Genomic DNA, 110,750 nt, shown 5'->3' on the forward strand with positions numbered 1-110,750 from the left:
CGATGTCGATGAATTCATGCGCACCGACATCGCCTTTCACGAGACGATCATGGCAACCACCAATGTGTCGCGTTTGCCCGGCGTCGTGCGCACCGTGTCGCCCAGCGTGAACCGCGCCCGCAAGCTGCTGATGCCCGAACCCGGCCGTATGGCGGACACGGTCGAGGAACATGTTCAAGTCGCCAACGCCATCCGTCGCCAAGACGCGAAAGCGGCAGAAGACGCGATGCGCTATCACGTCCGCCAGCTTTTGCGCCGGCTCGAACCTCTCGAGGCCGCGCGCCCTGACCTGTTTTCAAAATGAGGCTGCCATGAAACCGACAACCCGAAACCTCTTGAACAACCGCACCGCCCGGCAAGTGCCGCTCACAGCCATGGGCTTTGGCGGCGCGCCCCTGGGCAATCTTTACCGCAAGATCTCCGAAGAGGACGCGCAGGCGACGTTGCAAGCGGCCTATGATGCGGGCATCCGGTTCTTTGACACCGCGCCCCAATACGGGCTTGGCCGGTCCGAGGGGCGCTTTGGCGAGGCGCTCAAACGCTTTGGCCGCGACACCGTGCAACTGTCGACAAAGATCGGGCGCCTGCTGGTCGACTGCACGCCCGAAGAGGTCACGCCCGAAGCCTTTGTCGACGTGCCCCAAAAGCGGATTGTGTTTGACTATACCTATGACGGCGTGATGCGGTCTTACGAGGCCAGCCGCGCCCGGCTCGACATCGCGAATGCCGATATCCTGCTGGTCCACGACGTCGATGTCTTCAGCCAGGGCAGCCAGGAGGCGAGCGACGCCAAGGTCCGCGAACTCTTTGACGGCGGCGGCTACCGCGCGCTCGAAGAACTCCGCACCGCTGGTGAGATCGCGGCCATCGGGGCGGGCGTGAACGAATGGCAGGTCTGCGAACGGCTGCTGGGCCTCGGCGACTTCGACGGGTTCCTGCTGGCGGGCCGCTACACCCTGCTCGAGCAGGAGGCGCTGGACAGCTTCCTGCCGCTCTGCATCGAACGCGATGTCGGCATCATTCTGGGCGGCCCCTACAACTCCGGCATCCTCGCCACCGGCCCCGTGCCGGGGGCCAAGTTCAACTATGCAGACGCCCCGCCCGACATCCTGGAGCGCGTCCGCAAGATCGAGGCGGTGTGCCGCGCGCATGACACTCCCCTGATCGCGGCCGCCCTGCAATTCGTTATGGGCCACCCGGCCGTCAAAACCGTCATTCCCGGCGCGATGAGCGCGGATGAAGTCCGCTCCAACGTCGAGGTGTTCACAACGCCGATCCCCGACAGCCTCTGGAGCGACCTGCGCACCGAGGGGCTGATCCGCCCCGACGCGCCCCTGCCATCGGAGCGAGAGAATGCTGCATAACATCGACCCTATCCTGTCGCCCGATCTGCTGCACGCGCTACGCGCCATGGGCCACGGCGATGAAATCTCTCTCGTCGACGCCAACTTCCCCGCCGAAAATCTCGGCCCCATCTGCATTCGCGCCGATGGCTCGGACAACACCACAATGCTGCGCGCCGTGCTGTCGCTGATGCCGCTCGACACCTTCGTCCCCGACCCGGCCTTGTGCATGCAGGTGGTCGATGATCCGCAGGCAACGCCGGACACGGTCACGGACTTCCAGTCGATCATCAACGAAACCGCCGACGCCCCGCGCGACATCCGATCCATCGAACGCTTCGCCTTTTACGAACGCGCCGCGCAGTCCTATGCCGTCGTGCAAACGGGCGAGCGGCGGCTTTACGGCAACATCATCCTCAAAAAGGGCGTCATCAAGTGAGGATCGACGCGCACCAGCACTTCTGGTCGCTGGAGCGGGGCGATTACGGATGGCTGACGCCCGCGCTTGGACCGATCTACCGCGACTTTGGCCCCCCCGACCTGCAACCGCTGCTACAGGGCCATGGGATTGACGGCACAGTGCTTGTCCAGGCTGCGCCAACGGATGCGGAAACGGCCTATATGCTGGGGCTCGCCACAACCCACGACTTTGTCAAAGGGGTCGTGGGCTGGGTGGATTTCGAACGCTCGGACGCCCCGGCAGCCATCGCAAAGCTGGCGCAGCACCCCAAGCTTGTGGGCCTGCGCCCGATGATCCAGGACATCGACGATACCGACTGGATGATGCAGCCCGCCCTGACGCCAGCGTTCGAGGCGCTGATCGCCCACGATCTGGTATTCGACGCGCTCACCCTCCCGCGCCACCTGCCAAACCTGCGCCGCCTCCTGGCGCGCCACCCGGACCTGAAGGTGGTGATTGATCACGGCTCCAAACCCGACATCGCGGGGGGCGGGATGTCGGACTGGGCCGACGACATAGCGGCAATTGCACGCGACACACAGGCCTTCGTGAAACTCTCGGGCCTCGTGACCGAAGCCGCACCAGACTGGACGGCCCAGGACCTCGCGCCCGTCACCGAACACCTGCTCACCCACTTTGGCCCCACCCGCATGATCTGGGGCAGCGATTGGCCGGTCTGCACGCTGGCCAGCACCTATGATGACTGGGTCAGCGCAACCGACACCCTTCTCGCAACGCTCTCCACGTCCGACAGAGCGGCCATTCTCGGCCTCAACGCCACCCGTTTCTACAACCTTTCCTAAGGCCCGACGCATTTCATGACCAAAATCACCGGCACCCGCACCTATGACCTGAGGTTCCCGACATCGGACCAGCTCGACGGGTCAGACGCGATGAACCCCGATCCGGACTACTCTGCCGCCTATGTCGTGCTGGAAACAGACAGCGATCTGGAAGGGCACGGGCTGACCTTTACCATCGGGCGCGGCAACGAAGTCTGCATTGCCGCGATCAACGCGCTGAGCGATCTGGTGGTGGGCCTCGATCTGGATTGGATCACCGCCGATATGGGACGCTTCTGGCGGCACGTGACAGGCGACAGCCAGCTGCGCTGGATCGGCCCGGACAAGGGGGCCATTCACATGGCCGCAGGGGCCGTCATCAATGCGGCCTGGGATCTGTGGGGCAAGGCGGCAGGCAAACCCGTCTGGCAACTGGTGGCGGATATGTCCCCGCAACAGATCGTGCGCCTGATCGACTTCCGCTACATCACCGACGCGCTGACACCGGACGAGGCGCTGACGCTGTTGCAGCGGGCCGAACACGGCAAGGCCGCGCGCGTGCAAACGCTGCTGGACGAGGGCTATCCGTGCTACACGACTTCGGCAGGCTGGCTGGGCTACCCGGATGACAAATTGCGCCGCCTGTGTCGGCAGGCGCGCGAGGCCGGGTTCACTCATACCAAGTTCAAGGTGGGCCGGGACCTGGCCGACGACATCCGGCGCCTCACAATCGCGCGGGAAGAATTGGGCGAGGGCATGACCATCATGATCGACGCCAACCAGGTGTGGGAGGTCAATCAAGCCATTGATTGGGTCAACGACCTCGCCTTCGCGCGGCCCTTCTTTATCGAGGAACCGACCAGCCCGGACGATGTGATCGGTCACAAGGCGATCCGCGATGGCATCGCCCCGATCAAGGTCGCCACGGGCGAAATGTGCCAGAACCGCATCCTTTTCAAACAGTTCATCACCAGCGGCGCCCTCGACATCGTGCAGATCGACAGTTGCCGCATGGGCGGTCTGAACGAGGTGCTGGCGGTCATGCTGATGGCCGCAAAATACGATGTGCCTGTCTGGCCGCATGCCGGGGGCGTGGGGCTGTGCGAATATGTGCAGCACATGTCGATGATCGACTATGTTGCGATCTGCGGGGAAAAGGACGACCGCAGGATCGAATACGTGGATCACCTGCACGAACATTTCGTCGATCCCTGCCGCGTCGAAAACGGCGCCTATCTCGCCCCGGATGCCGCAGGCTTTTCCATCCAGATGAAGGCGGACAGCCTCGCCGCACATCGGTTTCCCGCGCCATGACGACGGATATGTGGGACGGTACATGGCTCAATCCGCCAGCCGCATGGTCGGTGGACGCAGCGGGAAAGCTGCACGCAACATCCGGGGATCGCACCGATTTCTGGCAGGAAACGCACTACGGGTTTCAGCGCGACAATGGTCACGCGCTGTTGCGGGACATGGACGCTGCCTTCACGGCGATGCTCACCTTCGACGGTGATTATGACGTGCTCTATGATCAGGCGGGGCTGATGCTGCGCTCCGGCCCACGCGATTGGATCAAGTTCGGGATCGAACACACCGACGGCATTCCGCATCTGAGCGTAGTGGCGACATATGGCGGCCGCTCTGACTGGTCCGCGCAACCGGTCAGGATCAGCGGCCCGGTAACGCTGCGCGCGACACGGTTGGGGGATGCGATGCTGTTGCAGTGGTCTCCGGACGGCGGCGCGTCCTGGGACATGGTGCGCCTCGCCCCCGTGCCTTGCGACGCCGATGTGTCCGCGCTGCGCGCAGGGCCTTATTTCTGTGCGCCCGAAAGGTCCGGGTTTACGGCGCGGTTTCACAGCTTTGCCGTGACGGCCCCGGCGGTGGCTGGCCTGCACGAATAAAAGCCTGTGGCGCCTTCGGCCCCAAAGCGGCAAACCGCCCCCCTTCGAGGGTCAGTCTGTCATTACACCGGTTAAAATCCCCACAATCCACCGTCCGCATGGCCAACGCGCTGTCTCTGCACCACAATCGCAAACCTGTTGAGATTCCGTCACCAGGCCGAAGGGCTTGTCCCCGCGGGGACAAAACGCATTTTCCGGGTGGAGACTGCGGTTTCCCGCGTCTAATCTGACCTCCAACCCCGGAATTGGAGCCGCCCCATGCCCTTCACGCTTGCCACCTGGAACATCAACTCGGTCCGCCTGCGGGAGCCTATTGTTCTCAAGCTTTTGCAGGAACAGGCCCCCGATGTGCTCTGCCTGCAAGAGTGCAAAAGCCCCGTCGACAAGATCCCCCGCGAGGGGTTCAACGCGCTTGGCTACACCCACATGGTAGCGCGCGGTGACAAGGGCTACAACGGTGTCGCGATCCTGTCCAAGCTGCCGATGGAGGAAGCGGGGGCCGAAGATTTCGCATCCCTCGGCCATGCCCGCCACATCGTCGGGCGGCTCGAGAACGGGGTGACCATCCACAACTTCTACGTCCCCGCAGGGGGCGATGTGCCCGACCGCGACAAGAACGTGAAGTTCGGTCAGAAACTCGACTACCTCACCGAGATGCGCGACCATTTTCACGGCGCCAAACCACAAAAGTCCATCCTCGTCGGCGACCTCAACATCGCCCCGCGTGAGGACGATGTCTGGTCCCACAAGCAACTCCTCAAGATCGTCAGCCACACACCTGTCGAGGTCGAGCACCTGGCGCAGGTGCAGGACGCCGGCGACTGGGTGGACGTGACCCGCAAGGACATCCCCGAGGGGCTGCTCTATTCCTGGTGGTCCTACCGGGCCAAGGATTGGGACGCCGCCGACAAGGGCCGCCGTCTTGATCACGTCTGGGCCACGGGCGACATTGCGCAGGCCTCGCATTCGAGCCGCATCCTGCGCGACGTGCGCGGCTGGGAAAAGCCAAGCGACCACGCGCCGGTCTTTGCCACCTTTGACCTTTGAATCCTGCGCGGCGGCGTCCATATAGACGCCAACAGATACAAGGAACGAGACGATGATGGATTTGGGATTGTCCGCAGGCCCCGCAGATGCCGACCTGATCAAGGATGGCACAGAGGCGACGTTCATGGCCGACGTGGTCGAAGCCAGCCAGACCACCCCCGTGATCGTGGATTTCTGGGCGCCATGGTGCGGCCCGTGCAAGACGCTGGGCCCGATGCTCGAGGACGCGGTGCGCGCGGCCAAGGGCGCGGTCAAGATGGTCAAGGTCAACGTGGACGAGGCCCAGATGATCGCGGGCCAGTTGCAGATCCAGTCCATCCCGACCGTCTATGCCTTCTGGAAGGGCCAGCCGGTCGACGGGTTCCAGGGGGCCGTGCCTGCCTCGGAAATGACGGCGTTCATCGAGCGTGTGATCAAGGCCTCGGGCGGCGAGGCGCCGGGTGACAGCCTGAACGAAGCCGTTGAAGCGGCTGAGGAAATGCTGGGTGAAGGGGCGGCAGTGGATGCTGCGCAGACCTTTGCCGCGATCCTGGGAGAAGAGCCGAACCATGCAGGTGCGTATGGCGGCTTGGTACGCGCCCATATCGCCATGGACGACCTAGATCAGGCCGAGGCGATCCTGAACGGCGCGCCCGCAGAAATCTCGGAAACGCCCGAACTGGAAGCGGCCCATGCCCAATTGCAGCTGGCGCGGCAGGCGGCAGATGCGGGCCCCGTGGCCGAGTTGCGCGCGGCGGTCGAGGCGAACCCGGACGATCATCAGGCGCGGTTCGACCTGGCCCAGGCCCTGCACGCCAACGGCGACGCCGAAGCGGCGGTAGACGAATTGCTGACCCTGTTCGGCAAGGATCGCGAGTGGAATGACGGCGCGGCCAAGGCGCAGCTGTTCACGATTTTCGACGCGCTCAAGGCCAATGATCCAATTGTTTTGAACGGACGCCGCCGCCTGAGTTCGATGATATTTGCCTGAGCCGTTTGGCGGGCTAGCTGTCAGGTATGATAAAAGTGACTGACCTTCCGGGGACCATCCCAGTGTTCCCTTTGCCGGGGGCACTTTTGTTGCCACGCGCCCGCTTGCCGCTGCATCTGTTCGAGCCGCGCTATCTTCAGATGTTTGACGACGCGTTGAAAACGCCCGACCGCATGATCGGCATGGTGCAGCCCAACGAGGTGGCCGGGCGCAACGGGTCTGGCCTGCACACCATCGGCTGTGCGGGACGGATCACGCAGTTTTCCGAAACGGAAGACAACCGATACCTTATAACCCTGTCCGGCATCTCGCGGTTCCGCGTCGTGCAGGAGGTCGAAGGGTTCACCCCTATCGCCGCTGCGATGTGAACTGGGACGGGTTCGAGCGGGATCGGGGCAATACGGAAACCGATGACCGTTTTGATCGCCCCGCCTTTCTGGACGTGCTGGGGCGCTATTTCTCGGCCCGGTCCCTGTCGGCGGATTGGGAGACGTTGAAAGAGGCGGATGACGAATTGCTGATCAATTCGCTGTCGATGATGCTGGATTTCGACCCCGAGGACAAACAGGCCCTGTTGGAAGCGCCGTCGCTGAGCACGCGGCGCGAAACGCTGGTGACCCTGATCGAATTCGAGATGCGCAGCGGCGAAGGGGACGTGATGCAATGACCACGGATGTTGACCGCCGTATGCTCGAGGCGCTGATTTGCCCGCTGACCCATGTGACCCTGCGCTATGACGCAGAGGCGCGCGAACTGGTGTCGGAAAGTGCCGGACTGGCCTATCCGATCCGCAACGGCATCCCGGTGATGCTGGAGGATGAGGCGCGCAAGCTCGACTAGAGCGTCTGGCCGCGCATGAGGCGGGGCAGATCGCCCGTCAGCCCCGCGGCCTCGCGGATGAAGCTGCGGCGCAGGCCGGGCAGTGCGTTGACCACCCCCATGCCCAGATCACGAATACCGCGCACCAGCGTATTGTCGTTTGAGAACAGGCGGTTGAAGCTGTCGGTCGCGATGGCGAGTGCCGTGTTGTCAAAGCGCCGCCATTCTTCGTAGCGGGCCAGAACCGCCTGGCTGCCGGGGTCTTCACCCCGGCGCGTGGCATCGGTGATGATTTCGGCCAGGGCCGCGATATCGCGCATCCCGGCATTCAGCCCCTGACCCGCGATGGGATGCACGCCGTGGGCGGCGTCGCTCACCAGCGCAGTGCGGTCCGCCACCAGTTTTGTCGCCAGCGACAGGGACAGCGGGTATGTATAGCGTTGGCCGGCGAGGCTGATCTCTCCCAAGAAATCGCCAAAGCGGGGGCGCAGCATGGTGAGGTATTCGGCGTCTGGCAGGGCGTGGAAGGCCTTTGCCGTCTCTTCCGTCTCGCTCCAGACAATTGAACTGACATTGCCGGTCAGGGGCAGGATCGCCAGCGGGCCCGGCGGCATGAAGAACTGGTGGGCGATGCCGTGATGCGGTTTTTCATGGGCGATGGCGCAGACAAGGGCGGTTTGGCCGTAGCCCCAGCCGGTGCGCTTGATTCCGGCGCGCGTGGCGGTGCCACTGCCGCGCCCGTCCGCGCCCACGAGCATCTGGCCGGTGAGCGTCTTGCCCGAGGCAAGCGTGACGGTGATGCCGCCCGGTTCTGCCTGTTGCGATGTGACCGTTTCGCCCGCCAGATGAGTGATGCCCGGCGTTGCGTTCATCTGTGTCAGCAGCGCGTGGCGCAGGTGGCGGTCCTGCACCATGTGGCCCATTGGCCCTTCCTCGATCTCGGCATGGTCGAAATGCATGAAGAAGGGCGAAGGCCCTTCGCCCGCGCGCCCGTCCGTCACCTTGATTTCGAGGATCGGCTGGCTGTGATCTGCGACCGCGTCCCAGGCCCCGATCCCGTCGAGCAGCCGTTGCGAAGTGAGCGCGACCGCGTAGCTGCGCCCGTCAAAGGCGGCATTCTTGCGGACCTTTTCGCTGAGCGCGTCGATCACGGTCACGCGCTGGCCCGTCTGGGCGAGGGCAATGGCGAGGATCGGCCCGGACAGGCCGCCGCCGACGATCAGGATATCGCTGTCATGGCTCATGGGGCGCAATATGGCCGCGCGCTTGGGATTGTCCATGCGTTGCGACGTCGCTACCGTCGCGGCAATTGGCGGAGGGTGCGATGCAAGAGTGGTTGGACAAGAGCGCGGGCGATCTGGGCCGGGCAATTGGCGCAGGTGAGGTGGACCCGGTGGCGCTGGCCGAGGCCTATTTTGCGCGCATCCACGCGCATGAGCTAACGGATCGCATCTATGCCCGCCTGACCGAGGATCGCGCGATGGCCGAAGCCGAGGCGGCGGCCGCGCGGGCGCGCGCCGGGCAGCGTTTGTCGCTGCTGGACGGTGTGCCCGTCAGTTGGAAGGACCTGTTTGATACGGCGGGGGAGGGGACCGAGGCGGGGTCGGCCCTGTTGCGGGGCCGCGTGCCGGATGCGGATGCGGTGGTGTTGCAGAATGCGACCGCGATGGGGCTGGTGTGTCTTGGCAAGACGCATATGAGCGAGTTGGCGTTTTCCGGGCTGGGCTACAACCCGTCCACGGCGACACCGCCTTGCGTGAATGATGCGGAGGCTGTGCCGGGGGGATCATCCTCGGGCGCTGCGGCCTCGGTGGCGTTCGGGCTGGCCCCGGCGGCCATTGGGTCGGACACGGGCGGGTCGGTGCGCATCCCGTCGGCGTGGAACGATCTGGTGGGGCTGAAGACGACGGCGGGCCGTTTGTCGATCGAGGGCTGTGTGCCGCTGAGCCTGAAGTTCGACACGGTGGGGCCGTTGACCTGCACTGTGGAGGATGCGGCGTTGTTGATGGCGGTGATGGAGGGCGCGCGCCCGTGTGATCTGCGCGGTGTCGATCTGCGCGGCAAGCGGTTTGCACGGCTTGAGACGGTGGTGATGGAGGGCGTTCGGGAGGCGCCCCTGGCCGCCTATGAAAGCGCGATTGAGCGGTTATGTGCGGCTGGGGCTACTGTTGAGCCTTTGGAGGTGCCCGAGGTCGCTGGGGCGATGGCCAATGCCGGGCCGCTGTTGCCCGGTGAGGTTTATGGGCTGTGGCGCGATGTGATCGAGGCCAATCCGGGGGCGATGTACGGGGAAATCCTGGAGCGGTTCCGGTTGGGCAAGGAGTTCTCGGCCCCCGATTACAATGCGGCCTGGGCGCAGCTGGATGCGGCCCGTGCGGCGTGGGATGCAGCGGCGGCGGGCTTTGATGCGGTGCTGGCGCCGACGGCCCCGATTTTGCCGCCTGATCTGGCGCGGTTGAATGCGGACAGTGAATACTACAAGACGGAAAACCTGCTGGCCCTGCGCAACACTCGGGTGGGCAACCTGATGGGGCTGTGCGCGCTGACCCTGCCCACGGGTGTGCCCAGTTGCGGGATCATGCTGATGGGCAAGCCCAATTGCGAAGAGGCCCTGTTGCGGGTCGGGGCGGCGGCAGAGGCGGCGCTGGGCTGATCCAAAGGCCGCTTGCGCGACGCGATTATCAGGGGGGCTTTGCCCCTCGTCCTTCGGTCTCCCCCCAGGATTTTTTGGAACAGAGAAGGGGTGCGTTGGCGGATTTGCCACAAGGCGGGGTTTTGGCGTGGTTTTTCTGGACGCGGGAGTCGTGCTTGGGGTACATTCGGGCAAACGGGGCGAAAACGACCCCGAACCTGAGGCAGTTTTATGAAGTTTCCCGAGCGGTTTTCGAACCTTCCGGCTTATGCGTTCCCGCGTTTGCGCGCGCTTTTGGATCATCACGATCCCGGCGGCGACGTGGTGCATATGACCATTGGCGAGCCCAAGCACGCCTTTCCTGCCTGGGTGACGGATGTGATTGCCGAACATGCCGCCGGTTTCAACAACTATCCCCCGAACGAGGGTATTCCGGAACTGCGGCAGGCGTTTTGCGACTGGCTGGGCCGTCGCTATGGCGTTTCGATGGATGCGGATGCCAACGTGATGCCGCTGAACGGCACGCGCGAGGGGCTCTATAATGCGGGCATGGCGCTGTGCCCCGAAATCAAGAATGGCCAGCAGCCCGTGGTGCTGATGCCGAACCCGTTTTACCAGGTCTACATGCTGGCCGCGATTTCTGCGGGGGCCGAGCCTGTGCTGGTGCCCGCAACCGCGGAGACCGGGCATTTGCCGGACTACGCCGCCGTTGATCCCGACATCCTGAACCGCACCGTGGCCTGTTACATGTGTTCGCCCGCGAACCCGCAAGGGGCGGTGGCCGACAAGGGTTATTGGCGTGATCTGATCGCGCTGGCCGAGCGCTATGATTTCCAGGTCTTTGCGGACGAGTGTTACTCGGAAATCTACCGCGACGCGCCCCCTGTGGGCATCCTTGAATGCATGGACGGCGCCAATCCCGAGCGGGTGGTGGCCTTTCATTCGCTCTCCAAACGCTCAAACCTGCCGGGACTGCGCTCGGGCTTTATCGTGGGGGGGCCGGACACCATTCGCGAGGCCAAGCAGCTGCGCACCTATGCGGGCACGCCGCTGCCCACGCCGCTGCAGCATGCCGCTGCCGCCGTCTGGGCGGACGAGGCGCATGTGGTCGAGAACCGCGCGCAATACCACGAGAAATACGACATGGCAGATCGCATCCTGGGCAACGTGCCGGGGTATGCGGCACCAGAGGCCGGGTTTTTCCTGTGGCTGCCCGTCGAGGACGGCGAGGCGGCGGCATTGAAACTGTGGCAGGCGACAGGCGTGCGGGTGCTGCCCGGTGCGTATCTGGCGCGCGAGATCGACGGGCTGAACCCCGGTGATACATATATTCGGGTGGCCCTGGTCGCCCCGAAGGCAGAGACGGAGCGGGGGCTGATGGCCATTCGCGACACGCTCTACGCCGCATGAAGAACAAAGGACGAGGCATGGCATATCAGACACGGCGCGACCCACTTTTTGACCACGGGATGCAGGCAGCGATTGAAAAACGCAGCCGCGAGTTGATCGGCATTGGCCTGCTGGTGGTGGGTGTGATGGCGGCGATGATGATGCTGAGCTATACGCCGGATGACCCCAACTGGATGGCCTCAACCGACGCGCCTGTGCAGAACTGGATGGGCCGTACCGGTGCGTCGCTGGCCGCTCCCATGTTCATGATCGCGGGCTGGGGTGTGTTCGGCATTGCCATCGTGCTGCTGGTCTGGGGCGTACGCTTTGCCTTGCATTGGGGCACCGAGCGGGCGCTGGGCCGCCTGATCTTTGCCCCTATCGCCATCGCATTCGGGTCGATCTATGCCGCGACCCTGCAACCGGGACAGGACTGGCAGGTGACCCATGGCTTTGGTCTGGGCGGGTTGTTTGGCGACACTGTCATGGCCTTTATCCTGACGGCGTTGCCTATCGGATCGGCCTTTACCGTCAAGCTGATGTCGCTGGTCATGGCGGTTGGTATCGTGCTGTTCGGCGCCTTTGTCCTAGGCTTTACCCGTCCGGAACTGATGCGCATTGCGCGCTTCCTGCTGGTGGGTCTGGTGATGGCCTATGCCGGTCTGATGACCCTGCTGGGCCGGGGTGCCAGCGGTGCGGTGCAGGCCGCCCGCGTGATGCAGGAACGTCAGGCCGAGCGCCGTGCGCAACGCGAAGCCGAGGCGGCAGAGGCCGAAGCCTATGCGGCGACCGTGCCGGAGATCGGGGCGTATGATGAGGATGATTATGTCGAGGAACCGGCCAAGCCGAGCCTTCTGGCGCGCATGCCGGCCCTGATCAAGCGGGCCGAGCCGGTGCCGGATGAGATGCCCGACATGGAACTGGTCGAGACCTACAGCGACGTCGATGTGGGCAATGGCCCCGGCGAAGAGCGCATCAAGAACAAGATCACCGACGTCATCAAATCGCGCGTGCGGTCGAACCCTGCCGTGCAGGCCGAGAGCGTTGCCCCCCTGACCAAGGGCCGTGGGCGCGGGCCTGATCCGCTGGTTTTGAACACCATGCCGCAGGCGGATTTGCCGCCTGAACCGCCCTTGACCGCGGCAGCCTCGCTCGGCCGGGCCGAGCCGCCCCTGACTGCGCCTGCCGCGCCGCTGCCCGAGCCAATGCAGGCCTATACCCCCGAAGAACTGGATGTGCCGGAGCCTGTCGCTGCCGCGCCCAGCATCCCCGTGGTCGAGCCGCGCAAGGTGGTGCAACAGCCCACCCGCAAGCCCGTGCAGCCCAGTGCGCGCGCGCAGGCCGAGGCGCAGCCTGCGCTGAAATTCGAGGATACGCATCCCGGTTTCGAGCTGCCGCCCCTGAACCTGCTGGAAAACCCGGTGGAAATTCAGCGCCATCATCTGAGTGACGAGGCGTTGGAAGAGAACGCGCGCATGTTGGAAAACGTGCTGGATGATTACGGCGTGAAGGGCGAAATCGTATCGGTCCGCCCCGGCCCCGTCGTCACCATGTACGAGCTGGAGCCTGCGCCGGGTCTGAAGGCCAGCCGTGTCATTGGCCTGGCGGATGATATCGCGCGCTCCATGGCTGCCCTGTCGGCCCGTGTGTCGACTGTGCCGGGCCGGTCGGTCATCGGGATCGAACTGCCCAATGAAAACCGCGAAAAGGTGGTGTTGCGGGAGATCCTCGCCAGCCGTGACTTCGGCGACAGCAATCAGAAGCTGCCCCTTGCCCTGGGCAAGGATATCGGCGGCGACGCGGTTGTGGCCAACCTGGCCAAGATGCCCCACCTGCTGATCGCCGGGACCACCGGTTCGGGCAAGTCGGTGGCGATCAACACGATGATCCTGTCGCTGCTTTACAAGCTGACGCCCGAGGAATGCCGGTTGATCATGATCGACCCCAAGATGCTGGAACTGTCCGTCTATGACGGTATTCCGCATCTGCTCTCCCCCGTTGTGACTGACCCCAAGAAGGCGGTTGTCGCGCTAAAATGGGTCGTGGGCGAGATGGAGGAACGCTATCGCAAGATGTCCAAGATGGGCGTGCGCAACATCGACGGCTACAATGGCCGGGTGAAGGAAGCGCTGGCCAAGGACGAGATGTTCAGCCGCACGGTGCAGACCGGGTTTGACGACGAGACGGGCGAGCCGATTTTCGAGACCGAGGAATTCGCGCCCGAGGCGATGCCCTATATCGTTGTCATCGTGGACGAGATGGCCGACCTGATGATGGTTGCGGGCAAGGAGATCGAGGCCTGTATCCAGCGTCTGGCGCAGATGGCGCGGGCCTCTGGCATTCACTTGATCATGGCCACGCAGCGCCCGTCGGTGGACGTGATTACGGGTACGATCAAGGCGAACTTCCCCACGCGGATTTCCTTCCAGGTGACGTCGAAAATCGACTCGCGCACCATTCTGGGCGAGATGGGGGCCGAGCAGCTGCTGGGCATGGGCGACATGCTTTATATGGCCGGTGGTGCCAAGATCACGCGCTGTCATGGTCCGTTCGTGTCGGATGAGGAAGTCGAAGAGATCGTGAACCACCTCAAGGCCTTTGGCGCGCCGGACTATGTGTCGGGCGTGGTCGACGGCCCGGATGAGGAGAAGGAGAGCGGGATCGACGCGGTGCTGGGTCTGGGCGGCAACACGGATGGTGAGGACGCCCTCTATGACACTGCCGTGGCCATCGTGATCAAGGATCGCAAGTGTTCGACCTCCTACATCCAGCGCAAGCTGGCCATCGGCTACAACAAGGCCGCGCGTCTGGTGGAACAGATGGAGGACGAGGGTGTGGTCAGTGCGGCCAACCACGTGGGCAAGCGCGAGATCCTGGTGCCCGAGCAGGGCTGAGCGGGGTCCTGCGCAGCCTCACCTCTTGTTGATATCGCATAACGTCTGCCTTGGCCCTATATGTTTGGCCAAGGTAAAAAGACAAAGGACGATGAGCGGTATGACGATGGTAACACGGATCGCGGCAGTGGCTGTCGCGCTGGTGACAGCGCAGGCGGCCTGGGCCGACAAGCTGCCCCTGAACAGCATTTCGACCTATCTGAACGGGCTGAAAACGGCGCAGGGCACGTTTACCCAGATCAATGATGACGGAACGATCAGCACCGGCACGATCTATATCAAGCGGCCCGGCCGGATGCGGTTTGAATACAACGCGCCCGATACGGCGCTGGTCGTAGCCAGCGCAAACGCGGTCTACATCGCGGATTCCAAATCGAACCAGCCGCCCGAGACCTACCCGCTGAAACGTACGCCCCTGTCGCTGATCCTGGCGCGGAACGTGGACCTTGCGCGCGCCGGCATGGTGACCGGGCACGACTATGACGGCACTGCGACCGTGGTCACGGCCCAAGACCCTGAGAACCCGGAATACGGTAACATCCAGATGAAGTTCACCGGTGATCCGGTGCAATTGCGCCAATGGGTCATCAACGATGACGGTGGCGGTCAGACCACCGTCGTGCTGGGCGAGATGGTGACAGGCGGCAATATCTCGAACCGCCTGTTCAACGCGCCGCGGGGCAACGGGAACTAGGCCCCGCGCACCCGACACGAGCGAAGCTGGGCGGCGTACATGTTCGAACGCGCGTCCACTTCACCCGCCACACGGATCAGCCAGGGCTTGCCATTGTAGCTGCCGCGGGAATAGCCCGTGCGCCCCTCGTGATAGGCGAGGTACTGGTTGCGGGCATCCGACACCGGCACGCCAAGGCGCGACTGTGTTTCGACCATGTACCAGCCCATGAAATCGGTCGCATCGCGAATACGGTCCCGTCGTGCGGTGCGTTTGCCCGTGCTGCGCAGGTATTCATCCCAGGTGCCATCCAGCGCCTGACTGTAACCAAACGCGCTGGACTGGCGCCCAATTGGGATGACACCCGCCGCATAGCGATAGGGTGTGCGCGCATCGGATATGAATTTGCTTTCCTGATAGATGGTCGCCATCTGGACGTGCACGGGCACGCCGTATTTGCGCTCAGCGGCCTTGAAGGCCCTAAGGTATTCCGGGCGCTCGCTGACAATGGAACAGGCGTTGTCCAGTTGATTGGGGGCCGTCCCTGACCCGCCGCCACAACTGGCTGCCAACAATACCAATGCCAAAGCGCGAAAGAGTCTGCTCATCTGCCTCACTCGCTTTTTTATGTTTTTTTGCAGTTTAGCGAAAAAACGCAGCGATGTTAATCACGTTTGTTAGAGGACAGCCGCCAAAATCAGCGGCAGAGCGCCCACGGCCATCAAGGTCGAGGCCACAACAAGCCCCGCGACCGAGGCCGAGTCGGCCCCGTATTTTTCCGCCAGCAGGTAGGACGTGACAGCAACAGGGGTTGCGACCTGCAACACAAGTACGCCGAACGCGATCGGATCGAGGTCGAAATAGCGCCCGGTGACCCAGGCAATCCCGACACAAAGGGCCAGTTTGACGGCGGACAGGACCGAGGCGCGCAGCAGCCCGCGCCCTGACAACCGTGCCACGGCCACACCCAGGGTGATCAGCATCATCGGGATCGCCATTTGCCCGATGAGTTCGAGCGTGTTGGTCAGAAAGGTCGGTGTTTCCCAGCCCTGCCAGAGAAACAGCGCCCCCAGCACCGTGCCCCAGACCAGCGGTTCGCGCAGCACCTTGCCCAGTGACCCGGCGCCCGCCACCAGCCAGATGCCGAACGTGTAGGACCACAGCGCCATGATCGCGAACACGATGATCGCATAGCTGAGGCCTGTTTCCCCAAAGGCGAACAGCGCCAGCGGCAGACCCAGATTGCCCGTGTTTCCAAAGATCAGCGGCGCCGTATAGGTCCGTGTTTCGAGCTTGAGCACACGGACGAGGATCAGGAAGGCGACCGTCACCCCCGAATAGGCCGCGATGGCCGCATAGGACAGGGCCGCCAGCGCGGCGGGGTCGATTCGCGTCTGCATGAGCGAGACAAAGATCAGGCAGGGCAGTGACAGCGTCATCGCCAGTTGGGTCACGAACTGGATTCGATACTCCAACCCGACCTTGACCCAGGTGAACCCGATAGCGGCCAATAAAAACACCGGCGCAACGATTTGAAGGACTGTTACGGTAAGGTTCACAGACTGTTTCCAGCGAATTTGTGCTCAATTATTGGACAACTGTCCCTTGCAACGTGTAGTCACGGTCGGTAGGGGGCGCAACGCTATGCTGAGAACACGCGCAAAATATCATCTGGGCCAGGTTGTCCGCCACAAAAAGCACCCCTTTCGCGGGGTCGTTTTTGATGTGGACCCCGAGTTTTCCAATACAGACGAATGGTATGAGGCCATTCCCGAGGACAGCCGCCCCAAGAAGGCGCAGCCGTTCTATCACCTGCTCGCTGAAAACGACCAAAGCTACTATGTGGCCTATGTGTCCGAGCAGAACCTTGTCGCCGACTATTCGGGCGAGCCTGTGGATCACCCCGACATTCCCGACCTGTTTGGCCCGTTCGAGGACGGGACGTACCCCCTGCATTTCCAGTTGAACTGAGCCGCGCGGTGGGCGGATTGCCCGCCTTGCGTCAGTATCCCAGGGCGCAGCCATCCTTGCGTGGGTCACTGGCACCTTCCAGAACACCGTCATCCCTGATCTGGATCGCCTGCGCCCCGCCAATCGGCGTGTCGGGGATGGTGACCGCGTGGCCCATGTCGCTGAGTTCGGCGCGCACGCTGTCGGAATAGCCCCGCTCGACCTTCATGTTGCCCGCATCCGAGAAGGCGCGCGGCGCGTCGATGGCTGCCTGCGGGTCCATGCCGAAGTCGGCTAGGTTGGTCAGGAACCGCGCGTGCCCCTTGGGCTGGTAGGCCCCGCCCATGACGCCGAACGGCATGAACGGTTTGCCATCCCTGGCCAGCATGCCCGGAATGATCGTGTGCATGGGGCGCTTGCCGCCCTTGAGTTCGTTCGGGTGCCCGTCTTCGAGCGTGAAGCCTGCGCCCCGGTTCTGGAACAGGATGCCGTACTTTTCTGACGCGATGCCCGAGCCGAAGCCGTGGAAGATCGAATAGATCAGCGACACGGCCATGCCGTCGCGGTCCACGACCGTGATGTAGATCGTATCCTTGTGCACCTGTTCGCTGAGGGCGGTGGCGTTGGGCATGGCGCGTTTGGGATCAATCAGGGCCGCCAGTTGGCTGGCGGTTTCCGGTGCCAGCATGTGGTCGAGCCGGGTGGTATGGTCCGCATCGCCCAGAAAGCGGTTGCGCGCGTCATAGGCCAGTTTCGCGGCCTCGGCTTCGATATGCGCGCGCTGGCTGCCCCAGGGGTCCATGCCCGCGATGTCGAAATGTTTGAGGATGTTGAGCATCAGGTTCGCCGTGGCGCCGTGCCCGTTTGGCGGATGCTCGACCAGGTCGATGCCTTTGTATGTGCTCTGGATCGGGGTGGTGTCGGTGCAGGCGGTCTGGGCGAAATCGTCCAGCGTGTGCTTGCCGCCCATCGCGTTGAGGGTGTTCACCATATCCTCGGCCACGTCGCCGGTGTAAAACCCGTCACGCCCGTGTTGCGCGATTTGGCGCAGCACCTTGGCCTGTCCCGGCGCGGCAAAACGCTGTCCAACCTTGGGCACCTGTCCACCGACAAGGTAGGCATCGCGCGCCGCGCCTTGCAGCACGTGCGCGTCGTTCGCCCAGTCAAAGGCCACGCGCGGTGCAACGGGCACGCCGGTTTCGGCGTAGTGGATGGCGGGGGCCAGAACCGCGTCGAGGCCCAGTTTGCCGACAGTCTCCGACAGGGTGCAGAAGGCGTCAATCGCACCGGGCACGGTCACCGCATGGGCGCTGTAGGGCGGGACAACGGCGGCGCCCGTGTTGCGCAACGCGGCCGCGTCGAGCGCGGCGGGTGCGCGACCGGAGCCGTTGAGTGCCTTGATCTGACCGCTGGCATCCGACCACAGGACGAAACAGTCGCCACCGATGCCTGTCATCTGCGGCTCGCAAATGCCCAGCAGGACGGCGCCCGCGATGGCGGCGTCCATGGCGTTGCCACCTGCTTTCATGGTTTCGATGGCTGTTTGTGCGGCAAGGGGATGCGACGTGGCGCACATGCCGGATGTGGCCAGAACGGGCGATCGGCCCGGCAGGTGAAAATCGCGCATGTGTGACCCCTTTTCGTGCAGCAGTGCCGCGCAACGTAACCGAGCGCGGGGCTTTGTCCACTTCAATGTTGGGGGCGTTAAGTTCCTCGGTGCCGCGCACTGGGTGGGGGCAATTACACGCGACACCGAGGGAAGCTATATGCAGCTACAGGAACATGTATGCCGCGCGATCAAGGCAGGAATGTGGTTTGCCGGGGGCAGTTTTGCGAATTCTGCCTGTCGGATGCCAGATCATTGGCGCACCACCTGCGCAGGCTCTGCACCGCTGTCAGGTGGATGGGCTCATGGCGACAGCCAGACGCAGGCTCAGGCGGTTTTCCGGCTCGACACGGGCATAGGTCACGTCCTTGGCCAGATCCTTGATCAGGAACCAGCCAAACCCGCCTTCGGGCATGTCACACAGATCGACATCGACATTTGCGGCAGCGCCCAGCGGCGTCTGCCCGTCCGGCATGCCGCGCCCGCGATCAACCACGGTCAAGTGCAACCCATCGCGGGCATGGGTACAGGTAATACTGATCGGCCCCTTCGGGTCGCCCGCGGGATAGGCATGTTCGATGACGTTGTTCAGCGCCTCGGCCATCACCAGTTCGACCGTGCCCGCCTCTTCCACGTCCAGCGACAGCGGGCCCAACCCATCGAGGATTTTCTTGAGCGCTTCGCGCACAGCCAATTCACCGCTCTGTACGGAGACGCGGAAGGCTGGCAGTTGAGAAACGAGGGTCATGGCGCAAGCTTTCAACGGTGACGACAACTCAGGAGTTCAACTCTTCAAGGGCCCCGTCCAATGTCGGAAAGACGCTGAACACACTGTCCATCCGTGTCAGTCGAAACACCTTGTCAACGGTGGGGGTCAGCCCGGCAAGGGCAAGGGTGCGGGACTGGCCCATATGCTTCATCGCGGCAACGATGGCCCCCAGCCCGCTTGAATCAATGAACTGCACCTCGCTGAGGTCCAGCACGACGGTGTCGCCCCCGCCATCGGTCGACGCGCGCATCGCGTCCTTGAATTCAATCGCGACAGCAGCATCAATCCGGGGGTCATGTACAGACACAACTTGCAGGTTGTTTTCTGATCGACTGCGAAGATCCATGAGCGCCCTCTTGCAATTCTCTGGTTACATTGCGTGTGTAGTGCGCAAATCTTACCAATCGGTTTCCACCTGCACGCAAAGGGGCCAGACCATCATGAAGTCAGTTGTCATCGCCGGCGCATCGCGCACACCCATGGGCGGATTTCAGGGCGCGTTGTCGCCGCTGAGCGCCTCTGATCTTGGCGGCATCGCGATCAAGGGGGCCTTGCAGGGTGCAGGGCTGGACACGGTGGACGAGGTGCTGATGGGGTGCGTTTTGCCCGCAGGGCAGGGCCAGGCCCCGGCACGACAGGCCGGGTTTGCCGCCGGTCTGGGCGAGGACGTGCCCGCCACCACGCTGAACAAGATGTGCGGATCGGGGATGAAGGCGGCGATGATGGCTTTTGACCAGATCGCGCTGGGCCATGCCGACACGATGATCGCGGGCGGGATGGAGAGCATGACAAATGCCCCCTACCTGCTGCCCAAGATGCGCGATGGCGCCCGCCTGGGCCACGGGCAGGTGATCGATCACATGTTTCTCGATGGCCTCGAAGACGCCTATGACAAGGGCCGCCTGATGGGCACTTTTGCCGAGGATTGCGCGGAAACCTACCAGTTCACCCGCGAGATCCAGGATGATTATGCCCTGACATCGCTGGCCCGCGCGCAAGAAGCCATCGCCACGGATGCCTTTGACACAGAGGTGAGCGCGGTCGAAGTCATTTCGCGCAAAGGGTCGGTGACGGTCAGCAGTGATGAGCAACCCGGCACTGCGCGGCCCGACAAGATCCTGCAGCTCAAGCCCGCCTTTCGCGAGGGGGGCACGGTGACAGCGGCAAACGCTTCTTCCATCTCGGACGGGGCGGCGGCGCTCGTGCTGGCCTCGGAGGTGGCGGCAGAGGCGCAGGGCCTGACCATCCGTGCCCGCATTCTGGGCCATGCCAGCCACGCACAGGCACCGGGCCTGTTCACCACGGCCCCGGTTCCCGCTGCACAGAAGCTGCTCGCCCGCATCGGCTGGTCCACGGATGACGTGGACCTGTGGGAGGTGAACGAGGCCTTTGCCGTGGTCCCGCTGGCCTTCATGCGCGAGATGGGGCTGAGCCATGATGTGGTGAACGTGAACGGTGGCGCCTGTGCGCTGGGCCACCCCATCGGGGCGTCGGGTGCGCGCATCATGGTGACCCTGCTGAACGCCCTTGAAAAACGGAACCTCACGCGCGGCGTGGCCGCTATCTGCATCGGCGGCGGCGAAGGAACGGCCATCGCGATCGAGCGGGTCTGACTTCTCTGTTCCAAAAATCCCGGGGTCTGGGGCAGAGCCCCAGTCCGACCTCAGCAAGAGTGAAAAACCGATGCCTGACTACGCCACATTGGCCAAGACGATCCACAGCCTGACCGACGGCGAAACCGATGCGGTGGCGCTGATGGCGACCGTTGCATGCGAAGTGCACCACAGCGATGACCGGTTCGACTGGACGGGGTTTTACCGTGTCACGGCCCCCGAGATGCTCAAGATCGGGCCGTATCAGGGCGGGCATGGCTGTTTGCAGATTCCGTTTTCACGCGGGGTGTGCGGGGCGGCCGCGCGGACGGGTGAGGTGCAACTGGTGGCGGATGTCGATGCCTTTCCGGGCCACATTGCCTGCGCCTCGTCCACCCGGTCGGAACTAGTGATTCCCGTACACAATGGCGCGGGCGCGCTGATCGCGGTCTTTGACATCGACAGTGACCAGCCGAATGCCTTTACAGCCGAGGATGCCGCCCAATTAAGTGGCATATTGGCGGGTGTCTTTCAGGCTGTTTGAGCGGCGTCATGAAAATCTGACTTGATTTTTCACGCAAAGTGACCTTACGTGAAATTCGAACAGGAATTTTCATGGCCATGCTGCATTCGGACCCCACAATCGCTCGGAGCCTCGGCGCGGACCTGCGCGCGCTGCGCAAGGCGCGTGGGCTGACCTTGCAGGACATGGCGGATGGGCTGGGCCGCTCGGTCGGGTGGCTGAGCCAGGTGGAGCGGGACCTGTCCGAGCCCTCGATCACCGATCTGCGCCATATGGCGGCTAATCTGGACATTGCCGTGTCGACCCTGTTTCGCCGGGGCACCGCCCCTGCGCGCGAAGAAGGATATGTCGTGCGCAGCGGCGCGCGCCGTCCCATCGGGTCGCGTACAGCGGGGCTGGTCGAGGAATTGCTGTCGCCTGACCTTACGGATGATTTCGAGATGGTGCATTCCACCTTCGAGCCTCATAGCGAGATCACCGAGACCGTGACACGCCCGACGCAAGAGGTCGGCTATCTGATTTCGGGCCGGTTGCAGCTGGAAATCGCGGATCAGCGGTTCACGATCCATCCCGGCGACAGTTTCCGCATTCGCGGAGAGCCCTTTCGCTGGATGAACCCCCATGACGTGCCCGCCGTGGCCATCTGGGTCATCGCGCCGCCGGTCTACTGATGTCGTTCGAGGGTTGGGTCATATTTGCGCTGTTCTGGGCCGTGTTCGTCACCACGCCAGGGCCGAACGCCGTCAATTGCATCACCAACGGGATGACCATCGGGTTTCGCCGGTCGGTGCCGGGGATCCTTGCCATCCTGACCCAGGCGACGCTGTTCCTGATCCTGTCCGCCCTTGGCATCACAGCGCTGATCGCGGCCTCGCCCACGGCGTTTTGGGTGGCCAAGCTGATCGGGGCCGGGTTCCTTGTCTATCTGGGCGTGCGGGGCTGGCTGAATGCGACGAAGCCGCCCAAGGTTGCGGCACAGTCGGGCGGCTCTGTCTATCTGCGCGCACTCGCCATCGCCACGATCAACCCCAAGAGCGTGGCGGGATACCTCGCCGCCTTTTCGCAGTTCGTGCAGCCCGACGTTCCCGTGTGGGAGCAGATGTGGCTGATCATGCCCACGGCGCTGACCATCACCGCACTCAGCTATTCGGGCTTTACCCTGCTGGGGGCCGGGATCGGGCGTGCGGCCCTGGGGGCGGTGTTCAACGTCTGGGTGCGCCGCGTGATGGCCGTGTGTTTCGTCGTTTACGGCGTCCTGCTGGGCGCGTCTGCAACACCGGGGAGGGCTTGAGATGCAGGGAAGCTGCCTGTGTGGGGGCGTCACCTATACGCTCACGGGCCCGCTGCGGGACTCGGTCGCGTGTCACTGCGTTCAGTGCCGCAAGACCAGCGGGCACTATGTCTCGGCCACGCAGGTGGGGCCGGACCAGCTGGTGATCACATCGGATGAGACGCTGACCTACTATGCCTCGTCCCCCGGTGCGCGGCGCGGGTTCTGCAACCGCTGCGGCGCGTCCCTGTTCTGGCAGCACGACGACGACAACGGCGCTGTTTCCGTCATGTCCGGCACCCTGGACGGGCCGACCGGCATGGTGACGGCCAAGCATATCTTTACGGCCTTTAAAGGCGATTACTACGACATCGCGGACAACGTTCCGCAAAGGGAGACCTGAACATGAGCGATTTTCCAACAACGGCCCGCGTGGTCATCATCGGCGGCGGGGCCGTTGGCACCTCGACCCTGTATCATCTGGCCAAGGCAGGCTGGAAAGACTGCGTTCTGCTGGAAAAGAACGAGCTGACAGCCGGGTCCACGTGGCACGCGGCGGGCAACTGCCCCAACTTCTCCGGTTCGTGGGCCGTGATGAACATGCAGCGCTATGGGCTGGAGATGTACCGGACCCTTGGCGATGACGTCGACTACCCCATGAACTACCACGTCACCGGCGCGCTGCGTCTGGCGCATTCCAAGGAGCGGATGCAGGAATTCGAGCGGGTGGCAGGCATGGGCCGCTATCAGGGCCTCGAGATGCAGATGTGCACGCCTGACGAGCTCAAGGAATTCAACCCTTTCATGGAAACCCATGATCTGGCCGGTGGTCTTTGGGACCCGCTGGACGGTGACATTGACCCGGCACAGCTGACCCAGGCCCTGGCCAAGGGCGCGCGCGAGGCTGGGGGCCGGATCGAACGGTTCTGCCCGGCCACGGGGATCGAACGCGATGGCGACGAGTGGATCGTGAAGACGCCCAAGGGCGATATCCGCTGCGAATTCGTTGCCAACTGTGCGGGCTACTACGCGCAGCGCGTAGGCGAGATGTTCAAGCCGTTCGGCGGGCGCACCGTGCCCATGGTCGTCATGTCCCACCAGTATTTCCTGACCGAGCCAATTGCCGAACTGGAAGCGTGGACCAAGGAAAAGGGCCACAAGATGCCGATGATCCGCGACGTGGATATCAGCTATTACCTGCGGCAGGATAAATACGGCCTGAACCTCGGCCCCTACGAGCGGAACTGCAAGGCGCATTGGGTCACGCCGGACGATCCGATGCCCGAGGATTTCAGCTTCCAACTCTATCCCGACGATCTGGAGCGGCTTGAGTTCTACATCGAAGACGCGATGGAGCGTGTGCCTGCGCTTGGCACCGCCGGTGTAGGGCGCAACATCAACGGCCCCATCCCATACGCGCCCGACGGTCTGCCGCTGATCGGCCCGATGCCGGGCGTCAAGAACGCGTTCGAGGGCCACTGCTTTACCTTCGGGATCGCCCAAGGGGGCGGCGCGGGCAAGGTGCTGTCCGAATGGATCATGCATGGCGAGACCGAGTGGGACATGTGGGCGACCGACCCGCGCCGCTACACCGACTATGCCGATCACGACTATTCGCTGTCCAAGGCGCTGGAAACATACGGCCACGAATACGCGATGCATTTCCCGCATCACGAATGGCCCGCAGGGCGCGACAAGAAATTGTCGCCGGTCGATGACCGTATCCGCGCGGCGGGTGGCCAGATGGGCGCCTATAACGGTTGGGAGCGGGCCAATTGGTTTGCCAAGGACGGTGACGACACGTCCGAGGAATCGACCCACACGTGGGATCGCAACGGCCCATGGGCGCCACGCGTGAAGGAAGAGGTCGAAGCCGTGCGTGACGGCGTTGGCGTTCTGGACCTGCCCGGCTTTTCCCGGTTCAACCTCGAGGGTGAAGGGGCCGCCGAATGGCTGCGGTGCCGCATTGCGGGCGCGCTGCCCAAGGCGGGTCGCATGACGCTGGGCTATTTCCCCGACAGCCGCGGCCGTATCCTGACCGAGATGTCGCTGATCCGGCATGCAGAAGACCACTTTACCCTGATCACGGCCGCGCCTGCGCAATGGCACGACTATGAGGTGCTGAAAAAGGACCTGCCAGATGGGTTGAGCCTGACCGATCACACAACCGAATTCTCGACCCTGATCGTGAGCGGACCCAAGTCGCGCGCGCTGTTCGAAGGACTGGGGGCAGAGGCCGATCTGAGCCTTGGTTGGCTGACCCATCAGGACGCCGTTGTCGCGGGCAAGGCGTGCCGGATGCTGCGCGTGTCCTTTGCAGGTGAGCTCGGTTGGGAGGTGCATGCGCCGATGGCCGACATCCCCGCGATCTATGATGCGGTGGTCGAGGCCGGGGCGACGCCCTTTGGCATGTACGCGCTGAACTCCATGCGCCTTGAAAAGGGCTATCGCGCGTGGAAGGGCGATCTGAGCACCGACTACACCCTGTTCGAGGGCGGGCTGGACCGGTTCATCAAGCTGGACAAGCCACAGGACTTCCCCGGCAAGCTGGCGCTGCAGAACGAAAAGCAGCAGGGGCCCAAGAAACGGTTTGTCACCCTGCTGGTGGACGCGGGTGATCAGGACGCGCCCTATATGTCCACGATCTGGAGCGGGGATACGGTGGTCGGCGAAACCACGTCGGGCGACTGGGGGTATCGCGTGAACGCCTCCATCGCGCTGGGTGTGGTGCGCACGGACTTGTCCGAACCTGGGTCCGAGCTTGAGGTCGAGATGTACGGGAAACGCTACAAGGCGACCGTGCAGCCCGACCAACCCCTGTGGGATCCGGCCAACGAACGGCTGCGGGCGTGATCACGCGCGCAGAGCCCGAGGGGCACGGGAATGGCTGATATCACCCTGCTGGATGGCGGGATGGGGCAGGAACTGGTGCACCGCGCCGGGGACAAACCCACGCCGTTGTGGTCGACGCAGATCATGTTGGATCATCCCGGCATGGTCACGCAGGTGCACGCGGATTTCTTTGCCGCCGGTGCCACCATCGCTACGACCAACAGCTATGCCATCCACCATGACCGGCTGACCGACACGCCCGTCGAGGGCGCGTTTTCCGCCCTTCATCAAAGCGCGCTGTTCGAGGCGCGCACGGCGCGGCGCGAGCACGGGTCGGGCCGGATTGCTGGCGCCATCGGGCCGCTTGGGGCCAGCTATCGCCCTGACCTGCACCCAGGCTCGGATGTGGCGGTGCCGCTGTTCGCCGAGATTGCCAACCTGCTGGCCCCGGCCTGCGATCTGCTGATCGGGGAAACGGTGTCGTCCGTTGCACATGCGCGCGATCTGCTCGCCGCTTGCGCCCCCACGGGCAAGCCGGTTTGGCTGGCGCTGACGGTGGATGACACGGACGGTTCGAAACTGCGCTCGGGCGAGCCTGTGGCCGATGCCGTGCCCGTTGCCGAAGCCGGTGGGGCCAGCGCAATCCTGATCAACTGCTCGACGCCCGAGGCGATCCCGGCGGCGCTTGCCAGCCTCGCGCAATCGTCCTTGCCCTTTGGTGCCTATGCCAACGGGTTCGAACAGATCAGCGACGGGTTTCTGGGCGACAAGCCCACAGTCGACAGCCTGTCGGCCCGCCGCGATTTCACGCCCGAACTTTATGCCGATCACGTCATGCGCTGGGTCGCCAGCGGGGCCACCATTGTCGGGGGCTGCTGCGAAGTCAGCCCCGCCCATATTGCCGAAATTGCCCGCCGCTTGCGCAGCGACGGCCACACCATCATCTGAGGATACCGCCCATGCCTGATCTTCCCTCCTCTGCCCGCGTTGTCATCATTGGTGGCGGCGTCATTGGCTGCTCTGTCGCCTATCACCTGACCAAGCTGGGGTGGACAGACGTGGTGCTGCTGGAACGCAAGCAGTTGACCTCGGGCACCACGTGGCACGCGGCTGGCCTGATTGCACAACTGCGCGCAACGGCGAACATGACGAAACTGGCCCGCTATTCCCAAGAGCTGTATGGCGATCTTGAGGCTGAGACGGGCGTCGCCACAGGCTTCAAACGGGTGGGGTCGATCACTGCCGCCCTGACCGACGAGCGGCTGGAAGAGTTGCGCCGCCAGGCCGGGATGGCCCGCGCCTTTGGCGTGGAGGTGGAGGAGATTTCGCCCAGCGAGGTGAAGGCCCGCTATGAGCATCTGAATATCGAGGATGTGACCGGCGGCGTCTACCTGCCGCTCGACGGGCAGGGCGATCCAGCCAACATCGCGCTGGCGCTGGCCAAGGGCGCGCGTCAACGCGGGGCCAAGGTGCAGGAACGTGTTGCTGTGACCAACATCCTGCGCGAAGGCCGGAAGGTCACCGGCGTTGACTGGAAAGGCGAGGATGGCAGCGACGGCCACATCGCCTGCGAGATGATCGTGAACTGTGCGGGCATGTGGGGCCACGAGGTTGGGCGCATGGCGGGCGTGAACGTGCCGCTGCAAGCCTGCGAGCATTTCTATATCGTGACCGAGGCGATCAAGGACCTGAAGCAACTGCCGGTCCTGCGCATCCCCGACGAGTGCGCCTATTACAAGGAAGATGCAGGGAAAATCCTGTTGGGCGCGTTCGAGCCCAATGCCAAGCCATGGGCGGTCGACGGCATTCCGCGCGACTTTGAATTCGACCAACTGCCCGAGGATTTCGACCACTTCGAGCCGATTCTCGAGGCGGCTGTGAACCGTCTGCCAATGCTGGCAGAGGCGGGGATTCACACGTTCTTTAACGGTCCTGAATCCTTCACCCCTGACGATGCCTATCACCTTGGCCTCGCGCCCGAGATGGACAATGTTTGGGTTGCTTGCGGCTTTAACTCCATCGGCATCCAGTCGGCAGGCGGCGCTGGCATGGCGCTGGCGCAGTGGATGGAGGACGGCGACAAACCCTTTGATCTGGGCGACGTGGACATTTCCCGCATGCAGCCGTTCATGGGCAACAAGACCTACCTCGCCGATCGTTCGACCGAGACGCTGGGCTTGCTGTACGCCGATCACTTCCCCTTCCGCCAAAAGGCCACGGCACGTGGTGTGCGGCGCACGCCGTTCCACAACCACCTGATCGAACGGGGCGCGGTCATGGGCGAATTGGCAGGCTGGGAACGCGCCAACTGGTTCGCGCGCGACGGGCAGGAACCGGCCTATGACTACAGCTGGTCGCGCCAGAACTTTTTCGACAACGTGCGCGAAGAGCACATGGCCGTGCGCCAGAACGTGGGCATGTACGATATGTCGTCCTTCGGCAAGATCCGGGTGGAAGGGCGCGATGCCGAGGCGTTCATGAACTATGTGGGCGGCGGCAACTATTCGGTGCCGAATGGCAAGATCGTCTATACACAATTCCTGAACAATTCCGGTGGGATCGAGGCGGATGTGACCGTGACCCGGCTGAGCGACACCGCCTATCTGGTGGTGACCCCTGCCGCCACCCGCCTGGCCGACCAGACGTGGATGATGCGCCATGTGGGTGATTTCAACGTGGTCATCACCGATGTCACGGCGGGCGAGGGCGTGCTGGCCATCATGGGGCCGCGTTCGCGCGAATTGCTGAACGCTGTATCCCCTGCGGATTTATCGAACGAAAACAATCCGTTCGGCACCGCGCAAGAGATCGAGATCGGCATGGGCCTCGCTCGCATCCACCGCGTGACCTACGTGGGCGAGCTGGGCTGGGAGGTTTATGTCGGTGCCGACATGGCGGGCCATGTGTTCGAGACGTTGCACGAGGCGGGCCAAGGCATGGGCCTGAAAATGTGCGGCATGCACATGATGGACACCTGCCGAATCGAAAAGGGCTTCCGCCACTTTGGGCACGACATCACCTGCGAGGATCACGTGATGGAGGCGGGCCTCGGCTTTGCCGTCAAGAAGGACAAGCCGTCCTTCATCGGGCGCGATGCGGTGCTGCGCAAACAGGACGAGGGGCTGAGCAACCGGATGCTGCAATTCAAGCTGACCGACCCCGAGCCGCTGCTGTATCACAACGAACCTATCGTGCGGGACGGCGAGATTGTCGGCTACCTCAGCTCTGGCGCCTATGGGCACCATCTGGGCGGTGCGATGGGTCTTGGCTATGTGCCTTGCAAGGGCGAGACGGCAGCGGATGTTCTGGCCTCGACCTACGAGATCGACGTGGCGGGCACGCGGGTGCGGGCCGAGGCATCGCTGAAGCCGATGTATGATCCGAAATCGGAGCGTGTGAAGGCGTGACGCGCCGGTAATGCGGTGCTAGGGGTGGGGTCGAAAGGACCCCCCTCATGTCTCAGAATTCCGGTGATACGCCTGCGGGCCTGGGCTTTGCCTTTGGGGCCTACTTTCTGTGGGGCTTTCTGCCGCTTTACATGAAGATGCTCAGCCATGTTGGACCGGCCGAAGTGGTGGCGCACCGCGTCATCTGGTCGGTGCCGCTGGCAGGTATTCTGCTGGTATTGCTGCGTCGCACGGGCGACTTGCGTGTTGCGCTCACCAGTCCGCGCACCTTGGCGATGGGCTGTGTCACGGCGGCACTGATCACCGTGAACTGGGGCATTTACGTCTGGGCGATTGCGTCTGATCGCACGCTGGATGCGGCCCTTGGGTACTACATCAACCCGCTGTTTTCTGTCGCCCTGGGGGCCATCCTGCTGCGTGAAAAGCTGAGCCGCGCGCAATTGGTGGCCATCGCATTGGCGGCCTGCGCGGTGGTGGTTCTGACCGTGTCGGCGGGCACAGTGCCCTGGGCGGCGATTGGCCTGACGGTCACGTGGGGGTTCTATGCGCTGGCGAAAAAGCAGTTGCCCATCGGTCCGAACCAGGGGTTTCTGCTGGAGGTTCTGATCCTGCTGGTCCCGGCGCTGGCCTATGTTGCGTGGCTGGGTTGGACCGGGCAGGGCGCGTTTCTGGTTGGGGATGCGGGCACCGACTGGCTGCTCTTGGGTTGCGGTGCGGTCACGGCTATCCCGTTGATATTGTATGCGAACGGGGCCAAGGGGCTGCGCCTGACCACGATTGCCGTGCTGCAATACATCGCGCCCACGATGATTTTCCTGTGCGCCGTGGTGGTGTTCAAGGAACCGTTCGGGCAGGCGCGCATGATTGCGTTTCCGATGATCTGGGCGGCGCTGGTGATTTACTCCGTCACCATGCTGCGCGAGATGCGGCGGGCCTAGGCCCCTTCGAACCAGTCGCGGGCCATCGTTGTCCAACCACGCGGGAGGCCGTGGCCGCCGTCGTGTTCGCAGAATTTGATCGCGCCTTCTGCACAGCTGGCCGCCCACGTCCGGCAGCGGAACCGGTCGCCGATCTCGATGCTGTCGGGGTGGCTGCGGCACTGGTTGGCCGCGCGGGCGAGGGCCAGGCTGTCCCACAGGCTGCCCTGATGCCAGTCGCGGATCGCGCGCCCCTCGAACGGGACCTGGTTGTCGCCAAATCCGTGGATTTGCAGGAAGCGGACGGGGACGTTGGGGCAGTCGGTTGTGTCGTTGGGTTCACGCAGCGCACCCGAGACCGAAGCGAAGCCGGCGAAGTGCTCTGCCGCCTTGCAGGCCATGAGCCAGGCCATGGAGCCACCTGCGGAAAACCCGGCGACATAGATGCGGTCCGGGTCGATGGAGGCTTTGGTTTGTGCATCGGCGATCACGTCGAGGACGAACGCCACATCGTCGCGTTCGCTGCCATCCCGGCCTGCCCAGCGGCGGGAATTGCGCCCCTGGATAGGTGTGCCGTTGGGGGCGATGACGACATAACCTGCATCGGCGAAATCCGACTTGATCCCGCCGCGAAAGATCATTTGCCCGGTGGCGTTGTGGCCGTGAAAAAACACCAGCGCCGGTTTGGGTTCCGCGCCGCCTGCGCTGTCGATCATGTGGTAGCTGCCGCTGTCTATCTTACAGGGCGCGTCGGGGCCGCATTGGGCGAAAGCGAGGGACGGGAGGGCGAGGAGCAGGGCGGCCAAGTACTTCATATGTCGGAGTGAACACGCGCAGTCACATGATGCAAACGGTGATGTTCGCCCTCGCCGAAACGTGAAGGGGGTTGCGCAAGGATCGCGCATTTGAGAGGCGGGGGCATGAGTGACACCTATGCCCCCCCGCAGGACCCGTTGGTCGTGCTGCATGACGATGCCGAGATGCTGGTGGTGGACAAGCCGTCGGGGTTGCTGAGCGTGCCGGGCAAGGGGGAGCATCTGGCCGACTGCTTGATTGCGCGGGTGCAGGCAGTGTGGCCGCAGGCGCTGCTGGTGCACCGGTTGGATCGGGACACAAGCGGGGTGATGGTGTTTGGCCTGACGCCCCATGCACAGCGGTTTCTGGGCAAGCAGTTCGAGTTGCGCGCGGCCAAAAAAGCCTATGTGGCACGGGTCTGGGGGCGGCTGACGCCGAAGACGGGGCGGGTCGATCTGCCCGTTGTCGTGGACTGGCCGAACCGACCCAAGCAGCATGTGGATCATGAGAATGGCAAGCCTGCGGTGACCGATTGGCGGGTGCTGCGCGACAGTGAGGCCGAAAGCCGCGTGCGCCTGATGCCGCAGACGGGGCGCAGCCACCAGCTGCGCGTGCATATGCTGGCGCTGGGTCATCCGATCCTGGGTGATCCGTTCTATGCGGACGGGGCTGCGCGCGATTTCGAGCGGCTGATGCTGCATTCCGAAGAACTGAAGATCAAGCATCCCGACAGTGGCCGGATGATGCGTTTCCGCGCCGCCGCACCGTTCTGACATTCGACCAGGTATCGAAGTGTTCTGCGAGGGTGACACGTGATGCGTAGGCGCCCTTACCCGTCTTTAGACCATCACGTCCTCGACCGGGCGCCGTAGAGACATCGGCAAGAGCGGCGCGCGACCGAAACGCACGACGAGATCGGGCCGCACACCCGGTATTCCGAGCCAGCGAGCAATTTCGGTACGCACCGCCGGCACCTCGATCGGTTGATTGATATGTGCATTCCGCAGTCCAAGCGCTGTCGCTTGGAGCGCGAAGCGTTCAAAGCTCCGGCCAACCTTTATCCAATGCAATGGATCGGCCTGCGCACCAACGAACACCGCAACTCCGGCCGATGATTTGATGTGATCCCGGTATTTCGCATTCTCGGCGTCTTTGGTGAAGAACGCGTTGAACAAGTGGCCCCCCATCCACTCCGGAACGACCGGATTTCCGGAACAGGCACTGAACAGGCCATCCCCGCGCGATATGGCGTGTTCGGGGCTGAACCGCAGCCAGTTGCGCAATTCCGCGACAAAGGCCGGGTCATCCATCTGGGCGCTGTTTCCTTCGACGACAAAATCGGAAATTCCTTCCAGCTCTGCCGGGTCAGTGAAAATCAATACCGAGACCCCGTCCCGCTGCGCCGCTGCCTTCAGAAGTTGGACGTCGTTGGTGGTGATGGATTGCCCGTCATAGGCGGATCTGGTCGATTGCCTGAACGGGATCGTTTGATAAAGGGCGTCATCGGCCGGTGAGCCATGGCCAAGCACGATGTCAATTCGCGGATCCGGACCGCCCTCGATTGCGACCTCCGCCGGTCGTCCGTGCGCAGCCGAAGCAATAACGAGGTTCTCGCAAGCGCATCCAAGGCTTACAAACAGGTGATGGTCATCCGGGTCGACGACGTCCGTCCGACGTGAGAAATCCGGAAGGATCTTGATCCCTGCCTCATCCAGCCGAAACCTCCAGGGTTGCGTGTTGTGCCCGTTCGCCGCAAGCGTCGACATCCTCAGCAGGTCATGAAGCGTTGGATCACTGGAAAGGAGCCGCCGTTGATGCTCCACCTCTTCTTGGTACCCGTCGAGGCGTGGCCAAAGACCGTATCCAAGGGTACCAATCGCGGCAACGGACAGACCAGACGCAACAAGTGTTCGGCGTGACAGCATGCCGACGATCCCCCTTCTGGACGTCCCCATAGGGTATGCAGGTTGTGCCGGGTCACTGTTGATATTGGTCAAAGGGAAACGCGGGACACATCAAGCGACTTTAAGGGGGCTGAACCGGTCAATGGTGTGGATTGCTACAGCCAGCAGTCTGGGCACTGTGAGGCCCTGTGCCATGACGTGAACGGACGAAGGCAGAGCCTGGGTCGTTTGAAAGATCAGTCTCGGAAACTGGACGCGAGTTTTATGACACTGTCGACATGCTGGCTGCACGCCATCATGCCGGACAGCACGTCGTTGACGGCCCACCATTGCGCCTCGCTGACATCATCCTGGGCGACAGGTTCGCCAGATCGGTATTCGCAAAGCACGGCTGCAAGCAGGAAGTGGAACCGGACCGTACCGTCCGGGCTATGGTGAATTACATCTACATTTGTCAGGTAGCGGACCGGATGTCCGATCACGCCGGTTTCTTCGCGCAGCTCACGTGCGGCGGCATCCATCGTGGTTTCACCGAAGTCTACGTGCCCGCCAGGAAACCCCCACAGGCCTGCATCTGGTTCGTTCCGACGCTTGACCAGAAGGACTTGACCGTTGTTGACCATGACCGCCAGTGCGGCGAGCTTTGGATGATTTGTCATGATGCGTGCCTTTCCGAGCGCGGAAGCGAGAGAAACCCCGCGACCACGATCACCACAATCCCTGCCAGCGACAGCGCCGCAGGTACTTCCCCAAAAAAGATTGCACCCCAGACCAGACTAAATGCGAGGTAGCTGTAGTCGAAGGCTGCGACGGTCGCAGGCGGGCCGTTCTGGTAGGCGATGGCCGCCCCGACACTGCCAATCAGGATCATCGCCGCGAGTGCGGCCACGATACCAAGCAGTGAGAGATCGAGGCCCTGCCACGGGCCAAAGATGAATGACCCCTCCTGACCGGAGAAAAGACCCAGTGCGGCCCCTGCGATGATGAAGGCGACGTTGAGCGCCAGGGCCAGTGCAAACGGATCATCGTTTCGGCATTTTCGCGACGTCAGCACCATCGCGCAGGCGTAGAGAAATGCGGCCAGCAGCGGCAACAGGGTTGCCAGATCAAAGCCGGAAGCGTCCGGGCGCAGGATCAAGACGACGCCCGCGAACCCGAGGAGGATGGCGAACAAGACCCGCGGGACGGGCCAGCGGCGCGCAAGGACGGCCGCGACAAGTGTGATCAGGATCGGCGATGTGTAGTAGGCCGCTGCCGCCAGCGACAGGGGCATGAGCGGCAAGGCGGAGTAGTAGCTGAGCCACATTGTGACGAGCAGGATACTGCGGATCACGACCCAGAACAGAGAGCCAAAGGCGCGGAACCCGTTCCGCCGCGCCAACAGCCACAGGGGCGGCAAAACAAGGGCGGATCGCAGGATATACATCTGCCAGAGCGGCAGATCGAGGCCGGTGGCCTTGATGATCGCATCGCCAAGCGACAGGGCCAAGACAGCGATGACAACCGCGCCGACCGCAAGCCCCGTCCGATAGTTCGGTGTTTCCGCTGTCACGTCCCCAAAACCTTTCCATTGGCGTGCCTCGCTCCGCCATATGCCGCGAGGAGCGCGCCTGCGAAGTAGATCATCAGGCCGGTCATTGTCGCGGGCGCATAGTCCACCCGACCCTCAACCATCTGGAACAGAAAGACAAACAGCGGGCCAAGTGCCGTGATTGCCGCCAGCGTCAGTGTGGACATGAGCGAGATCGCCTTTTGCATGGCAAAGACGGGGAATGCCATGATGACGAACCCGATCAGCACCACAGTTACCAACCCACCGGGATCGACTGCGCCCTTGTGATCGAAGCCAGCCCAGGCCGCCCCGAGCGCCACCAGCACATAAAGCGGGAACCGCAGACCGTATTGAGCGACAGGTGCGACCCCAAGACGGTCGAGCCGCTGGCTGTAGATCATCATGGCGGCAAGGCTGAGCGCAGAGACGCAAGTCAGCAGCAAACCGGTCGCCGCCACACTCCATCCACCGCGCACAAAGCCGGATTGGCCAAGCAGGGTGATCGCCACGAGATAGCCGACACCGATCACCACAATGAGCAGGCCCAATCCCTCGACCCGGTTGCGCAACGGAGAGGCTTCGCGCACACCGAACGCCGCCGCGACAAGAATGGCAACCGGGATCAGGCCCGAGAAGATCGTGAAAACAACCGCTGGTTCGATCATTTGCAGAGCGAAGAAATATGCGATCCAGACAATTGCTGTCGAGATGTTCAGCCCGAACAGGGTGGCCCCATTCATCCACGCTGCCGCCAGTTGATCCGGCGTGCGCAGGCCCGCCCAGACCAGCGTTCCGGCGGCGGTGAACCCGAACACGGCGGCACCGATCAGAAAGGAGTCGTAGTCCTGGAACACGGCGCCGAAAAAGACGGCCTGGGCCGCTTCGAGGATGACAAAGGTGAAGGCCCAGATCAGGCCGGCCGTCGCGCTGTTCATACTGAAACCCCCGTTGTCCTCAGACCGTCTACGATGAAACCGGTGGACGATGTGGTCAAAATCGCCGAAAATGTGGAGATATGGACCACGTGGCTTTCAATGATGGATGATCTGGACCTCAGGATTGTCGCCGCCCTTCAGGCGGACGGCACGCTGACCAAGGCCGAGTTGGCCGATGCAGTCGGATCGACACCTTCAACCTGTTTACGCCGGTTGGCCGACTTGCGACGCACCGGCATTCTGGCGCGCTGCGTCTACCTTGCCGATCCTGCAAAACTGGGTCGTGGCATCCGGGCGATCATCAATGTCACGACCCGCAACCACACAAAAGACATGCGCACATCCTTCGCGGCTCGTATTTCCGACGAACCGGCAATCACGCAAGCCTATGGCGTGACAGGCGACCTTGATGCGGTGTTGATCGGTCATTTCGGTGACATGGAGGAGTATCAGGCGCTGTGCGACCGGTTGTTCGACAGTGACCCGGATGTGGTGCGCTATACGACGCTGTTCGCCGTCGAAACCTACAAGGATTCGACCATCATCGCCCCGTTGGGCCAGGATTGAGCGCGGACAATCCGGCCCTTCTACCCGGTCAGATTGCGTTCTTCGTGAATGGCAGAAGTTGATGTAGTTTGGTGCCAATGAAACGGACGGCAACATGTAGATGCGGACAACTCACCGCGACCTGCGAAGGTGAGCCTGTTCGCGTATCAGTCTGCCACTGCCTGGAATGTCAAAAACGCTCAGGCAGTGCATTTGCAACGCAAGCGCGCTGGAACGAAGGCGACGTAGAGATTTCTGGAAACTTCAAAGTTTGGGAAAGGCTTGCCGACAGTGGCCACAAAGCGACCTATCAGTTTTGCCCGGATTGCGGATCAACGCTTGCTTATGTGATTGAAGGCTGGCCCGGCGTCATTGCCATCCCGGTAGGCGCGTTCGCAGATTTGAACTTTCCCCCGCCGCGCTTTTCCGTCTACGAGCATCGAAAGCACCCTTGGGTCGAAATTCTGGGTGATCATGTCGAGCACTCGTCCGATCCAAGTGTCGCATTTCGCCAAGGCAAACTGAAAGAAACCAAACCTTAGCCATACAGAGTTGTTGCGGTAGGTCCGGGCTCTACCCGGACCTGGATCCAAACACAGCCGAGGGCATGCGTTTCAGGGCGGGGTGAGCCCCGCCCTGCGCGTTGGTTTACTCTGCCGCCCAGCCTGACACCGCCTTCACCTCGAGGAAATCCTCGATGCCCCAGATGCCGCCCTCGCGTCCGTTGCCGGACTGTTTCATACCACCAAAGGGTGAGCCTGCGGCGCGCGACGTGCCGTTCATCTCGACCATGCCTGAGCGCAGTTTGGTTGCCATCCGGTTCAGGCGCGCGCCGTCCTGCGTCTGGACATAGTTGGTGAGGCCATAGACCGTGTCATTTGCAATCTCCACGGCCTCTTCCTCTGTCTCGAACGGGATGATCGACAGGACGGGGCCAAAGATTTCCTCGCGCGCGATGGTCATGTCGTTGGTCACATCCGCAAACACGGTCGGGCGCACATAGAATCCCTTGTTGAACCCTTCGGGGCGACCCGGGCCACCGGCGACCAGCTTGGCCCCTTCGGCAATCCCCTTTTCGATCAGGCCCTGGATCTTGTTCCACTGGGCTTCGTTCACGACGGGGCCGATATGGCGCCCTTCTTCGCTTGCAGGGCCGACGGTGACCTTGCCTACGACCGCTGCGGCCTCTTCCACCGCCGCGTCGTATTTGCCGCGCTGCACCAGCATGCGAGAGGGGGCGTTGCAGGACTGGCCTGTGTTGTTCATCATGTGCAGCACACCGCGTTTGACGGCCTTTTCATCGGCATCGTCAAAGATGACGTTCGCCCCTTTGCCGCCCAGTTCCAGATGCACGCGTTTCAACGTGTCGGCGGCATTTTTCGAGATCAGCGTGCCCGCGCGCGATGACCCGGTGAAGGAAACCATATCGACATCCTTGTGCCCCGACAGGACCGTGCCGACGCCCGCGCCGTCGCCGTTCACCATGTTGAATACACCGGGGGGAAGCCCGCCTCGTCCATCATCTCGGCAAAGATCATGGCATTGAGGGGGGATTCCTCGGACGGTTTCAACACCATGGTGCAGCCCGCGATAGCGGCGGCCCCGACCTTGAGCGTGACTTGGTTCATCGGCCAGTTCCACGGCGTGATCAGAGCGGCGACGCCGACGGGTTCGTGGATGATCCTGTCATTCGGGGCGTGATCTCCCAAAGGCTTGATAAAGTCGAAGGACTTGGCGGCGCGGATGAAGTTTTTGAGATGGTAGGTGCCTGCGCCGACCTGCTGGCCGCGCGACATGTCCACGGGCGCGCCCATTTCGGCGGACATGGCGGTGGCAAGATCCTCGGCGCGGGCATTGTAGACCTCGATCAGTTTCTCGACCAACGCGATCCGCTCGGACGGGTCGGTGGCCATCCAGGCGGGAAAGGCAGCCTTGGCAGCGGCGATGGCAGCCTCGGCATCCTCTTGCCCGCCAAGCGAGATGACGGCGGTGGGTTCTTCGGTGGAGGGGTCGATGACGTGGTGGTCGGTGCCGTTGATCGGGGCGACCCACTGGCCGTTGATATAGAAGTCGCGTTTCTCGAGCATGGTGATGCCTTTCCTGTGCGTTTGGGGGGACTTTGGCACCCTGTGTGCGGGGCGGCAAGACGGGGGGATGAAAACGGCTGCGCGATGCCTTAGGTTGCGTTTGATGACATTATCCTGACGGAGGACACCATGGGTTTGCGCATTAACGACACGATCCCCGATTTGACGGTCGAAACGGACCACGGCACCATTTCGCTGCACGAGTGGATTGGCGACAGCTGGGCCATTCTTTTTTCGCACCCCAAGGATTTCACCCCTGTCTGCACGACTGAATTCGGTGCGGTGGCACAACTGGCGGACGAGTGGGAAAAGCGCGGCACCAAGGTGATCGGCGTGTCCGTGGACGGGGTCGAGGACCACAAGAAGTGGAAGGGCGACATCGAGAAGGTCGCAGGCACCACGGCCGGTTTCCCCATCATCGCCGATGCGGGGCTGGAAGTGTCCAAGGCCTTTGACATGCTGCCAGCCGAAGCCTACCTGCCCGATGGCCGCACGCCTGCGGACAGTGCGACCGTGCGCTCGGTCTTTATCATTGGCCCGGACAAGCAGTTGAAACTGTCGATGACCTATCCGATGACCGTGGGCCGCAACTTTGCCGAGGTGCTGCGCGCGCTCGACGGGTTGCAGACATCCGTGGGCAAGGGGGTGGCGACGCCTGCGAACTGGAATGTGGGTGATGACGTGATCATCCCCGCGACCGTGTCGGACGAGGACGCCAAGGCCAAGTTCGGTGAGTTCACCACCGTGCTGCCCTATCTGCGGACCACCAAGGCGCCCAGCTAACGCGAATGCGGGCAGACGGCGCGTGTCGTCGGCTGCCCGCCCTAGCCCTGTTCGATCTTTTCGAACGCGACCACCTGTTCGGACGACAGTTCGATCCGGGGGTAGAGCCCGGCGCCCAGGCAGGCGTCGAATATCCGCTTCATGCCCATCCGTGACATCACCGCAGGGTGCAGTTCCAGCACCAGCGCGCGCAGTGTCGACAGATCGCAGTTGGGAATCACCACCTCCTCCGCGCCTTCGATGTCGCAGACAAGGACCGTGGGTTTGAATTCCTGCACCACGGCGTTGATGTCCAGCACGGGGATCTCGATGGCCTCTTCGCTCATCTCGGTCTGAAAGATCGAGCCTTCGGAAAAGTACTTGTGCACATGGAACATGCGCGTGTCCGAGGCGGGGTCGGGTTCGAGCATCGCGTGCGTCACGGAGACATTGGTGATGTCGTTGAGGCGGTGCAGCTCTGCGATGTGGGGCAGCAGGTTCGGGTTCGCCTCGAAGCTGCGGATTTCGACGCCCTCGGCCATGCGACTGATCAGGCCGGACACGATGCCAAGGCCCGTGCCCATCTCGAGGATGCGGTCGCCCGACTGCACCATGCCTTCAGCGGCGCGCAGTTCGGGGCGTTCATAGGCGTCTTCGGCGATCTGGATCAGGATGGGCAGGGGCATATGCCCTTCGGTCACCGGCACGGTGATCCCGTGATATTCGATGGGTGTCCCCGCCTCGATCTGACGTACGTATTTCAGGTGGGGGTTTTCGGGGGGACGGCGGCGGAACAGACGCAAACGGATATCCTCAGGCGTTGAGTTTCGGGGCATGCACCGCAGGCGGCGCGTCGGTCTGGAACCCTTTCGAGCGCCGTATCATTTCCATCTCGTCTTGTATGATACGCCCGTTCGGCCCTTCAAGCATTTTGCTGAACGCGTACATCACATCCGAGTCGCCCTGATAGATGCCCAAGGGCGATTTTTTCACGAAGGGGAACTGGTGATGCTTGTGCAGGAACTCGGGCAGCACATAGCTGATGCCAAAGCGCGCAGCGGTGGCGAGGATCAGCTTGATCGTCTCTTGCCGGTCCGCTGCAGAGCGGTGGGCGTCAATGCTGGGCAGGACGTTGTCGAGCACTTCCTTCATGATCCATTCGCCCAGAAACACCATGTTGTGGGCGTAGTGCTGCAATTCGTCATCCGTACACTTGGCCAGTTGATCAGGCAGTGTGCGCATGTCGTAGGTCGCGCCATGGGTGAACCCGGTGTCGATGGCAAAGCGGCTCATCCCCATTTCACCCCGACGCACGACCTTGTTCTTTTTCTCGCTCAGCACATAGGTCGCCCAGAACCGGTGGTAGCGCTTGTCGCGCAGCATGTTCTTGCCCACCAGGATCGCGTAGGAGCAGTAGTGGAATTCGCTGAGGCTGGTGTCGTAGTCCCACTGGATCGTCTGGTATTGATCACGCGGCACACGCGGGATGCCAAAGCTCGTGGCGGCCCCTGCATAGTCAACGCCCAGTGCTTCGGCCTGTTCCAGCCAGTTTTGGGTGCCGGGCACAGGGAACCAAGAGCTGTCATTCAGGAAGGCGACGTATTCCAGATCGTCGATCTCGGACACAAGGCTCATGAACCCTTCGCGGTAGCCGCCAAAGTCGTAGCCCAGATTGGGCCGCGACAGGAATTGCCAGGTGTTGTCGGCCAGATAGGCCTGATCGACCTCTGACAGGGGCAGGTTCGAGATCACGAAAGGCGCATAGCCGCTTTCGCGGATATGAGCGATGGAGGCCTTGTGGCTGGGCAACAGCCCGTCGCGTGCATAGACGAGGTAGATGGCAACCCGGTCGCCGCGTGGCACCTGCCCCATGGACCGTTTGATGTGCTTGCGCTGCACAGCGTCGTGTACCTTGGTGCGAAACCAGATGTCATACAGCGCGCGGGGGGCCGCCATGCTTTGATGCACCAGCCGCTTGAGCTCGCGCCGCAATTTCCAGCCCGGCATGTGAAAGACCTGCGGCGGAATCTCGGACACATCGCCGTAGAATTTCGTCGGGTAGCGGACCCCGATGTAAAAGCCGACCGCCTTGGCCCGTTTGCGCGCCGAACCCCAAGTGGTGGGCGACAAAAGCTGCCCGATGGCATGCAGGATCGAACGCGCGCGCGCAAAGGGGCGTTTGTGCCGTTCCATTGCAAAGATGCGGGATCGGCCAAGGTGGAACCCCTTGAACTTGGCCACCTCGGGACGACGCCCGGAGGATTGGCCGGACAGGTGCGTGATATGCGCATCCGGCACAAAGATCAGCCGCCCACCCCCATTGACCAGCCGCAGGGACCAGTCGTCATCCTCGTGATAGAGGAAAATCCGGGGGTCGAACTGCACCTGCCGCAGCACCTTGGTGCGGGCAAAGATGGCCGATCCAGCCAGAACCGGCACATCGCACTCGGTTTCTGGCCATCCGCGGGGCAACCATTGCGAACGGGGCAGCAAAACCGAGCGGCGTTTGAAATGCGGCTTGCCGTCCTGAAAGGCGATGCGCGGGTTGAAGGCGGCCATGCCTTCATAGCGACCCGCAGCCGCGATCAGCGCGGGCAGCGTGTTTTCCTCGATTTGCGTGTCCGGGTTCAGCAGAAAGACAAACTCGGTCTCGACCGCGCGCACGCCCTTGTTGCACCCCTCGCCGAAACCGAGGTTGCGGTCATTGTGCACGACGCGGGTGTGGGGCCGGGACTTGGCCATGAGGTCAAGCTCGTCGCCATCCCGTCCCGCATTGTTGACGATCACCACGGGGCTGTCTGCGGGCAGGGTGGGCAGCATCTGGGCCAGGGCGTCGGCGCTGTTGTAGCTGACCGTAACGATGGTCACGTCAGATGCTGAAAACTCTTGAGCCATTTCCGAGACCTTAATGCGTCTTCCCGGCACCCTCGCGCGCCTTGTCGTTCGCTCTACCGCGCCCGGTTTTGGGCCGCAAGCAAGGCGGGAAACAAAAAAGGCCCCGGCGCGGTTGCCGGGGCCTGATCTGTCGAGAAGTGGCGGGATTATTCCTCTGCCGCTTCCTCTTTCTTCACTTCTTCGCCGGTTTCCTGATCGACAACTTTCATCGACAGGCGAACCTTGCCGCGATCGTCAAAGCCCAGCAGCTTGACCTTGACCTCCTGGCCTTCCTTCAACACGTCCGAAGGATGGTTCAGGCGGCGGTTTTCGATCTGGGACACGTGCACCAGGCCGTCGCGCTTGCCGAAGAAGTTCACGAAGGCGCCGAAATCGACGATCTTCACGACGGTGCCGGTGTAAATGGCGCCTTCCTCCGGTTCGGCCACGATCGAGTGGATCATGTCATAGGCCTTCTTGATGGCTTCGCCGTTGGGCGAGGCGATCTTGATGATGCCGTCGTCGTTGATGTCGACCTTGGCGCCCGACACTTCGACAATTTCGCGGATCACTTTACCGCCCGAACCGATGACCTCACGGATTTTGTCCGTGGGCACCTGCATGGTTTCGATGCGTGGGGCGTGGACCGAGAATTCGGCGGCACCAGTGATGGCTTTGCCCATTTCGCCCAGGATGTGCATCCGGCCGTCTTTGGCCTGTGCGAGGGCTTTCTCCATGATCTCGGGCGTGATGCCTGCGATCTTGATGTCCATCTGCAGCGAGGTGATGCCGTTTTCGGTGCCTGCCACTTTGAAGTCCATGTCGCCCAGGTGGTCTTCGTCACCCAGAATGTCGGACAGGATGGCGTAGCTGCCGTCTTCCTCTAGGATCAGGCCCATGGCCACACCGGCAACCGCGTTCTTGAGCGGCACACCCGCATCCATCATCGACAGCGAGCCGCCGCAGACGGACGCCATCGAGGACGAACCGTTGGATTCGGTGATTTCCGACACCAGACGCACGGTGTAGGGGAAGTCGGTGCTGGCAGGCAGCACGGCCTGCAACGCGCGCCATGCCAGTTTGCCGTGACCGATTTCGCGACGGCCGGGAGGGCCCACGCGACCCGCTTCACCCACCGAATAGGGGGGAAGTTGTAGTGCAGCAGGAAGTTCGATTTGAAGTTGCCGTGCAGCGCGTCGATGAACTGTTCATCATCGCCGGTGCCCAGTGTGGTCACGACCAGACCTTGGGTTTCACCACGGGTGAACAGGGCCGAACCGTGTGTCCGGGGCAGCAGGCCCGTCTGGCACAAGATGTCGCGGATCTCGTCGGTTTTGCGACCGTCGATGCGGGTGCCGGTTTTCACAACGTCACCGCGCAAGATGGACGCTTCGAGCTTTTTGAGGGCGGAACCGAGGTTGCCGTCTTCTTGCTGCTCTTCGCTCAGCGCGTCGACAATCGCGGTGCGGGCGGCAGAGACGGCGCTTGTCCGCTCTTGCTTGTCACTGATGGCGAAGGCGGCGCGCATCTGGGTTTCGCCTGCCGCTTTGACCGCTTCGTACAGGTCCGAATAGTCGGGGGCCTGGAAGTCGAAGGGTTCCTTGGCGGATTCTTCGGCCAGCGCGATGATCAGGTCGATCACGGGCTGGATTTGCTCGTGCGCGAAGTTCACGGCGCCCAGCATCTCTGCTTCGGACAGCTCGTAAGCTTCGGATTCCACCATCATCACGGCGTCTTTGGTGCCGGCCACAACCAGGTCGAGGCGCTGATCAGGGTTCAGGCGCAGGTCCTGCATGTCGTCGACGGTGGGGTTCAGGATGTATTCGCCATCCTCGTAACCCACGCGTGCACCGGCGATGGGGCCCATGAACGGCGCACCCGAGATGGTCAGGGCAGCCGAGGCCGCGATCATCGCGACGATGTCGGGGTCGTTGACCAGATCGTGGGACAGAACGGTGCACATCACCAGCACTTCGTGCTTGAAGCCGGAGACGAACAGGGGCCGGATCGGACGGTCGATCAGGCGGGCGGTCAGGGTTTCTTTCTCGGTGGGCCGTGCCTCACGCTTGAAGAAGCCGCCGGGGATCTTGCCCGCGGCGTAGTATTTTTCCTGGTAGTGGACGGTCAGGGGAAAGAAATCCTGACCCGGTTTTGGCGACTTGGCAAAAGTCACGTTCGCCATGACGCTGGTTTCGCCCAGCGTGGCAATCACGGAGCCGTCAGCCTGACGGGCAACCTTGCCGGTTTCCAGTGTGAGCGTTTCCTCGCCCCACTGCATCGATTTTTTCACTTCGTTGAACATCTATGTTTCCTAAGTTGGCCCGATTGGCCATTTGCATAGGGGGCGTATTCCCCCTGACCCCGATATCTTGTTTGGCGGGCGCTAGGGTCCGGGCGCCGTGCTTTCAGATTGTGCGCGCATACAGCAGAATGGGCCGAATTGAAAGCGCCCAGGCCCTGCGGCGCTTGCGCACCCTTACCAGGGCCTTTTGGGCGGTGTGGCAAAGGCGATGGGGGCATCCGGAAACAGGTCGTCGGTGTCCGCCCCGGGGGCGGGTGTACCCCATTTCCGCATCCATTTCGCCGGTGGGGCGAGGGTGCCGCCCGCGTGCCATTCGAAGTATCCCAGCGCACCCGGACAGGGGATGGGATCGCAGGGTTCGGGGTCTTTCAGGGTGAGGCCCGCAACACCGCCGAACCACTCGCTGTCGGAGTCGGTGATGATCCCCGTCACTTCGACCGAGCCAATGATGCATCCGCGCGGCAGGTCCAGCGGGTGGGGGCAGCCGACCCCGTGTTTGTGCAGGCGCCAGTGCAGATAACGAAACTCGTCCTCTTTCAACCCGGCCGCAGCATGCAGCGCGATGCGCCCTGGCCCCATGCGGCCCGCTCGGATCGACCCAAGTGTGCGGTTTTCAATCGGCTTGTGCCCCGCGATGATCGCCCAGGCCGACGGCTGGCGGACGGAAAGGGCGAGGCGGGGCAAGTCGTGCATATGCGAAAGCTAGGGCGCTTTGGGCGCTGGTCCAACCGTCCCCGCGCGCCTATGTTTGCGCAAACGAGAGGGGGTTGGCATGCGGATTTTGTTTACGGGCGGGTCAGGCAAGGCGGGGCGACATGCCTGCGCCTATCTGCGGGATCAGGGCCACCGGGTGGTGAATTTCGACCGGGTGCCGCTGGGCATGGACGGGATCGACGACCGCCTTGGGGATATGACTGATGCCGGTCAGGTGTTCGATGTTATGCAAAGCTATGCCGGTTTTGACGAATTGGTGCCGGGGACGGGTGTGCCATCTTTCGATGCGGTCGTGCATTTCGCCGCCGTGCCACGCATTCTGGTGGTGGGCGATAACGAGACCTATCGCACCAACGTCATGGGCACCTACAATGTCATCGACGCCGCACTGAAGGCGGGGGTGCGCAAGGTGATCTTTGCCTCGTCCGAGACGACCTATGGCGTCTGTTTCGCGGACGGCGAACGCAAGCCCGATTACCTGCCGCTGGACGAGGACCACCCGGTGATCCCCGAGGACAGCTATGCCATGTCCAAGGTTGCCAATGAGGTCACGGCGCGCAGTTTTCAACGCCGTTCGGGCGCGGATATCTACGGGTTGCGTATCAACAACGTGATCGAGCCGCACGAATATGCGGAAAACTTCCCGGCCTATGTCGAGAATCCGGACCTGCGCCTGCGCAACTTCTTCGCCTATATCGATGCGCGCGATCTGGGACAGATGGTGCAGTGCTGTCTGGACACGGACGGCCTTGGGTTCGAGGTATTCAACGTCTCGAATGATGACCACTCGGTAGACTTGGACACGGACGCACTGGTCGCGCGATATTACGAGGGTGTGCCGGTGGGGGAGATGGGCCCGCGCGAGACGTTTTACTCCAACGCGAAGGCAAAGCGGCTGGTTGGGTTCCAGCCTCTACATTCGTGGCGGACCTGTTTGGAGAGTTGAGACGGGCCAGGCCCTGCCGTTTTGAGGCATCTCGCCATCGCAAGCCATTGCGACTGGTGAAGAAAATACCACGCGACATCCTGCGACCATCTACGCGTAGTTTGCCGTCGGGCTTTTGATAGCAAGGTGCCAAACGCGCCATTTGCGCAGCGCTCAAGCAGAGAAGAACAGGCATGTCACCGCTCCATTTCCGAAGCGGTAAATCGCGCCCAATACCGGAAATCAATGGGCCCTGACCCTAACGTATTCCAGCCACCAACGATCCTCCCAACTTCTGAACAGGTCTGCCGCTCAGTCGCGGGCCGCTTGAAGGGCTATTCCAGAATTCGTTTTGTAGGAGCCGGATTTCGCCGTAACCTCCAGCATATTGTTGTGTGAATACTGAAAATTGATTTTGGGGAAGTCTGTCATGGGCGAGGGAAAACCGCATTCTTTAGAGGACCTGATTAAAAAAGCTAAAGAGGAAAAAAACATTTCCTGGCGCGCGGGACCGAGGCCTATGAGGAGCTACGGCCCGTTCACAATGATCGGCTACAGAAACACCCGGCCCTGATCGTTCCCTGCAAAAACGCGCTGGATGTCCAGTGGTGGTTTCGGAACCTGGAGCATGTTGGCGTCGCTGTCTCACTCCGTTCTGGGGGTCATCACCATGAGGCGATGTGCTCCAACACTGACGGTGTGGTGCTGATGGCGCCCAGTGGGGATGGGATCGAAATCGACACCAATGCCAACACGATGTGGGTTCACTCCGGCTTGCGTTTGCGCGCCGTGATTGCCGCACTGGGCGCGAAACACCGGCTTTTGCCCACGGGCGGCTGCGACACTGTAAACGTGGGCGGGCTGACCCATGGCGGTGGCTGGGGTTTGTCCACGCGCCAGTTTGGTCTGACCTCGGATGCCTTGTTGGCGGTCGAGATGGTGTTGCCCAACGGTGATATCGTCGTGCTGGATCAAACCGGCTTTCTGGATGGCACATCGACGACGCTGGGTGTTGATCCCGTTGATCTGTTTTGGGCGATCCGCGGGGGCGGCGGCGGCAATTTCGGCATGGTGACGAAATTTCAGTTCCAGATTTTTGATCCACCGAACGCCTACACGGAATTCACGCTGCAGTGGGATAAACCGGCGCGTGTCGATGCGGCAGTTGCCTGGGCCGAGCTGTGCAGGCTGGGGGACAAGGCCCTGAACACATTCGCGCGCATGACCGTGGTCGAAGAAGACCCGCAATACATCTTTTACAACAACCCGCCCTTTGTTGTCGGGGGGCGATATTATGGCACCGAAGAGCAGTGCAGATACGCCCTTCACAACCTGATGGAAAAGGCAGCCCCCAAATATGCCGCGTTTAGAGAGCGGAATCTGGATGACCCGATAAGCTTTTTTGACAAGCATATGGCGGCGATGGGTGCTGCGCCGCCCCTGGACCCCGACGCGGATTTTGATGATCCCGATGTGGAGCGGATGAACCCGCAAGGCTATGCCTTGCAGGTCGGCGCGAAACAGAAACTTGGTCCGCCCAATACCTGCATATTCGAGCCAGAGCCGCACAAAGTCAGTTCGACCTTCCCGAACACAACGGATGACGCCGCGCTGTTTTCCGCGGCCGCCGACTATCTGGATGCCTTCGAAGATCCCAGTGACAGCTTTGACGGCACCAACCTTTATCTCAGTCTGCACGGGATGGGCGGGCGCATGGCAGAGTTCGACGACAGCAAAGGTGCATTTCCGTGGCGGGACAGACCCTACATGCTGCAAATCCAGGCCTGGTGGCATCCGGGTTCAAAGTGCCCCGAGCAGGAGGAGAAGGTGCTGGATTGGGTGCGGCAATTCCGTGTGTTGTTGGAAAGCCATTGCACAGGGGCCTTCATCAACTTTCCCGATCACGAACAAGACACGCACCAATACTATGGGGCCTCCTTCGAACGGCTCGGCGGGATCAAGGCGCAGGTGGACGAAAAGAACCTGCTGAAATTCGACATGGGGATTGATCCGATTTTCCTAAGGTAAACGGTTTCAGGCCGGAGTGTGGTCATTGAAAACAAATAGATAGCGAGGAAGTATGCCTCCTGATCATTATCGCACAAACCTGCGCCGCCGCACGACATTGGCGATGCTGTTGGCCGGGGTCGCCCTTCCGGCGACCGCTTTGCGCACCGGTGCGCAATCGCGCCCGTTGTCCATTCCCGGTGTATCGGACAATCCCAAACCCCACGATGTGCCATTCGATGAACCGACAGTGATCGACGCAGAGGGCGGTTTCCTGGATGCAGAACTGGACATCTCATTGCGCGAGATCGAGCACGAGGGCCAGGTGCTGCGCTACCGCAATTACAATGGCCATTTTGTCGGCCCGACCCTGCGCGCGGCACCTGGGGACAGGATGTATGTCTATCTGAAAAACAATCTCAGCGATGATGGCGGCCACACCCACACCAGCATGAAAGGGATGCGCAGCCCGCACGGACCCAATGTCACCAATCTACATACCCACGGCTTGTGGATTTCCCCGCGCGCGCCGTCCGATGATGTGACGCTCAGTATCGAGCCGGGTAAAGACTACAACTACGAATTCAGGATCGAAAAAGAGCATGTGTCGGGAACATTCTGGTATCATCCGCACAAACATGGCTCGGTCGAAAGCCAGGTGAAACAAGGCATGGCCGGTGCGATCATTATCACGGGTGGCATCGATGAATTGGACGGGATCAAGGATGCCGAAGATCGCCTTCTGGTCATTCAGCAGATCGAGCCTGAGCCGTCGCCCGGGGCCGCCGCGGCGGTCAAGACCATTCAGGACATCGCGGGCCGACCCAACAAAACCACGACGATCAACGCGTTGCATGCGCCGACGATCACGCTGAGCGAAAAGGGGTTGGAGCGCTGGCGGTTCGTCGCTGCCAACACGCATGACTTCCTGCATATTGAGCTGCGCGAGGCAGGCACCGGTCGCAACGAAGACATGCACGTCATCGCCTATGACGGGATCCCGGTGCAGGACGTGAGGGCGGTGTCAGAATTCAGTATGGCATCTGGCAACCGCGTGGATGTGTTGGTGCGGCCCACCAAATCCGCGATCTATGAGATCTGGAAGCGGGGCGATGCAGGTCAATTCGATCAGATCCCCGATGACGAACTGATTGGGTTTCTGGACGCGCGCAGCATTCCCGACACCCGCGCGGACATCCCCCAGACAATCCCGGGGAAATACTCCCATCCCCACATTCATAAGGAAGAATTGAACAAACCGACGCGCACGGTTGTGTTTTCGGTCGACAGAACGGATCCGGACAACCCGATTTTCCTGATCGACGGCAATGAATATGATGAAGACACGCCAAATCAATTGCTTGACGTGAAGGGCGTGGAGGAATGGCACATTCTGAATACGAATGGCTTCATGCATCCCTTCCATATCCACGTGAACCCGTTCGAGATTGTCGAGACCTCCGACAATTCTGTGCGGCCGGGCACGTGGCTCGATACGGTGCGCCTGCCGCCTGGCACGGAAGACAATCCCGGCTATGTCAAAATGCGCACGAGGTATCAGAAATTCACCGGGAAGTTCGTGTTGCACTGCCATATTCTGGCGCATGAAGACCGCGGCATGATGCAGAATGTCATAATCAGCTAACGCCAGCCTCACGTCCGGTTTTTCCCGCGCGTTCTCAAGTGATGTCCAGAGAAGCGGTGGTCGCAATCAGATTGCCGCCGACCCGTCCTTTCTGTCGCGTTTTCCGGCTGCAATCGGCACGGCGGTGCGCAGGTCTTCGCAAAATTGAAAACGACAGACTGGCGGCGCCAGCCGGCTGCCATCCGCGGCAGACACGCACCTTTCCGCGAGGATTCCGGCCCGAGACAAGAAACCTGTTGACCATTTAGGACATTTGTCCCATAAGATCAAATTAGGACAACTGACCTAGAATCACAGGCGAACAAATGATGACAAAAAACCTCTTCTCCAAAGTCTCCCTAGAGGGCCTCGAACTGCAAAACCGGATGGTGATGGCCCCCATGTCCCGCAGCAGGGCCGAAGAGGGTGGCGTGCCCGGGCAGATGATGGCTGACCATTACAGCGATCGTGCAACCGCAGGGCTTATCATTTCAGAATCCGCACCTGTCTCGCGACAAGGCGTCGGATACCCAAACACACCGGGTCTGTTTACCCAGCAGCAAACCGCAGGCTGGCTGCGCGTTCTGAATTCCGTCAGATCCCAAGGCGGTCGCATGTTTGCGCAGCTTCAGCATTGCGGCCGGATATCCCATTCCTCTCACCAAGAGGGCAACGAAGTGCCGGTCGCCCCCTCCGCCCTCAGGCCAGCAGGCTCTGCCTTCACATCCAGCGGGTACCAGGACTTTGACACCCCTCGTCGACTTGAAACTCTGGAAATTCCCGGTGTCGTGGATCAATTCCGTCTTGCGGCGCAGAATGCGCGGGATGCCGGCTTTGATGGTGTCGAAGTGCATGGCGCAAACGGTTATCTCATTGACCAGTTTCTTCGCGATGGAACCAACACGCGCACGGATGGCTACGGCGGATCAGTCGAAAACAGAGCGCGGTTTCTTCAGGAAGTGCTTGATGCGGTTGCTACGGTGTTCCCGGCAGAGCGCATCGGCCTAAAGTTGTCTCCGGAAAACAACTTCAACGGAATGTCCGACACAAACCCTCAAAGGCACTTCGAAAGGATTGTCGAAATGATCGCAGATCGCGGATTGGCATACCTTCATGTGACCGAGGCCAGCATGGGAATCACCGGCCACATTGAGGGGTCCGCAAGGGACGTGAACTATGGCAAGCTCAGGACCCTCTTTCCAGGCATCTACATTGCGAACAACGGATACTCCAAGGCAGCGGCGGAAACTGCAATTCAATCCGGCCACGCCGATCTTGTCGCCTTTGGGGCACCGTTCCTGGCCAACCCCGACCTCGTGAGGCGTTTCCGCGAAGATTTGCCTCTGAACACCATAGACAGGACGACATTTTATGCAGGAGGTGAAACGGGATACAACGACTACCCCGCCGCTGGCCCAAACCTGATGTCGGCAGCCTAAGGTGATACCAAACCGGAAGGACCAACAATGGCAGCAACCACAACACGGGAAAAGATCGTAACCTCCGCCGATCAACTGTTCTACGAACGCGGGTTCGAGGCCACATCGTTCGCGGATGTTGCCCAAGTCGTCGGTATCTCGAGGGGTAACTTTTACTATCACTTCAAAACCAAGGACGAGATCCTTGATGCGGTCATTGAACGCCGCATCAAGGATCGCCACGACATGCTCGAAGGCTGGGTCGACAGCGACCAAACCCCGAAAGACTGCGTTGCCAGTTTCATTCGCATTTTGCTGATGAACAACAAAAAGATCCGATCTTTCGGATGCCCGGTCGGCACTTTGTTTTCCGAGCTTGCAAAGCTGGACCACCCTGGCGGTTCAGGCGCCCGAGAGTTGTTTGACCTGTTCCGCATCTGGCTACGTCACCGTTTCAAAGAGATGGGGCGCGTGACCGATGCCGATGATCTGGCAATGCATATTCTTGCCCGCAGTCAGGGTGCCGCCACACTCGCCAATGCCTACCCGGATGAGCCGTTTCTGGAAGCGGAAGTCGCGCAAATGCTTGCCTGGCTCGACGCCGTTGCCGGACAGCAAAGCCAAGCTGAAACAAAGGACTGAACATGTACATCATTACACTGACACTAACTGCGCTGAAGTCAAAAGCACCAGATTTCATGGCCGCCCATAACGACTGGATCGCTCAAGGGTTTGATGACGGGGTTTTTCTGTTGGTTGGCAGCCTTAAGCCGCAAGGTGGTGGTGCTATCCTCGCTCTGGGCACCGATATGGCTTTGCTGGAACATCGTGTGGCGCAGGATCCGTTTGTCCGTGAAGGGATCGCAACGCCGCACATTCAGCAAGTCGCTCCCGGTCGAGTGGATGCGCGGCTTGCGTTCCTGAAAGACAGCGCGGCATGACGGGCTTTGTCGGGCCGGATGGGCACCCACGGTGCCGGTGGTGCGGTGGTGCGCCCGAGTTTCTCGATTACCACGATCGTGAATGGGGTTTTCCTGTTTCGGACGACATTCGGCTGTTTGAAAAGCTGTGCCTCGAGAGCTTTCAATCCGGGCTAAGTTGGCGAACCATCCTCAACAAGCGCGAGGGCTTTCGCGCGGCATTCGATGGTTTCGATTTCCACAAGGTCGCCCATTACGGTGCAGGGGACGTAGATCGCCTGCTGAGTGATCCGAACATCGTGCGCCATCGCGGAAAAATCACCGCAGTCATCAACAATGCAGCCCGCGCTGTGGACATGGTCGAGGCGGAGGGATCACTTGCCGCATTTTTTGGGGGTTTGAACCGGGACCAGATGAAATTGGCGTTCCTCAGACGCAATCGACCAGCCAGAGTTCTGTTGCCTTGGCGAAAGAGCTTAAGAAGCGCGGGTGGAAGTTTCTTGGACCGACCACGGTGTTTGCATTCATGCAAGCGATGGGGCTCATCAACGACCACAGCGAGGGCTGCATAACCCGCGCTGCAGTTGATGTCGCACGTCGGAAATTCCAGCGCCCCGCCAGCGCACACTGAATTGCCAAAACCGCCTTCCTGCATATGTGAATCGAACGCGTTTTCGGTGTCCCCGATGTTCAAAGCGCATATGCCAGCCGAAACAAACTCAAGGAGGCGCACCCTTTGAAAACGGTTCTTGGCCTGGCCCTAGTCCTCACCCATGTCGCGACTGTTGCCCTGTCAGGGCCGCTTACCGAAACCAGATTCCAACAGATCAGCGAAACGGTGTTCGGTCCGGTCATCGAAGCCCATGACATCCCCGGCATGGCAATCGGTGTGACCCATGGCGGCGAAACCTACATCTACACCTACGGTGTCGCTGTCCGGGAAACCTCGCAACCCGTAACGTCGGACACCCTTTTTGAGCTTGGTTCGGTCAGCAAGCTCTTCAATGTGGCATTGGCAGGGTTGGCCGAGGCGCGTGGGCACCTGTCTTTGGAGCATCCGGTGTCGGACTGGATACCTGGCGTCGAAGGAAGCGCTTTTGATACGATCACGCTCTACGACCTCGCCGCTCATGCCAACGGCGGCTTACCGCTCCAGGTCCCCGGCCAGATCAGAAGTGCCCAGGATCTAACGCAATGGCTGGCAAAATGGAAATCCGAAGACGATCCCAGGCGCATTCGATCCTATTCCAATCTGAGCATTGGGCTGCTGGGCATGATCACTGGCGCAGCATTTGGCAGCGACTACGAAACGGCTCTGGAACAGGAACTGTTGGCTGAACTCGGGCTCAAGAGCACCTATTTGACAGTCCCCGAAGCCGCCATGCCACGTTATGCTTTTGGGTATCACCGGTTTGGTGGCAACCCCGTCCGCGCCAAGCTGGGCTTTCTGGATGCTGAGGCTTACGGGGTAAAGTCCTCCGTTACAGACATGGTCCGATTTCTCGAGGCGCATCTTGGCACGCGTTCCACGACGGCAGATGTGCAGGCGGCGCTCCTTCGGACTCGCGAGGCTCGCTATGATACGGCGCATTTTGCGCAGGCCATGATTTGGGAAGGATACCCATGGCCCGTTTCCGCAGAACAGCTGACCGCCGGAAACAGCCGCGAGATGGCGCTTGCACCGCAGACGATGACAAGGAAGGACGCGCCGGTCGATGGCCCTTTGTTTTTTAACAAGACAGGGGCGACCAGCGGTTTCGGTGCGTATGTCGCCATGGTGCCGGGAAAAGACATTGGCGTGGTCGTCTTGGCGAACCGAAACTACCCAAACCCGGTGCGATCGGCAGCGACGTTACAGTTGATACTCGAGATCGTCGGCGCGGAGTAACCGACCAGCAAGAGAGGACAGGTGGTCTAACACTCCCGTCCGCCAAGGCAGACCCCTGCGCCGCGCTTCTGTTGCTCGACTTCACAGACTGGCTTACTCAGGGCGCACCCATAAGGACAAAGCACATGCCAAAGAACAGCTGGAAAATTGCTGTCATCCCTGGCGACGGGATCGGGAAAGAAACCACACCGGAAGGCATTCGTGTTCTGGAGGCGGCCTCGAAACGGTTCGATCTCGGATTCGATTTTGACCATTACGACTTTGCTTGCGCCGACTATTTCGAAAAACATGGGCAAATGCTTCCCGATGATTGGAAAGACCAGTTGATCGGAAGTGACGCACTGTTTTTTGGGGCCGTCGGATGGCCCAAAGTTGTGCCTGATCATATCTCGCTTTGGGGATCGCTCATCCAATTTCGCCGGGAATTCGATCAATATGTCAGTTTGCGCCCTGCGCGCGCCATGCCCGGTGTTCCGCTGCCGTTGGCGGGTCGCTCCCCCGGCGAAATTGACATGATGATCGTGCGCGAGAACACCGAAGGTGAATACTCGTCCATCGGCGGGAAGATGTTCCCAGGAACGGATCGAGAGATTGTTCTGCAAGAAACCGTGATGAGCCGGGTCGGTGTCGACCGCATCTTGAAATATGCATTTGATCTGGCGGGAAAGCGCGGCAAGCATCTGACATCTGCCACCAAATCCAACGGAATCTCGATTACGATGCCCTATTGGGACGAGCGGGTTGCCGAGATGGCCGCGAAATACCCCGACATCAAGGTTGATAAGTATCATATCGACATTTTGACGGCCCAGTTTGTCCTGCACCCGGACTGGTTCGATGTTGTTGTAGCATCCAACCTCTTTGGCGACATCCTGTCTGACCTGGGCCCAGCTTGCACTGGTACAATTGGGATAGCACCTTCGGGAAACATCAACCCGGAGGGGAAATTCCCCTCGCTGTTTGAACCGGTCCATGGCTCGGCGCCAGACATTGCGGGACAAGGTATCGCCAACCCGGTCGGGCAGATTTGGGCCGCGGCCATGATGCTGGAACATCTGGGTGCACAAGAGGCCAGCACGTCGATTATCGCCGCGATTGAACGGGTGTTGTCGCAGGATGCCCTGCGCACGCCCGACCTTGGCGGACCAGCCGACACCAAGATTTGTGGCGCGGCAATTGCAGACGCCGTGCTGGACGGGCTGTAAGTGGTCGCATCTGCTTTCCTAACGGGTTTTGATGTCCAAAGAACCCAATTGCATGACCTCAGCATCAACTATGCCAGTGCCGGGACAGGACCGCCGATATTGCTGTTGCACGGCCATCCGCAAACCCATGTGGTCTGGCGCAAAGTGGCCCCACGCCTCGTAGAGGCAGGCCACCGCGTGATTGCCCCTGATTTGAGAGGCTATGGCGACAGCGACAAGCCAGCCAGTGATCCATCGCACCTGCCGTATTCCAAACGGGTGATGGCAGCCGATCAGATCGCCTTGATGAAACAGTTGGGCCACGAGAGGTTTTCGGTGGTCGGCCATGATCGTGGTGGCCGGGTCGCGCACCGCCTCGCGCTTGATTTTCCTGAGGTGGTCGATCGCCTCGTCGTTCTGGATATCGCACCCATGCAAACGATGTATGCGCAAACCAATCAAGAGTTCGCAACGCGGTATTTCTGGTGGTTTTTCCTGATCCAACCCGATGGACTGCCCGAGAAGATGATCGCGTCGGATCCCGAATACTTCCTGCGCAGACATATCGCGGGCCAAGTGAAGATCGAAGGGTCCGTGGACGAGGCCACGATTGCCGAATACCTGCGCAGCTACCGTGATCCGGCGACACTGCATGCGATTTGCGAAGACTACCGAGCGGCTGCGAGCATTGATCTGGAGCACGATCGCGAAGATCAGACCAGTAGCGTCAACGCTCCATTATTGGCTATTTGGGGTGAGCAAAGCACTGTCGGCGAGCTTTATGACGTCAAAGCGACCTGGCAGGAAAAAGCAAACCACGTCTCGGGGGTCGCTCTGTCATGCGGACATGCAATCCCCGAGGAAGCGCCAGTAGAGTTAACCAGACACATTCTTGGATTTCTGACGGGCTGAGGCAACGTGATTAGGCACGGAGTTGGCGACAACATACCTCCGAAAATGCTCGACGGTGTAACGGTTGAGCGGGAAACTTTCGTCGATAGGCAACCATTGGAGAGCCTATGAGACATTATCGTCAAGTGCGATCCTAACCCACAACATAGTATTCCCGGATGATCTTTTCGTGGCCTCAAAGATTTACGCGAGGCTTAGAGATCACGTTCGGAATGCTCGACGTTGAACCAACGGCAAAATAGCCTGCGAAATGAGACTTACGGAACATCTTGGCCGTGCGTCCGCAGCGTGACGCAAGGTTGGCCAACGGCAATTCCCCACCTCAACCAATGTCGGCTTCAGTCGCTGAGTGGCTACTGGTGCATTTCGAAGATATGGGTTCCAACCAGACGTGCGGAGTCAAAAAAACCGCGCTTTCAAAGCGCGGTTCTTGTTGTCTTAGCGGGTGCGCGGCGCTTAGCGGCGCAGGCCCAAGCGCTTGATCAGGTCCTGGTAGCGCGCTTCGTCCTTGGCTTTGGTGTAGTCCAGAAGCTTGCGGCGCAGTGCAACCATTTTCAGCAGACCGCGGCGGCCGTGGTTGTCTTTCTTGTGCGTCTTGAAGTGCTCGGTCAGCGTCGCGATGCGCGAGGACAGGATGGCCACCTGGACTTCGGGCGAACCGGTGTCGCCTTCCTTGGTGGCGAATTCTTTCATGACGCGGGCTTTTTCTTCGGGCGTGATCGACATCGGGATCTCCTTTGCAGGTTGGTGTGAGACGCCACAGGCCGGGATGTCGTCCAGCGCAGGGCCAAATAAAACCCCGGTGAATGCCGGGGATGCGCGCGTATAGGAGAGAATCGCGGCGATGGCAAAGCCTATTTTGCAACCGATCAGAGTGGGGCGAGACCGGAGGACTGCGCGAGGCTGAGCGGCATGATCGCAATATCCTCGATCGAGATGTCGGCACCGTTCAGCACATTGGCGACGGCCACACCGTCCATCAGAACCTGTGTCGTCCCAGGGTCAACGGGATCTGGCTGGAGCGTGATTTCCGGGATGTCTGCGGCATCGTCATAAACCAGCAGGATATTGTCGTCCTCTGCGTTGAAATCGTTGATGTCCGCCGTCCCGTCACCGGTGATCCAATCGCCCGCGACGATGGTATCTGAGCCTTCGCCCGCAGTGACGGTGTCCCCTTCGCCTGCGATGATGGTGTCATCGCCCGCGCCGCCATTCAGGTAGTCGCCCTCGTCCGTGTCTTGCACGCCGTCCTCGGTTTCATCATCGACCACGCCGTTGACCACATCATTGCCATAGCCGCCGAACAGTGAATCCTGTCCCGCGCCGCCCTCAAGCGTGTCGTCATCAAGGCCGCCATGCACTGCATCGTCCCCTGCGCCGCCGTCCAACACGTCGTTTTGCATGCCGCCATGCAGCGTGTCGTCGCCTGCGCCACCTTGCAGTGTATCGTCGTCGTTGTGGCCATAAAGCGCGTCATTGCCCGTGCCGCCATCCAGCACGTCCTGGTCATCCTGACCATGCAGCGTGTCATCGCCACCAGCGCCTGTGAGGGTGTCGTTCCCTTCCCCACCATAAAGCGTATCACTGCCCTCGGTGCTGATCAGTTCATCATTGCCGTCGCTGCCAAGCGGCAAGGTTTCCTGCGCCTCGTCCTCCGCGCCGGCGGTGTCAGTGTCCTGCTTGTCCGAGCCGTCCTTGACCCTTTCCGGCCCGTCCTCGTCCTCTTCGGTCCCGGTGCCCATGTCGATCACACCTACGGCACCGACCGCCATCAGACCCATTAATCCCGCAAGCCACAACATCACTGATTCCCATACTCAGGGCGCATTTGCCCACGTCAGAGATACGGCGATTTGGCCCAGTGGCGCAAAGCGTTTTGGGACTTCTGGTTAACCAACAGTGTAGGGTTCAGCCGTGATCAGCAGGTGCTGACCAGCGTTCGGGATGTTGCGTGTATGGCAGGTAGAGCGGGTGTTTCGGATGCCCTGCTTTGGACAGACCAAGGTGATACAGCGGCCTGTCTGTTCTGTGCAGCAGCGCGGCCACCGTGGCCCCGCGATCCAGATGCGCACCATGCGTGCCCCAGGCGGCGATCACGTCATCCGCCCAAGTCGCGCGGTCGAAGATGGCGGCGTCATTGCCGGGCCCGACGGGATCGCTGGCCGCTTTCATCGCGCGGGGATCTGTGTCGCGCCAGGCAAAGATGTTGGTGACGGCAAAGCTGCCATAGCCCAGCGTGCGCGCCCGCCGTTCGCAGCGTTCGACCGTGGGGTCGTTCTGCACCTCGGTCGCGGTGGACGGGTTCAGCATGACAAAGTTCACGCGCTTTCCGCTGTCGTCCCAGATGCGCGTCAGGCTGTAGCGGTAGCGTTCGCAATCGGAATAGATGGCCGTCGAGGGCGCATCGCCCTTGGTATGTGTACGCGTGATCATGGGGCGGTTCTGCCAGTGACAGACCGCCCCATCAATCGGATTATTGCGCGCCTTACTCGGCAGGCACGGCCATGGGTGCGCGGCGCAGGTCGAGGACGGCGCCCTTGGCCTCCATGATTGCGGCGGCGACGAGGGCGTAGACGATGTGCCCCCAGAGTGCGACCCAGGTGATCCCGGTGAAGCCGAGGAAGGGTTTGTTGCCTGTCACGAGGTGCGCCATGACGTAAAGGGCAAAGACCCAGAGGGCGACGCCGTAGGCCACGGCCGTGATCGACCAGTGCAGGCGCGGTGCGACGGCAAGTTGCAGGGGGCGGGCGATGGCAAACCAGCCCACCGCGTAAAAGATCAGGCCCGTCAGGGCGTGGAGCAGGTGCGCCGCACCCGAGGGGTTGGCGCCAAAGATCGCCTTGAGCGAGGCCCCAGCAAGGCCGACCGGGGCGAGTTTGGCATAGCCAAAGAGCGGGCTGAGCGCCTGCCCGAACGCATCGAATGCGATGGTGGCAAAGGCGCCTGCAGTCAGGACGGTGCCGATGGTGCGAAGGGTAACTTGGGTCATGTTCTGTCTCCCATAAAGGAACGGTGTGGCGTGTGATGGGAGTAATATGGACTGACCGGTTCCGAACAAATAGCCCGCCTCACGCAGGGCTTATCTGGCGTGCGGATTCTGTAACAATTGGGCGGGTTTTGGGGCCGCAACGGGCGCAGCGCCCGGCGCAACCTGTAACAATCGACGTCTTACAGGTTGAACACGCGGGCCGGGTGCAGCTCGCCTGCCTTGTAGCGGCCCACGGCCACAGGCACCCCGTCCAGAGAGGCCCAGCATTCGTCGCCATATTCCACGTCCGAGGCCAGCACCATGCCGGGATTGCCGTTGCGCATGCGCGTGGCCCCTTCGGGTGTGGCCTTGACCTCTGGCAGGTCGGCAAGCCCGTCGGCGACGGGGCGCAGGTGGGTGTCGAGGTCGGGGCTTTGCGCCATCTCCTCGATCTGGTCCATGGTCAGGCCGTCCGTCGCCTCGAACGGGCCGGACCAGATGCGGCGCAACTCGCGCACATGCCCATAGCAGCCCAGGGCTTCGCCCAGATCGCGGGCGATAGAGCGGACATAGCCGCCCTTGCCGCAGATCATCTCGAGCGTGACGTGATCGGCATCGGGGCGGTCGGTCAAAACCAGTTCCTCGACCCAGAGCGGGCGGGCGGCGATCTCTACATCCTCGCCATCACGTGCGAGCTTGTAGGCGCGCTGGCCGTCGATCTTGACGGCGGAAAACTTGGGCGGGATCTGCATGATGTCCCCGACAAAGGGGCCAAGCGCGTCCTTGATCTGATCATCCGTCGGGCGCACATCGGATGTGGCGATGACTTCACCCTCGGCATCGTCGGTGTTGGTGGCTTGACCCAGCCGCACGGTAAAACGGTAGGCCTTGAGCGCGTCGGTGATGTAGGGCACCGTCTTGGTCGCCTCGCCCAGGGCCACGGCCAGAACGCCGGTGGCATCCGGATCCAGCGTGCCGGCATGCCCGGCCTTTTTCGCACCAAACGCCCAGCGGACCTTGTTCACCACGGCAGTGGATGTGGGGCCTGCGGGTTTGTCGACGACCAGCCAGCCGGAAATATCGCGCCCTTTGCGTGTGCGGCCCATGTGTCGCCCCTGTTGTCCTTGCAGTGAAGGCCGCCGCCTAGCGCAGGGCCGGTCGCCTTGTCAATTGGCCGCTTCGACCGTGCCGACAATGGGGCCCATGGAAAAGCCGATGTCGTTGCGATTGAGGTCGGGCGCATAGAGGCGCGAGATGTTCCCGTCGAGGAACAGCGCATTGGGCAGCTTGAGGTGATCGCGGAACAGCGAGCCGAACTCGTGAAACGTGACCGAACTGCGCGAGATGGCAAAGACCGCGCGCGTGCCATCTGCCGAGGTGCCGACGCCATTGCGCACATAGCGCGAGGTGCTGTCGGGCAGAAAACGCGGGTGCAGCGCGCCGTCGATCACCAGCATGGGCCCCGATTGAGTGGCATGGGTGCAGTCGGGTTGACGGGCCAGAAAGGCTTGCGTTTCGAACACGTCCGCACGGTTCGGGCGCAGGCACAGAATGCCATTGGGCACGAGGCCAAAGTTGCCTGGACCCGCATTGGGGATCACGCGCATCAGTTCCTTGCCGTCTTCGACATAGTGGCCGACGGGCGCGCGGTTGTCGTGGTACATGCCCGCGTTCATGGCAAAGCCAAGGCGCTTGCCATCGGCGCTCAGGGCACGGTCCACCGCGCTGAACTGGCCCAGTACGCCACCGTCGTCGTCATACAGGAACAGCCGCAATTCTTCTGCCGCCAGATCGACCTCGCAGATGGAATAGCCGATGCCCTCGAAGCGGATATTCTCGCACGTCACCGCCCATGCAGGCGCGGCACAGGCCAGAAACGCCATTAGGGCGGCGCGTATCACGCGTCGGTATCGCGGCGCACCGCGTCCTGTTCCAGCATGCGGCGGGTGTCGTCCATGCGGTCAAAGGTTTCGTCCAGCTGGAACCGCAGGTCTGGCGCGAATTTCAGCGCCAGCTTTTTCGAGATTGCGCGCCGCAGCTCGCCCTTGTTGCGGCCCAGTAGCTTGAGCACTTCGTCCTGCCCCTGACCGCCCAGCGGCAGCACATAGGCCGTCGCGATCTTGAGATCGGGAGAGGTGCGCACTTCGCCCACGGTGATGGACATACGGTTCAGGTCGGGGTCGTGCACGTCGCCGCGCGCCAGCACCTCGGATAGTGTGCGGCGGATCAATTCGCCCACCCGCAGTTGCCGTTGCGAGGGGCCGGGGCCGTCGTGGAATTTGTTCTTTGCCATGCGCCCCATCTAAGTCAGGCGCATCTCTTTGCCAAGCGGGCCGTGTCAGGTTAGGACAGCGGGAAACCGCCAAGAAGGGTCGAAACATGTCAGAACTGCCGGGTATCGTGATTGCAGGCGCGTCAGGCCGGATGGGTCAGATGCTGATCCGCTCTGTGCTGGAGAGTGACAAGATGCGTCTTGTGGGCGCGCTGGAACGTCCGGGCCATGACTGGGTGGGCCGCGATGTGGGCGAGGCCATGGGTGGTGCGCCCTTGGGCGCGGCTGTCTTTGACGACGCACTTGAGCCGATGGCACAGGCGCAGGCGGTCATCGATTTCACTGCCCCCGAAGCGACCATCGCACTCAGCCATGTGGCTGCGCAGGCGCGCGCGGTTCATGTGATCGGCACCACCGGCATGACCGAGGCGCAGATTGCGCAACTGGAACCGGCCTCGCGTCACTGCGCCATCGTGCGGGCGGGCAACATGAGCCTTGGGGTCAATCTGCTGGTGCAACTGACCAAGCAGGTCGCTGCCGCGCTGGACGAGGATTTCGACATCGAGGTGATCGAGGCGCATCACCATCACAAGGTCGATGCCCCCTCTGGCACAGCGCTGATGCTGGGCGAGGCGGCCGCCGAGGGGCGTGGCGTCAATCTGGCAAAAGTCCGCGATGCCGCGCGCGACGGGATCACAGGCGCGCGCAAACGGGGCGACATCGGCTTTTCCGCCATTCGGGGTGGCGACATCGTGGGTGAGCATGACGTGCTGTTCTCTGGCCCGGGCGAGCGGATCGTGCTGCGCCATATGGCGACGGATCGGGCGCTCTTTGCCAAGGGTGCGCTCAAGGCCGCCCTTTGGGCACAGGACAAGGCGCCGGGTGAATACGACATGCTGGACGTGCTGGGCCTCAAGGGCTGAAATCCCGGCAAGTCCCCGCCCATTTTTGTCAAATGCGCGGGGATCGGCACAGATTTGTCGAAATTTTTCCCACGGAGTGAACCAAACGCCCTGCACCCTCGTATGTGTTGGCAAGATGTGCGCCAACTTACGAAGGTATTTGTATCATGCGCTTTATCGCTATCGCTGCTGCCGCGGCACTTCTTTCCGGGCCTGCCATGGCCGAATTGGTCAAGGTCGATGACCAGACCAGGTTCGTGCAACTGGTCAATGGCAAGACGTTGACCCGGCCCCTGGTCAAGCTGACCGTGTCGCCCGATGGGCGTATCGAAGGGCGTGGCGCGCGCTGGGATATCGAAGGCACGTGGTCATGGCGCGACGGTTACTTCTGCCGCGATTTGTTCTGGGGTGGCGATGCGCTTGGCTACAACTGTCAGGAAGTGCAGGCGACCGAAGACGGCCGGATCAAGTTCACCTCGGACGAGGGGCGCGGCGACAGCGCCATGTTCCGCCTGCGTTAATGTTGGCCTTGGCCTGTCACTTGTCGAGTTGATAGGTGACCCAGTTGCTTTTGCTCGCGTGGCGGTCGTAAACGGCCCGCGCCCTGTAATTGGTGTCTGACGTCATCCATCTGACAACGTCCCAGCCCTGTTCCCTGGCATAGGCGCCAACGGCTTCGATCATCCGATCAACGATGCCTTGGCCACGCGCGCCCGGTGCCACGAACATGTCGTCAATATAGGCGCCCACCGTGGCAGGCATCGGGCGTTCGTAGGATCGAAAGTGGACAAAGCCGACGAGGTGCCTGTCAGCGCCTTCGACAACGAAACAGCGTGTCTGGGCGGATGGGTCATGTATCCAGCCCCAAACGCGGTTGCGCATCTCGGCGGTTTGTTCCTGCTTGCCCGAGGCACAGTAGGCCGCAAACAGGGTGTCCCACCCGGCGCGATCACCTTCTTCTGCCTGTCGTATCGTCACTGCCATGTTTCACCCGGTCGTCTGTTGATCCGAAGATGACAGTATCCGGGCGCGTGGCAACTGCCATGCGGGTCAGAAATCGACGGCGATGCCCTTTTTCTCCCAATCCCCGTAACGGACCGGTTCAGGGCCATCGCGCCCGCCCAGTTCCGTGGGCAACTCCAGCTCTTTCGCGGCCTTGCGCCGTGCCTCGGCCTCGGCCAATGCGCGCTGTGCGGCGGGGGGCAGATCGGGGTTGGGGCTATCGTCTGACATGTCGTCTTCCTTACGGGGCATTGCCTTGATATACGCCCGACCTTAGCCCGGGCAAGCGGGTGTGACATTTTCGAGGACACCCATGAGCGACATCGGTCTGCCCGCGCGGCGCAGCGCAATCTACCTGCTGGACCAGATCATGGGCGAGGGCAAGTTGATGGCCGAGGTCATTGGCGCAGGCGCGTTGGACCGCCTTGACCCTGCCGACCGTGCCCGCGCGCAGCGGCTGGCCACAGAAACCCTGCGGGGGATGGAACGTGTGGACCGCATCCTGCAACGCCATTTGCAAAAGTACCCGCCGCTGACTGTGCGCAACGCCCTGCGCATCGGCACATACGAGCTGTGTCAGGGCGAGGCCGCGCATGGTGTGGTGAACGCAATGGTCAGCATCATCTCGCGGCACAAGCGCTATGGCCACCTCAAGGGGCTGGTGAACGCGGTGCTGCGCAAGGTGGCTGACAAGGGGCCGGACCAATGGCCGACCCTGCGCACCCCGCGCCTGCCCAAATGGCTGCGCAGCCCGCTGGTGGCTGCGTGGGGGGCTGAGGCTGTGGGGGGCATGGAAACGGCCTTTTTCGCCGCTACTCCGCTGGATCTGACGCCCAAGACCGATGGCGCAGCCGTGGCCAAGGCCACGGGCGGGACGTTGCTGCCAACAGGGTCGGTGCGCTTGACCGACGCGGGACAGGTGTCGGCCCTGTCTGGGTTCACCAGCGGGGACTGGTGGGTGCAGGACGCGGCGGCCGCTGTTCCTGCGCGCGTGCTTGATGCACAGCCGGGCGAGGCGGTGCTGGACCTGTGCGCCGCACCAGGTGGCAAGACAATGCAACTGGCCGCCACGGGCGCCGATGTCACGGCGGTCGATATCTCTGCCGGGCGGATGGAGCGTGTGTCGCAAAACCTCGTGCGCACCGGGCTGAACGCCACGACGCAGGTCGCGGACGCCTTTGACATCACCGGCCAGTTCGACGCCATCCTGCTGGATGCGCCCTGTTCGGCCACGGGCACGATCCGGCGGCACCCCGATCTGCCTTTTGCCAAGGACGGGTCTGAGTTCGGTGCGCTGATGGAGTTGCAGGCGCGCATGATCGACCACGCGCTGACTTTGCTGAAACCGGGCGGGCGGCTGGTGTTTTGCACCTGCTCGCTGCTGCCGGACGAGGGCGAGGTACAGGTGGATGAGGCGCTGGAACGGCACCCCGATCTGGCGGTGGATCGCACCGCGCTCGACCGTCCCGGCATTGATCTTGCCTGGATCACTCAAGAGGGCGGGCTGCGCCTGCGCCCCGACATGTGGGCCGAACATGGGCACATGGATGGGTTTTACATCGCCTGCCTGCGCAAAACCGGCTGAGATCGCGTGACTTGGGCGCAGGCCCAAGCTATGCTGCCGCCAAACGCGCTCAAGACGCATCGAGGCAGGCAGTATGTCCACGACACATGGGTTTTCTGAACGAAAAGCCAGATTTCTGAACCTTTGGCACGCGCGGCGCACGACGCGGGCCAAGGCGGCGACGGCATTCGTGTCCGCGCCCGAGCCACGCACCATCGGCAGCTTTGCCAAGGGGCGGCAACTGGTGGCGGGCAACTATCTGTTTGCAGGGGCCCTTGTCGAAGCGCCGGGCACGGACCTGTGGGATGTGTCGGCACCCGATCAGGCCTATCTCGATGCGATCCACGGCTTTGCCTGGATGGACGATCTGGCGGCGGTGGGCGATGCCTCGACCCGAGAGGTTGGGCAACGTTGGCTTTGGGGTTGGATCGAACGGTACGGGCGCGGGCGCGGGCCTGGCTGGACACCCGACCTGACCGGGCGTCGCCTGATCCGCTGGATCAACCACGCACTGTTCCTGCTGCGCGGCCATGATGCGCCGGAATCCGAGGCGTTCTATCGCTCGCTCGCTCAACAAACGCAGTTCCTGTCAAAACGCTGGCACGCAGCCGCCCCCGGACTGCCCCGGTTCGAGGCTCTGACGGGCCTGATCTATGCCGGTCTGTCGCTTGAAGGGATGGAGGCGCTGGCCCCACCCGCTGTTGCCGCGCTGGCGCGTGAATGCCGCGAGCAGATCGACGATCAGGGCGGCCTGCCCACCCGCAATCCCGAAGAGTTGCTGGACGTGTTCACCTTGCTCACCTGGGCCTCTGCCGCGCTGACCGAGGCGGCCAAACCGGTGCCCGAGGCGCATCTGGCTGCCATTGAGCGGATCGCGCCAACATTGCGCACCCTGCGCCACTCTGACGGCAGCCTTGCGCGCTTTCACGGTGGCGGGCGCGGGCAAGAGGGCTGGCTTGATCATGCGCTGGCGGCATCGGGCATTCGCACACGGCAACCGGATGGATTGTCGATGGGATACGCGCGCCTCAGTGCAGGGCGGTCCAGTGTCATCATTGACGCCGCGACCCCGCCGACGGGCGAGGCGAGTTACAACGCCCATGCCTCGACTCTGGCTTTCGAACTTACCTCTGGCCGCCGCCCGCTGATCGTGAATTGCGGCTCGGGCATCAGTTTCGGCGCGGATTGGCGCCGGGCGGGGCGCGCCACACCGTCGCATTCGGCCCTGTCGCTGGACGGGTTTTCCAGTGCGCGGCTGGGCGATGCAGAGCGCAACACCGCCCGCGAGGCGCTGATTGACGCGCCCGATCATGTGCCGATCGAAGTCAGCCACGCGCCGGATGGTCTGCGCTTTCAGGGTGGACACAACGGCTATGTGCGCACCCACGGGCTGACCCACGCGCGCCAGTTGGAACTGACATTCGACGGGCGCGGCATGGCGGGCGAAGACATGTTGCTGGCGCTCGAAGACAACGAAAAACGTACCTTTGACAAGGTGATGGATGCCAAGCGGCTGGCAGGCATCCCCTTTGACATCCGCTTTCACCTGCACCCCGAAGTCGATGCCGAGGTGGACCTGGGCGGGGCCGCTGTCTCCATGGCGCTCAAGAGCGGCGAGATCTGGGTGTTTCGCCATGACGGCACGCAGGACCTGACGTTGGAGCCGGGGGTGTACCTGGAAAAGGGGCGCCTGAAACCGCGGGCGAGCCTGCAAATCGTGCTGACGGGCCGTGCGATGGATTATGCAACCCGCGTGCGCTGGTCCTTGTCCAAGGCGCAGGAAACTGCCATGGGCATCCGCGACCTGAACCGGGACGAACCCGGTGAGATTTACGAATAGAGGACTGCTGCCAACATGACCGACCTGACCCCCGTGCGCCGCGCGTTGATTTCCGTTTCCGACAAGACCGGGCTGGTGGATTTTGCCACCGCGTTGGCCGGGCACGGAGTGGACCTGCTGAGCACGGGCGGCACGGCCCGCGCGCTGCGCGAGGCAGGGCTTGAGGTCAAGGATGTGAGCGAGGTCACGGGCTTTCCCGAGATGATGGACGGACGGGTCAAGACGCTGCACCCGGTGGTGCATGGCGGCCTGCTGGCGCTGCGCGACAATGATGAACATGTGGCGGCCATGACGGAACACGGGATCGGCCCCATCGATCTGGTGGTCGTGAACCTCTACCCGTTCGAGGAAACCGTGGCCAAGGGCGCGGAATACGCCGAGGTGATCGAGAATGTCGACATCGGCGGCCCTGCGATGATTCGCTCTGCCGCCAAGAACCACGGCTTTGTGAACGTCGTGGTGGATGTGGCCGATTATGATGCTGTGCTGGCCGAAATGGCTGAACATGGGGGCGAGACGAGCTATGCGCTGCGGCAGCGCCTGGCCCAGACGGCCTATGCCCGCACCGCCGCCTACGACACTGCCGTCAGCACATGGATGGCGGCGCAGGTCGGGGGCACACCGCGCCGCCGCACCTTTGGCGGGCAGTTGGAACAAACCCTGCGCTATGGCGAGAACCCGCATCAGGCGGCGGCCTTCTATACCGATGGCTCGGCACGTCCGGGTGTGGCCACGGCCACCCAGCACCAGGGCAAGGAGCTGTCCTATAACAACATCAACGACACCGACGCGGCCTTCGAGCTGGTGAGCGAGTTTGCAGGGCAGGGCCCCGCCTGCGCCATCATTAAACACGCCAATCCCTGCGGCGTGGCGACAGGGGCGACGTTGAAAGAGGCCTACACCCGCGCCTTTGACTGTGACCGCACCAGCGCCTTTGGCGGGATCATCGCGCTGAACCACGAACTCGACGCCGACACTGCGCGCGAAATCACGGGCATCCTGACCGAAGTCGTGATTGCGCCGGGCGCCACCGCCGAGGCGCGCGAGGTGTTCGCGGCCAAGAAAAACCTGCGCTTGCTGACGACAGACGGGCTGGCGGATGAAAGTGCCGCCGCGATTGCCGTCAAACAGGTCTCTGGCGGCTTTCTCGTGCAGGACAAGGATGTGGGGCGCATCAGCCGCGATGATCTGAAGGTCGTGACCAAGCGTCAGCCAACCGAACAGGAACTGACGGATCTGTTCTTTGCCTGGACGGTTGCGAAACACGTCAAATCCAACGCGATCATCTACGTCAAGGACGGCGCGACCGTGGGTGTGGGCGCCGGGCAGATGAGCCGGGTCGACAGCACCCGCATCGCCGCGCGCAAGGCGCAGGACATGGCCGAGGTGATGGGCCTGCCCGCGCCGCTGACCCAAGGGTCGGTCGTGGCATCGGATGCGTTCTTTCCCTTTGCCGATGGTCTGATCACGGCAGCCGAGGCCGGGGCCACGGCCCTGATCCAGCCCGGCGGGTCGATGCGCGATGATGAGGTGATTGCCGCCGCGGATGAGGCCGGATTGGCGATGGTCTTTACCGGCATGCGTCATTTCCGGCATTAAGGCGCGCATGAAACTTCTCTGGATCAGCGCGTTCATCGCATTTGCCCTCGACCAGGCGTCGAAATACGTGGTCATCCACGTGATGGGCGTGTCGCAGTTCAATCCCATCGACGTGCTGCCGCCTTTGCTCAACTTTCGCTACGGCGAAAACCGGGGCATCAACTTTGGCCTGCTTGGGGACGGCTCCAGCATCTGGCCGCTGATCGCGGTGGCCTGCGTGATCTGCGCGGGCGTGCTGTGGTGGATGTGGCGGCACCCGCAGCCGCCGCTGGCGCGCGCCTTTGCCGGGCTGCTGATCGGCGGGGCGATGGCCAACGTGCTGGATCGGCTGCTTTATGGTTTCGTGCTCGACTTCCTAAACATGTCCTGCTGTGGCATCGACAATCCATTCGTCTTCAACGTGGCCGACATCTTTATCTTTGTCGGGGCGCTCGGCCTTGTCTTCTTTGGGCAGGAAGGGCAGCCGGGCAAAAAGGGGCCTTCCAAAAAGGGCACGTGACAAGCCGGGTCAAGCTGCGATAATGCAGCCCGAAACTAGGAGAGTTCGCTCATGCGCCTTATCGCCTGTGCCCTGATTGCAGTTACCGTCCTTGCCGCGTGCGAGAACAAGGGCCTGCGCCAAGTCACGTCCCGCGGTGAAGGCCCCGACGAATTCATCATCGTCCCCTCCAAACCCCTCGAAGAGCCGGAAAGCTTTTCTGCCCTGCCCGCGCCGACACCGGGCGGGTTCAACCGCACCGACCAGCGCCCGCTGGAAGACAGCGTTGCGGCCCTGGGCGGGCAACGTTCGTCCCCGAATGCGGCCGTACCCGGCAGTGACGCGGCACTGGTCAATCACGCCAGCCGTTTTGGCCGCGAGAGCAATATCCGCGCCACCCTGGCCGAAGCAGACGCGCAGTTCCGCAAACGCCAGTCGCGCCTGACACAGATCCGCATCTTCCAAGAAGACACGTATGATCGGGCCTATCGGCGCGAAGCGTTGAACCCGGCCCAGACGGCGGCACGCTTCCGCCGCGCCGGCATTCCGACGCCGACGGCACCGCCCTCCGGCAACCGTCGCTAAGGCGTCAGTCTCACAAACACGCCAGCGTGGCTTGAACGCAGGCGCGACCAGCGTATTTGTACTGCAACCGCCACCAATCAGGATGTGCCATGACTTCTTTGCGCTCTGCCCTTGCCGGGCTCGTTTTGTCTGCGGCCATGCCGCTGACCGTGCAGGCCGCTGACGAGGGGGTGACAACCTTTGAGTTGGACAATGGCATGCAAGTCGTCGTGGTCGAGGACAACCGCGCGCCCGTGGTGCAGCACATGGTCTGGTACAAGGCCGGGTCGGCGGACGAGCCTGTCGGCTCTTCCGGCGTTGCGCATTTCCTCGAACATCTGTTGTTCAAAGCGACCGACACGCTGGCCGAGGGCGAGCTGTCGTCGACCGTGGCCGCCAATGGGGGCCGCGACAACGCCTTCACCAGCTATGACTACACCGCCTATTTCCAGCGCGTCGCAGCCGACCGGCTGGAACTGATGATGCGGATGGAATCAGACCGGATGCGCAATATCCGCCTGACCGAACAGAACATCGCGACCGAGCGCAATGTGATCCTGGAAGAACGCAACCAGCGCACCGAGAACAACCCCCGCGCCCTGTTTGCAGAACAGATGAGCGCGGCGCAGTATCTCAACCACCGCTACGGGGTGCCGATCATCGGCTGGCGGCACGAGATGGAAACCCTCGATATGCAGGACGCGCTGGGGTTCTATGACACCTATTACTATCCCAACAATGCGATCCTCGTCGTCTCGGGTGATGTGGACGCGGATGAAGTCAAGGCGCTGGCCGAGACCTATTATGGCGTCATCCCCGCCAATCCCGACCTGCCCGAACGCGTCCGCTCGCAGGAACCACCGCAGACGGCGGAACGCCGCCTGATCTTTCGCGATCCGCGCGTGGCCCAGGAATATGTGAGCCGCTCTTACCTCGCCCCCGAACGCGACCCCGGCGACCAGAAGGCCGCCGCCGCACTGACCCTTCTGGCCGAAGTGCTGGGCGGCGGGCAGACCAGTTACATGACGGAAAAGCTGCAATTCGAGGAACAGAAGGCCGTCTTTTCGGGTGCGTTCTATCGCGGTGTGTCGCTGGATGACACGACCTTTGACGTGGTGATCGTGCCCGTGCCGGGCCTGTCCCTGCAAGAGGCCGAAGACGCGATGGACGGCGTGTTGGCGCAGTTCCTTGAGGATGGTGTGGATCCCGACCAGCTGGAGCGGATCAAGTATCAGCTGCGCGCCAGCCAGATTTACGCCCGCGACGACGTGGACCGGATCGCCCGGCGCTACGGCGCCGCGATGTCCGTGGGTCTGACTGTCGAAGACGTGCAGGCATGGCCGGATGTTCTGCAGTCGATCACAGCGGATGACATCATGGCCGCCGCGCGCGGTGTTCTGAACCGCGAGGCATCCGTGACCGGCTGGCTGACCCGACCCGAGACCGAGGAGGTGACACAATGAGCGCCCACATCACACGCCTCTTTGCGGCCATGATGGCCGTTCTTGTCACCGTCCTGCCCGCGCGGGCCGAGGTCGAAATCACCGAAGTCGTCAGCCCCGGGGGCATCACAGCCTGGCTGGTGCAGGAACCCTCGATCCCGTTCATGGCGCTTGAGTTGCGCTTTCGCGGTGGCGCATCGCTGGATGCACCGGGCAAGCGTGGCGCGATCAACCTGATGACGGGCCTGTTGGAAGAGGGGGCAGGCGATCTGGATGCCCGCGCCTTTGCCCGCGAGCTGGAAAGCCTCGCGGCCTCGTTCGAATATGACATCGGTGACGATTCCCTGTCCGTCTCGGCCCGGTTCCTGAGTGAAAATCGCACCGAGGCCGTGGAACTGCTGCGCCAGTCGATCATCGAGCCGACATTCGGCGATGTGGCGCTGGAACGGGTGCGCGAACAGGTGCTGACAGGCCTGCGGTCTGACGCCAAGGACCCGGACGAGATTGCGCGTGCTGCGTTCGATGCCATGGCCTACGGCGATCATCCCTATGCCACAACCTATCGCGGCACCATCGACAGCGTAAGCGCGCTGACGCGCGACGACATGATCGCCGCGCACAGGGCCGTCTTTGCCAAGGATCGCCTTTATGTCGGCGCAGTGGGTGACATCACGCCCGAAGAGCTTGGCCCGCTTCTGGACGAATTGTTGGGCGCACTGCCCGAAACCGGCGCGCCCCAGCCCGGCCCGGCGGAGATTTTGATCGAAGGCGGCACGACGGTTGTGCCCTTTGACACACCCCAGTCGGTGGCCATCTTTGGCCAGCGCGGGATTGAACAAGACGACCCGGACTTCTTTGCCGCGCGCGTGCTGAACCAGGTGCTGGGCGCCGGGGGCTTTGAAAGTCGCCTGATGACCGAAGTGCGGGAAAAGCGCGGGCTGACCTATGGCGTCTATTCCTTCCTTGTGCCGATGGATCACGCGGCCACGTTGCAGGGGCAGGTCGCCTCGGCCAATGACCGGATTGGCGAGGCCGTGTCGGTGATCCGCGACGAGTGGGCCCGCGCCGCCGCCGAAGGGGTGACGCAGGCCGAGTTGGACGCGGCCAAGACCTATGTGACGGGGGCGTACCCCCTGCGCTTTGACGGCAATGGCCCGATTGCGCGGATCATGGTCGGCATGCAGATGCTGGGCCTGCCCATCGATTACATCGCCACCCGCAACGACAAGGTCGAAGCGGTGACGCTGGAGGACGTGAAACGGGTCGCAGGCGAATTGCTGGACCCCGAGGGTTTGCATTTCGTGGTCGTTGGCCAACCCGAAGGACTGGAAAGCACCGTCGCCAATTGAGTGCTGACGCACACGCGATGTTTTAGGGGGCTCTGCCCCCGGCCATGCGGCCTCCCCCCGTGGTATTTCCAGTCAGAAGAAGCGCTATTCGCCGTAGGGCACCCAGACTGTTTTCACCTCGGTCGCGGCGTGCAGGAACGTGCGCCCTTCGCCTTCAGGCCCCATCCAGTCGCGCGCTGCGCCGTTGTTGACCCACGTGCGTTTGAGGTTGCCCGCCGCCGCGCGCTCAATCGTCGCCGACAGGTCCGTGCCCGAGAAGGACCAGACCGCATCTACATTGAGATGTTTGGCCACGTGGGGCGCAAGATCGCTGTGATCGCCCGTCAGGATGTTCACCACACCTGCGGGCACGTCCGAAGTTTCGAGGATCTGGTAAAAGTCGGTCGCGGCCAGCGGGAACGGTTGTGAAGCGGCCAGCACGACCCGGTTGCCCATCGCGATGGTCGGCGCCATGCACGAGATCAGGCCCAGCAGCGGTGCCTCGTCCGGGCAGAGGGCGGCAATGATCCCGGTGGGTTCGTTCATGGCCAGCGCAATGCCGCGCAGGGGCACACCCTTGGCCGCGCCGTCGTACTTGTCGGCCCAGGCCGCATAGGTGAACAGACGCTGGATTGATGCCTCGACCTCTTTTTCACCGTTGCGCCCGCCTTGCAGCGTGTTGAGCCGTGCGGCGAATTCGTCGGCGCGGGCCGACAGGTTTTCGGCGATATAGTACAGGATTTGCGCCCGCAAGTGGCCCGTTGTCTTGGCCCAGCCCTTGGCAGCGGCTGCCGCTTCGACCGCGTTGCGCACGTCCTTGCGGTTGGCCAGGCTCGCCTGGCCCAGCAGCGCGCCGTTCTTGCCATAGACGTTCCGGGAATAGCCCCCATCGGGGCGCGCCTGTTTGCCCCCGATATAGAGCTTTGCCGTCCGGTCCAGCGGATCGCTTGGCCCCTCGTCTCCTGTAAAGGCCGCGATGGGCTTGAGCGGTTTGGTGGCGCCCTTGGGTTTGGTGTAGGCCTGCAACCCTTCCCAACCCCCTTCGCGCCCGAACCCGCTTTCGCGCACTCCACCAAAGCCCGCGGCGGCGTCAAAGAGGTTGGTGGCGTTCACCCAGACGACGCCGGCGGCCAGTTTCGGCGCGATGTCGAGGGCGAGGTTCACGTTCTCTGTCCACAGCGTCGCGGCCAGCCCATAGCGGGTGTTGTTGGCCAGCTCCACCGCCTCGGACGGGGTGCGGAACGTGGTGGAGACAAGGACCGGTCCAAAGATTTCCTCCTGCATCAGCGCATCGGCAGTGTTGAGCCCGGTGATGAGGGTGGGGGGATAGTAGCTGCCCGTGGCGGGCAGGGTCGTTTGGGGCTGATAGGTGGTGCCCGCGCTGTTGTCGGCGACCATGCGCGTGATTTTGTCCAATTGCACGGGGTCAACCACCGCGCCCACGTCGATGGATTTGTCGAGCGGGTCGCCAATGCGCAAGCGATCCATGCGCGCGCGCAGCTTGGTATAGAATGCGTCCGCCACCGGTTCATGGACCAACAGGCGCGATCCTGCGCAGCAGACCTGCCCCTGGTTGAACCAGATGGCATCGACTAGTCCCTCGACCGCCGAATCCAGATCGGCATCGTCAAAGACGATGTAGGGGGACTTGCCGCCCAACTCGAGGGTCAGCGCCTTGCCCGTGCCAGCGGTCGCCTCGCGAATGCGCCGCCCGACCGAGGTGGAGCCGGTGAAGGCGATCTTGTCCACATCTGCGTTCACAATCATTTCGCCCACGGCCCCATCGCCCGTGACGATGTTGACCACGCCCTTGGGCACACCTGCCTGACGGCAGATATCGGCGAACAGAAGGGCGGTGAGCGATGTGTATTCGGCAGGTTTCAACACCACCGTGTTGCCCATGGCCAGCGCAGGGGCGATTTTCCAGGCCAGCATCAGCAGCGGAAAGTTCCACGGGATGATCTGGCCGCACACGCCGAGGGCCTCGCGGTCGGGCAGTTCGGCCTCCATCAACTGCGCCATGCCCGCGTGATAGTAGAAGTGACGCTGGGCAAGGGGGGCGTCGATGTCACGGCTTTCGCGGATGGGCTTGCCGTTGTCGAGGGTTTCAAGGACGGCAAAGAGGCGGCTGTGTTTCTGCAAGAGGCGGGCAATGGCATAGAGAACGCGGGCGCGGGCATGACCGCCGGATTTGGCCCATTTGGGCTGGGCCGCGCGGGCGGCTTTGACGGCGGCGTCCACGTCAGCTTGCGTGGCCTGGCTAAGGTTCGCCAGCGTCTCGCCCGTGGCGGGGTTGCGGCTGTCGAACCCTTCGGTCGGGGCGGTGAAGGCGCCATTGATGAAGTGCCCGAACCTGGCTCCCTGATCGACGATCCAGGCCAATGCGTCCCCGGCCGCCTCGGGCGCGGTGCCATAGTCCATGGTTTCGAAGATTTCTTTGACGGTCATGGCTTTCGTCCTCGGTCAGCGTCCTGGCGGCGTTTTCTAATTTCAGAAAACGGGCCGGAATTTTACTTAAAATTCCGCCTCACCCGATGGCGTGGCGGTACCCGGCGGAATAGGATCCAGTCAGGTGGTGTTCGAGCTGGCGTTCGATGTCGCCCAACAGGGACGACGCGCCAAAGCGGAACAGGTCGGGCATCAGCCACCGGTCCCCCAGCTCTTCCTTGATCAGCGACAGGTAGACCAACGCATCCTTGGCCTTGGATATCCCACCCGCCGGTTTGTAACCGACACGGTGTCCCGTCGCCTCGAAATAGTCCCGGATCGCGCGGATCATCACGAGGCTGACAGGCAGGGTGGCGTTCACGCTTTCCTTGCCGGTCGAGGTCTTGATGAAATCGGCACCGGCCATCATGCACACGAGCGAGGCGCGTGCGATGTTGCGCAGCGTGCCCAGCTCTCCGGTCGCAAGGATCGCCTTCACATGGGCGTCGCCGCAGGCCTCGCGCATCTCTGCCATCTCGTCATAAAGCGCCTGCCAATTGCCTTCCAGCACGTGGCGGCGCGAGATCACGATGTCGATCTCCTCGGCCCCGGCAGCCACGCTTTCGCGGATTTCCTGGATGCGCAGATGAAACGGCGACAGCCCGGCGGGAAAGCCTGTCGAGACGGCGGCCACCGGGATGCCCGTGCCCTTGAGGGCCGCAACAGCCGCCGGTATCATCTCGTGGTAGACACAGACGGCGCCCGTGGTCAGGCCGTCCATCCCCAACGCTTCCAGCATCTCGGCCCGCACCGGCTGGCGCGCCTTGGCGCACAGGCGCTGCACGCGGCGCTCGGTGTCATCGCCCGACAGGGTGGTAAGGTCGATCAGGCTGATCGCCTTCAACAGCCACGCGGCCTGGTGATCCTTCTTGATCGACCTGCGCCCGGGCAGGGTCGCACAGCGCCGCTCGATCGCAGAGGTGTTGGCCTGCACGCGCCGCACCCAGTCCATATCGAGCGGCATGCCAGGATTGCGCGGTTCGGTCACCTGCGGCAGCTGCGCTGTCGTGGTGGTGTTCGTGTCGGTGGTGGTCGCGTGCATGGGGGATCCTTTCGGACGGGTGCAGGCCCTCGGCTTGGCACGGGCCGCGCGATTTGGCAAGCGGTGCCGCTGGGGCGGCGCCCTGCACAAACCCTGCACAAACAACGCGCCCAAGCCTGCACAAGGCCCTGCGATACCTGCCCTCAACACGATGTGCACAACAAGGGACAGGCAGATGAAGACAACGATTTTGCGCGGCGTACCGCTTGCGATGCGGCAGGACGGTTGGTGGCTTGACGATCCCCCCGCACCACCCAGGAACAACCGGGTCCGGCAGCGCCGCGACAGCGTCAGGGCTGCCGTCCTGCTGGCCCTGATTGCACTGGCGGATGTGCTGGTGTGGGATGCCGCCCCCGGCATCAACCTTGCCCTCCTCGGCGGGGCCATCGTTGCGGCAGGGTTGACGATGGCTTGGCCGCAGCTTGGCCCGCGCACGCGCCTCGGCATTGCCGCCGGAACGGTGCTGAGCCTGCTGCCGCTGGTCGAGCTGGTCCAGCCGCTGTCTGTCCTCATTGCCCTCTGCGGTCTGTCGCTTTGTGGTGCGGCACTGGCGGGGCTGCCCCCGCGTGACTTGTGGCGGGGCGCCTTGCGCCTGTGGTGGGTCGCGCCGGTGCAAACAGTGACGGACGGCGCCGCCGGACTGCGGCAGGTCAACGACATCCGCTTGCCCCGATCCGATATGCGTACGCTGGTGATGGGCTGGGCGCTGCCAATCGGTGCTACGGCGGTGTTCGCCACCCTGATCATCGGGGCCAATCCCATCCTCGACCGCGCACTGTCCCAGCTTGCCGACTGGCACCTGCCCGCACCGGACATGTGGCGGCTGTGGTTCTGGGCGTTCATGGGCGCGCTGATCTGGCCCGCGCTGGTCGCACGACGCATGCACGAGCGTCTGCGCGCGCGCAAACCCGAACGGATGACCGTGCGGCGCGAGGGCGTGATCAACGCCACGTCCGTGGCGCGCTCCCTGATCGCGTTCAATGCGCTCTTTGCGGTGCAGACCGGCATGGATGTGCTGTTTCTTTACGGCAATGCCGGGCTGCCCGAGGGGATCACCGCAGCGGCCTATGCCCATCGGGGCGCCTATCCGCTGCTGATCACCGCCCTTCTTGCGGGCCTCTTTGCGGTGCTGGCGCGGCCCTACCTTGCCGGGCGGCCAGTCTTGCGCTGGCTCATGCTGATCTGGCTGGCACAGACCATGGCGCTGGTGGTGGCGTCGGTGTGGCGGCTGGAGACGTACGTGGACATCCACGGGCTGACCCGGCTGCGGCTGGCGGCCTATATCTGGATGGGGCTGGTGGCCGCGGGTCTTGCCCTCGTCACCTGGCAGGTCTGGCGCGACCGGCCCACGGCATGGATGATCCTGCGCAGCACCGCGATGGGCGCGCTCACGCTTTATGTCTGCGCCTTCATCAACTTTGACGGAGCCATTGCCAGCCACAACCTGACGCGGAAGGTAGAGCGCGACACCTACGCCCTGTGCCAACTGAGCGAGGGCGCGCTGCCCGCAATGACACTGCACTGGAAAGCCGACCCCGCCCGCACGTGCAAAATCCTCCACTACGTGCATCCGCACCTGTTTCAGCCCGCAGACTGGCGGGAATGGGGCTTTCGCAACTGGCGGGTGCGCCGTAGCCTTGCGGCCATGACGACCGAGACGATGATCCCATGACCAAGGCCCACCTGCTGATCGTAGATGACGATCCCCACATCCGCTCTGTCCTGCGCATCGGCCTGCAACAGGCCGGATACACGGTGAGCGAGGCGGGCGATGGGGCCGAAGGGCTGGCCAAGGCGCAAACCGGGCGGTTCGACCTGATCGTGCTCGACATCGGCTTGCCTGAAATGGACGGCCTCGCCGTCTGCCGTGCCCTGCGCACCACCCAACAGACCCCGGTGCTGTTCCTGACCGCCCGGCAGGACGAGATTGACCGCGTGCTGGGTTTCGAGATGGGGGGCGACGACTATGTGACCAAGCCGTTTTCGCCCCGTGAACTGGCCGCGCGGGTCGCGGCGATCCTGAAACGCACCAAGGGGCAGGCCGCGCCGACCCTCACGCGCGGCATCCTGCGCGTCGATCCGGCACGCCATCTGTGCGAGGTCAGCGGCACGCCTGTCACCCTCACTGCGCGCGAGATGGAGATCCTGGCGCAACTCATGGCGCAGCCCGACCGTATCTCGGCCCGCCCCGCGCTGACGGACGCGCTTTATGGGGCGCATGGCGGGGTAAGCGACCGCACGGTCGACAGCCACCTGCGCAACCTGCGCGCCAAACTGGCCGATGCGGGTTGTGCGGATGCCATCGAAACCGTGCACGGCATCGGCATCCGGATGGGTCCATGCGCAGGGTAGGGCACAAGTGGCGGCCGCCCCTGGCACTGGTGCTGGGCGGTGCGCTGGTGGGCGTGCTGACGCTGGTGCTGGGCCTCGTGAACCTGCGGGTCTGGGGCAACGTGCTGGGCTGGGGCGAGGTCGCGTGGCTGGTCGTAGGCATCGCCGTGGTTGCCACAGGGCTGCTCGGCTATCTGCTGATGCGCCTCGTGTTGCGGCCCGTCTATGCCCTCACGGGATATGCCCGCGCGATGAAGGCCGGTGATCCCGCCACGCTGCCAACCCATTTCGGCACGCCCGAATTTCGCCAGTTGGGGGCCAGCGTCACAGCCATGGGCGACAGCCTCAACAGCCGGGCCGAGGGGATGAAGGCCTATGCCGATCACGTCACGCACGAACTGACCTCGCCGCTCACCGCCATTCGCGGCGCGGCCGAGCTGCTGCAGAACGGGGCCAGCGGCGCCGATGCCGCGGCCCTCAGCACAACGATCAAAGACGCTGCGACGCGGATGCAGACGCTGCTCGACGATCTGGGCCACCATGCGCGGGCCGCGACAAGCGCAGGCAAGGGCACGTGCCGGGTGTCAGCGGCACTGGACGGGGTCGAGGGCGGTTTGGGCATCACCTTGCAGCAGGACGGCGACATGCCTCTTGCCACTGCCGACTTGCGCGCAATCCTCACACAACTGGCGCGAAACGCCACTGAACACGGGGCACACGCGCTTGTCATCACTGCGACCGAACAGGGCCTGCACATCGCGGATGACGGGCCCGGCATCAGTGCGGGCAACCGGGATCGCATCTTTGACCCGTTCTTTACCACCCGGCGGGAAACGGGCGGAACAGGTATGGGGCTGTCGATTGTGCGCAGCCTTGTTCAGGCCCGCGGCGGGCGGATTTCACTGCTGGACAGCGACCAGGGCGCTGCATTTTTTATCACTTTCGACTGAATGCGCGAAAACACGGCCCTGTGATTGCGAGTCATTCGCATTCTCATTGACTTTCTGCGAATGACTCTCATATTCATTCGTAAGATGACACGTGAAACACATATGTCCCTGTCCCGCCGCGCCGTTCTGGCCGGGCTTGCTGCATTTGCAGCGACACCGACCGTTGCGGCCTCCAGACTCAACATCGTGGCCACCACCGGCATGATCGCCGACATGGTGCGCGCCGTGGGCGGCGACGCTGTCTCGGTCACAGGGCTGATGGGGGCCGGTGTAGACCCGCACGCCTATCGCCAGACCCGCAGCGACATCGTCGCCATGACCCGCGCCGACGCAACCCTCTGGCACGGCCTCTACCTCGAGGCGCAGATGGAGGCGTTTTTCGCCGACCTCGCCCGCAAGCGGCCTGTGCATGCGGTGGCCGAAACGCTTGATCCGGCCCTGTTGCTGTCGCACGAGGATTACGAGGGGCGCTATGACCCCCATGTCTGGATGGATCCGGCGCTGTGGGTGCAGATCGTGCCCGCCGTCGTCGATGCCCTGTCGGAATTGCGCCCCGATGCGCGCCCCGTATTCGAGGCGAATGCCGCAGACTTCATCGCCGAAGCCGATGCGCTCGCTATCTACGCGCGCGACACGCTTGCCGAAGTCCGCCCGGAACGCCGCGTCCTGCTGACGGCCCATGATGCCTTTGGCTATTTCGGGGCGGCCTATGATTTCGACGTGCTGGGCATCCAGGGCATCTCGACCGAAAGCGAGGCGGGCCTGAACCGGATCGGCACGCTGGTCGACACACTGGTAGAGCGCGACCTGCCCGCCGTCTTTGTCGAAACCTCTGTCTCTGACCGCAACATCCGCGCACTGGTCGAAGGGGCCGCCGCGCGCGGTCACAGGGTCAGCATCGGCGGGTCGCTGTTTTCGGACGCGATGGGGCCGGATGGCACCTATGAGGGCACATGGCTCGGCATGATTGATCACAACGTGACAACCATCGCCCGCGCGCTGGGGGCCGACGTGCCTGCAACCGGGCGTTTGGGCAAGTTGAAGGGATCGGCATGAATATTGCGCTCGTCAGTGACCGAACCAAAGCCAACGAGGCGGCGCGCGTTGCCAGCCCGCTGGCGATCCGTGGCCTGACCGTATCCTACGGCCAGACGCCTGCGATCTTTTCTGTCGATATGACACTGCGCGCCGGGGCAATGACAGCGATTGTCGGGCCCAACGGGGCAGGCAAATCGACCTTGCTCAAGGCTGCGCTGCAAGTGATCACGCCGCTGGCAGGCACTGTCACCGTCTTTGGCGAGCCCCTTGCGCGGATGCGCGACCGCATCGCCTATGTGCCGCAACGCGCAAGCGTGGATTGGGATTTCCCGACCCGCGTGATCGACGTGGTGATGATGGGCCTGTACCGCCAACTGGGCCTGCTGGGCCGGGTGCGGGCCAAGCACCGCACCCAGGCGATGGCGGCCCTCACACGCGTCGGCATGGCAGATTTCGCCACGCGCCAGATCGGCCAACTCTCCGGCGGGCAACAGCAACGTGTCTTCCTCGCCCGTGCTCTGGCGCAAGAGGCGGATATCTACGTGCTCGACGAACCCTTTGCCGGGGTCGATGCGGCCACCGAAAAGGCGATCATCGCCGTGTTGAAAGAGCTGCGGGATGCCGGGCGCACTGTGCTGGCCGTGCATCACGACCTGGCCACGGTGCCCGAGTATTTCGACGATGTCGTGCTGCTGAACACGCAAGTGGTCGCGGCGGGCCCTGTGGCCGAGGTCTTTACCGAAACCAACCTGCAGGCCGCCTATGGGGGCCGGTTGACCACCGCGCGCGCCGATCCCGAAAGCGTGGCGGGCTAGGCCATGCTGGCCGACGCGCTGCTGTTGCAGCTGGGCTATAACGCCACCCTCGTGACCCTTGGCGCGGCCCTTCTGGGCATTGCCGCCGGGGTGGCGGGCACCTTCCTGTTTCTGCGCAAACGCGCGCTTGTCAGCGACGCGATCAGCCACGCGACCCTGCCGGGTGTCGGCCTCGCCTTTATCCTGATGGTGGCGCTGGGCGGGGACGGGCGCGCGCTCTTTGGGCTGCTCTTGGGCGCGGGTGCATCGGCGGCCATTGGCCTTTTGTGCGTGCAATGGCTGACGACGCGCACGCGGCTGGGTGAGGACGCGGCGATTGGCGCGGTGCTGTCAGTGTTCTTCGGGCTGGGAATTGTCATCCTCACCGTGATCCAGACGATGAATGCAGGGCGGCAGGCGGGGCTTGAAGGGTTCCTGCTTGGCTCGACCGCAGGCATGTTGCGGGGCGACGCGATCCTGCTGGCGGTGTCCGCCGCGCTTGTGCTTGCGCTTGTGTTGATCCTGCGCCGCCCTCTCGAACTGGCCGCCTTCGATCCCGGGTTCGGCGAGGCGACGGGCTGGTCCATGCCGCGCATCGACCTGGCCATGATGGGCATCGTGCTGGTGGTCACGGTCGTGGGGCTCAAGGTGGTGGGGCTGATCCTGATCGTGGCCCTTTTGATCGTGCCGGCGGTGACCGCGCGGTTCTGGACGGACCGCACCGATCACGTCGTCCTGATCGCGGGGCTTGTTGGCGGGGTGTCGGGCTATGTCGGCGCGGCCAGTTCGGCGATTGCGCCCGCGCTGCCCACCGGGCCAATCGTGGTGCTGGTCGGTTTTGCGCTGTTTCTGGTGTCGCTGCTGCTGTCTCCGGGGCGGGGCGTGCTGGCCTCGATCCTCACGCACAGGCGCTATCAGCGCCGGGTCCACATGCGCCAGGGCCTGCTGGCGCTCGCCCAAGGTCAGCCGATTTTCGAGGCGCTCACCCGCCGCCTGCTGGCCCGTGCAGGGCTGATCCTGCCCGACGGCGTGCCCACGGCCGAAGGGCAGGCGGCGGCGTCCAAGGCGCTGCTGGACGAAACACGCTGGTCGATCGTCCGCGCCGATCAAAGCTTTGCCATGGCCGCCACGCGCTATGACGGGCTCACACCGATTGAAACGGTGCTGACACGCGATCAACTGGCCGAGGTCGATGCGCGCATCGCAGCGCCCCAGGCGGTGTCGTGATGGGGGCGGAGTTCGTGGCCCTGTCGCTGACCCCGATCCTGATCGGGATCTGCGTGGCCGTGGCTTGCGCACTGCCCGGCAACTTTCTGTTGCTGCGCGGGCAGGCGCTGATCGGTGACGCGATCAGCCACGTGGTGCTGCCCGGGATCGTCGTCGCCTTTCTGCTGACCGGGATGGTCGCCACAGGGCCCATGCTGCTTGGGGCTGCAGGGGCGGCCCTGCTGGCGGTGGTGGCGATCGAGGTCATCCGACGGCTGGGCCGGATCGAGGCGGGCGCGGCCATGGGCGTCGTGTTCACCGCGATGTTCGCGGGCGGTGTGCTGCTGCTGGAACGGTCGGACACGTCCAATGTCCACCTTGATGTGGAACATGCGCTGTTCGGCAATCTGGAAAGCCTGATCTGGCTGGATGCGACCGGATGGGAGTCGCTGGTTGATCCGGTGGCCCTCGCGGGCCTGCCGGTGGAACTGCCGCGCATGGCGCTGGCCCTGGTGGTTGTGGCGCTGTTCCTGTTTCTGTTCTGGCGACCCCTCGCGCTGTCGACCTTCGATGAGGGCTTTGCCCGCGGTCTTGGTCTGTGGACCGGCCCGCTGGGCCTCGCGCTGGTGGTGGTGTCGGCCATCGCGGCGGTGGCGGCCTTTGATGCGGTGGGCTCGATCATCGTGATTGCGATGTTCATCTGCCCGCCCGCAGCGGCGCGGATGATGACGAACCGCCTGTTGCATCAGGTCGCGTGGTCCGCCGGGTTTGCCACGTTGGCGGCGATCCTTGGCTATGTGCTGGCAGGCTATGGGCCCTTGTGGGTCGGGGCGGCGGCATCGGTCAGTGCGGCGGGGATGATCGCGACGGTGTCGGGCGCAATCCTTGCGGTCTGCGCGGTCGCCGGGCCACACCGGACGCGCGGCAGTTGAGGTAAGGCGGAGATATCTCCGCCTTACGCCGGTTCAGTCTTGCGCGCTGCGAAAAACGTATCAGCAGGGCGGAGCAAGCGCCGCCTTACGAGGATATGTAAGGCGGAGGTGTCCTCCGCCCCGCGTCAGCCGGAGGTGGGGTGGAACAGGCCCGCGGGCGACAGGGTGAAAATCTGGACCCCGTCCTCGGTCACACCGACCGAGTGTTCGAACTGCGCCGACAGCGACTTGTCGCGTGTCACCGCCGTCCAGTCATCGGCCAGCGTCTTGGTCTCGGGCCGCCCGAGGTTCACCATCGGCTCGATGGTAAAGAACATGCCCGGTTCCAGAACCGCCCCCGTGCCGGGGCGGCCATAATGCAGCACGTTGGGCGGCGCATGAAACACGCGGCCCAGCCCGTGGCCACAGAAATCGCGCACGACAGACATGCGATGCGCCTCGACAAAGCCCTGAATGGCGTGGCCGATATCCCCAAAGGTATTGCCCGGCTTGACCGCCTCGATCCCGCGCATCAGCGCGTCATGGGTCACCTCGATCAGCCGCTCGGCCTTGCGCGGCAGCTTGCCCGCCACATACATGCGGCTTGTGTCGCCAAACCAGCCATCCACGATCACGGTCACATCGATATTCAGGATGTCCCCATCCTTGAGGACCTTGTCCCCGGGAATGCCATGGCACACCACGTGGTTCACGCTGATGCAGCTGGCGTGCTTGTAGCCCTTGTAGCCGATGGTGGCCGACGTGGCCCCGGCCTCTTCCACCATCTGCGTGATGATGCGGTCAATCTCACCAGTGGTCTGGCCGGGAAAGACCAGCGGCGCCATGGCGTCCAGTATTTCGGCCGCAAGCCGTCCTGCCGCGTGCATGCCGGCAAAATCAGCGTCTTCATAAATGCGGATGCCGTCCTTGGTCAGACGGCCACGGTTTTCGCGATCCAAAATCGGCTCCATCGGCGGATAAACGTGCCCCATATATACTGCACTGCGGCGAAAAGGGCCAGTGGGTGTCAGATGCTGACGTGAATGGGGCCCGCCACATCGACCCCGTGCGGCGTTATATGGGTGCCCAGGCACAGGGTTTCCACCCCCGCGCCACACGCCTGCGCATAGGCAGCGGCATAGGTGGGGTCGATGTCCGCGGCGAGGGTAAAGCGGTCACAATCGGTGCGCTGCACCAGGTACAGCATCACCGCCCTGTGCCTGGCCTGCGCCATCGCGGCCAACTCTCCCAGATGCTTGGCCCCGCGCGCGGTCACGCTGTCGGGAAACTCGGCCAGCCCGGATTGGCGGCACAGGGTCACCGATTTCACCTCGACATAGGCATCCCGCAGACCCGCGCCCTGCAACAGGAAATCAATGCGGCTGTTTTCACCGTATTTCTGCTCGGGGCGCACAATGTCATAGCCTTCGAACTCCGGCACGTCGCCCGCCTCGAAGGCCGCGCGCAAGGCGCGGTTGGGCACCGACGTGTCCACGCCCGTGAAATGCCCCGCCCCATGGTCAACCAGCCGCCAGCCGTATTTCAGCTTTTTCCTGGGGTCATCATTGGGTTCCAGCCAAATCCGCGCACCGGGATCGGCCAGGCCCATCATCGAGCCGGGATTGGCACAATGCGCCACCACCTCGCGCCCATCCCCCAGCGTACAGTCCGCCAGAAAGCGTTTGTAGCGGCGGATCAGGGTGGCGGGGACAAGTTCGGTTTGAAAGCGCATGGGTGCAGGCCTATACCGTCACTCAGCGCTGCTCAAGGAGGCCCGCACATGCCCAACCCCACCGCCGCCATGCTGGTGATCGGAGACGAGATTCTGTCGGGCCGCACCCGCGACGCAAACATGCACCACCTGGCCGGGCAGTTGACCGGGGCCGGGATCGACCTGCGCGAAGTGCGGATCGTCAGCGACGACCGGGGCGCCATCATCGACGCGGTGCAGGCGCTGTCTGGGGCCTATGACAGCGTCTTTACCTCGGGCGGTATCGGTCCGACGCATGACGACATCACCGCCGACTGCATCGCGGCGGCTTTTGATGCGCATATCGACGTGCGCGCCGACGCGCGCGCCATCCTCGAGGCGCATTACGCCAAATCCGGGCTCGAGCTGAACGCGGCGCGCCTGCGCATGGCGCGCATCCCGGACGGGGCCACGCTGATCGACAACCCGGTGTCCTCCGCGCCCGGCTTTACCATCGGCAACGTGCATGTGATGGCCGGTGTGCCTTCGGTGTTTCAGGCGATGGTCGCCTCGGTCCTGCCGACGCTGACGGGTGGTGCCCCGCTGGTGTCGCGCACATTGCGGATCGACCGGGGCGAGGGCGACATCGCCGCCCCGCTGGGCGATCTGGCACAAAGCCATCCCGACCTCAGCATCGGCTGCTATCCCTTCCAGAAAGACGGCAAATACGGCGCCAATGTCGTGATCCGGGGCATAGACGCGGGCGAGGTCGACACCGCCATCGCCGCGTTGGAGCAGCAGTTTCCCGCATGATACCCCCCGCGGCCCTCTACGCCGCAATTGACGGCACATGGCCCGCCGCCCGCCTGACGCGCAGCGGGGCATGGACCATCCGCGACGGGCAGGGCGGGGGCAAGCGGGTGTCGGCGGCCACAGCCAACGGCGCGACGACGGACAAGGACATCGCGCAGGCCGAAGAGGCCATGCGCGCCCTCGGCCAAACACCGCTGTTCATGATCCGCGACGTCGATGCTGCGCTTGACGCAGCACTCGACGCACGGGGCTACACCGTGGTCGACCCGACGAACGGCTATGCCATCCCCACCTCTGCCCTGACCGACACGCCCATCCCCCGCGTCACCGCCTTTGCCATTTGGGAACCGCTGGCCATCATGGCCGAGATCTGGGCCAAGGGCGGCATCGGCCCGGCCCGCCTGAACGTGATGGCACGGGCACAGACCAAGACCGCGATACTGGCGCGCTGGAATGAAAAGCCTGCGGGCACCGCCTTTGTCGCCATCGCGGACGGGATCGCCATGGTCCACGCGGTCGAGGTGCTGACACACCAGCGCAGGCAGGGCGTTGCGCAATGGATCATGCGGCGCGCGGCCTTTTGGGCGGCCGAAAACGGGGCCGACTCGCTGGCCGTGCTGACCACGGCGTCAAATGGTCCAGCAAATGCGCTGTATCAACAGTTGGGATTCACCCGCGTCTGCGGCTATCATTATCGCACAGCGCCGGAGACCCCATGACAGACAGCCCCACAGCCCTGAACCTGCCCATGGTCGATCCGCTGCCTGAAGCGACGCAGAAATACTTCGACATCTGCCAGGACAAGCTGGGCATGATCCCCAACGTCCTCAAGGCGCACGCCTTCGACATCGACAAGCTGAACACGTTCACCGCGCTTTATAACGACCTGATGCTGGGCGACAGCGCCCTGACCAAGCTGGAACGCGAGATGGTGGCCGTGGTCGTGAGCGCGACAAACCGCTGCTATTACTGCCTGACGGCACACGGGGCCGCGGTGCGCGCGCTTTCCGGTGATCCGGTGCTGGGCGAACAGCTGGTGATGAACTGGCGCGTGGCAGACGTGACGCCCCGCCAACGCGCGATGCTCGGCTTTGCCGAAAAAGTGACCCTCGCCTCGGCCCAAATCGAAGAAGATGACAGGCAGGCGCTGCGCGATGTGGGCCTAAGCGATCGCGACATCTGGGACCTCATCAACGTGGCTGCGTTCTTCAACATGTCCAACCGCGTGGCCAGTGCGACAGCCATGCAACCCAACCCGGATTATCACGGGCAGGCCCGCTAGGCATGTATCGCACCGGGCACAGCATCGCGGCCTTGCTGCTCTGCGCCGGGACGGCGGCACAGGCGCTGCCCTTTGCTCTGCCCAACAATGCCCGCCAGACCGCCGCACGCGACAGCGTGCTGGATCAGGTGTCGATCCCCGTCGCCCCTTTTGCCGACGGGGTCTTGCAAACCGAAGCCGCTGAAGGGCCGGTGACACGGCGCGCCTACCGCATCCCCTCGCCGGGGCTGACACCGCTGCAAATCCTCGCCCCCCTGCGCGCACAGCTCGAGGCGGCGGGCTACACCGTCCTGCTGGATTGTGACGAAGACAGCTGTGGCGGCTTTGATTTCCGCTTTGGCATCGACGTGCTGCCCGCGCCCAACATGTACGTCAACATCCGCGCCTACCACTTTATCAGCGCGCGGCACCGGACGACGGATGATGCGGTCACGCTGCTGGCCAGCACAGCCACCGGCGCGGCCTATTTGCAGATCATTCAGGTCGGCACCTCGTCCGGAGGCGCAGTGCGCTCCGGGCAAACCGATCCTGTTCCGGCTGACGGAGGCACAGCCGGGGGCGACGACGCACCAACGAGTGACTTTACCGCGACCCTGCTGCAAAACGGATCGGCCGTGCTGCGCAGTCTCGAATTCGCGGTTGGCAAAACCGCTCTGCGCAGCACCAGTACGCCCGAATTGGAAGCGCTCGCCGCGCTCATGCAAGACCGCCCCGGCCTGCGGATCGCAGTGGTGGGGCACACGGATACCGTCGGCGGGCTCGACACCAACATCACCGTGTCACGCGCCCGCGCCCGCGCTGTCAGGACCGCGCTGATCGAGGCGCATGGCGTGCCCGGTGCGCGCATCGAGGCCGAAGGCATGGGATATCTCGCGCCCATCGCAAACAACCTGAGCGCCGAGGGGCGCGAGGCCAACCGCCGGGTCGAGGTGATCCTGATTTCAGAAGGTGGCTGACAGGGCAGGCGCGCTAGTCAGAGGCAGGGGCACCAACGACACCCGCCTCGAACAACTGCTCAACCTCCGTCTCGTCATAGCCCAGATCGCCCAATATGGCGCGCGTATCCGCCCCCAGCGCCTTGGGCGCATCGCCGGGCATCTCGCCCCCTCCGTCCAGCATAAAGGGCAGGCCCGAAAACCCCGCCGGGCCGCGCGTGGCATAGTTCCGTTGCTGCGCGGCTGGCAGGTCCAGCGCTTGTGGCAAGGTCCGAAGACGTGCGCAGGGCACACCGGCGGCCTGCAACACGCCCTCCCACTCTGTCGCGGTGCGGCTGCGCAAGACCGTGGCCAGCGCCGTGCCAAGCGCGTCACGATGCACATGCCGCGCGCGCGGCGTGGCAAAGCGTTCGTCGCTCAACCACTCGGTGCGTCCCACGGCAGCGGCCAGCGCGCGAAACTGCGCCTCTTCATTCACGCCAAGGCTGATCTGCCCCTCCTGACAGGCAAAGGTGCCCGAGGACGGCGCGCGGCTGTTGGCGCCATTGCCGCGCGGCTTGGGTTCCGTGCCGGTCAAACGGTAGTCGGTGATGGTCGAACTCATCAGCGCAAAGGCGGTTTCCAGCATCGACACATCCACAAACGCGCCATCACCCGACTGGCCCCGCGCCATCAGCGCTGACATCACCCCCAGCGCCCCGGCCAGCCCAGTGGCATAGTCGATGATCGGCGCGCCTGTGCGTGTGGGGCCGGTCTCTTGCGTCCCGGTCAGGGCCATCAAGCCGCTGATGGCCTGAATGTTCACGTCATAGGCGGGGACCTCGGCCATGTCGTTGCCACGGCCATAACCGGTCATCGCGCAATGGATCAAACGCGGGTTGATCGCGCGGGTCTGCGCCTCGCTCAGGTCCAGCCGCGCCAGCGTCGCGGGGCGATGGTTCTCGACCAGTACATCGGCGGATTGCAACAGGCGCGCGAACACGCCGCGCCCCGTCGCACTGTCCAGATCGAGGGCGAGGCAGGCCTTACCCGCACTCTGGGTCATGTAGGCGGTGCTCATGCCCTGGGCGGCGCGCGCCGCGTCTGACCCACCGCGATGGCGCATCGCATCGCCGCGCATGGGGCGTTCGACCTTGATCACCTCAGCCCCCAAAAGCCCGAGGTAATAGGCGCAGGCCGGACCGGCCAGCACATGGGTCCAGTCGATGACACGGATACCGTCCAGCGGGGCCGCCATCACGCCTCTCCCAAGGCCGGGCTGCGTGCCTGACGGCTTACGCTGCGCACCCGCAGAGCCAGGGCGGCAAGGCCGATCAGCAGGAACACCAGCGCGATGGGCCGCGTGACGAAAATCAGCACGCTCGTGTCACTCAGCAGCAGCGATTGGCGAAACGTCTCTTCGGCCCCACCGGCCAGCACGAACGAGATGACAAAAGCGGCGGGGTTGAACTCCAGCTTGCGCATGGCCCAGCCCGCAAAACCCGCAGCGACCATGACATAGACATCAAACAGGTTCCCCCGCGCGGTATAGGCCGCCACGAATGAGGTCAGAAAGATGATCGGGTAGAGAACCTGCGTCGGAATGCGCGTGATGAACCGCCCGACAAAGGACGCGCCGTAATACCCGATCACGCCATACATCACGATGCCGATCAGCCCGCAGGCAAACAGCGCATAGACCAGATCGCGGCTGGTCAGGAACAGGGTCGGGCCGATCTGGATCCCGTGGATCAGGAACACACCGATCAGAATCGCGCCGATGGTCGATCCCGGAATGCCCAGCGTCAGCAGCGGCGCCATCGACGGACCACTCACCGCGTTATTGGCGGCCTCCGGGGCGGCCACCCCCTCCAGTGCGCCCTTGCCCCAGGCCTCTGCATTGCGCGCGCGCCGCTTGCCCTCGCCATAGGCCACAAAGGCGGCAATGGCCGACCCCAACCCCGGCAACATGCCGATAAAGGCCCCGATAAAGGATGAGCGCACGACATGGGGCAGGCAGGGCCGGTACTCCGCCCAGTTCAGCGCGTTGCGGGCCGCACTGTCGTGCTTGGGCACCATCTCGGCTTTGGTCCCGCGCGCCTCGATCTGGGTAAACACCTCGCCCAGCACGAAAATCCCGATCATCAGGGGCACAAGGCCGATGCCATTGGTCAGATCGAAACTGCCAAAGGTGAACCGCTCGGTCGAACTGATCGGGTCCAGCCCGATCATGCTGACCAGCACCCCCAGCGCGGCCGAGGCGAGGCCCCGCGTGATGGACTTGCCAATGACGGACCCGATGACGATGAAGGCGGTAAAATAGACGGCGAACAGCTCGGGCGGGCCCAGCTTGAGGGCAATGGCCGCGATCCAGGCAACGCCGATGATCAACAGGATTTCACCGGTAAAATCCCCGATGACCGATGAAATGGTGGCGACCTTCATCGCCTTGCCCGCCTTGCCTTGCCGTGCCAGCGGATAACCGTCCAGCTGTGTGGCGGCCGAGGCGGCCGTGCCCGGCGTGTTGAACAGGATCGCTGCGATGGACCCGCCATAGCGCCCCGATTTGCCAATCACATAGAGAAAGGCAAGGGCGGGCAGCGGCTCCATGTAAAAGGTCAGGGGCAACAGCATCGCAATGGCCGCCGAGGCCGTCAGGCCCGGTATCGCCCCCACGATCATCCCCACAACCGCAGCCAGGAAAACCCAGCCCAACAGCACCGGGTCGGTCAGGACAGTGCCAAGGCCCGCAAAGATGTCCATGCGTTAGTAGCCCCCCAACACATCCAACAGGTCGAACCACCGACCCAACGGGGGAAAGACGCCCAGCAGCACAAAGAACACAAGGTGATAGAGGGCAGGGCACAGCACGGCAGCAGCACACAAACCGACGGGATTGCGCACGCCAAAAATCCACAGGGCCATGGGGGCGGCAAGGGCGGTGCTAAGGAGATAGCCAAAGGCCGATATCGACCAAACATAGAGCAGGGACAGCAGGACAAGGGCGGCAATCCCGCCCGCATGACGGCGATCAACGGCCAGCGACGCCTTGCCTGCACGTAACTCAACCAGTCCCAGAACAATCAGTGACAGCGACCCGGCCAGCGGAAAGATCCGGGCGCCCCAGCGTCCGTACTGGTCCAGCGATATCCCCATACTCGTCACCGCGGCGCCAATCCCCAACAGGATCAGCGCCGCGCCAACGGCCTGCGGGGCAGGAGAAGACCCCGTGCTCACGGCCCCTAACCTTGCGACTTCAGCGCGTCGATGACGGGCTGGGTGTCGGCCTGCATCTGTTTCAGGCGCGCGGCGGTGTCTGCGCCGCTCAGAAAGGCGGGCACATTGCCACGTTCGCGCATCAGATCGGCAAATTGCGCCGTCTCGGTGATGGCCTTCAATGCCGCCTCCATGCCCGACACGACCTCGGGGTCAGTGCCCTTGGGCGCAAAGAACACGATCGGGGACGACACGGCGACATAGTCGAACCCCAACTCGGCCAGCGTCGGCACGTCATCGCGGATCGGGTCCCGCTCGGGCGCGACAAGGGCCAGCACACGCAGCTCGTTCTCGAACCCTGCGGCCTGCTGGATGCCGACAAAGGCAAAATCGACCTGTTCGCCGATCACCGCCGCGCGGGTCGGGCCACCGCCCTTGAATGGAACGTCCTGCGTCTCCAGCCCATTGCGGTTGAGGAAACTCTGCCCCGCCACCTGGTGAAAGCCGCCGCGCCCGTTATGGGCCCACCGCAGGCTGCCGGGATTGGCGCGTGCCGCATCGACCAGGTCCTGCACCGACTGAAACGGGCTGCTTGCGGGCACGATCACCGCAGGGGTCAGGTTGCCGATCTGGGCAATAACATCAAAGCTGTCGAACGGGTTCACATCCGTCTCGCGCAGCATCGAGGTCAACAGGAACGACCCCGCCGAAGTGACCATGACCGTGTTGCCGTCCGGACGGGCGGCTGCGGCCTCGGTCGCGCCCGTGATGCCGGAGGATCCGGGCTTGTTCACGATGACCAATGGCACCGGCAGAATGCCTTCGGCCGAGGCGGCTGCGGCACGCGCCAGCGCGTCCGTGCCCCCACCCGCCGAATAGGGCAAAATGGCATTGATGGGCCGCCGGGGCGCCCATTCCGCCCACACAGGGCCCGCCGCCAATACGGCACCTGCCGACATACCGACCTTGATAAACTCACGTCTTTCCATGCTGTCCTCCCACAGACCCCAGCGCGTCATCCTTGCGCGCTGCTCCCTTGTTGACTGGACCTTAGCGCCGGTTTGATCGTAGAAAAAACGCAATTATCGCATCTATAAATCGAGAAATTCGAACACATGAACCTGCGCGCGCTCAAAGTATTCGCCTACGTGATGGAGGAAGGAACATTGGCCCGCGCGGCGGATCGCATGCATCTCAGCCAGTCTGCGGCCAGTCGCCAACTCAGCTTGCTGGAACAGGAATTCAACGTCACCCTGTTCCGCCGCGACCAGAAACGGCTGATCCCCACCGCCTATGCCGAACGGTTCTATCCCGAGGCGCTGCGCATATTGGCGCAGATCGACGAATTGCCGACGTTCTTCGACCAGATGCGCAGCGATCTGCGCGAGCCGTTGCGGATCGTGTCGCAAACCCGCATCGCCAACGGCCTCGTTCTGCCTGCGATTGCCGAACTGGCCCGCGCCATGCCCGATCAGCCGGTCAAACTGGAAATCCACCTGCGGCGCGACCTCGCGCGGCGCATCATGAACCACCGCTTTGATCTCTGTGTGTCCGCACTGCCCCTACCGGTCGAAACCCTCGATCCCGTCCGCCTGGGCGCCACCCGGCTGTGTATCGCCGTGGCCCGTGACCATCCGCTTGCCCGCCATACCGTGCTTGGCCCCGAGGATGTTCAGCCCTTTCCCTACATCGCGCTGGATGAAACCACCGTCATCCGCCGCCTGATCGACCGCGAGATGGAGCGGCTGGGCAAACCCCTGACAATCACGCACGAGGTGTCGGTAGGGGCAGCGGCCTACCGGCTGGTCCATCGCGGGATGGGGTTCACCTTTGCCGATCCCGTGTCGCTTGATCCCGAACTGGCTTCGCATATCGCGCTGGTGCCCTGGGCCCACGATCTCCGGATCGAATTCGGGTACTTCATGCCCAGACACAGCGCAGCGCACGAGGCCGCCACGGCCTTTGGCGCGATCCTGAAACGGCAGTTCGCCGCGCGCGCGGAACAACCGGCCTAGGGCGAAAAAAATGCCCCGATGCGTGCGCACCGGGGCAGGTCAACCGAGGGGAGGTTGGTTGGGAGAAGTCTTACCAGTCCGCCGGGCCCTTGTCGGCAAAGGCGTGGACCAGGAAATCAATGAACGCGCGCACTTTGGGCTGCGTGAAACGGCCAGGCGGGTACACGGCGTAGATGCCTTGGGTTTCCATCGGCAATTCGGGGATCGCATCTTCGATCAGGCCCTGTTCCATCGCTTCTGAGTAGAGAAAGCTGGGCAGGTAGGCGATGCCAAGACCCGAGATCGCGGCGTTGAGCAGGGATTGCCCGTCATTCACGCTCAGCCAGCCGGCGGTGCGCACCTGACGCTTTTCACCCGAGGGGGCGGTCAGCTTCCAGACATTGCCCGAGGACTGGTTGGAATAGTGCAGCAGCTTGTGCTCGTTCAGATCGTCGATCTTTTCCGGGCGGCCGTATTTCTCGAAATAGGCGGGGCTCGCGATCATGCGTTTGGTGGTCTCGGTCAGCTTGCGGGCCCGCAGCGTGCTGTCTTCCAGCTCTCCGATGCGCACGGCCATGTCAAAGCCTTCGGAAATCAGCTCAACATAGCGGTTGTTCAGGACCATGTTGACCGTGATGTCCGGGAAATCCTCAAGGAATTCGGACAGGCGGGGCGACAGGTGGTTCACACCAAAATCGGTCGCAACCGAAATGCGCAGCAGACCCGAAGGTGCCGATTGCATCGAGGTGACCAGCGAATCCGCTTCGCCTGCATCGTTCAGAACCCGGCGGGCGCGGTCGTAATAGGCCAGGCCAATCTCGGTCGGGCTGACCCGGCGCGTTGTGCGGTTCAACAGGCGGGCGCCCAGACGGGCCTCAAGCGATGAGACGTGCTTGGAAACGGCGGATTTCGAAATCCCCATCTTCTTGGCGGCGTCTGTAAATCCACCCTGGTCCACAACAGTGGCAAAGGCTTCCATTTCAGTGAGGCGGTCCATGCCCGGCCCTTTCAATCATGTGCGTCGAGGATCAGGTATCGACCTCAATCAGGGCACAATCAGGGCAGAGGTTGGATAATATCGGGGTGATTGCAGGGATCGTTGATGGCATGGAAACGGTGAAACAATCCTCAGGTGGCGGTATCCTGGCTCCAGTCGCGGAAGGTTTCGGCCTCTTGCGCCAGCGGATCGGCATCCGTGCCCCCGATCAGCAGGAAACCGTAACCGGGCGTGTTCCAGCGCGCGATGTCCAGCCCTTCGGCCTCTCCCATGTCCAGCGGCTTTTCGTCCGGCCCCGACGGTATGATGCACAGGGCAACGGGCGTGCCATCATCACGCAGGAAGGCGATCTGTACCAGCGGCTTGCCGCGAAAGCCCAGCACCTGCGCCCGTTTGAAGGTCAGACCCTGCGCCTGCGGCAGGGCCGACAGATCAAGGTCCAAAGCGTCCGAAACAGCGGCCAGTTGCATCGTGGCCTCTGCCGGGCTCGGGTTGTCGATGGACAGCGTGGCGGTGGTGTAGAGCGCCTGATAACTCGCGACAAAGCTGATCCAGCCCCGCGGGGCGGGTTCGGGCGTGCCAAAGCCGGTGAACAGCGCAACAGCCAGCCCGGCGGCCAACCCGGTGCCAAAGGTGCCGATACCCCAACCCCAGCCAAAGCGGGTCGCGGGGGGCGGGGCCACGGCAACCTCGGGCAGGTCCGGCATCGGCGGGGCGGTTGCCAGCAGGGCGTCATAGGCGACGGCAATCGGGACAAGCGGAATATCCAGCGACGCCACCCGTTCGCCCAGGGCCGCATCCGTTTCCAACGCGGCCTCGATCTCGGCGCGCAACGCATCGTCCGCCTCTCCATCCAGAAAGGCAGTCAGGTCTTCATCGGTAAAGGGACGCATCTCCGTCATCTCACATCTACCTGCACGTCGGCCATCTCCGTGTTCAACCGCTTGCGGGCGGCAGCAAGGCGGCTCATGACAGTGCCAATCGGGATCTCCATTATTTCGGCGGCTTCCTTGTAGCTGAACCCCTCGACATAGACGAGGAACACAGACTGACGCTGCGCCTCGGGCAAGGCATTCACTCTGTTCAACACGTCACGCGCCAGAATATTCACATCCGCGCCCGGGGTTTTGTCCGGCAGGTCGATATCCTCGACGGGGACCAGCCCGCCACCCACGCGCACCTTGCGCGACCGCAGCTCGTTCAACCACACCCGCTGGGCCATGCGAAACATCCAGCGGTCCAGATGCGTACCCGCCTCGAACTGCGCGGCCTTGTCCAGCGCGCGCAGGCAGGTGGTCTGCACCAGATCGTCGGCCCAGTCGCGCCGCCCGGTCAACGCAACGGCGTAGCGCCACAGGCGCGGGTAGACCGCTGCCATGCCATCCCGAACCTGGGTGGCGGAGTCTTGAGCGGAGGTGTGAATAGAATTGGTCCTGACGTGTTATACTTTGGTGAACATCAATATGACCCGGAGGACACAAACAATGAAATCTTTTGTCAAGTTTATGACAGCGACCATCTTCATGGCCACCGCCGCCATGGCCCAGGACACGCCGGCACCCGCCGATGCCAAGGTGTATTTCGTCAATCTGGAAGACGGCGCAACCGTTTCCTCGCCCGTCACCGTGATCTTCGGGCTCGACGGAATGGGCGTTGCCCCCGCTGGCACGGAAAAGGAAAACACCGGCCACCACCACCTGCTGCTGAACCGCCCGCCTCTGGGTGAGGGCGAGGAAGGCGCGGAAGAGCTGGAATACGGCCTGCCTGCGGATGACAATCACATCCATTTCGGCGGTGGCCAGACGCAAGTGACCCTCGATCTGCCCGCCGGTCAGCACACGATGCAACTGGTCATGGGCGATCTCAACCACGTGCCCCACGCCACACCCATCGCCAGCGAAGTGATCACGATCACCGTCGAATAATGCGTGCCAGGGGCCCTGTCTGGTGCAGGGCCCCTGCCGTTCAGATCCAGCGCATCCGGCGCAGCACCCAGACGGCCAGCACCGTCAGGACAATCAGGCCGAGGCACAGCGCGGCAAAGGCCCAGGGCGTCTCGACCCCCGGCATGCCCGCCACGTTTACGCCAAAGAGGCCCGTCAGGAACCCCAGCGGCAGGAACACCGCCGCCACGATTGACAGCACATAGCCATTGCGCCCCTGCGCCTCTGCGGCGCGCGCGGTGTGGTGGTCCTGCACCGCCGTCATGCGGGCGATCAGCGCGTCCAACTCCTCCACCGCCAGTTTGGCGAGGTTGGTCTGTTCGCGCAGGCGCGCCCGCTGGCCCTTTGACATCATCTCGGTCTCGATCCCCAGCAGGGCCACCAGCGCGTCGCGTTGCGGCCCCAGATAGCGGCGCAGCCGGATCGCCATGCGCCGTTCCTCTGCCAGATCGGGGGGCAGGGGGGCATCGTCATGCACGCTGTCCTCCATCACGTCGACCCGGTCGCCCAGATCGAACACGGTGTCCTGTACCCGCGCCATCAGCCCCGCCGTCAGCGCCCCGACAAAGCCCATGGGGCTGGCCGGGGCCTGTCCGCCCTCGGCCTGTTCGCGCAAGGTGTTGAGGGCAAAGACTCGACGCACCCGTACGGTGACGATCATCTGCGGCGTGACCCACATGCGCACGGCCACCATCTGATCGGCAGGCCCGTCCGCGTTCAGGTTCACCCCGCGAAAGTTCAGGATCAGCCCGTCGCCATAGGTATCGCAGCGAGGCCGTGTTTCGGGCGCGGTCAGGGCGGCGGCGGGGATGTCCGGCACCGTGTCGGTCAGAAAACCGGGCAGGTCCGGGTCGCTCAGGTCGAAATGCCACCAGCGATAGCCGTCCCCGAGGGGACGGTCTTCGGCCGGGGGCTGTGCGGTGCCGTCGGGCGCGATGTCATAGACGCAAATGGGCATGGCCCGACGCTAGCGCAGTTACAGGGTCGCCGCCAGCCGCGTGCCCTGGTCAATGGCGCGCTTTGCGTCCAGCTCTGCCGCGACATCCGCGCCGCCGATGATGTGGTGCGTGATCCCGGCCTCGCTCAAGGCCTCGGCGAGCGACCGGTCCGGCACCTGCCCTGCGCACAGGATGATGTCATCCGCCTCGATCACCGACGGGTTCTCGCGCGCCTCGCCAAAGGACACGTGCAGGCCCTGATCGTCGATGCGTTCATAGTTCACGCCGCCGACAAAGTTCACATCCTTCATCTTGAGGGCCGAGCGGTGAATCCACCCTGTCGTCTTGCCCAGCCGTTTGCCGTGCTTTTCTGCCTTGCGTTGCAGCAGGGTGACCGCCCGCGCAGGGGCGTCAGGCTGCGGCCCTTCGGGGGCCAGACCGCCACGGTGTTCCGCCGTGTCGGCCACGCCCCATTCGGTCATCCATTCGGGCAGGTTCTCGGTCGGGCTTTGCCCCTCGTGGACAAGGTATTCGGACACATCAAACCCGATACCGCCCGCGCCCACCACGGCCACCCGCTTGCCCGGCACCGCGCGTTTCTTCAGCACGTCGATATAGGAGTGCACATTGGCGCTGTCCTGGCCGGGGATTTCGGGATCGCGGGGCAGCACGCCCGTGGCAATGATCACCTCGTCAAAGCTGCTGAGCATCTCGACCGTGGCCTCTGTGTTCAGCCGCACGTCGATGCCCATGTCGGCCACCATGGTGCGATACCAGTCGACAAGGCCCCAGAACTCTTCCTTGCCCGGCACCTGTTTGGCCATGTTCAACTGCCCGCCGATCTCGTCCGCGCGGTCGATCAGGGTGACGCTGTGCCCCCGCTCGGCCGCTGTCATCGCAGCGGACAGTCCCGCGGGGCCAGCGCCCACGACGGCAATCGACTTTGCCGCGCTTGCGGGTTCAATCACCAGCTCCGTCTCGTTGCAGGCGCGCGGGTTCACGAGGCAGGAACTCAGCTTGCCCGAGAAGGTGTGATCGAGGCAGGCCTGATTGCAGGCGATGCAGGGGGCGATGTGGGCGCCCTTGCCCTCCATGGCCTTCTTCACGAAATGCGCATCCGCCAGCATGGGTCGCGCCATCGACACCATGTCGGCGCAGCCGGTGGCCAGCACGTCTTCGGCCACTTCGGGCGTGTTGATGCGGTTGGAGGTGATGACGGGGATGGAGACCTGCCCCATCAGCTTTTTCGTCACCCACGCAAAGGCCGCGCGCGGGACGGAGGTGGCGATGGTAGGGATGCGCGCCTCGTGCCAGCCGATGCCGGTGTTGATGATGGTCGCGCCCGCCTTTTCGATCTCGCGGGCCAGCTGCACGACTTCGTCATAGGTCGAGCCGTTGGGGACAAGGTCGATCATCGAAAGGCGGTAGATGATGATGAAGTCGGTGCCCACAGCCTCGCGCGTGCGGCGCACCACCTCGATGGGCAGGCGCATCCGGTTCTCGTAAGACCCGCCCCAGCGGTCGGTGCGTTTGTTGCTGTGGGTGACGAGGAACTGGTTGAGGAAGTATCCTTCGGAACCCATGATCTCCACCCCATCGTACCCGGCTTCCTTGGCGCGGGCCGCGGTGGCGACGATGTCGCTGATCTGTTTCTCGATCCCGTCCTCGTCCAGTTCGGCCGGAGGGAAGGGAGAGATGGGGGATTTGACGGGCGAGGGGGCCACGCACATCGGGCCATAGGCATAGCGACCCGCATGGAGGATCTGCATCGCGATCTTGCCACCGGCCTCATGGACACGGGAGGTCACGATGGAGTGGTTGTCGATGTCATCCTGCGTGGTCATCATCGCGGCACCCGGCAGCACGGAGCCTTCGAGGTTCGGACCGATGCCGCCGGTCACCATCAGACCCACTTCGCCCCGCGCGCGTTCGGCGTAGAACTCGGCCACGCGGTTCCAGTCCTTGGTCTCTTCGAGCCCGGTATGCATGGAGCCCATGAGCACGCGGTTTTTCAGGGTCGTGAACCCGAGGTCGAGCGGTGCAAGCATGTGTGGGTACGCGGTCATGGTGTCCTCCCAAACCAGTTTCCTCTTGGTTTCAGGTATAGGGCTTGCGATGTCACGTGCAACGCGGCGTCATGCGCGGGCGGGTGTCCCCGCGGGGACAGATTTGTGTGTTTTTTCGCGCTTGTCACATAGGGTAGCGGTGCGGCGCAGATGTGCGATGCGAAAGGGCGCTGTTCCTTTCCACGGGGCTAACGGAACGGGTGGAGGGGCGATGGGTGAGGCAACGGATATGACCCTGCGCGAGATGATCGCGGGCGAGGAAGATGCGCTGGGCCGCGTGATGTGGCGGGCCATTCACGAGGGGCGCAGCGCCTATACGCCTGCCCAGCGAAACGCGTGGTGCGCGACCCCATTGCAGGGCGCGCCGTGGGCCGCGCGGCTGGCCAAACAGGAGGTGCGTGTGGCCGAGGCCGACGGTGCGCCCATCGGGTTCATGACACGTGAAGGGGCCTATATCGACTTTGCCTACGTCCTGCCGGACTGGCAGGGGCGTGGCGTGTTTTCGGCGCTTTATGCCCGGATCAAGGACGAGGCCCGCTCGGCGGGGCTGCACCGCCTTTGGGTCCATGCGTCGCTGATGGCGCAGCCTGCATTTGCGGCCCGGGGTTTCCGTGTTGTCCGGCACGAAACCGTGGCGCGTGACGGCGAGACGCTGGACCGCGCCGAGATGGAGAAAGTGTTTGATGGGCTGACCTAGAGCAGACGTGTTGCGACCATCGGTAGGCTAGTCTGAACCTAGCACGGGATGGCTCTGGTCTTCGTGCGAAACGCTGCCCTCAAAATGAATAACTGTTTGTCTCGGACGCGGCGGTTGTCCGGTTTGAGGCCAAAGTACTGTTTTGACTGAGCGCTGACTAAGCCTTAATTTCTCGTCAGAATAGCAAGAAATGGAAGTGTCATTGAAGGACAGGAAATCGGATCAAGTGGATGAGAAAATTGATCGCTTGGCTGCGAAGCTCAAGCTATGGCTGGTCATCCCGTTGGTGATTTCTGGCCTGATCGCGTTCAAGAATCCATATGCTGGGTTTGGTTTCTTCTTGTTTTTCGTCTCTGTTTGGCTCTTTGCTTGGTCCATCGGAAAAATACTGAGTGCTTTTAGTAGGCTTTTGCCAAAACCACTAACTCCAGACCAACATAAAGCGATTGGTGAAGCAGCGGGCGCAACACTGTTTTTGGGCGGATGTGCAATTATTGGGATTGTTTTAAAGAACGACAACTTTTTATCAAATTGGTTGGAAGCGAAGATGCCGGGCGGGATGAGCCTCGGGTTCATCGATCCAGTGTTTGCGGCGGTCGTTCTTTTGTGCATTTGGGCTTACACAGCGTATCGCGTCAGCCGCTGAGATAAACTCCATCAAAGTCCGCTTCGTCCGCACAGCCGACCACTTTTCAACACTGGAATCGAAACACCCTCTTCACACCGCGCAGAGAATAGTATTTTCCGGCTCAGGAACTGCCGGAGACGCCCAAGATGACCCCAGAAGAGATCGAAAAGCTGCCCTATCGCAAGAATGTCGGGGTGATGGTCATGAACGGGGACGGTCAAGTCTGGGTCGGCCAGCGCAAGGACCGGTACAAGGACGCCTGGCAGATGCCGCAGGGCGGTGTGGACAAGGGCGAGGATGCGCGCGACGCAGCCTTGCGCGAGTTGGAAGAGGAAACCTCGATCCCTGCCGACCTTGTCGAGGTGGTGGCCGAGACCGCCGACTGGTTGCCTTACGAGTTGCCCCACGACCTGATCCCGCAGCTTTGGAAGGGCAAGTATCGCGGGCAAAAGCAGAAGTGGTTCCTGCTGCGCTTTACCGGAGCGGATGAGTTGATTGATCTTGAGACGGAGCACCCGGAGTTTTCGGCCTGGAAGTGGATGGCCCCGGCCGATCTGCCCGAAGCCATCGTGCCGTTCAAGCGCGACGTCTATGTGCGTGTGCTTGCGGAATTCGCCCCGCATCTGTGAGGTGATATTGCATAACGGGGCGGGTGTTTTCACATGATGCGGACAGATTGCTGATGAAAGGCTGTGTCATGTTGCGTGTTTTGACTGTTCTAGCCTGCTTTGCGCCGCTTCCTGCCTTTGCGCTGTCCTGTGTGCCCCACGGCGTGACGGATGCCTATCTGGAGGCTGCGGCGGCCGAGGAAGGACATGTGCCGGTGCTGGGCGAGATCGACTTTGACCCCGATCTGCTGCCGCAGGTCGATTGGGACAAGCAGCAGGATGTGCCACCAACCACGTTGATCCCGGCGACGTTCAAGGGTGATGCGTTGAGTGTGCGCGGCGTTGCACTGCCGTTCGAGACCGATGTGGTGCTGGAGGTGCAGTGCATCGGCCCGTGGTGTCCGCAGCCCCGGCCCGGGCGCAGCATCGCCTTTCTGCGCAAGACCGCGCACAGCTATGTGCTGAGCACGAATGCCTGCGGTGGGTTCCTGTTTGGCAATCCGAGTGCGGAACAGGTCAAGGAGGTCGAGGACTGTCTGGCGGGCCGCGCCTGCCGCCCCTGGTCCGAACGCTAGGGGTCGATCAGAGGGACATGCGGCGCCAGCGCGCGGTCGTACCCTTGGGTGATGCGCGGATCGTCCGCCACCTCGACCCGCTGCGCGATGGGCACAAGGCCCGCACGGCGGTAGAACCCAAGCGCCTGCGGGCTGTCGATGGTGCAGGTGTGCAGGTGGAACCGGTTGATCGTGGCGGCAAAGCCCAGTTCGATCCCGCGATCCAGCAGGTAGGCCCCGGCCCCCGTGCCGATCAGCGCCGAGGTCAGGCCGAAATAGGCCAGCTCGCATTCGTTTTTGGTGCGGAAGTCGAGCTCCAGCAGCGCCTCGGGCTGGTCGTCTTTCATCAGGGTGTAAATGTGGATGCCGGGGTCGGTGAGATGTGCGGCCAGCACTGCCTCGGGCAGCAGCGTCCGCCCGTACCAGAGCCAGTCGCGCCCCACCCGGTCAAAGAGGTCGAGATAGGCCGCCACATCCGGCGTGATCCGCGCGAATGTCAGCCCGTCGGGGCAGGGCACGCCGCGCAGCTGGCAGGTGCGCATTTCAAGGTCGGTGACGATCATCGCCAGCTTGCCCTTGGGCACGTCGTGAAATCCGTCGCTCAGCATGGCGAGTGTCCCTGTTGTGGCTATTCCAGACCGGCGGCGGCGAATTGCTGGCGCATGTCGATCTGCGGGCGTGGCCCGATATGGCTGATCACCTCGGCTGCGCAGAGGTTGCCCATGCGCCCGCAGGTGGCCAGATCACGGTCGGTGGCGAGGCCGTAGATGAACCCGGCGGCGAATTGGTCGCCTGCGCCTGTTGCGTCCACCGGCGTGACCTTCTCCACGGGGATATCGTGGCGTTCGCCGCGCCCCATGATCGTGACGCCATCGCCCGAGCGGGTGCAGATCATCAGGTCGATCATGTCGGCGGTTTTGGCCATTGCCGCCTCGAGGTCGTCGGTTTCGTAAAGCGATGTGATCTCGTGTTCGTTGCCGATCACGAAGTCCAGTTCGTTTCCGATCATGTCGAGGAAGTCGGGGCGGTGCCGGTCGACGCAGAACGGATCGGAGATGGCGATCCCCGCTTTGCCCCCGGCGGCGCGCGTGAGGCGCGAGGCCTGGCGGAACGCCTCTTTGCCCTTGTCCTTGTCGAACAGGTACCCTTCGAGGAACATCATCTGCGCGTTCGAGGCGACGGTATCGGGCACGTCTTCGGGGCCGAGTTCGGTCGAGATGCCGAGATAGGTGTTGAGCGAGCGTTCACCGTCGGGCGTGACGAAGATCATGCAGCGCGAGGTGGGCAGTTCGCCCTCGGGCACGGGTGCGTTCACGAAATCGGTGCCGCTGTCCTGCATGGACTGGGCATAGAACCGCCCCAGCGCGTCGTCATGCACCCGCCCGATGAAGGCCGTTGGCAGGCCAAGCGCGCCCACCCCGGCAATCGTGTTGGCCACGGCCCCGCCGGGGGTCTGCAACCGGTCGGTCATCGCGGCATAGAGCAGTTCGCCCCGGTCCTGTTCGATCAGTTGCATGATTCCCTTTTCGATCCCCATCAGGTCGAGAAAGGAATCGTCGGCGTGGGAAATCACATCGACAACGGCGTTGCCGATGCCGGCGAGGGTGTATTTGGTCATTCGGTTTTGTCCTCAAACGGGCAGAGATCGCGGATGATGCAGGTGGGGCATTGCGGCTTGCGGGCCTTGCAGTGGTAGCGCCCGTGCAGGATCATCCAGTGGTGGGCGTGCAGTTGAAAATCTGCGGGAATGTTGTCTTCGATGGCGCGCTCGACCGCGTCGACCGTCTTGCCAGGCGCGATGCCGGTGCGGTTGCCGAGGCGGAAGATATGGGTGTCGACCGCCTGTGCGGGATAGCTCCACCACATGTTCAGCACGACATTGGCGGTCTTGCGCCCCACACCTGGCAGCGATTGCAGGGCGGCACGGGAATTGGGGACCTCGCCGCCATAGTCATCGACGAGGATCTGGCTGAGCTTCATCACGTTCTTGGCCTTCTGGCGGAACAGGCCGATTGTCTTGATATGCTCCGTCAGTCCGTCGATCCCGAGGTCGAGCATCTTTTGCGGTGTGTCGGCGATCTGGAACAGGGCGCGGGTTGCCTTGTTCACGCCTGCATCCGTCGCCTGGGCCGATAGCGCCACGGCCACGACCAGCGTGTAGACGTTGACGTGCTCCAGCTCGCCCTTGGGTTCTGGGTCTGCCTCTTGAAACCGGGTAAAGATCGCGCGGATCGTATGATAGTCGAGCTGTTTTGCCATGAAGAGCGGTATGGGGAAATTTGGCGGGACGGGCAAGCGCCGGGGCGCAAGAGATGTCGGGCGGCCTGTTATGTTGCATCCGGTATGTGCATGCAGGCTCGCGAAGCTGTGAACGGAAAACTGTTTGACCCTCCCCCTGCTGGAAGGCGTAGCGAGGGCGAAACGCATGGCATTCAAGTGCGATTGTGAAGGCAGTCAAATCGAACCACGTGTAAGAACGCGCTGAGACATGCCGAGGGAAGAGGGGCTTATGAAATACATCACGCGCGCAGCTTTGCTGCTTGTCTGGGCGACATCCGCATTGGCACATTCGCCGTTGCAGGCCACAACCCCGGCGGACGGGGCAGCGATTGCACAAGCGCCGAGCGAGATTGTCCTCGACTTCAAAGGGAACATCCGCCTGACCCGTGTCACGGTCGCCCATGCAGATCAACCCGGTGCCGACCTCGATCTGGGCGAGGTCAGCGGGTTTCGCGCGGGTTATGCCCTGCCGATGGCGCCGATGGGCGCGGGGACCTATGTGATCGAATGGCGCGGCCTTGGCGATGACGGGCACCCGATGAACGGGGCCTTCAGCTTTACGGTTGAGGACTAGTGCCTGATATCTGGGGACTGGCCGCGATTGCCACCAAGTTTGCGCTGTATCTGGGGGTTTTGACCGCCACGGGGACGGTGTTTGCCGCGCTGGTTTTCCATGTGCAGGGGATCCGCCCGGTTGCGGCCGGGTTCGCGGTGCTGGGCATGCTGGCCACGATCCTTGGCTTTTCGCTGGGTGGGGCCACCTTGACCGGCGATGTCGGCGGCATGAGCGATCCCGAGATGCTGGGCCTGTTGTGGACCACGCCTGTGGGCACGGCACTGGCCTATCGGTTGGTTGGCCTTGGCCTGTTGATGGGTGGGTTGCTGATGGGTCGTGGGGGTCTGTGGCTGTCGGCGCTGGGCGGTGGGCTGGCCCTGTGGTCCTTTGCGGCGGTGGGGCATGTGCCGGATCGGGATATGCCATGGCTCAACGCGGTGCTGCTGTTCCATCTGGCGGCAGTGGCCCTGTGGATGGGTATACTGACACCGCTGAAACGGCTGGCTGTACGTGCCGCTGCTGCGGACGCGGCAGAGCTGGGCCACCGGTTTGGCCGGATGGCTGCCGTGTTCGTGCCGCTGCTGGTGCTGGCGGGGTTGGTGACCAGCTATGTGCTGGTGGGTTCAATCGGCGCGCTTGTTGGTACGGGCTATGGTCAGGTCCTTGTCGTGAAAGTCGTTTGCGTTGCTGTCCTGCTTGGCCTTGCTGCGCTGAACAAGCTGCGATTTGTCCCGCAGATGCGGGGCGGTGAGGTGCAGGCCGCAGCGTATCTGTCACGCTCGATCAGCGTCGAGTGGGGCGCCGTGATCGCCATCCTGCTTGTCACCGCTGTGCTGACATCTGTTTTGACGTTGCCATCATGAGGTTTGATATGAACCGTCGCCAATTCCTTGCCAGTTCGGCCGCTGTGGGCCTTTTGCCAGGGCAGGCCATTGCCGCGTCCCCGCCCTATCGCCTGCGTGCTGAAGCGGTGACGGCGCAAATCCTGCCTGATGGCGACGGTGCAACGCGCATGCTGGGCTTTAACGGTGCAACGCCGGGCCCGGAACTGCGGGTGCGCCGTGGGGAGCGTGTCGCCATTGACGTCGAGAATGCTCTGGAGGAAGGCACCGCCGTGCATTGGCACGGTGTCCGGCTGGAAAACAGCATGGACGGGGTGCCGATGCTGACCCAGGAAATCATCGATCCCGGCGACACCAAGACCTACAGCTTTGTGCCGCCGGATGCGGGCACGTTCTGGTATCACTCGCACTACATCTCGCATGAGCAGGTGGCGCGCGGAATGATGGGGCCGCTGATTGTCGAAGAGAATGCGCCCGTCGACGTGGATCACGACATCACCGCTGTTCTCGCCGATTGGCGGATGGAGCGGGACGGCACGCTGATCGAGGAATATGCCGACCGCCACAGCGTTGCCCATGCCGGGCTGTTGGGGACATATGCGCGGGCGTTCTTTTCTAAGGAAGCGGTCAAGGTCGGGGATCGGATCAGGTTGCGCCTTATCAATGCCGCCACAAACCGGATTTTCCCGCTGGCCATTACAGGCGCGTCAGGCCGCATCGTCGCCTTGGACGGGCTATCCCTGCCCGACCCGCGCGGGTTCGGGCAGATCATGATGGCCCCGGCGCAGCGTGTTGATCTGATCCTGGACGTTGAGGGCCCGGTGCAGCTGGACATGATGAGCCGCCAAGGCCCCTACAAGCTTGGCACGCTGGCGGCCGATGGGATGAACGCGGCTCGACAGCCTGCGCCCATTCCCGCCTTGCCCGCCCATGCGGCGCCGCCATCGCGAGACCCCGCGCAGCACCTGACCCTGACGATGATGGGCGGGGCCATGGGTGGCAGTCACGGCGGCGACAACATCTGGGCGTTCAATGACGTGTCCGATCTGCAGCCCGCGCCGTTTGCGTCGTTCAAGCGGGGGGAGACCGCGCGCATCACGCTGGTCAATGACACGTCCTTTCCCCATGGTATCCACCTGCACGGGCACCATTTTTATGAGCTGAACGCGGATGGCACTGCCGGTGATCTGCGGGACACCACGCTGGTCAACGCCCGTCAGAGCCGCGATATCCTGTGCACTTTCGACAATCCGGGGAACTGGATGCTGCATTGTCACATGCTGAGCCATGCGGTGGGCGGCATGCGCACATGGGTGGTGGTCGCATGATACGTTGGTGCGCGATCCTGGCCCTGATCGGGGCACCTGCATTGGCGGATCACGAGCTGTTGGGGCGGGACATTGCTGCGGGTCAGGTTCTGTATCAGGCGCAGTGCGCGGCCTGTCACGGTGCCGCCCTTGAGGGTCAGCCGGACTGGCGTGTGCCCAATGATGACGGGACCTTGCCCGCCCCGCCCCATGACGAGAGTGGCCACACTTGGCATCACGACAATGTGCTGCTGTTCGAGTACACCAAACTTGGTGGCCGGGGCGCGCTGGCTGTGCGCGGGATCGAGGATTTCAACAGCGCTATGCCCGCCTTTGATGGCGTGATCAGTGATGACGAGATTTGGGATATCCTGGCCTTTATCCGGTCAACCTGGCCGGAGCAGGTGCAGCAGATGCAGGCCAGTCGCAATCCGCCGCACTGAGGTGGCGGCGCATGTGCCTTATTTTGCAGTCCTCAGTCGTGCGTCGAGCGCGGCGATCTCTGTCTCGGGCCACACGGTGATGCCCGCGCGGCGCAAGGCGGCTGTGGTGGTGCCCATGCCCGGCTTGGTCGTGCCTGAAAACGTTCCATCGTAGATGAAGCTTGATCCGCAAGACGGTGAGCCGTCGGTCAGGACCGCGTGGGCACATCCGTTGTGCTGTGCAAAGGCGACCGTGTCATGCGCGGCCTGCACGTAGAGGTCGGTCACGTCGGTGCCCACGTCTTCGACAATGAACGCCGCGCCGTTCAACACGTCAGTGCCTTGTGCGTCACCGGTTGCCACGTTGCGGGATTGGCGTATCTCTGCAGGTGGGCGCGGCGTTGGAAAGCCAACGGCGATTTCCGGGCAGATGGGGACAAGGCGCCCCTCGTCCTGCCAGCGGTTCAGGATATCTTGCGCGCTGCACGCCTTGGCCGTTGCGTTGTAGCGCACCGGGCGGCCGAGCAGGCATGACGAGATGAGGATGCGCTCCATCCTCGCAGGGTAGGGGTTTTGCGCGGCTCAGCCAAGCGGACCGCGACCCCATTCGTTTGCACAAGAAGCGGGTCGCGTTTGGGGCTGTGTGACCTTAGTTTCAGTCTCATGGAACAGAACGCGATACCCCCTGCCGATACCGGTTATCATTACAACGTCATGCGCCGCGCGATTGATCTGATCGACGGTGCGGATGATCCCCTGAGCCTTGATGCGCTGGCGGGCGAGATGGGCATGAGCCCGGCGCATTTCCAGCGCCTGTTCTCGCGCTGGGTCGGTGTGTCGCCCAAGCGCTATCAGCAATACCTGACGCTGGGCCATGCCAAGGCGCTGTTGGCTGAACGCTTTACCACGCTGGAGGCGGCTCATGCCGCGGGCCTGAGCGGGTCGGGGCGTCTGCATGACCTTTTCCTGCGGTGGGAGGCGATGAGCCCGGGCGACTACGCCAAGGGCGGTGCGGGCCTGACCATCTATTGGGGGTGGTTCGACAGCCCCTTTGGCCTTGCGCTTGTCATGGGCACGGACAAAGGGATTTGTGGCCTGGGCTTTGCGGCCGAGATGGGCGAGGATGCGGCGATGCAGGATTTGCTGCACCGTTGGCCCAAGGCAACCTTTGTCGAGGACCCGATGCGCCTGCGCCCCTGGGTGCTGGCCGCTTTCGGGGCCGAAGAGGCGGAGTTGAGCACCGCGCCGCTGTATCTGATCGGGGCGCCGTTCCAGATCAAGGTGTGGGAGGCGTTGCTGCAAATCCCGTCGGGCCACGTCACCACCTATTCCGAGATCGCCGAGAGCATCGGCAATCCGCGCGCAGTGCGTGCCGTGGGAACGGCGGTGGGCCGCAACCCGGTCAGCTGGCTGATCCCGTGCCACCGGGCCTTGCGCAAGTCGGGCGGTCTGGGCGGGTATCACTGGGGTTTGCCGGTCAAACGCGCCCTTCTGGCCTATGAATCCGCCCGCGCAGAGGCCTAAAAACAACGGAAAACAGGTGCGCGGGATGCCGCTTATGTGATTTTCCCCCTATTCCGCCTGAACTTTGCATGCCTATCTTGCGTTATCACAAAGCGCCCTGCCCGAACGGGGCCGTTTCATGAAGGCAGTAGGATAGACCAAATGACCAAGTTTCCCCTTACCCTCGCAATCGGCGCGGTTGCCGCGCTGGCAGCATGTACCGACCCCAATGCGCTAGGCACCACAGGCCCTGATGGCGAGACAATCAACCAGAACCGCAACCGTGGCGCCGGCATTGGCGCTGTGTCAGGTGCGGTGATCGGTGCGGTTGTGGGCGACCGTGACACGGCGCTGGCCGGTGCCGTCGTTGGCGGCCTTGTCGGTGGTGCGATCGGATATGACCTTGACCAGCAAGAGGCCGAGCTGCGCCGCAGCCTCGACAGCCGCGTGTCGATCACGAACACGGGCGACCGCCTGATCGTGTCCTTCCCCGAGGCGATCCTGTTTGCCGTCGACAGTTTTTCGGTCCGTCCGGGCCTGCAATCGGATATGGGCGAGCTGGCGCGCAGCTTGCAGCAATACCCCGATTCCACCGTGCAGATCGTCGGTCACACCGACTCGGACGGCGATGCCGCCTATAACCAGCAGCTGAGCGAACGCCGCGCCAATGCGGTGGCGGATGTGTTGTTGAACCAGGGCGTGCCGTTCAACCGGGTGCAGACCTTTGGCCGCGGCGAAAGCCAGCCCATCGCGTCGAACTTTACCCCCGAGGGCAAGGCGCAGAACCGTCGCGTCGAGATCGTGATCCTGCCCAACGCGCGCGGCGCCTAAAAAAACAGATCAATTGCGTCAGAGGCCCGGGAACTGTTCCCGGGCCTCTTGCTTTGTCAGGTGTCGCCGTCAAAGTGGTGTGACTGCAAAAGGGGCCGACAATGACCACGCCAATACTCCTTGGAATTTCCGGATCGCTGCGCACGGGCGCGACCAATCGCAAGCTGTTGCGCGAGGCGGCGCGCCTGTTTGGCGAGTGCACCTATGTCGAGGCGGATTTGCAGATGCCCCTGTATGACGGTGATCTTGAGACGGCCGAAGGCGTGCCGGACGCGGCCGAAACCCTCGCGGGCCAGATCGCGGAGGCCGATGCGGTTCTGATTTCCACGCCCGAATACAACAAGGCGCCATCGGGCGCGCTGAAGAATGCGCTGGACTGGGTCAGCCGGGTCGAGGGCAACCCTTGGGCGGACAAGCCATTGGCGGTCATGTCTGCGGCGGCGGGCCGGGCCGGGGGTGAGCGCGCGCAAATGGTGTTGCGCGGCTACATGGTGCCGTTTCGCCCCCGCATCCTGCAGGGCCCGGAAATTCACCTCGCCGCCTCGTCCAAGCAGTTTGACGATGACGGCACCCTTGTGGGCGAGATCTATGTCAAGGAATTGGGCCAGCTGATGCAGGCCCTGCGCGCCGAGATCAAACGCTAGTCGGCCCGCACCGACACTTCGATCAGGTTGCCGTCCGGGTCGCGGATGTAAAGCGACTGCATGGGCCATTGCGCGCCCGTGCGCGGGACCGGCCCGAGTTCGATTTCGGTTCCCGTCGCCTTGAAATGCGCCTGCCAGTCGCTGAGCGGCGTTTGTGTCAGGAAACACAGATCGGCGGTGCCTGCGCCCGCATTGCGCGCCTTGGGTTCAAATTCGGCCCCCAATTGGTGCAGGTTGATCTTGTGCGCCCCGTAAAACAGCGCGTGGCGCGGGCGTTCGCCCGGCACCTCGAGCGTGCGGTGCGTCATGCCGAGGACGCCTGTGTAGAACGCAATTGTGGCGTCCATGTCTGTCGCGGTCAGCACGAAATGGTCGAGACTGTAGAGGGTGGGCTGTTCCATTTTCCGGCTCCGTCGCGCAGGGTGCGTGAATGCAGAATGCCGATAGAGATGAGCTTCGTCAAAGTGATGTGATGGACCCGGCCCGTGCCTGCGCCATGCAGGTTGCGATGGGGCAGGAGCCGACGTTGCGTGCGGGCGATGCGCTGCCGCCGTTTTTTCATCAGCTGTACTTCTGGTCGCCCGCGCCGCCTGACGGGTTGGGCCGTGACGGGCATCCGAAGGTCGGCGGTCTGATCCCGGATATGGGCCTGCCCCGCCGCATGTGGGCCGGGGGGCGGTTGCAGTTTGACGCGCCCGTGCGCCTGGGTGTACCTGCCGAGCGTGTGTCGGTCTGCGAGGCAGCGGTGCCCAAGGCGGGGCGGACCGGGCCGCTGGCCTTTGTCACCCTGCGCCACGAGGTGTGGCAGGAGGGGCGGTTGTGCCTGAGCGAGTGGCAGGACCTTGTCTATCGCGAAGACCCTGCGCCGGATGCCCCGCGCCCTGTGCCGCCCGTCGCGGCAACGGATGAAGAGCACGCCGAGACTGTACATTTCGATGCGACGCTGCTGTTTCGCTATTCCGCGCTGACGATGAACGGCCACCGCATTCATTACGACCAGCCATATGCCCGCGATGTCGAAGGTTACGACGGGTTGGTCGTCCATGGCCCCTTGCTGGCCCAGCATTTGATGCTGATGGCCGAGGCGGGCTTGGGGCCGCTGACCCGCTTTGCCTTTCGCGCGACGGCCCCGTTGATGCATCACGAAGCGGCGACTCTGTGCCGTCGCGGGCGACTGTTGTGGGTGCGCGGGCCGGATGGGCGGCAGTGCATGCAGGCCGAAGCCTAGAGCGAGGCGGTCACCTCGAAGCCGTCCGGGATCGTGTTCTGGCCGTCAAGGATCAGGTCGGCCATGGTCTCGGCCACCTTGGGGGCCATGCCAAAGCCGATCTTGAACCCCCCGTTTGCGATGAAATGGCCGGGCCTGTCGGGCCAGGCCCCCAGCATGGGCGCGCGTGAGCGGCTGCGTGGGCGCAGGCCGGCCCATCGCGCGATCACAGGGGCGTCTTGCAGGGCTGGGATGGCGGTGCGGGCGCGGGCGATGATGTCGTCTAGCTGTTGGTCGGTCTGGTCGGGGCTGTCGTAGTCGCGTTCCGTTGTGGAGCCGATGGCGGTGGTGCCGTCGGCATGCGGGATGATGTGGAGCGTGTCGGCAAAGAGTTGCGGGGCGTTCGGTGCAGCGTGGGCCAACAGGGCGGCCTGCCCCTTGATCCCCGCGCCGATCATGCGGGTGTGGGTGGCGTTCAGCGTCTCGAGCCCTGTGACGCCCGTGGCGTGGATTGTGATGGCGGTGTCCGCACCGTCGGCTGCGATGTCGACGCCCTGTGCCTTGAGCGCAGCGACAAGTGCCATGCAGGCCTGACGCGGGTGTATCCGGGCGCTGAGCGTGTCAAAGATTTCCATGCCCGTGGGGCTGGCCGCGCCCCACTCTGCATCCGCAACCGGGCGCACCTGCCATGTTGCGGCGTCCCCCCAGAGGGTGCGTGCAGTGTCGGCCCGGGCTGTGGCCAGCGCGAGGGCGGCGTCATCCGCGATGGGCTGCACGCGCCCCAAGCGGGCGTAGCCCGGGGACTGCCCGCCTGTGCCTTCGACCTCGGCCCAGAAGCGGTCTGCCATCAACAGGCTTTCCAGTTGGAACTCCTTTTTCGGGTTCCAGTTTTCGGGCACATGGGGGGCGAGGGCGCCAACGATGCCGCCACTGGCCCCGGCGGCTGGCCCGTGCGGGTCGATCACCTGAACG

Annotated in this window: 112 protein-coding genes and 4 pseudogenes (2 of these 116 running past the window's edge); 72 read left to right on the forward strand and 44 right to left on the reverse strand. The window is 63.1% G+C overall.

Annotated elements, in window-relative coordinates; genetic code table 11:
• From ACMHLQ_RS13840 to ACMHLQ_RS13885, 10 genes and pseudogenes are all read left to right on the forward strand, one after another.
• A protein-coding gene (locus ACMHLQ_RS13840; RefSeq protein ID WP_415401241.1) for a GntR family transcriptional regulator crosses the window boundary here: on the forward strand, positions 1-304 show its end. The gene continues 398 nt to the left of window position 1, outside the view; the window shows 304 of its 702 coding nt (coding positions 399-702); the start codon falls outside the window, past its left edge; it ends in the stop codon at positions 302-304.
• A gap of 7 nt (positions 305-311) precedes the next feature.
• Complete coding sequence (locus ACMHLQ_RS13845; RefSeq protein ID WP_415401243.1) at positions 312-1,364, forward strand: aldo/keto reductase; 1,053 nt, start codon at positions 312-314, stop codon at positions 1,362-1,364.
• A complete protein-coding gene (locus ACMHLQ_RS13850; protein ID WP_415401245.1) occupies positions 1,354-1,782 on the forward strand; it encodes an RbsD/FucU family protein in 429 nt (142 codons plus the stop codon). The genes ACMHLQ_RS13845 and ACMHLQ_RS13850 overlap by 11 nt, the downstream gene beginning before the upstream one ends.
• Complete coding sequence (locus ACMHLQ_RS13855) at positions 1,779-2,606, forward strand: amidohydrolase family protein (RefSeq protein ID WP_415401246.1); 828 nt, start codon at positions 1,779-1,781, stop codon at positions 2,604-2,606. The genes ACMHLQ_RS13850 and ACMHLQ_RS13855 overlap by 4 nt, the downstream gene beginning before the upstream one ends.
• Positions 2,607-2,621: 15 nt before the next feature.
• Complete coding sequence (locus ACMHLQ_RS13860; RefSeq protein ID WP_415401247.1) at positions 2,622-3,899, forward strand: L-fuconate dehydratase; 1,278 nt, start codon at positions 2,622-2,624, stop codon at positions 3,897-3,899.
• Entirely contained in the window at positions 3,896-4,489 is a 594-nt protein-coding gene (locus tag ACMHLQ_RS13865; protein ID WP_415401248.1) for a DUF1349 domain-containing protein, read from the forward strand. The genes ACMHLQ_RS13860 and ACMHLQ_RS13865 overlap by 4 nt, the downstream gene beginning before the upstream one ends.
• Before the next feature lie 258 nt (positions 4,490-4,747).
• Entirely contained in the window at positions 4,748-5,536 is a 789-nt protein-coding gene (locus ACMHLQ_RS13870; RefSeq protein WP_415401249.1) for an exodeoxyribonuclease III, read from the forward strand.
• Positions 5,537-5,588: 52 nt separating this feature from the next.
• A complete protein-coding gene (gene trxA, locus ACMHLQ_RS13875; RefSeq protein ID WP_415401251.1) occupies positions 5,589-6,506 on the forward strand; it encodes a thioredoxin in 918 nt (305 codons plus the stop codon).
• A gap of 26 nt (positions 6,507-6,532) precedes the next feature.
• Positions 6,533-7,173: pseudogene (locus ACMHLQ_RS13880) on the forward strand (LON peptidase substrate-binding domain-containing protein).
• Entirely contained in the window at positions 7,170-7,346 is a 177-nt protein-coding gene (locus ACMHLQ_RS13885; protein ID WP_415401252.1) for a Trm112 family protein, read from the forward strand. Before ACMHLQ_RS13880 ends, ACMHLQ_RS13885 begins: the two are co-directional and overlap by 4 nt.
• On the opposite strand, the gene ACMHLQ_RS13890 is transcribed toward ACMHLQ_RS13885, so the two are convergent.
• Positions 7,343-8,605 (reverse strand): FAD-dependent monooxygenase, encoded by a 1,263-nt coding sequence (locus tag ACMHLQ_RS13890; protein WP_415401253.1) that lies wholly within the window; start codon positions 8,603-8,605, stop codon positions 7,343-7,345. The genes ACMHLQ_RS13885 and ACMHLQ_RS13890 overlap by 4 nt on opposite strands.
• Before the next feature lie 44 nt (positions 8,606-8,649).
• Here ACMHLQ_RS13890 and ACMHLQ_RS13895 point away from each other — a divergent pair, with 44 nt between their 5' ends.
• The 4 genes from ACMHLQ_RS13895 to ACMHLQ_RS13910 all read left to right on the forward strand — a co-directional run bounded on the left by ACMHLQ_RS13895 (position 8,650) and on the right by ACMHLQ_RS13910 (position 14,934).
• On the forward strand, positions 8,650-9,978 hold the full coding sequence (locus ACMHLQ_RS13895; RefSeq protein WP_415401254.1) for an amidase: 1,329 nt from the start codon (positions 8,650-8,652) through the stop codon (positions 9,976-9,978).
• A gap of 210 nt (positions 9,979-10,188) precedes the next feature.
• Positions 10,189-11,367, forward strand: coding sequence for an aminotransferase class I/II-fold pyridoxal phosphate-dependent enzyme (locus ACMHLQ_RS13900; protein WP_415401255.1), 1,179 nt, complete (start codon positions 10,189-10,191; stop codon positions 11,365-11,367).
• A 17-nt stretch (positions 11,368-11,384) separates the two neighbouring features.
• Positions 11,385-14,240 carry a DNA translocase FtsK gene (locus ACMHLQ_RS13905; RefSeq protein ID WP_415401256.1) on the forward strand — a complete coding sequence of 952 codons (2,856 nt, stop codon included), beginning with the start codon at positions 11,385-11,387 and terminating at the stop codon, positions 14,238-14,240.
• A gap of 100 nt (positions 14,241-14,340) precedes the next feature.
• On the forward strand, positions 14,341-14,934 hold the full coding sequence (locus tag ACMHLQ_RS13910; protein ID WP_415401257.1) for a LolA family protein: 594 nt from the start codon (positions 14,341-14,343) through the stop codon (positions 14,932-14,934).
• Here ACMHLQ_RS13910 and ACMHLQ_RS13915 read toward each other — a convergent pair.
• Entirely contained in the window at positions 14,931-15,521 is a 591-nt protein-coding gene (locus tag ACMHLQ_RS13915) for a lytic transglycosylase (protein ID WP_415401259.1), read from the reverse strand. The genes ACMHLQ_RS13910 and ACMHLQ_RS13915 overlap by 4 nt on opposite strands.
• A gap of 69 nt (positions 15,522-15,590) precedes the next feature.
• Positions 15,591-16,472 carry an AEC family transporter gene (locus ACMHLQ_RS13920; protein WP_415401260.1) on the reverse strand — a complete coding sequence of 294 codons (882 nt, stop codon included), beginning with the start codon at positions 16,470-16,472 and terminating at the stop codon, positions 15,591-15,593.
• An 85-nt stretch (positions 16,473-16,557) separates the two neighbouring features.
• Here ACMHLQ_RS13920 and hspQ point away from each other — a divergent pair, with 85 nt between their 5' ends.
• Positions 16,558-16,884 carry a heat shock protein HspQ gene (gene hspQ, locus ACMHLQ_RS13925; RefSeq protein WP_415401262.1) on the forward strand — a complete coding sequence of 109 codons (327 nt, stop codon included), beginning with the start codon at positions 16,558-16,560 and terminating at the stop codon, positions 16,882-16,884.
• Between the two features lie 31 nt (positions 16,885-16,915).
• On the opposite strand, the gene ACMHLQ_RS13930 is transcribed toward hspQ, so the two are convergent.
• From ACMHLQ_RS13930 to ACMHLQ_RS13940, 3 genes are all read right to left on the reverse strand, one after another.
• Complete coding sequence (locus tag ACMHLQ_RS13930; RefSeq protein ID WP_415401263.1) at positions 16,916-18,490, reverse strand: gamma-glutamyltransferase family protein; 1,575 nt, start codon at positions 18,488-18,490, stop codon at positions 16,916-16,918.
• A gap of 268 nt (positions 18,491-18,758) precedes the next feature.
• Positions 18,759-19,217 (reverse strand): ATP-binding protein, encoded by a 459-nt coding sequence (locus tag ACMHLQ_RS13935; RefSeq protein WP_415401264.1) that lies wholly within the window; start codon positions 19,215-19,217, stop codon positions 18,759-18,761.
• A 28-nt stretch (positions 19,218-19,245) separates the two neighbouring features.
• Positions 19,246-19,584: an STAS domain-containing protein gene (locus tag ACMHLQ_RS13940; protein ID WP_415401265.1), complete on the reverse strand. Its 339-nt coding sequence runs from the start codon at positions 19,582-19,584 to the stop codon at positions 19,246-19,248.
• Between the two features lie 94 nt (positions 19,585-19,678).
• Between ACMHLQ_RS13940 and ACMHLQ_RS13945 the strand changes: the two genes are divergently transcribed.
• The 9 genes from ACMHLQ_RS13945 to rarD all read left to right on the forward strand — a co-directional run bounded on the left by ACMHLQ_RS13945 (position 19,679) and on the right by rarD (position 29,800).
• Entirely contained in the window at positions 19,679-20,851 is a 1,173-nt protein-coding gene (locus ACMHLQ_RS13945) for a thiolase family protein (protein ID WP_415401267.1), read from the forward strand.
• A 70-nt stretch (positions 20,852-20,921) separates the two neighbouring features.
• Entirely contained in the window at positions 20,922-21,374 is a 453-nt protein-coding gene (locus ACMHLQ_RS13950) for a GAF domain-containing protein (protein ID WP_415401268.1), read from the forward strand.
• 77 nt (positions 21,375-21,451) lie between these two features.
• Positions 21,452-22,024 carry a helix-turn-helix domain-containing protein gene (locus ACMHLQ_RS13955; RefSeq protein WP_415405287.1) on the forward strand — a complete coding sequence of 191 codons (573 nt, stop codon included), beginning with the start codon at positions 21,452-21,454 and terminating at the stop codon, positions 22,022-22,024.
• Positions 22,024-22,644 (forward strand): LysE family translocator, encoded by a 621-nt coding sequence (locus ACMHLQ_RS13960; RefSeq protein ID WP_415401269.1) that lies wholly within the window; start codon positions 22,024-22,026, stop codon positions 22,642-22,644. Before ACMHLQ_RS13955 ends, ACMHLQ_RS13960 begins: the two co-directional genes overlap by 1 nt.
• A 1-nt stretch (position 22,645) precedes the next feature.
• Entirely contained in the window at positions 22,646-23,026 is a 381-nt protein-coding gene (locus ACMHLQ_RS13965) for a GFA family protein (protein ID WP_415401270.1), read from the forward strand.
• A 2-nt stretch (positions 23,027-23,028) separates the two neighbouring features.
• The gene (locus ACMHLQ_RS13970) at positions 23,029-25,476 is read left to right on the forward strand and encodes a GcvT family protein (RefSeq protein ID WP_415401271.1); all 2,448 of its coding nucleotides are present in this window, start codon (positions 23,029-23,031) and stop codon (positions 25,474-25,476) included.
• A 30-nt stretch (positions 25,477-25,506) separates the two neighbouring features.
• Positions 25,507-26,403: a homocysteine S-methyltransferase family protein gene (locus tag ACMHLQ_RS13975; RefSeq protein WP_415401273.1), complete on the forward strand. Its 897-nt coding sequence runs from the start codon at positions 25,507-25,509 to the stop codon at positions 26,401-26,403.
• A gap of 11 nt (positions 26,404-26,414) precedes the next feature.
• Positions 26,415-28,862 (forward strand): GcvT family protein, encoded by a 2,448-nt coding sequence (locus ACMHLQ_RS13980; protein WP_415401274.1) that lies wholly within the window; start codon positions 26,415-26,417, stop codon positions 28,860-28,862.
• A 47-nt stretch (positions 28,863-28,909) separates the two neighbouring features.
• Positions 28,910-29,800 (forward strand): EamA family transporter RarD, encoded by an 891-nt coding sequence (gene rarD, locus ACMHLQ_RS13985; RefSeq protein ID WP_415401275.1) that lies wholly within the window; start codon positions 28,910-28,912, stop codon positions 29,798-29,800.
• Here rarD and ACMHLQ_RS13990 read toward each other — a convergent pair.
• Positions 29,797-30,594 carry an alpha/beta hydrolase family esterase gene (locus tag ACMHLQ_RS13990; protein ID WP_415401276.1) on the reverse strand — a complete coding sequence of 266 codons (798 nt, stop codon included), beginning with the start codon at positions 30,592-30,594 and terminating at the stop codon, positions 29,797-29,799. The genes rarD and ACMHLQ_RS13990 overlap by 4 nt on opposite strands.
• Before the next feature lie 105 nt (positions 30,595-30,699).
• Between ACMHLQ_RS13990 and ACMHLQ_RS13995 the strand changes: the two genes are divergently transcribed.
• The gene (locus ACMHLQ_RS13995) at positions 30,700-31,347 is read left to right on the forward strand and encodes an RluA family pseudouridine synthase (protein WP_415401277.1); all 648 of its coding nucleotides are present in this window, start codon (positions 30,700-30,702) and stop codon (positions 31,345-31,347) included.
• A gap of 66 nt (positions 31,348-31,413) precedes the next feature.
• Here the strand turns inward: ACMHLQ_RS13995 and ACMHLQ_RS14000 are convergent, their stop codons facing one another.
• The 4 genes from ACMHLQ_RS14000 to ACMHLQ_RS14015 all read right to left on the reverse strand — a co-directional run bounded on the left by ACMHLQ_RS14000 (position 31,414) and on the right by ACMHLQ_RS14015 (position 34,965).
• Positions 31,414-32,499, reverse strand: coding sequence for an Acg family FMN-binding oxidoreductase (locus ACMHLQ_RS14000; protein WP_415401278.1), 1,086 nt, complete (start codon positions 32,497-32,499; stop codon positions 31,414-31,416).
• Between the two features lie 215 nt (positions 32,500-32,714).
• Complete coding sequence (locus ACMHLQ_RS14005) at positions 32,715-33,137, reverse strand: NUDIX hydrolase (protein ID WP_415401279.1); 423 nt, start codon at positions 33,135-33,137, stop codon at positions 32,715-32,717.
• A complete protein-coding gene (locus tag ACMHLQ_RS14010) occupies positions 33,134-34,030 on the reverse strand; it encodes a DMT family transporter (RefSeq protein WP_415401280.1) in 897 nt (298 codons plus the stop codon). Before ACMHLQ_RS14010 ends, ACMHLQ_RS14005 begins: the two co-directional genes overlap by 4 nt.
• Positions 34,027-34,965: a hypothetical protein gene (locus ACMHLQ_RS14015; RefSeq protein ID WP_415401282.1), complete on the reverse strand. Its 939-nt coding sequence runs from the start codon at positions 34,963-34,965 to the stop codon at positions 34,027-34,029. The genes ACMHLQ_RS14010 and ACMHLQ_RS14015 overlap by 4 nt, the downstream gene beginning before the upstream one ends.
• Positions 34,966-34,998: 33 nt before the next feature.
• Between ACMHLQ_RS14015 and ACMHLQ_RS14020 the strand changes: the two genes are divergently transcribed.
• Together ACMHLQ_RS14020 and ACMHLQ_RS14025 are read left to right on the forward strand one after the other, a co-directional pair.
• Positions 34,999-35,532 (forward strand): Lrp/AsnC family transcriptional regulator, encoded by a 534-nt coding sequence (locus ACMHLQ_RS14020; RefSeq protein WP_415401283.1) that lies wholly within the window; start codon positions 34,999-35,001, stop codon positions 35,530-35,532.
• Positions 35,533-35,609: 77 nt separating this feature from the next.
• Positions 35,610-36,053, forward strand: coding sequence for a GFA family protein (locus ACMHLQ_RS14025; protein WP_415401284.1), 444 nt, complete (start codon positions 35,610-35,612; stop codon positions 36,051-36,053).
• A 106-nt stretch (positions 36,054-36,159) separates the two neighbouring features.
• Here ACMHLQ_RS14025 and ACMHLQ_RS14030 read toward each other — a convergent pair.
• Positions 36,160-37,598 (reverse strand): annotated as a pseudogene (locus tag ACMHLQ_RS14030) (aldehyde dehydrogenase family protein).
• Positions 37,599-37,727: 129 nt separating this feature from the next.
• Between ACMHLQ_RS14030 and ACMHLQ_RS14035 the strand changes: the two are divergent.
• On the forward strand, positions 37,728-38,381 hold the full coding sequence (locus ACMHLQ_RS14035) for a peroxiredoxin (RefSeq protein WP_415401285.1): 654 nt from the start codon (positions 37,728-37,730) through the stop codon (positions 38,379-38,381).
• A gap of 41 nt (positions 38,382-38,422) precedes the next feature.
• Here ACMHLQ_RS14035 and ACMHLQ_RS14040 read toward each other — a convergent pair whose 3' ends face one another.
• The 4 genes and pseudogenes from ACMHLQ_RS14040 to ACMHLQ_RS14055 all read right to left on the reverse strand — a co-directional run bounded on the left by ACMHLQ_RS14040 (position 38,423) and on the right by ACMHLQ_RS14055 (position 44,229).
• Positions 38,423-39,196, reverse strand: coding sequence for an FkbM family methyltransferase (locus ACMHLQ_RS14040; protein WP_415401286.1), 774 nt, complete (start codon positions 39,194-39,196; stop codon positions 38,423-38,425).
• Positions 39,174-41,255 carry a rhamnan synthesis F family protein gene (locus ACMHLQ_RS14045; RefSeq protein ID WP_415401287.1) on the reverse strand — a complete coding sequence of 694 codons (2,082 nt, stop codon included), beginning with the start codon at positions 41,253-41,255 and terminating at the stop codon, positions 39,174-39,176. The genes ACMHLQ_RS14040 and ACMHLQ_RS14045 overlap by 23 nt, the downstream gene beginning before the upstream one ends.
• Positions 41,256-41,401: 146 nt before the next feature.
• Positions 41,402-43,536, reverse strand: a pseudogene (gene pnp / locus ACMHLQ_RS14050) (polyribonucleotide nucleotidyltransferase).
• Positions 43,537-43,710: 174 nt separating this feature from the next.
• The gene (locus tag ACMHLQ_RS14055; RefSeq protein WP_415401288.1) at positions 43,711-44,229 is read right to left on the reverse strand and encodes a hypothetical protein; all 519 of its coding nucleotides are present in this window, start codon (positions 44,227-44,229) and stop codon (positions 43,711-43,713) included.
• A gap of 79 nt (positions 44,230-44,308) precedes the next feature.
• Here ACMHLQ_RS14055 and ACMHLQ_RS14060 point away from each other — a divergent pair, with 79 nt between their 5' ends.
• From ACMHLQ_RS14060 to ACMHLQ_RS14105, 10 genes and pseudogenes are all read left to right on the forward strand, one after another.
• Positions 44,309-45,196 (forward strand): NAD-dependent epimerase/dehydratase family protein, encoded by an 888-nt coding sequence (locus tag ACMHLQ_RS14060; RefSeq protein ID WP_415401289.1) that lies wholly within the window; start codon positions 44,309-44,311, stop codon positions 45,194-45,196.
• 600 nt (positions 45,197-45,796) lie between these two features.
• On the forward strand, positions 45,797-47,203 hold the full coding sequence (locus tag ACMHLQ_RS14065) for an FAD-binding protein (RefSeq protein WP_415405288.1): 1,407 nt from the start codon (positions 45,797-45,799) through the stop codon (positions 47,201-47,203).
• A gap of 52 nt (positions 47,204-47,255) precedes the next feature.
• Positions 47,256-48,827, forward strand: a complete 1,572-nt coding sequence (locus ACMHLQ_RS14070; protein ID WP_415401290.1) for a multicopper oxidase family protein — start codon at positions 47,256-47,258, stop codon at positions 48,825-48,827.
• 308 nt (positions 48,828-49,135) lie between these two features.
• Complete coding sequence (locus ACMHLQ_RS14075; protein ID WP_415401291.1) at positions 49,136-50,245, forward strand: alkene reductase; 1,110 nt, start codon at positions 49,136-49,138, stop codon at positions 50,243-50,245.
• Between the two features lie 27 nt (positions 50,246-50,272).
• Entirely contained in the window at positions 50,273-50,866 is a 594-nt protein-coding gene (locus tag ACMHLQ_RS14080) for a TetR/AcrR family transcriptional regulator (protein ID WP_415401292.1), read from the forward strand.
• A 2-nt stretch (positions 50,867-50,868) separates the two neighbouring features.
• Positions 50,869-51,165, forward strand: coding sequence for a YciI family protein (locus tag ACMHLQ_RS14085; protein WP_415401293.1), 297 nt, complete (start codon positions 50,869-50,871; stop codon positions 51,163-51,165).
• A pseudogene (locus tag ACMHLQ_RS14090) lies at positions 51,162-51,775 on the forward strand (DNA-3-methyladenine glycosylase I). Before ACMHLQ_RS14085 ends, ACMHLQ_RS14090 begins: the two are co-directional and overlap by 4 nt.
• A 105-nt stretch (positions 51,776-51,880) precedes the next feature.
• The gene (gene ampC, locus ACMHLQ_RS14095; RefSeq protein ID WP_415401294.1) at positions 51,881-53,032 is read left to right on the forward strand and encodes a class C beta-lactamase; all 1,152 of its coding nucleotides are present in this window, start codon (positions 51,881-51,883) and stop codon (positions 53,030-53,032) included.
• 125 nt (positions 53,033-53,157) lie between these two features.
• Entirely contained in the window at positions 53,158-54,237 is a 1,080-nt protein-coding gene (locus ACMHLQ_RS14100) for a tartrate dehydrogenase (RefSeq protein WP_415401295.1), read from the forward strand.
• A 144-nt stretch (positions 54,238-54,381) separates the two neighbouring features.
• On the forward strand, positions 54,382-55,128 hold the full coding sequence (locus ACMHLQ_RS14105) for an alpha/beta fold hydrolase (RefSeq protein ID WP_415405289.1): 747 nt from the start codon (positions 54,382-54,384) through the stop codon (positions 55,126-55,128).
• A 456-nt stretch (positions 55,129-55,584) separates the two neighbouring features.
• Here ACMHLQ_RS14105 and rpsO read toward each other — a convergent pair whose 3' ends face one another.
• From rpsO to rbfA, 7 genes are all read right to left on the reverse strand, one after another.
• Positions 55,585-55,854 (reverse strand): 30S ribosomal protein S15, encoded by a 270-nt coding sequence (gene rpsO, locus ACMHLQ_RS14110; RefSeq protein WP_415401296.1) that lies wholly within the window; start codon positions 55,852-55,854, stop codon positions 55,585-55,587.
• 143 nt (positions 55,855-55,997) lie between these two features.
• Entirely contained in the window at positions 55,998-56,930 is a 933-nt protein-coding gene (locus ACMHLQ_RS14115; RefSeq protein ID WP_415401298.1) for a calcium-binding protein, read from the reverse strand.
• Between the two features lie 106 nt (positions 56,931-57,036).
• Positions 57,037-57,561 (reverse strand): DUF1643 domain-containing protein, encoded by a 525-nt coding sequence (locus ACMHLQ_RS14120; RefSeq protein ID WP_415401299.1) that lies wholly within the window; start codon positions 57,559-57,561, stop codon positions 57,037-57,039.
• Positions 57,562-57,613: 52 nt separating this feature from the next.
• Complete coding sequence (locus ACMHLQ_RS14125; RefSeq protein WP_415401300.1) at positions 57,614-58,117, reverse strand: hypothetical protein; 504 nt, start codon at positions 58,115-58,117, stop codon at positions 57,614-57,616.
• Positions 58,118-58,296: 179 nt separating this feature from the next.
• Complete coding sequence (gene truB, locus ACMHLQ_RS14130) at positions 58,297-59,202, reverse strand: tRNA pseudouridine(55) synthase TruB (RefSeq protein ID WP_415401301.1); 906 nt, start codon at positions 59,200-59,202, stop codon at positions 58,297-58,299.
• A gap of 60 nt (positions 59,203-59,262) precedes the next feature.
• Positions 59,263-59,979 carry a phosphodiester glycosidase family protein gene (locus ACMHLQ_RS14135; RefSeq protein WP_415405290.1) on the reverse strand — a complete coding sequence of 239 codons (717 nt, stop codon included), beginning with the start codon at positions 59,977-59,979 and terminating at the stop codon, positions 59,263-59,265.
• Between the two features lie 14 nt (positions 59,980-59,993).
• Positions 59,994-60,389, reverse strand: a complete 396-nt coding sequence (gene rbfA / locus ACMHLQ_RS14140; RefSeq protein ID WP_415401302.1) for a 30S ribosome-binding factor RbfA — start codon at positions 60,387-60,389, stop codon at positions 59,994-59,996.
• An 86-nt stretch (positions 60,390-60,475) separates the two neighbouring features.
• Between rbfA and dapB the strand changes: the two genes are divergently transcribed.
• Together dapB and ACMHLQ_RS14150 are read left to right on the forward strand one after the other, a co-directional pair.
• Positions 60,476-61,291, forward strand: a complete 816-nt coding sequence (gene dapB, locus ACMHLQ_RS14145; RefSeq protein WP_415401304.1) for a 4-hydroxy-tetrahydrodipicolinate reductase — start codon at positions 60,476-60,478, stop codon at positions 61,289-61,291.
• A gap of 146 nt (positions 61,292-61,437) precedes the next feature.
• Positions 61,438-61,791, forward strand: a complete 354-nt coding sequence (locus ACMHLQ_RS14150; RefSeq protein ID WP_415401305.1) for a dihydrodipicolinate reductase — start codon at positions 61,438-61,440, stop codon at positions 61,789-61,791.
• Between the two features lie 16 nt (positions 61,792-61,807).
• Here ACMHLQ_RS14150 and ACMHLQ_RS14155 read toward each other — a convergent pair whose 3' ends face one another.
• Entirely contained in the window at positions 61,808-62,254 is a 447-nt protein-coding gene (locus ACMHLQ_RS14155; protein ID WP_415401306.1) for a GNAT family N-acetyltransferase, read from the reverse strand.
• A gap of 66 nt (positions 62,255-62,320) precedes the next feature.
• Complete coding sequence (locus ACMHLQ_RS14160; protein WP_415401307.1) at positions 62,321-62,503, reverse strand: DUF1674 domain-containing protein; 183 nt, start codon at positions 62,501-62,503, stop codon at positions 62,321-62,323.
• An 82-nt stretch (positions 62,504-62,585) separates the two neighbouring features.
• Here ACMHLQ_RS14160 and ACMHLQ_RS14165 point away from each other — a divergent pair, with 82 nt between their 5' ends.
• The 7 genes from ACMHLQ_RS14165 (at position 62,586) to ACMHLQ_RS14195 (ending at position 71,108) form a co-directional block, all read left to right on the forward strand.
• Positions 62,586-63,857: an RsmB/NOP family class I SAM-dependent RNA methyltransferase gene (locus ACMHLQ_RS14165; RefSeq protein WP_415401308.1), complete on the forward strand. Its 1,272-nt coding sequence runs from the start codon at positions 62,586-62,588 to the stop codon at positions 63,855-63,857.
• A gap of 73 nt (positions 63,858-63,930) precedes the next feature.
• A complete protein-coding gene (locus tag ACMHLQ_RS14170; RefSeq protein WP_415401309.1) occupies positions 63,931-65,676 on the forward strand; it encodes a heparinase II/III family protein in 1,746 nt (581 codons plus the stop codon).
• Positions 65,677-65,691: 15 nt separating this feature from the next.
• A complete protein-coding gene (gene purH, locus ACMHLQ_RS14175) occupies positions 65,692-67,275 on the forward strand; it encodes a bifunctional phosphoribosylaminoimidazolecarboxamide formyltransferase/IMP cyclohydrolase (RefSeq protein WP_415401310.1) in 1,584 nt (527 codons plus the stop codon).
• A gap of 7 nt (positions 67,276-67,282) precedes the next feature.
• Positions 67,283-67,774, forward strand: a complete 492-nt coding sequence (gene lspA / locus ACMHLQ_RS14180) for a signal peptidase II (protein WP_415401311.1) — start codon at positions 67,283-67,285, stop codon at positions 67,772-67,774.
• Between the two features lie 51 nt (positions 67,775-67,825).
• Positions 67,826-68,338, forward strand: coding sequence for a DUF3035 domain-containing protein (locus ACMHLQ_RS14185; protein ID WP_415401312.1), 513 nt, complete (start codon positions 67,826-67,828; stop codon positions 68,336-68,338).
• An 89-nt stretch (positions 68,339-68,427) separates the two neighbouring features.
• Positions 68,428-69,780, forward strand: coding sequence for a M16 family metallopeptidase (locus ACMHLQ_RS14190; protein ID WP_415401314.1), 1,353 nt, complete (start codon positions 68,428-68,430; stop codon positions 69,778-69,780).
• Positions 69,777-71,108, forward strand: a complete 1,332-nt coding sequence (locus ACMHLQ_RS14195; protein WP_415401315.1) for a M16 family metallopeptidase — start codon at positions 69,777-69,779, stop codon at positions 71,106-71,108. Before ACMHLQ_RS14190 ends, ACMHLQ_RS14195 begins: the two co-directional genes overlap by 4 nt.
• 84 nt (positions 71,109-71,192) lie before the next feature.
• On the opposite strand, the gene ACMHLQ_RS14200 is transcribed toward ACMHLQ_RS14195, so the two are convergent.
• Positions 71,193-73,535, reverse strand: coding sequence for an aldehyde dehydrogenase family protein (locus tag ACMHLQ_RS14200; protein WP_415401317.1), 2,343 nt, complete (start codon positions 73,533-73,535; stop codon positions 71,193-71,195).
• 79 nt (positions 73,536-73,614) lie between these two features.
• Positions 73,615-74,616: a deoxyribose-phosphate aldolase gene (gene deoC / locus ACMHLQ_RS14205; protein ID WP_415401318.1), complete on the reverse strand. Its 1,002-nt coding sequence runs from the start codon at positions 74,614-74,616 to the stop codon at positions 73,615-73,617.
• 175 nt (positions 74,617-74,791) lie between these two features.
• Between deoC and ACMHLQ_RS14210 the strand changes: the two genes are divergently transcribed.
• The 7 genes from ACMHLQ_RS14210 to ACMHLQ_RS14240 all read left to right on the forward strand — a co-directional run bounded on the left by ACMHLQ_RS14210 (position 74,792) and on the right by ACMHLQ_RS14240 (position 81,867).
• Positions 74,792-76,288: a DUF4153 domain-containing protein gene (locus ACMHLQ_RS14210; protein ID WP_415401320.1), complete on the forward strand. Its 1,497-nt coding sequence runs from the start codon at positions 74,792-74,794 to the stop codon at positions 76,286-76,288.
• A complete protein-coding gene (locus ACMHLQ_RS14215) occupies positions 76,285-76,968 on the forward strand; it encodes a response regulator transcription factor (protein ID WP_415401322.1) in 684 nt (227 codons plus the stop codon). The genes ACMHLQ_RS14210 and ACMHLQ_RS14215 overlap by 4 nt, the downstream gene beginning before the upstream one ends.
• A complete protein-coding gene (locus tag ACMHLQ_RS14220; RefSeq protein ID WP_415401324.1) occupies positions 76,956-77,897 on the forward strand; it encodes a sensor histidine kinase in 942 nt (313 codons plus the stop codon). Before ACMHLQ_RS14215 ends, ACMHLQ_RS14220 begins: the two co-directional genes overlap by 13 nt.
• Before the next feature lie 84 nt (positions 77,898-77,981).
• Entirely contained in the window at positions 77,982-78,953 is a 972-nt protein-coding gene (locus ACMHLQ_RS14225; protein ID WP_415401326.1) for a metal ABC transporter solute-binding protein, Zn/Mn family, read from the forward strand.
• The gene (locus ACMHLQ_RS14230; protein WP_415401327.1) at positions 78,950-79,750 is read left to right on the forward strand and encodes a metal ABC transporter ATP-binding protein; all 801 of its coding nucleotides are present in this window, start codon (positions 78,950-78,952) and stop codon (positions 79,748-79,750) included. The genes ACMHLQ_RS14225 and ACMHLQ_RS14230 overlap by 4 nt, the downstream gene beginning before the upstream one ends.
• A 3-nt stretch (positions 79,751-79,753) precedes the next feature.
• Complete coding sequence (locus tag ACMHLQ_RS14235) at positions 79,754-80,956, forward strand: metal ABC transporter permease (RefSeq protein WP_415401329.1); 1,203 nt, start codon at positions 79,754-79,756, stop codon at positions 80,954-80,956.
• A complete protein-coding gene (locus ACMHLQ_RS14240; RefSeq protein WP_415401330.1) occupies positions 80,953-81,867 on the forward strand; it encodes a metal ABC transporter permease in 915 nt (304 codons plus the stop codon). The genes ACMHLQ_RS14235 and ACMHLQ_RS14240 overlap by 4 nt, the downstream gene beginning before the upstream one ends.
• Before the next feature lie 125 nt (positions 81,868-81,992).
• On the opposite strand, the gene map is transcribed toward ACMHLQ_RS14240, so the two are convergent.
• Positions 81,993-82,805 (reverse strand): type I methionyl aminopeptidase, encoded by an 813-nt coding sequence (map, locus tag ACMHLQ_RS14245; RefSeq protein WP_415401331.1) that lies wholly within the window; start codon positions 82,803-82,805, stop codon positions 81,993-81,995.
• 68 nt (positions 82,806-82,873) lie between these two features.
• Positions 82,874-83,578: a DNA/RNA nuclease SfsA gene (sfsA, locus tag ACMHLQ_RS14250; RefSeq protein ID WP_415401332.1), complete on the reverse strand. Its 705-nt coding sequence runs from the start codon at positions 83,576-83,578 to the stop codon at positions 82,874-82,876.
• A 48-nt stretch (positions 83,579-83,626) separates the two neighbouring features.
• Here sfsA and ACMHLQ_RS14255 point away from each other — a divergent pair, with 48 nt between their 5' ends.
• Genes ACMHLQ_RS14255 through ACMHLQ_RS14270 form a run of 4 tightly spaced genes read left to right on the forward strand, consistent with a single transcriptional unit; the run spans position 83,627 to position 86,587 of the window.
• Entirely contained in the window at positions 83,627-84,349 is a 723-nt protein-coding gene (locus tag ACMHLQ_RS14255) for a competence/damage-inducible protein A (protein ID WP_415401334.1), read from the forward strand.
• Positions 84,346-85,068: a GNAT family N-acetyltransferase gene (locus ACMHLQ_RS14260; RefSeq protein ID WP_415401336.1), complete on the forward strand. Its 723-nt coding sequence runs from the start codon at positions 84,346-84,348 to the stop codon at positions 85,066-85,068. The genes ACMHLQ_RS14255 and ACMHLQ_RS14260 overlap by 4 nt, the downstream gene beginning before the upstream one ends.
• A complete protein-coding gene (locus ACMHLQ_RS14265) occupies positions 85,065-85,631 on the forward strand; it encodes a peroxidase-related enzyme (RefSeq protein ID WP_415401338.1) in 567 nt (188 codons plus the stop codon). Before ACMHLQ_RS14260 ends, ACMHLQ_RS14265 begins: the two co-directional genes overlap by 4 nt.
• 2 nt (positions 85,632-85,633) lie before the next feature.
• Entirely contained in the window at positions 85,634-86,587 is a 954-nt protein-coding gene (locus ACMHLQ_RS14270) for an OmpA family protein (protein WP_415401340.1), read from the forward strand.
• 13 nt (positions 86,588-86,600) lie between these two features.
• Here the strand turns inward: ACMHLQ_RS14270 and ACMHLQ_RS14275 are convergent, their stop codons facing one another.
• The 4 genes from ACMHLQ_RS14275 to ACMHLQ_RS14290 are packed head-to-tail and all read right to left on the reverse strand — an operon-like array spanning position 86,601 to position 90,750.
• Positions 86,601-87,803 (reverse strand): CaiB/BaiF CoA transferase family protein, encoded by a 1,203-nt coding sequence (locus ACMHLQ_RS14275; protein WP_415401342.1) that lies wholly within the window; start codon positions 87,801-87,803, stop codon positions 86,601-86,603.
• Complete coding sequence (locus ACMHLQ_RS14280; protein WP_415401344.1) at positions 87,803-89,308, reverse strand: tripartite tricarboxylate transporter permease; 1,506 nt, start codon at positions 89,306-89,308, stop codon at positions 87,803-87,805. The genes ACMHLQ_RS14275 and ACMHLQ_RS14280 overlap by 1 nt, the downstream gene beginning before the upstream one ends.
• Positions 89,309-89,311: 3 nt before the next feature.
• Positions 89,312-89,782 (reverse strand): tripartite tricarboxylate transporter TctB family protein, encoded by a 471-nt coding sequence (locus tag ACMHLQ_RS14285; protein ID WP_415401346.1) that lies wholly within the window; start codon positions 89,780-89,782, stop codon positions 89,312-89,314.
• A 5-nt stretch (positions 89,783-89,787) separates the two neighbouring features.
• Complete coding sequence (locus tag ACMHLQ_RS14290) at positions 89,788-90,750, reverse strand: tripartite tricarboxylate transporter substrate binding protein (protein WP_415401348.1); 963 nt, start codon at positions 90,748-90,750, stop codon at positions 89,788-89,790.
• Positions 90,751-90,876: 126 nt separating this feature from the next.
• Between ACMHLQ_RS14290 and ACMHLQ_RS14295 the strand changes: the two genes are divergently transcribed.
• Complete coding sequence (locus tag ACMHLQ_RS14295) at positions 90,877-91,776, forward strand: LysR family transcriptional regulator (RefSeq protein WP_415401349.1); 900 nt, start codon at positions 90,877-90,879, stop codon at positions 91,774-91,776.
• Positions 91,777-91,846: 70 nt separating this feature from the next.
• On the opposite strand, the gene ACMHLQ_RS14300 is transcribed toward ACMHLQ_RS14295, so the two are convergent.
• From ACMHLQ_RS14300 to ACMHLQ_RS14310, 3 genes are all read right to left on the reverse strand, one after another.
• Positions 91,847-92,752, reverse strand: a complete 906-nt coding sequence (locus tag ACMHLQ_RS14300) for a LysR family transcriptional regulator (protein WP_415401351.1) — start codon at positions 92,750-92,752, stop codon at positions 91,847-91,849.
• A gap of 131 nt (positions 92,753-92,883) precedes the next feature.
• A complete protein-coding gene (locus tag ACMHLQ_RS14305; protein ID WP_415401353.1) occupies positions 92,884-93,654 on the reverse strand; it encodes an anti-sigma factor family protein in 771 nt (256 codons plus the stop codon).
• A complete protein-coding gene (locus tag ACMHLQ_RS14310) occupies positions 93,651-94,130 on the reverse strand; it encodes an RNA polymerase sigma factor (protein ID WP_415401355.1) in 480 nt (159 codons plus the stop codon). Before ACMHLQ_RS14310 ends, ACMHLQ_RS14305 begins: the two co-directional genes overlap by 4 nt.
• 127 nt (positions 94,131-94,257) lie before the next feature.
• Between ACMHLQ_RS14310 and ACMHLQ_RS14315 the strand changes: the two genes are divergently transcribed.
• Positions 94,258-94,677 (forward strand): DUF4399 domain-containing protein, encoded by a 420-nt coding sequence (locus ACMHLQ_RS14315; RefSeq protein WP_415401357.1) that lies wholly within the window; start codon positions 94,258-94,260, stop codon positions 94,675-94,677.
• A gap of 40 nt (positions 94,678-94,717) precedes the next feature.
• On the opposite strand, the gene ACMHLQ_RS14320 is transcribed toward ACMHLQ_RS14315, so the two are convergent.
• Together ACMHLQ_RS14320 and ACMHLQ_RS14325 are read right to left on the reverse strand one after the other, a co-directional pair.
• A complete protein-coding gene (locus tag ACMHLQ_RS14320) occupies positions 94,718-95,653 on the reverse strand; it encodes a zinc transporter ZntB (RefSeq protein ID WP_415401358.1) in 936 nt (311 codons plus the stop codon).
• A gap of 18 nt (positions 95,654-95,671) precedes the next feature.
• Positions 95,672-97,699 carry an FAD-dependent oxidoreductase gene (locus tag ACMHLQ_RS14325; protein ID WP_415401360.1) on the reverse strand — a complete coding sequence of 676 codons (2,028 nt, stop codon included), beginning with the start codon at positions 97,697-97,699 and terminating at the stop codon, positions 95,672-95,674.
• Positions 97,700-97,910: 211 nt separating this feature from the next.
• Between ACMHLQ_RS14325 and ACMHLQ_RS14330 the strand changes: the two genes are divergently transcribed.
• From ACMHLQ_RS14330 to ACMHLQ_RS14345, 4 genes are all read left to right on the forward strand, one after another.
• Positions 97,911-98,396 (forward strand): GNAT family N-acetyltransferase, encoded by a 486-nt coding sequence (locus ACMHLQ_RS14330; RefSeq protein ID WP_415401362.1) that lies wholly within the window; start codon positions 97,911-97,913, stop codon positions 98,394-98,396.
• Between the two features lie 226 nt (positions 98,397-98,622).
• Positions 98,623-99,042, forward strand: coding sequence for a hypothetical protein (locus ACMHLQ_RS14335; RefSeq protein WP_415401364.1), 420 nt, complete (start codon positions 98,623-98,625; stop codon positions 99,040-99,042).
• Between the two features lie 128 nt (positions 99,043-99,170).
• Positions 99,171-99,653 carry an RNA pyrophosphohydrolase gene (locus ACMHLQ_RS14340; RefSeq protein WP_415401366.1) on the forward strand — a complete coding sequence of 161 codons (483 nt, stop codon included), beginning with the start codon at positions 99,171-99,173 and terminating at the stop codon, positions 99,651-99,653.
• Positions 99,654-99,721: 68 nt separating this feature from the next.
• Positions 99,722-100,207, forward strand: coding sequence for a hypothetical protein (locus ACMHLQ_RS14345; RefSeq protein ID WP_415401367.1), 486 nt, complete (start codon positions 99,722-99,724; stop codon positions 100,205-100,207).
• On the opposite strand, the gene ACMHLQ_RS14350 is transcribed toward ACMHLQ_RS14345, so the two are convergent.
• The 3 genes from ACMHLQ_RS14350 to nth are packed head-to-tail and all read right to left on the reverse strand — an operon-like array spanning position 100,204 to position 102,445.
• A complete protein-coding gene (locus ACMHLQ_RS14350) occupies positions 100,204-100,794 on the reverse strand; it encodes a GNAT family N-acetyltransferase (protein WP_415401369.1) in 591 nt (196 codons plus the stop codon). The genes ACMHLQ_RS14345 and ACMHLQ_RS14350 overlap by 4 nt on opposite strands.
• A 20-nt stretch (positions 100,795-100,814) precedes the next feature.
• Positions 100,815-101,804: an adenosine kinase gene (locus ACMHLQ_RS14355; protein WP_415401371.1), complete on the reverse strand. Its 990-nt coding sequence runs from the start codon at positions 101,802-101,804 to the stop codon at positions 100,815-100,817.
• On the reverse strand, positions 101,801-102,445 hold the full coding sequence (nth, locus tag ACMHLQ_RS14360) for an endonuclease III (protein WP_415401373.1): 645 nt from the start codon (positions 102,443-102,445) through the stop codon (positions 101,801-101,803). The genes ACMHLQ_RS14355 and nth overlap by 4 nt, the downstream gene beginning before the upstream one ends.
• A 250-nt stretch (positions 102,446-102,695) precedes the next feature.
• Here nth and ACMHLQ_RS14365 point away from each other — a divergent pair, with 250 nt between their 5' ends.
• From ACMHLQ_RS14365 to ACMHLQ_RS14380, 4 genes are read left to right on the forward strand one after another with little or no spacing between them, the layout of a single operon-like run.
• Positions 102,696-103,040: a copper resistance CopC family protein gene (locus ACMHLQ_RS14365; RefSeq protein WP_415401375.1), complete on the forward strand. Its 345-nt coding sequence runs from the start codon at positions 102,696-102,698 to the stop codon at positions 103,038-103,040.
• Positions 103,040-103,885: a CopD family protein gene (locus tag ACMHLQ_RS14370; RefSeq protein ID WP_415401377.1), complete on the forward strand. Its 846-nt coding sequence runs from the start codon at positions 103,040-103,042 to the stop codon at positions 103,883-103,885. The genes ACMHLQ_RS14365 and ACMHLQ_RS14370 overlap by 1 nt, the downstream gene beginning before the upstream one ends.
• Positions 103,882-105,192, forward strand: a complete 1,311-nt coding sequence (locus ACMHLQ_RS14375; protein ID WP_415401379.1) for a multicopper oxidase family protein — start codon at positions 103,882-103,884, stop codon at positions 105,190-105,192. Before ACMHLQ_RS14370 ends, ACMHLQ_RS14375 begins: the two co-directional genes overlap by 4 nt.
• Entirely contained in the window at positions 105,189-105,614 is a 426-nt protein-coding gene (locus ACMHLQ_RS14380; RefSeq protein ID WP_415401381.1) for a c-type cytochrome, read from the forward strand. Before ACMHLQ_RS14375 ends, ACMHLQ_RS14380 begins: the two co-directional genes overlap by 4 nt.
• Positions 105,615-105,632: 18 nt before the next feature.
• Here the strand turns inward: ACMHLQ_RS14380 and ACMHLQ_RS14385 are convergent, their stop codons facing one another.
• A complete protein-coding gene (locus tag ACMHLQ_RS14385) occupies positions 105,633-106,148 on the reverse strand; it encodes a DUF523 domain-containing protein (protein ID WP_415401383.1) in 516 nt (171 codons plus the stop codon).
• A gap of 108 nt (positions 106,149-106,256) precedes the next feature.
• On the opposite strand from ACMHLQ_RS14385, the gene ACMHLQ_RS14390 reads away from it, so the two are divergent.
• The 3 genes from ACMHLQ_RS14390 to ACMHLQ_RS14400 all read left to right on the forward strand — a co-directional run bounded on the left by ACMHLQ_RS14390 (position 106,257) and on the right by ACMHLQ_RS14400 (position 108,571).
• Positions 106,257-107,117, forward strand: a complete 861-nt coding sequence (locus ACMHLQ_RS14390) for a methylated-DNA--[protein]-cysteine S-methyltransferase (RefSeq protein WP_415401385.1) — start codon at positions 106,257-106,259, stop codon at positions 107,115-107,117.
• Positions 107,118-107,258: 141 nt separating this feature from the next.
• Entirely contained in the window at positions 107,259-107,927 is a 669-nt protein-coding gene (locus tag ACMHLQ_RS14395) for an OmpA family protein (protein WP_415401386.1), read from the forward strand.
• Positions 107,928-108,028: 101 nt separating this feature from the next.
• The gene (locus ACMHLQ_RS14400) at positions 108,029-108,571 is read left to right on the forward strand and encodes an NADPH-dependent FMN reductase (protein WP_415401387.1); all 543 of its coding nucleotides are present in this window, start codon (positions 108,029-108,031) and stop codon (positions 108,569-108,571) included.
• Here the strand turns inward: ACMHLQ_RS14400 and ACMHLQ_RS14405 are convergent.
• Entirely contained in the window at positions 108,568-108,972 is a 405-nt protein-coding gene (locus ACMHLQ_RS14405; RefSeq protein ID WP_415401388.1) for a VOC family protein, read from the reverse strand. The genes ACMHLQ_RS14400 and ACMHLQ_RS14405 overlap by 4 nt on opposite strands.
• A 71-nt stretch (positions 108,973-109,043) precedes the next feature.
• Here ACMHLQ_RS14405 and ACMHLQ_RS14410 point away from each other — a divergent pair, with 71 nt between their 5' ends.
• Entirely contained in the window at positions 109,044-109,799 is a 756-nt protein-coding gene (locus ACMHLQ_RS14410) for an acyl dehydratase (protein ID WP_415401389.1), read from the forward strand.
• Here ACMHLQ_RS14410 and ACMHLQ_RS14415 read toward each other — a convergent pair.
• A protein-coding gene (locus ACMHLQ_RS14415; protein WP_415401390.1) for an NAD(P)/FAD-dependent oxidoreductase crosses the window boundary here: on the reverse strand, positions 109,796-110,750 show its 3' portion. The gene runs 83 nt beyond the window's last position; the window shows 955 of its 1,038 coding nt (coding positions 84-1,038); its start codon lies off the right edge, out of view; it ends in the stop codon at positions 109,796-109,798. The two genes, ACMHLQ_RS14410 and ACMHLQ_RS14415, sit on opposite strands and share 4 nt — an antisense overlap.

The sequence above is a fragment of the Tateyamaria algicola genome, from assembly GCF_047715485.1.
GTDB lineage: Bacteria > Pseudomonadota > Alphaproteobacteria > Rhodobacterales > Rhodobacteraceae > Tateyamaria.

Bases quoted from the DNA above. Each gene is read 5' to 3' on its own strand.
- ACMHLQ_RS14330 (WP_415401362.1), top strand. From the start codon at position 97,911: ATGGGTGAGGCAACGGATATGACCCTGCGCGAGATGATCGCGGGCGAG.
- ACMHLQ_RS13935 (WP_415401264.1), bottom strand. From the start codon at position 19,217: ATGACCCTCGTTTCTCAACTGCCAGCCTTCCGCGTCTCCGTACAGAGC.
- ACMHLQ_RS14060 (WP_415401289.1), top strand. From the start codon at position 44,309: ATGCGGATTTTGTTTACGGGCGGGTCAGGCAAGGCGGGGCGACATGCC.
- ACMHLQ_RS13950 (WP_415401268.1), top strand. From the start codon at position 20,922: ATGCCTGACTACGCCACATTGGCCAAGACGATCCACAGCCTGACCGAC.
- ACMHLQ_RS14005 (WP_415401279.1), bottom strand. From the start codon at position 33,137: ATGACAAATCATCCAAAGCTCGCCGCACTGGCGGTCATGGTCAACAAC.
- rpsO (WP_415401296.1), bottom strand. From the start codon at position 55,854: ATGTCGATCACGCCCGAAGAAAAAGCCCGCGTCATGAAAGAATTCGCC.
- ACMHLQ_RS14260 (WP_415401336.1), top strand. From the start codon at position 84,346: ATGATACCCCCCGCGGCCCTCTACGCCGCAATTGACGGCACATGGCCC.
- ACMHLQ_RS14275 (WP_415401342.1), bottom strand. From the start codon at position 87,803: ATGGCGGCCCCGCTGGACGGTATCCGTGTCATCGACTGGACCCATGTG.
- ACMHLQ_RS13940 (WP_415401265.1), bottom strand. From the start codon at position 19,584: ATGGATCTTCGCAGTCGATCAGAAAACAACCTGCAAGTTGTGTCTGTA.
- ACMHLQ_RS14215 (WP_415401322.1), top strand. From the start codon at position 76,285: ATGACCAAGGCCCACCTGCTGATCGTAGATGACGATCCCCACATCCGC.
- ACMHLQ_RS13870 (WP_415401249.1), top strand. From the start codon at position 4,748: ATGCCCTTCACGCTTGCCACCTGGAACATCAACTCGGTCCGCCTGCGG.
- ACMHLQ_RS14150 (WP_415401305.1), top strand. From the start codon at position 61,438: ATGCGCTTTATCGCTATCGCTGCTGCCGCGGCACTTCTTTCCGGGCCT.
- ACMHLQ_RS14280 (WP_415401344.1), bottom strand. From the start codon at position 89,308: ATGGACATCTTTGCGGGCCTTGGCACTGTCCTGACCGACCCGGTGCTG.
- ACMHLQ_RS14325 (WP_415401360.1), bottom strand. From the start codon at position 97,699: ATGACCGCGTACCCACACATGCTTGCACCGCTCGACCTCGGGTTCACG.
- ACMHLQ_RS13975 (WP_415401273.1), top strand. From the start codon at position 25,507: ATGGCTGATATCACCCTGCTGGATGGCGGGATGGGGCAGGAACTGGTG.
- ACMHLQ_RS14300 (WP_415401351.1), bottom strand. From the start codon at position 92,752: ATGGACCGCCTCACTGAAATGGAAGCCTTTGCCACTGTTGTGGACCAG.
- ACMHLQ_RS14085 (WP_415401293.1), top strand. From the start codon at position 50,869: ATGTACATCATTACACTGACACTAACTGCGCTGAAGTCAAAAGCACCA.
- ACMHLQ_RS14375 (WP_415401379.1), top strand. From the start codon at position 103,882: ATGAGGTTTGATATGAACCGTCGCCAATTCCTTGCCAGTTCGGCCGCT.
- ACMHLQ_RS14230 (WP_415401327.1), top strand. From the start codon at position 78,950: ATGAATATTGCGCTCGTCAGTGACCGAACCAAAGCCAACGAGGCGGCG.
- ACMHLQ_RS14405 (WP_415401388.1), bottom strand. From the start codon at position 108,972: ATGGAACAGCCCACCCTCTACAGTCTCGACCATTTCGTGCTGACCGCG.
- ACMHLQ_RS14070 (WP_415401290.1), top strand. From the start codon at position 47,256: ATGCCTCCTGATCATTATCGCACAAACCTGCGCCGCCGCACGACATTG.
- ACMHLQ_RS13930 (WP_415401263.1), bottom strand. From the start codon at position 18,490: ATGCGCGATTTTCACCTGCCGGGCCGATCGCCCGTTCTGGCCACATCC.
- ACMHLQ_RS14040 (WP_415401286.1), bottom strand. From the start codon at position 39,196: ATGCCCCGAAACTCAACGCCTGAGGATATCCGTTTGCGTCTGTTCCGC.
- ACMHLQ_RS13885 (WP_415401252.1), top strand. From the start codon at position 7,170: ATGACCACGGATGTTGACCGCCGTATGCTCGAGGCGCTGATTTGCCCG.
- ACMHLQ_RS14020 (WP_415401283.1), top strand. From the start codon at position 34,999: ATGAAACCGGTGGACGATGTGGTCAAAATCGCCGAAAATGTGGAGATA.
- ACMHLQ_RS13900 (WP_415401255.1), top strand. From the start codon at position 10,189: ATGAAGTTTCCCGAGCGGTTTTCGAACCTTCCGGCTTATGCGTTCCCG.
- ACMHLQ_RS14390 (WP_415401385.1), top strand. From the start codon at position 106,257: ATGGAACAGAACGCGATACCCCCTGCCGATACCGGTTATCATTACAAC.
- ACMHLQ_RS14200 (WP_415401317.1), bottom strand. From the start codon at position 73,535: ATGACCGTCAAAGAAATCTTCGAAACCATGGACTATGGCACCGCGCCC.
- ACMHLQ_RS14170 (WP_415401309.1), top strand. From the start codon at position 63,931: ATGTCCACGACACATGGGTTTTCTGAACGAAAAGCCAGATTTCTGAAC.
- ACMHLQ_RS13995 (WP_415401277.1), top strand. From the start codon at position 30,700: ATGAGTGACACCTATGCCCCCCCGCAGGACCCGTTGGTCGTGCTGCAT.
- ACMHLQ_RS14290 (WP_415401348.1), bottom strand. From the start codon at position 90,750: ATGGAAAGACGTGAGTTTATCAAGGTCGGTATGTCGGCAGGTGCCGTA.
- ACMHLQ_RS14125 (WP_415401300.1), bottom strand. From the start codon at position 58,117: ATGACCCAAGTTACCCTTCGCACCATCGGCACCGTCCTGACTGCAGGC.
- ACMHLQ_RS14410 (WP_415401389.1), top strand. From the start codon at position 109,044: ATGGACCCGGCCCGTGCCTGCGCCATGCAGGTTGCGATGGGGCAGGAG.
- ACMHLQ_RS14165 (WP_415401308.1), top strand. From the start codon at position 62,586: ATGAGCGACATCGGTCTGCCCGCGCGGCGCAGCGCAATCTACCTGCTG.
- ACMHLQ_RS14155 (WP_415401306.1), bottom strand. From the start codon at position 62,254: ATGGCAGTGACGATACGACAGGCAGAAGAAGGTGATCGCGCCGGGTGG.
- ACMHLQ_RS13910 (WP_415401257.1), top strand. From the start codon at position 14,341: ATGACGATGGTAACACGGATCGCGGCAGTGGCTGTCGCGCTGGTGACA.
- ACMHLQ_RS13850 (WP_415401245.1), top strand. From the start codon at position 1,354: ATGCTGCATAACATCGACCCTATCCTGTCGCCCGATCTGCTGCACGCG.
- rbfA (WP_415401302.1), bottom strand. From the start codon at position 60,389: ATGGCAAAGAACAAATTCCACGACGGCCCCGGCCCCTCGCAACGGCAA.
- ACMHLQ_RS14315 (WP_415401357.1), top strand. From the start codon at position 94,258: ATGACAGCGACCATCTTCATGGCCACCGCCGCCATGGCCCAGGACACG.
- ACMHLQ_RS13980 (WP_415401274.1), top strand. From the start codon at position 26,415: ATGCCTGATCTTCCCTCCTCTGCCCGCGTTGTCATCATTGGTGGCGGC.
- ACMHLQ_RS13965 (WP_415401270.1), top strand. From the start codon at position 22,646: ATGCAGGGAAGCTGCCTGTGTGGGGGCGTCACCTATACGCTCACGGGC.
- ACMHLQ_RS13845 (WP_415401243.1), top strand. From the start codon at position 312: ATGAAACCGACAACCCGAAACCTCTTGAACAACCGCACCGCCCGGCAA.
- ACMHLQ_RS14075 (WP_415401291.1), top strand. From the start codon at position 49,136: ATGACAAAAAACCTCTTCTCCAAAGTCTCCCTAGAGGGCCTCGAACTG.
- deoC (WP_415401318.1), bottom strand. From the start codon at position 74,616: ATGCACGCGACCACCACCGACACGAACACCACCACGACAGCGCAGCTG.
- ACMHLQ_RS14340 (WP_415401366.1), top strand. From the start codon at position 99,171: ATGACCCCAGAAGAGATCGAAAAGCTGCCCTATCGCAAGAATGTCGGG.
- ACMHLQ_RS14220 (WP_415401324.1), top strand. From the start codon at position 76,956: ATGCGCAGGGTAGGGCACAAGTGGCGGCCGCCCCTGGCACTGGTGCTG.
- ACMHLQ_RS13990 (WP_415401276.1), bottom strand. From the start codon at position 30,594: ATGAAGTACTTGGCCGCCCTGCTCCTCGCCCTCCCGTCCCTCGCTTTC.
- ACMHLQ_RS14305 (WP_415401353.1), bottom strand. From the start codon at position 93,654: ATGACGGAGATGCGTCCCTTTACCGATGAAGACCTGACTGCCTTTCTG.
- ACMHLQ_RS14080 (WP_415401292.1), top strand. From the start codon at position 50,273: ATGGCAGCAACCACAACACGGGAAAAGATCGTAACCTCCGCCGATCAA.
- ACMHLQ_RS13945 (WP_415401267.1), top strand. From the start codon at position 19,679: ATGAAGTCAGTTGTCATCGCCGGCGCATCGCGCACACCCATGGGCGGA.
- ACMHLQ_RS14265 (WP_415401338.1), top strand. From the start codon at position 85,065: ATGACAGACAGCCCCACAGCCCTGAACCTGCCCATGGTCGATCCGCTG.
- ACMHLQ_RS14210 (WP_415401320.1), top strand. From the start codon at position 74,792: ATGAAGACAACGATTTTGCGCGGCGTACCGCTTGCGATGCGGCAGGAC.
- ACMHLQ_RS14195 (WP_415401315.1), top strand. From the start codon at position 69,777: ATGAGCGCCCACATCACACGCCTCTTTGCGGCCATGATGGCCGTTCTT.
- ACMHLQ_RS13905 (WP_415401256.1), top strand. From the start codon at position 11,385: ATGGCATATCAGACACGGCGCGACCCACTTTTTGACCACGGGATGCAG.
- ACMHLQ_RS13970 (WP_415401271.1), top strand. From the start codon at position 23,029: ATGAGCGATTTTCCAACAACGGCCCGCGTGGTCATCATCGGCGGCGGG.
- ACMHLQ_RS14120 (WP_415401299.1), bottom strand. From the start codon at position 57,561: ATGATCACGCGTACACATACCAAGGGCGATGCGCCCTCGACGGCCATC.
- ACMHLQ_RS14045 (WP_415401287.1), bottom strand. From the start codon at position 41,255: ATGGCTCAAGAGTTTTCAGCATCTGACGTGACCATCGTTACGGTCAGC.
- ACMHLQ_RS13890 (WP_415401253.1), bottom strand. From the start codon at position 8,605: ATGGACAATCCCAAGCGCGCGGCCATATTGCGCCCCATGAGCCATGAC.
- ACMHLQ_RS14310 (WP_415401355.1), bottom strand. From the start codon at position 94,130: ATGGCAGCGGTCTACCCGCGCCTGTGGCGCTACGCCGTTGCGTTGACC.
- truB (WP_415401301.1), bottom strand. From the start codon at position 59,202: ATGGGCCGCACACGCAAAGGGCGCGATATTTCCGGCTGGCTGGTCGTC.
- ACMHLQ_RS14235 (WP_415401329.1), top strand. From the start codon at position 79,754: ATGCTGGCCGACGCGCTGCTGTTGCAGCTGGGCTATAACGCCACCCTC.
- ACMHLQ_RS13865 (WP_415401248.1), top strand. From the start codon at position 3,896: ATGACGACGGATATGTGGGACGGTACATGGCTCAATCCGCCAGCCGCA.
- ACMHLQ_RS14345 (WP_415401367.1), top strand. From the start codon at position 99,722: ATGTTGCGTGTTTTGACTGTTCTAGCCTGCTTTGCGCCGCTTCCTGCC.
- ACMHLQ_RS14400 (WP_415401387.1), top strand. From the start codon at position 108,029: ATGACCACGCCAATACTCCTTGGAATTTCCGGATCGCTGCGCACGGGC.
- ACMHLQ_RS14270 (WP_415401340.1), top strand. From the start codon at position 85,634: ATGTATCGCACCGGGCACAGCATCGCGGCCTTGCTGCTCTGCGCCGGG.
- ACMHLQ_RS14015 (WP_415401282.1), bottom strand. From the start codon at position 34,965: ATGAACAGCGCGACGGCCGGCCTGATCTGGGCCTTCACCTTTGTCATC.
- ACMHLQ_RS13860 (WP_415401247.1), top strand. From the start codon at position 2,622: ATGACCAAAATCACCGGCACCCGCACCTATGACCTGAGGTTCCCGACA.
- sfsA (WP_415401332.1), bottom strand. From the start codon at position 83,578: ATGCGCTTTCAAACCGAACTTGTCCCCGCCACCCTGATCCGCCGCTAC.
- ACMHLQ_RS14380 (WP_415401381.1), top strand. From the start codon at position 105,189: ATGATACGTTGGTGCGCGATCCTGGCCCTGATCGGGGCACCTGCATTG.
- ACMHLQ_RS14355 (WP_415401371.1), bottom strand. From the start codon at position 101,804: ATGACCAAATACACCCTCGCCGGCATCGGCAACGCCGTTGTCGATGTG.
- ACMHLQ_RS14035 (WP_415401285.1), top strand. From the start codon at position 37,728: ATGGGTTTGCGCATTAACGACACGATCCCCGATTTGACGGTCGAAACG.
- ACMHLQ_RS14115 (WP_415401298.1), bottom strand. From the start codon at position 56,930: ATGTTGTGGCTTGCGGGATTAATGGGTCTGATGGCGGTCGGTGCCGTA.
- ACMHLQ_RS14160 (WP_415401307.1), bottom strand. From the start codon at position 62,503: ATGTCAGACGATAGCCCCAACCCCGATCTGCCCCCCGCCGCACAGCGC.
- ACMHLQ_RS13955 (WP_415405287.1), top strand. From the start codon at position 21,452: ATGCTGCATTCGGACCCCACAATCGCTCGGAGCCTCGGCGCGGACCTG.
- rarD (WP_415401275.1), top strand. From the start codon at position 28,910: ATGTCTCAGAATTCCGGTGATACGCCTGCGGGCCTGGGCTTTGCCTTT.
- ACMHLQ_RS14350 (WP_415401369.1), bottom strand. From the start codon at position 100,794: ATGCTGAGCGACGGATTTCACGACGTGCCCAAGGGCAAGCTGGCGATG.
- ACMHLQ_RS14395 (WP_415401386.1), top strand. From the start codon at position 107,259: ATGACCAAGTTTCCCCTTACCCTCGCAATCGGCGCGGTTGCCGCGCTG.
- nth (WP_415401373.1), bottom strand. From the start codon at position 102,445: ATGGCAAAACAGCTCGACTATCATACGATCCGCGCGATCTTTACCCGG.
- ACMHLQ_RS14365 (WP_415401375.1), top strand. From the start codon at position 102,696: ATGAAATACATCACGCGCGCAGCTTTGCTGCTTGTCTGGGCGACATCC.
- ACMHLQ_RS14385 (WP_415401383.1), bottom strand. From the start codon at position 106,148: ATGGAGCGCATCCTCATCTCGTCATGCCTGCTCGGCCGCCCGGTGCGC.
- ACMHLQ_RS14135 (WP_415405290.1), bottom strand. From the start codon at position 59,979: ATGGCGTTTCTGGCCTGTGCCGCGCCTGCATGGGCGGTGACGTGCGAG.
- ACMHLQ_RS14025 (WP_415401284.1), top strand. From the start codon at position 35,610: ATGAAACGGACGGCAACATGTAGATGCGGACAACTCACCGCGACCTGC.
- ACMHLQ_RS14225 (WP_415401326.1), top strand. From the start codon at position 77,982: ATGACACGTGAAACACATATGTCCCTGTCCCGCCGCGCCGTTCTGGCC.
- ACMHLQ_RS13915 (WP_415401259.1), bottom strand. From the start codon at position 15,521: ATGAGCAGACTCTTTCGCGCTTTGGCATTGGTATTGTTGGCAGCCAGT.
- hspQ (WP_415401262.1), top strand. From the start codon at position 16,558: ATGCTGAGAACACGCGCAAAATATCATCTGGGCCAGGTTGTCCGCCAC.
- purH (WP_415401310.1), top strand. From the start codon at position 65,692: ATGACCGACCTGACCCCCGTGCGCCGCGCGTTGATTTCCGTTTCCGAC.
- lspA (WP_415401311.1), top strand. From the start codon at position 67,283: ATGAAACTTCTCTGGATCAGCGCGTTCATCGCATTTGCCCTCGACCAG.
- ACMHLQ_RS14185 (WP_415401312.1), top strand. From the start codon at position 67,826: ATGCGCCTTATCGCCTGTGCCCTGATTGCAGTTACCGTCCTTGCCGCG.
- dapB (WP_415401304.1), top strand. From the start codon at position 60,476: ATGTCAGAACTGCCGGGTATCGTGATTGCAGGCGCGTCAGGCCGGATG.
- ACMHLQ_RS13960 (WP_415401269.1), top strand. From the start codon at position 22,024: ATGTCGTTCGAGGGTTGGGTCATATTTGCGCTGTTCTGGGCCGTGTTC.
- ACMHLQ_RS13895 (WP_415401254.1), top strand. From the start codon at position 8,650: ATGCAAGAGTGGTTGGACAAGAGCGCGGGCGATCTGGGCCGGGCAATT.
- ACMHLQ_RS14190 (WP_415401314.1), top strand. From the start codon at position 68,428: ATGACTTCTTTGCGCTCTGCCCTTGCCGGGCTCGTTTTGTCTGCGGCC.
- ACMHLQ_RS14100 (WP_415401295.1), top strand. From the start codon at position 53,158: ATGCCAAAGAACAGCTGGAAAATTGCTGTCATCCCTGGCGACGGGATC.
- ACMHLQ_RS14255 (WP_415401334.1), top strand. From the start codon at position 83,627: ATGCCCAACCCCACCGCCGCCATGCTGGTGATCGGAGACGAGATTCTG.
- ACMHLQ_RS14295 (WP_415401349.1), top strand. From the start codon at position 90,877: ATGAACCTGCGCGCGCTCAAAGTATTCGCCTACGTGATGGAGGAAGGA.
- trxA (WP_415401251.1), top strand. From the start codon at position 5,589: ATGATGGATTTGGGATTGTCCGCAGGCCCCGCAGATGCCGACCTGATC.
- ACMHLQ_RS14000 (WP_415401278.1), bottom strand. From the start codon at position 32,499: ATGCTGTCACGCCGAACACTTGTTGCGTCTGGTCTGTCCGTTGCCGCG.
- ACMHLQ_RS14055 (WP_415401288.1), bottom strand. From the start codon at position 44,229: ATGCACGACTTGCCCCGCCTCGCCCTTTCCGTCCGCCAGCCGTCGGCC.
- ACMHLQ_RS14320 (WP_415401358.1), bottom strand. From the start codon at position 95,653: ATGCCCATTTGCGTCTATGACATCGCGCCCGACGGCACCGCACAGCCC.